The 115343-nt window shown below is 35.8% G+C and carries 105 protein-coding genes, 1 tRNA gene and 2 riboswitches (2 of these 108 cut by a window edge); of the genes, 65 read left to right on the forward strand and 41 right to left on the reverse strand.

Translation table 11 applies throughout. The features are described 5' to 3' along the window. A protein-coding gene (locus ACJJVT_RS00275; protein ID WP_405395507.1) for a sodium-translocating pyrophosphatase crosses the window boundary here: on the forward strand, positions 1 to 80 show its end. The gene continues 2347 nt to the left of window position 1, outside the view; only the last 80 of its 2427 coding nucleotides appear in the window; the start codon falls outside the window, past its left edge; the stop codon is at positions 78 to 80. Positions 81 to 139: 59 nt separating this feature from the next. Here ACJJVT_RS00275 and ACJJVT_RS00280 read toward each other — a convergent pair whose 3' ends face one another. Continuing rightward, positions 140 to 844, reverse strand: a complete 705-nt coding sequence (locus ACJJVT_RS00280) for an energy transducer TonB (RefSeq protein WP_405395508.1) — start codon at positions 842 to 844, stop codon at positions 140 to 142. 234 nt (positions 845 to 1078) lie between these two features. Between ACJJVT_RS00280 and ACJJVT_RS00285 the strand changes: the two genes are divergently transcribed. After that, complete coding sequence (locus ACJJVT_RS00285) at positions 1079 to 2080, forward strand: App1 family protein (RefSeq protein WP_405395510.1); 1002 nt, start codon at positions 1079 to 1081, stop codon at positions 2078 to 2080. A gap of 3 nt (positions 2081 to 2083) precedes the next feature. Here ACJJVT_RS00285 and ACJJVT_RS00290 read toward each other — a convergent pair whose 3' ends face one another. Genes ACJJVT_RS00290 through ACJJVT_RS00300 form a run of 3 tightly spaced genes read right to left on the reverse strand, consistent with a single transcriptional unit; the run spans position 2084 to position 4285 of the window. Further along, complete coding sequence (locus tag ACJJVT_RS00290; protein WP_405395512.1) at positions 2084 to 2686, reverse strand: aminotransferase class IV; 603 nt, start codon at positions 2684 to 2686, stop codon at positions 2084 to 2086. Next, positions 2670 to 3644, reverse strand: a complete 975-nt coding sequence (locus ACJJVT_RS00295) for an aminodeoxychorismate synthase component I (protein ID WP_405395514.1) — start codon at positions 3642 to 3644, stop codon at positions 2670 to 2672. Before ACJJVT_RS00295 ends, ACJJVT_RS00290 begins: the two co-directional genes overlap by 17 nt. A 26-nt stretch (positions 3645 to 3670) precedes the next feature. After that, positions 3671 to 4285: a deoxynucleoside kinase gene (locus tag ACJJVT_RS00300; protein ID WP_405395515.1), complete on the reverse strand. Its 615-nt coding sequence runs from the start codon at positions 4283 to 4285 to the stop codon at positions 3671 to 3673. Between the two features lie 195 nt (positions 4286 to 4480). Between ACJJVT_RS00300 and ACJJVT_RS00305 the strand changes: the two genes are divergently transcribed. The 10 genes from ACJJVT_RS00305 to ACJJVT_RS00350 all read left to right on the forward strand — a co-directional run bounded on the left by ACJJVT_RS00305 (position 4481) and on the right by ACJJVT_RS00350 (position 21838). Continuing rightward, positions 4481 to 5338, forward strand: a complete 858-nt coding sequence (locus tag ACJJVT_RS00305; protein WP_405395516.1) for a GLPGLI family protein — start codon at positions 4481 to 4483, stop codon at positions 5336 to 5338. Between the two features lie 40 nt (positions 5339 to 5378). After that, positions 5379 to 8057, forward strand: coding sequence for a carboxypeptidase regulatory-like domain-containing protein (locus ACJJVT_RS00310; protein ID WP_405395518.1), 2679 nt, complete (start codon positions 5379 to 5381; stop codon positions 8055 to 8057). A 258-nt stretch (positions 8058 to 8315) separates the two neighbouring features. Continuing rightward, positions 8316 to 9572, forward strand: coding sequence for a methionine adenosyltransferase (gene metK, locus ACJJVT_RS00315; RefSeq protein ID WP_405395520.1), 1257 nt, complete (start codon positions 8316 to 8318; stop codon positions 9570 to 9572). Positions 9573 to 10034: 462 nt separating this feature from the next. Further along, the gene (locus ACJJVT_RS00320) at positions 10035 to 10232 is read left to right on the forward strand and encodes a hypothetical protein (RefSeq protein WP_405395521.1); all 198 of its coding nucleotides are present in this window, start codon (positions 10035 to 10037) and stop codon (positions 10230 to 10232) included. A gap of 386 nt (positions 10233 to 10618) precedes the next feature. Further along, complete coding sequence (locus tag ACJJVT_RS00325) at positions 10619 to 12562, forward strand: CocE/NonD family hydrolase (RefSeq protein WP_405395522.1); 1944 nt, start codon at positions 10619 to 10621, stop codon at positions 12560 to 12562. A gap of 48 nt (positions 12563 to 12610) precedes the next feature. Continuing rightward, positions 12611 to 13507, forward strand: coding sequence for a restriction endonuclease (locus ACJJVT_RS00330; protein WP_405395524.1), 897 nt, complete (start codon positions 12611 to 12613; stop codon positions 13505 to 13507). Positions 13508 to 13584: 77 nt separating this feature from the next. Next, positions 13585 to 15207 (forward strand): sulfatase, encoded by a 1623-nt coding sequence (locus tag ACJJVT_RS00335; protein WP_405395525.1) that lies wholly within the window; start codon positions 13585 to 13587, stop codon positions 15205 to 15207. A 300-nt stretch (positions 15208 to 15507) separates the two neighbouring features. Beyond that, a riboswitch (SAM riboswitch) is annotated at positions 15508 to 15611 on the forward strand. Between the two features lie 131 nt (positions 15612 to 15742). Then, on the forward strand, positions 15743 to 17017 hold the full coding sequence (locus ACJJVT_RS00340; RefSeq protein WP_405395526.1) for an O-acetylhomoserine aminocarboxypropyltransferase/cysteine synthase family protein: 1275 nt from the start codon (positions 15743 to 15745) through the stop codon (positions 17015 to 17017). A 137-nt stretch (positions 17018 to 17154) separates the two neighbouring features. After that, entirely contained in the window at positions 17155 to 20541 is a 3387-nt protein-coding gene (thrA, locus tag ACJJVT_RS00345; protein ID WP_405395527.1) for a bifunctional aspartate kinase/homoserine dehydrogenase I, read from the forward strand. Positions 20542 to 20665: 124 nt separating this feature from the next. Continuing rightward, entirely contained in the window at positions 20666 to 21838 is a 1173-nt protein-coding gene (locus tag ACJJVT_RS00350) for a trans-sulfuration enzyme family protein (RefSeq protein ID WP_405395528.1), read from the forward strand. A 68-nt stretch (positions 21839 to 21906) separates the two neighbouring features. On the opposite strand, the gene ACJJVT_RS00355 is transcribed toward ACJJVT_RS00350, so the two are convergent. Further along, positions 21907 to 22437, reverse strand: coding sequence for a hypothetical protein (locus tag ACJJVT_RS00355; RefSeq protein WP_405395530.1), 531 nt, complete (start codon positions 22435 to 22437; stop codon positions 21907 to 21909). Between the two features lie 86 nt (positions 22438 to 22523). On the opposite strand from ACJJVT_RS00355, the gene ACJJVT_RS00360 reads away from it, so the two are divergent. The 21 genes from ACJJVT_RS00360 to ACJJVT_RS00460 all read left to right on the forward strand — a co-directional run bounded on the left by ACJJVT_RS00360 (position 22524) and on the right by ACJJVT_RS00460 (position 47569). After that, on the forward strand, positions 22524 to 22934 hold the full coding sequence (locus tag ACJJVT_RS00360; RefSeq protein WP_133688883.1) for an Rrf2 family transcriptional regulator: 411 nt from the start codon (positions 22524 to 22526) through the stop codon (positions 22932 to 22934). Between the two features lie 200 nt (positions 22935 to 23134). Beyond that, positions 23135 to 23398 carry a DUF2061 domain-containing protein gene (locus ACJJVT_RS00365; RefSeq protein ID WP_405395531.1) on the forward strand — a complete coding sequence of 88 codons (264 nt, stop codon included), beginning with the start codon at positions 23135 to 23137 and terminating at the stop codon, positions 23396 to 23398. Positions 23399 to 23412: 14 nt separating this feature from the next. Beyond that, entirely contained in the window at positions 23413 to 24036 is a 624-nt protein-coding gene (locus ACJJVT_RS00370) for a phosphoadenosine phosphosulfate reductase family protein (RefSeq protein WP_133688882.1), read from the forward strand. Positions 24037 to 24084: 48 nt separating this feature from the next. Beyond that, the gene (gene cysD, locus ACJJVT_RS00375) at positions 24085 to 25035 is read left to right on the forward strand and encodes a sulfate adenylyltransferase subunit CysD (RefSeq protein ID WP_405395532.1); all 951 of its coding nucleotides are present in this window, start codon (positions 24085 to 24087) and stop codon (positions 25033 to 25035) included. A gap of 102 nt (positions 25036 to 25137) precedes the next feature. Next, entirely contained in the window at positions 25138 to 26385 is a 1248-nt protein-coding gene (locus ACJJVT_RS00380; RefSeq protein ID WP_405395533.1) for a sulfate adenylyltransferase subunit 1, read from the forward strand. Between the two features lie 113 nt (positions 26386 to 26498). Then, complete coding sequence (locus ACJJVT_RS00385; RefSeq protein ID WP_405395534.1) at positions 26499 to 28589, forward strand: nitrite reductase; 2091 nt, start codon at positions 26499 to 26501, stop codon at positions 28587 to 28589. 1 nt (position 28590) lies between these two features. Beyond that, positions 28591 to 29424, forward strand: a complete 834-nt coding sequence (gene cobA / locus ACJJVT_RS00390; protein WP_405395535.1) for a uroporphyrinogen-III C-methyltransferase — start codon at positions 28591 to 28593, stop codon at positions 29422 to 29424. 102 nt (positions 29425 to 29526) lie between these two features. Then, complete coding sequence (locus ACJJVT_RS00395; protein ID WP_091905070.1) at positions 29527 to 30588, forward strand: NAD(P)/FAD-dependent oxidoreductase; 1062 nt, start codon at positions 29527 to 29529, stop codon at positions 30586 to 30588. 158 nt (positions 30589 to 30746) lie between these two features. Then, positions 30747 to 30860, forward strand: a riboswitch (SAM riboswitch). 117 nt (positions 30861 to 30977) lie between these two features. Further along, a complete protein-coding gene (locus ACJJVT_RS00400) occupies positions 30978 to 31979 on the forward strand; it encodes a homocysteine S-methyltransferase family protein (protein WP_405395537.1) in 1002 nt (333 codons plus the stop codon). Between the two features lie 10 nt (positions 31980 to 31989). After that, positions 31990 to 34698, forward strand: a complete 2709-nt coding sequence (metH, locus tag ACJJVT_RS00405) for a methionine synthase (RefSeq protein WP_405395539.1) — start codon at positions 31990 to 31992, stop codon at positions 34696 to 34698. A 177-nt stretch (positions 34699 to 34875) separates the two neighbouring features. Beyond that, on the forward strand, positions 34876 to 35829 hold the full coding sequence (metF, locus tag ACJJVT_RS00410) for a methylenetetrahydrofolate reductase [NAD(P)H] (protein WP_405395541.1): 954 nt from the start codon (positions 34876 to 34878) through the stop codon (positions 35827 to 35829). 228 nt (positions 35830 to 36057) lie between these two features. Beyond that, on the forward strand, positions 36058 to 37155 hold the full coding sequence (locus ACJJVT_RS00415; RefSeq protein WP_405395543.1) for an acyloxyacyl hydrolase: 1098 nt from the start codon (positions 36058 to 36060) through the stop codon (positions 37153 to 37155). A gap of 4 nt (positions 37156 to 37159) precedes the next feature. Next, positions 37160 to 37975 (forward strand): head GIN domain-containing protein, encoded by an 816-nt coding sequence (locus tag ACJJVT_RS00420; protein ID WP_405395544.1) that lies wholly within the window; start codon positions 37160 to 37162, stop codon positions 37973 to 37975. Continuing rightward, positions 37972 to 39120, forward strand: a complete 1149-nt coding sequence (locus ACJJVT_RS00425; protein WP_405395546.1) for a serine hydrolase domain-containing protein — start codon at positions 37972 to 37974, stop codon at positions 39118 to 39120. Before ACJJVT_RS00420 ends, ACJJVT_RS00425 begins: the two co-directional genes overlap by 4 nt. A gap of 72 nt (positions 39121 to 39192) precedes the next feature. Further along, positions 39193 to 40512 carry a hypothetical protein gene (locus ACJJVT_RS00430; protein ID WP_405395547.1) on the forward strand — a complete coding sequence of 440 codons (1320 nt, stop codon included), beginning with the start codon at positions 39193 to 39195 and terminating at the stop codon, positions 40510 to 40512. Positions 40513 to 40590: 78 nt separating this feature from the next. Further along, positions 40591 to 41043, forward strand: coding sequence for a hypothetical protein (locus tag ACJJVT_RS00435; protein WP_405395548.1), 453 nt, complete (start codon positions 40591 to 40593; stop codon positions 41041 to 41043). A 318-nt stretch (positions 41044 to 41361) separates the two neighbouring features. After that, positions 41362 to 42189 (forward strand): prephenate dehydratase, encoded by an 828-nt coding sequence (locus ACJJVT_RS00440; RefSeq protein ID WP_405395550.1) that lies wholly within the window; start codon positions 41362 to 41364, stop codon positions 42187 to 42189. Further along, positions 42186 to 43334 (forward strand): pyridoxal phosphate-dependent aminotransferase, encoded by a 1149-nt coding sequence (locus tag ACJJVT_RS00445; RefSeq protein WP_405395551.1) that lies wholly within the window; start codon positions 42186 to 42188, stop codon positions 43332 to 43334. Before ACJJVT_RS00440 ends, ACJJVT_RS00445 begins: the two co-directional genes overlap by 4 nt. A 34-nt stretch (positions 43335 to 43368) precedes the next feature. Next, positions 43369 to 44235 (forward strand): prephenate dehydrogenase, encoded by an 867-nt coding sequence (locus ACJJVT_RS00450; protein ID WP_303600293.1) that lies wholly within the window; start codon positions 43369 to 43371, stop codon positions 44233 to 44235. A gap of 6 nt (positions 44236 to 44241) precedes the next feature. Then, entirely contained in the window at positions 44242 to 45324 is a 1083-nt protein-coding gene (locus tag ACJJVT_RS00455) for a bifunctional 3-deoxy-7-phosphoheptulonate synthase/chorismate mutase type II (protein ID WP_299325298.1), read from the forward strand. A 154-nt stretch (positions 45325 to 45478) separates the two neighbouring features. Next, positions 45479 to 47569: a DUF5723 family protein gene (locus ACJJVT_RS00460; protein ID WP_405395554.1), complete on the forward strand. Its 2091-nt coding sequence runs from the start codon at positions 45479 to 45481 to the stop codon at positions 47567 to 47569. A gap of 57 nt (positions 47570 to 47626) precedes the next feature. On the opposite strand, the gene ACJJVT_RS00465 is transcribed toward ACJJVT_RS00460, so the two are convergent. Both ACJJVT_RS00465 and ACJJVT_RS00470 read right to left on the reverse strand, forming a co-directional pair. Further along, entirely contained in the window at positions 47627 to 48067 is a 441-nt protein-coding gene (locus ACJJVT_RS00465) for a hypothetical protein (RefSeq protein WP_299801016.1), read from the reverse strand. 195 nt (positions 48068 to 48262) lie between these two features. Then, complete coding sequence (locus ACJJVT_RS00470; protein ID WP_405395556.1) at positions 48263 to 49075, reverse strand: hypothetical protein; 813 nt, start codon at positions 49073 to 49075, stop codon at positions 48263 to 48265. A 107-nt stretch (positions 49076 to 49182) separates the two neighbouring features. On the opposite strand from ACJJVT_RS00470, the gene rsgA reads away from it, so the two are divergent. The 10 genes from rsgA (at position 49183) to ACJJVT_RS00520 (ending at position 58503) form a co-directional block, all read left to right on the forward strand. Further along, positions 49183 to 50136: a ribosome small subunit-dependent GTPase A gene (gene rsgA / locus ACJJVT_RS00475; RefSeq protein WP_405395557.1), complete on the forward strand. Its 954-nt coding sequence runs from the start codon at positions 49183 to 49185 to the stop codon at positions 50134 to 50136. Beyond that, on the forward strand, positions 50133 to 50585 hold the full coding sequence (gene dtd, locus ACJJVT_RS00480; RefSeq protein ID WP_405395559.1) for a D-aminoacyl-tRNA deacylase: 453 nt from the start codon (positions 50133 to 50135) through the stop codon (positions 50583 to 50585). The genes rsgA and dtd overlap by 4 nt, the downstream gene beginning before the upstream one ends. Next, positions 50585 to 50911: a nucleotide pyrophosphohydrolase gene (locus ACJJVT_RS00485; RefSeq protein ID WP_073247028.1), complete on the forward strand. Its 327-nt coding sequence runs from the start codon at positions 50585 to 50587 to the stop codon at positions 50909 to 50911. The genes dtd and ACJJVT_RS00485 overlap by 1 nt, the downstream gene beginning before the upstream one ends. Before the next feature lie 37 nt (positions 50912 to 50948). Then, complete coding sequence (aroA, locus tag ACJJVT_RS00490) at positions 50949 to 52178, forward strand: 3-phosphoshikimate 1-carboxyvinyltransferase (protein WP_405395562.1); 1230 nt, start codon at positions 50949 to 50951, stop codon at positions 52176 to 52178. Between the two features lie 79 nt (positions 52179 to 52257). Further along, entirely contained in the window at positions 52258 to 53307 is a 1050-nt protein-coding gene (gene queA / locus ACJJVT_RS00495; RefSeq protein ID WP_299325305.1) for a tRNA preQ1(34) S-adenosylmethionine ribosyltransferase-isomerase QueA, read from the forward strand. Between the two features lie 105 nt (positions 53308 to 53412). Continuing rightward, positions 53413 to 54456: a 23S rRNA (adenine(2503)-C(2))-methyltransferase RlmN gene (gene rlmN, locus ACJJVT_RS00500; RefSeq protein ID WP_405395564.1), complete on the forward strand. Its 1044-nt coding sequence runs from the start codon at positions 53413 to 53415 to the stop codon at positions 54454 to 54456. A 459-nt stretch (positions 54457 to 54915) separates the two neighbouring features. Continuing rightward, on the forward strand, positions 54916 to 55893 hold the full coding sequence (locus ACJJVT_RS00505) for a polyprenyl synthetase family protein (protein WP_405396630.1): 978 nt from the start codon (positions 54916 to 54918) through the stop codon (positions 55891 to 55893). A gap of 145 nt (positions 55894 to 56038) precedes the next feature. Continuing rightward, positions 56039 to 56602 carry an RNA polymerase sigma factor gene (locus tag ACJJVT_RS00510; RefSeq protein ID WP_405395566.1) on the forward strand — a complete coding sequence of 188 codons (564 nt, stop codon included), beginning with the start codon at positions 56039 to 56041 and terminating at the stop codon, positions 56600 to 56602. Continuing rightward, on the forward strand, positions 56589 to 57332 hold the full coding sequence (locus ACJJVT_RS00515; protein ID WP_405395567.1) for a hypothetical protein: 744 nt from the start codon (positions 56589 to 56591) through the stop codon (positions 57330 to 57332). Before ACJJVT_RS00510 ends, ACJJVT_RS00515 begins: the two co-directional genes overlap by 14 nt. Positions 57333 to 57420: 88 nt before the next feature. After that, a complete protein-coding gene (locus ACJJVT_RS00520; RefSeq protein ID WP_405395569.1) occupies positions 57421 to 58503 on the forward strand; it encodes a hypothetical protein in 1083 nt (360 codons plus the stop codon). 59 nt (positions 58504 to 58562) lie between these two features. On the opposite strand, the gene ACJJVT_RS00525 is transcribed toward ACJJVT_RS00520, so the two are convergent. Then, positions 58563 to 58814, reverse strand: coding sequence for a zinc-ribbon domain-containing protein (locus tag ACJJVT_RS00525; RefSeq protein WP_405395571.1), 252 nt, complete (start codon positions 58812 to 58814; stop codon positions 58563 to 58565). A 69-nt stretch (positions 58815 to 58883) separates the two neighbouring features. Between ACJJVT_RS00525 and dnaG the strand changes: the two genes are divergently transcribed. Next, entirely contained in the window at positions 58884 to 60869 is a 1986-nt protein-coding gene (gene dnaG / locus ACJJVT_RS00530) for a DNA primase (RefSeq protein WP_405395572.1), read from the forward strand. A gap of 74 nt (positions 60870 to 60943) precedes the next feature. On the opposite strand, the gene ACJJVT_RS00535 is transcribed toward dnaG, so the two are convergent. Together ACJJVT_RS00535 and nadE are read right to left on the reverse strand one after the other, a co-directional pair. Further along, positions 60944 to 61573 (reverse strand): response regulator transcription factor, encoded by a 630-nt coding sequence (locus ACJJVT_RS00535; protein ID WP_073247012.1) that lies wholly within the window; start codon positions 61571 to 61573, stop codon positions 60944 to 60946. Positions 61574 to 61737: 164 nt separating this feature from the next. After that, positions 61738 to 62526, reverse strand: a complete 789-nt coding sequence (gene nadE / locus ACJJVT_RS00540; protein WP_405395574.1) for an NAD(+) synthase — start codon at positions 62524 to 62526, stop codon at positions 61738 to 61740. A gap of 70 nt (positions 62527 to 62596) precedes the next feature. Between nadE and gldB the strand changes: the two genes are divergently transcribed. Together gldB and gldC are read left to right on the forward strand one after the other, a co-directional pair. Further along, the gene (gldB, locus tag ACJJVT_RS00545; protein ID WP_405395575.1) at positions 62597 to 63574 is read left to right on the forward strand and encodes a gliding motility lipoprotein GldB; all 978 of its coding nucleotides are present in this window, start codon (positions 62597 to 62599) and stop codon (positions 63572 to 63574) included. After that, entirely contained in the window at positions 63575 to 63916 is a 342-nt protein-coding gene (gene gldC, locus ACJJVT_RS00550) for a gliding motility protein GldC (protein WP_405395577.1), read from the forward strand. On the opposite strand, the gene ACJJVT_RS00555 is transcribed toward gldC, so the two are convergent. The 15 genes from ACJJVT_RS00555 to ACJJVT_RS00625 all read right to left on the reverse strand — a co-directional run bounded on the left by ACJJVT_RS00555 (position 63913) and on the right by ACJJVT_RS00625 (position 76442). Further along, a complete protein-coding gene (locus ACJJVT_RS00555) occupies positions 63913 to 64572 on the reverse strand; it encodes a hypothetical protein (RefSeq protein WP_299801005.1) in 660 nt (219 codons plus the stop codon). The genes gldC and ACJJVT_RS00555 overlap by 4 nt on opposite strands. Positions 64573 to 64934: 362 nt before the next feature. Beyond that, positions 64935 to 65540, reverse strand: a complete 606-nt coding sequence (locus ACJJVT_RS00560; RefSeq protein ID WP_405395578.1) for a hypothetical protein — start codon at positions 65538 to 65540, stop codon at positions 64935 to 64937. Positions 65541 to 65609: 69 nt separating this feature from the next. Beyond that, complete coding sequence (locus ACJJVT_RS00565) at positions 65610 to 66245, reverse strand: transglutaminase family protein (protein ID WP_405395580.1); 636 nt, start codon at positions 66243 to 66245, stop codon at positions 65610 to 65612. 391 nt (positions 66246 to 66636) lie between these two features. Further along, positions 66637 to 67032, reverse strand: coding sequence for a group III truncated hemoglobin (locus ACJJVT_RS00570; RefSeq protein WP_405395582.1), 396 nt, complete (start codon positions 67030 to 67032; stop codon positions 66637 to 66639). 9 nt (positions 67033 to 67041) lie between these two features. Further along, the gene (locus ACJJVT_RS00575) at positions 67042 to 67386 is read right to left on the reverse strand and encodes a cupin domain-containing protein (RefSeq protein ID WP_405395584.1); all 345 of its coding nucleotides are present in this window, start codon (positions 67384 to 67386) and stop codon (positions 67042 to 67044) included. Between the two features lie 100 nt (positions 67387 to 67486). Continuing rightward, positions 67487 to 67909 (reverse strand): DoxX family protein, encoded by a 423-nt coding sequence (locus tag ACJJVT_RS00580; RefSeq protein WP_405395586.1) that lies wholly within the window; start codon positions 67907 to 67909, stop codon positions 67487 to 67489. 58 nt (positions 67910 to 67967) lie between these two features. Continuing rightward, on the reverse strand, positions 67968 to 68471 hold the full coding sequence (locus ACJJVT_RS00585; protein WP_405395587.1) for a YegJ family protein: 504 nt from the start codon (positions 68469 to 68471) through the stop codon (positions 67968 to 67970). Positions 68472 to 68570: 99 nt separating this feature from the next. Then, complete coding sequence (locus ACJJVT_RS00590) at positions 68571 to 69299, reverse strand: zinc-dependent peptidase (RefSeq protein ID WP_405395588.1); 729 nt, start codon at positions 69297 to 69299, stop codon at positions 68571 to 68573. A 71-nt stretch (positions 69300 to 69370) separates the two neighbouring features. Further along, on the reverse strand, positions 69371 to 69859 hold the full coding sequence (locus ACJJVT_RS00595) for an AAA family ATPase (protein WP_405395590.1): 489 nt from the start codon (positions 69857 to 69859) through the stop codon (positions 69371 to 69373). A gap of 37 nt (positions 69860 to 69896) precedes the next feature. Next, complete coding sequence (locus ACJJVT_RS00600; RefSeq protein ID WP_405395591.1) at positions 69897 to 70412, reverse strand: hypothetical protein; 516 nt, start codon at positions 70410 to 70412, stop codon at positions 69897 to 69899. A 245-nt stretch (positions 70413 to 70657) separates the two neighbouring features. Further along, on the reverse strand, positions 70658 to 71410 hold the full coding sequence (locus ACJJVT_RS00605; protein ID WP_405395593.1) for a CPBP family intramembrane glutamic endopeptidase: 753 nt from the start codon (positions 71408 to 71410) through the stop codon (positions 70658 to 70660). 95 nt (positions 71411 to 71505) lie between these two features. Beyond that, positions 71506 to 71964, reverse strand: coding sequence for a DUF2750 domain-containing protein (locus ACJJVT_RS00610; RefSeq protein ID WP_405395595.1), 459 nt, complete (start codon positions 71962 to 71964; stop codon positions 71506 to 71508). A 25-nt stretch (positions 71965 to 71989) separates the two neighbouring features. Beyond that, on the reverse strand, positions 71990 to 72655 hold the full coding sequence (locus tag ACJJVT_RS00615) for a hypothetical protein (protein ID WP_405395597.1): 666 nt from the start codon (positions 72653 to 72655) through the stop codon (positions 71990 to 71992). Positions 72656 to 72934: 279 nt separating this feature from the next. Next, positions 72935 to 73516, reverse strand: coding sequence for a DUF6642 family protein (locus tag ACJJVT_RS00620; RefSeq protein ID WP_405395599.1), 582 nt, complete (start codon positions 73514 to 73516; stop codon positions 72935 to 72937). A 157-nt stretch (positions 73517 to 73673) separates the two neighbouring features. After that, entirely contained in the window at positions 73674 to 76442 is a 2769-nt protein-coding gene (locus ACJJVT_RS00625) for a TrlF family AAA-like ATPase (protein WP_405395601.1), read from the reverse strand. Positions 76443 to 76643: 201 nt separating this feature from the next. Between ACJJVT_RS00625 and ACJJVT_RS00630 the strand changes: the two genes are divergently transcribed. Then, the gene (locus tag ACJJVT_RS00630) at positions 76644 to 77015 is read left to right on the forward strand and encodes a GTPase (protein WP_405395603.1); all 372 of its coding nucleotides are present in this window, start codon (positions 76644 to 76646) and stop codon (positions 77013 to 77015) included. A gap of 694 nt (positions 77016 to 77709) precedes the next feature. On the opposite strand, the gene yihA is transcribed toward ACJJVT_RS00630, so the two are convergent. Next, on the reverse strand, positions 77710 to 78327 hold the full coding sequence (yihA, locus tag ACJJVT_RS00635; RefSeq protein WP_405395605.1) for a ribosome biogenesis GTP-binding protein YihA/YsxC: 618 nt from the start codon (positions 78325 to 78327) through the stop codon (positions 77710 to 77712). Positions 78328 to 78338: 11 nt separating this feature from the next. Then, positions 78339 to 79103, reverse strand: a complete 765-nt coding sequence (locus tag ACJJVT_RS00640) for an alpha/beta fold hydrolase (RefSeq protein WP_036156195.1) — start codon at positions 79101 to 79103, stop codon at positions 78339 to 78341. 71 nt (positions 79104 to 79174) lie between these two features. Between ACJJVT_RS00640 and ACJJVT_RS00645 the strand changes: the two genes are divergently transcribed. The 17 genes from ACJJVT_RS00645 to ACJJVT_RS00725 all read left to right on the forward strand — a co-directional run bounded on the left by ACJJVT_RS00645 (position 79175) and on the right by ACJJVT_RS00725 (position 96098). Beyond that, positions 79175 to 79840 carry a division/cell wall cluster transcriptional repressor MraZ gene (locus ACJJVT_RS00645; protein WP_405395606.1) on the forward strand — a complete coding sequence of 222 codons (666 nt, stop codon included), beginning with the start codon at positions 79175 to 79177 and terminating at the stop codon, positions 79838 to 79840. After that, positions 79830 to 80732 carry a 16S rRNA (cytosine(1402)-N(4))-methyltransferase RsmH gene (rsmH, locus tag ACJJVT_RS00650; protein WP_303600931.1) on the forward strand — a complete coding sequence of 301 codons (903 nt, stop codon included), beginning with the start codon at positions 79830 to 79832 and terminating at the stop codon, positions 80730 to 80732. The genes ACJJVT_RS00645 and rsmH overlap by 11 nt, the downstream gene beginning before the upstream one ends. Then, entirely contained in the window at positions 80719 to 81060 is a 342-nt protein-coding gene (locus ACJJVT_RS00655; protein ID WP_405395608.1) for an FtsL-like putative cell division protein, read from the forward strand. Before rsmH ends, ACJJVT_RS00655 begins: the two co-directional genes overlap by 14 nt. Then, entirely contained in the window at positions 81060 to 83066 is a 2007-nt protein-coding gene (locus ACJJVT_RS00660) for a penicillin-binding protein (protein ID WP_405395610.1), read from the forward strand. The genes ACJJVT_RS00655 and ACJJVT_RS00660 overlap by 1 nt, the downstream gene beginning before the upstream one ends. Continuing rightward, a complete protein-coding gene (locus ACJJVT_RS00665; protein ID WP_405395612.1) occupies positions 83063 to 84526 on the forward strand; it encodes a UDP-N-acetylmuramoyl-L-alanyl-D-glutamate--2,6-diaminopimelate ligase in 1464 nt (487 codons plus the stop codon). Before ACJJVT_RS00660 ends, ACJJVT_RS00665 begins: the two co-directional genes overlap by 4 nt. Before the next feature lie 31 nt (positions 84527 to 84557). Beyond that, positions 84558 to 85778 (forward strand): phospho-N-acetylmuramoyl-pentapeptide-transferase, encoded by a 1221-nt coding sequence (mraY, locus tag ACJJVT_RS00670; RefSeq protein WP_405395614.1) that lies wholly within the window; start codon positions 84558 to 84560, stop codon positions 85776 to 85778. Beyond that, positions 85778 to 87112 (forward strand): UDP-N-acetylmuramoyl-L-alanine--D-glutamate ligase, encoded by a 1335-nt coding sequence (gene murD / locus ACJJVT_RS00675; RefSeq protein WP_405395616.1) that lies wholly within the window; start codon positions 85778 to 85780, stop codon positions 87110 to 87112. The genes mraY and murD overlap by 1 nt, the downstream gene beginning before the upstream one ends. A gap of 1 nt (position 87113) precedes the next feature. Further along, complete coding sequence (locus ACJJVT_RS00680; protein WP_405395618.1) at positions 87114 to 88322, forward strand: FtsW/RodA/SpoVE family cell cycle protein; 1209 nt, start codon at positions 87114 to 87116, stop codon at positions 88320 to 88322. Continuing rightward, positions 88309 to 89397, forward strand: a complete 1089-nt coding sequence (gene murG, locus ACJJVT_RS00685) for an undecaprenyldiphospho-muramoylpentapeptide beta-N-acetylglucosaminyltransferase (RefSeq protein ID WP_405395620.1) — start codon at positions 88309 to 88311, stop codon at positions 89395 to 89397. The genes ACJJVT_RS00680 and murG overlap by 14 nt, the downstream gene beginning before the upstream one ends. 1 nt (position 89398) lies before the next feature. Then, the gene (gene murC, locus ACJJVT_RS00690; protein ID WP_405395622.1) at positions 89399 to 90754 is read left to right on the forward strand and encodes a UDP-N-acetylmuramate--L-alanine ligase; all 1356 of its coding nucleotides are present in this window, start codon (positions 89399 to 89401) and stop codon (positions 90752 to 90754) included. Next, a complete protein-coding gene (locus ACJJVT_RS00695) occupies positions 90744 to 91463 on the forward strand; it encodes a cell division protein FtsQ/DivIB (RefSeq protein WP_405395623.1) in 720 nt (239 codons plus the stop codon). Before murC ends, ACJJVT_RS00695 begins: the two co-directional genes overlap by 11 nt. Before the next feature lie 5 nt (positions 91464 to 91468). After that, the gene (gene ftsA / locus ACJJVT_RS00700) at positions 91469 to 92815 is read left to right on the forward strand and encodes a cell division protein FtsA (protein WP_324025601.1); all 1347 of its coding nucleotides are present in this window, start codon (positions 91469 to 91471) and stop codon (positions 92813 to 92815) included. A 43-nt stretch (positions 92816 to 92858) separates the two neighbouring features. Beyond that, a complete protein-coding gene (gene ftsZ / locus ACJJVT_RS00705) occupies positions 92859 to 94772 on the forward strand; it encodes a cell division protein FtsZ (protein ID WP_405395625.1) in 1914 nt (637 codons plus the stop codon). An 88-nt stretch (positions 94773 to 94860) separates the two neighbouring features. Beyond that, positions 94861 to 95304 carry a GatB/YqeY domain-containing protein gene (locus ACJJVT_RS00710; RefSeq protein ID WP_405395628.1) on the forward strand — a complete coding sequence of 148 codons (444 nt, stop codon included), beginning with the start codon at positions 94861 to 94863 and terminating at the stop codon, positions 95302 to 95304. A gap of 66 nt (positions 95305 to 95370) precedes the next feature. Next, positions 95371 to 95444: transfer RNA gene (locus tag ACJJVT_RS00715), tRNA-Arg, on the forward strand. 46 nt (positions 95445 to 95490) lie between these two features. After that, positions 95491 to 95733, forward strand: a complete 243-nt coding sequence (locus tag ACJJVT_RS00720) for a GIY-YIG nuclease family protein (RefSeq protein ID WP_405395629.1) — start codon at positions 95491 to 95493, stop codon at positions 95731 to 95733. 122 nt (positions 95734 to 95855) lie between these two features. Next, positions 95856 to 96098: a GIY-YIG nuclease family protein gene (locus tag ACJJVT_RS00725; RefSeq protein ID WP_405395629.1), complete on the forward strand. Its 243-nt coding sequence runs from the start codon at positions 95856 to 95858 to the stop codon at positions 96096 to 96098. Positions 96099 to 97499: 1401 nt separating this feature from the next. Here the strand turns inward: ACJJVT_RS00725 and ACJJVT_RS00730 are convergent. From ACJJVT_RS00730 to ACJJVT_RS00795, 14 genes are all read right to left on the reverse strand, one after another. Continuing rightward, positions 97500 to 98105: a hypothetical protein gene (locus ACJJVT_RS00730; RefSeq protein ID WP_405395630.1), complete on the reverse strand. Its 606-nt coding sequence runs from the start codon at positions 98103 to 98105 to the stop codon at positions 97500 to 97502. 87 nt (positions 98106 to 98192) lie between these two features. Then, entirely contained in the window at positions 98193 to 99173 is a 981-nt protein-coding gene (locus tag ACJJVT_RS00735) for a YpdA family putative bacillithiol disulfide reductase (RefSeq protein WP_405395631.1), read from the reverse strand. After that, positions 99170 to 99820: a ribulose-phosphate 3-epimerase gene (gene rpe / locus ACJJVT_RS00740; protein ID WP_405395632.1), complete on the reverse strand. Its 651-nt coding sequence runs from the start codon at positions 99818 to 99820 to the stop codon at positions 99170 to 99172. Before rpe ends, ACJJVT_RS00735 begins: the two co-directional genes overlap by 4 nt. A gap of 83 nt (positions 99821 to 99903) precedes the next feature. After that, on the reverse strand, positions 99904 to 103011 hold the full coding sequence (locus ACJJVT_RS00745; protein ID WP_405395633.1) for a WD40/YVTN/BNR-like repeat-containing protein: 3108 nt from the start codon (positions 103009 to 103011) through the stop codon (positions 99904 to 99906). Positions 103012 to 103375: 364 nt separating this feature from the next. Then, entirely contained in the window at positions 103376 to 103834 is a 459-nt protein-coding gene (locus ACJJVT_RS00750) for a tRNA (cytidine(34)-2'-O)-methyltransferase (RefSeq protein ID WP_405395635.1), read from the reverse strand. Then, positions 103834 to 104058: a VF530 family DNA-binding protein gene (locus ACJJVT_RS00755; RefSeq protein ID WP_073247394.1), complete on the reverse strand. Its 225-nt coding sequence runs from the start codon at positions 104056 to 104058 to the stop codon at positions 103834 to 103836. Before ACJJVT_RS00755 ends, ACJJVT_RS00750 begins: the two co-directional genes overlap by 1 nt. Before the next feature lie 28 nt (positions 104059 to 104086). Further along, positions 104087 to 106069: a type I pullulanase gene (gene pulA, locus ACJJVT_RS00760; protein ID WP_405395636.1), complete on the reverse strand. Its 1983-nt coding sequence runs from the start codon at positions 106067 to 106069 to the stop codon at positions 104087 to 104089. A gap of 258 nt (positions 106070 to 106327) precedes the next feature. Continuing rightward, positions 106328 to 107191 carry an RNA polymerase sigma factor RpoD/SigA gene (locus tag ACJJVT_RS00765; protein WP_299326462.1) on the reverse strand — a complete coding sequence of 288 codons (864 nt, stop codon included), beginning with the start codon at positions 107189 to 107191 and terminating at the stop codon, positions 106328 to 106330. A gap of 160 nt (positions 107192 to 107351) precedes the next feature. Next, the gene (locus ACJJVT_RS00770; RefSeq protein ID WP_405395639.1) at positions 107352 to 109574 is read right to left on the reverse strand and encodes a polyribonucleotide nucleotidyltransferase; all 2223 of its coding nucleotides are present in this window, start codon (positions 109572 to 109574) and stop codon (positions 107352 to 107354) included. A gap of 206 nt (positions 109575 to 109780) precedes the next feature. Beyond that, positions 109781 to 110050 (reverse strand): 30S ribosomal protein S15, encoded by a 270-nt coding sequence (gene rpsO, locus ACJJVT_RS00775; RefSeq protein ID WP_038235085.1) that lies wholly within the window; start codon positions 110048 to 110050, stop codon positions 109781 to 109783. A 105-nt stretch (positions 110051 to 110155) separates the two neighbouring features. Then, complete coding sequence (locus ACJJVT_RS00780) at positions 110156 to 110641, reverse strand: hypothetical protein (RefSeq protein WP_405395640.1); 486 nt, start codon at positions 110639 to 110641, stop codon at positions 110156 to 110158. Beyond that, positions 110638 to 111513 carry an acetyl-CoA carboxylase, carboxyltransferase subunit beta gene (gene accD, locus ACJJVT_RS00785; protein ID WP_405396632.1) on the reverse strand — a complete coding sequence of 292 codons (876 nt, stop codon included), beginning with the start codon at positions 111511 to 111513 and terminating at the stop codon, positions 110638 to 110640. Before accD ends, ACJJVT_RS00780 begins: the two co-directional genes overlap by 4 nt. A 29-nt stretch (positions 111514 to 111542) precedes the next feature. Then, positions 111543 to 112610, reverse strand: a complete 1068-nt coding sequence (gene fbaA / locus ACJJVT_RS00790; RefSeq protein WP_405395642.1) for a class II fructose-bisphosphate aldolase — start codon at positions 112608 to 112610, stop codon at positions 111543 to 111545. 60 nt (positions 112611 to 112670) lie between these two features. Further along, positions 112671 to 115235, reverse strand: a complete 2565-nt coding sequence (locus ACJJVT_RS00795; RefSeq protein WP_405395644.1) for a BamA/TamA family outer membrane protein — start codon at positions 115233 to 115235, stop codon at positions 112671 to 112673. 54 nt (positions 115236 to 115289) lie between these two features. Between ACJJVT_RS00795 and ACJJVT_RS00800 the strand changes: the two genes are divergently transcribed. Then, on the forward strand, positions 115290 to 115343 hold the 5' portion of the coding sequence (locus tag ACJJVT_RS00800) for a TrmH family RNA methyltransferase (protein WP_405395646.1). Its footprint extends 666 nt past the window's final position; 54 of the gene's 720 nt are visible here — the first part of the coding sequence; the start codon lies at positions 115290 to 115292; its stop codon lies off the right edge, out of view.

The following is a 115343-nucleotide window of genomic DNA, read 5'->3' on the forward strand; positions in this document are numbered from 1 at the left end:
CATTTGAAAATGCAACAATTGAAAAGAAAGGAACCGCTACAGAAATTACTATAGAAAAAGTGGAGATTAATAAACAGTAATTTCACGCTTACATTATAAAAAAACCATCAGCATTGCTGATGGTTTTTTGTTTATTGAACTATTGTAGATGGAATGTAATCGGTATGGCAAAAGATACTTTTACGGCAGCACCTCTTTGTTTACCGGGAGTCATTTTTGGCAGTTTTGATAGTATCCTTACCGCTTCTTTTTCTAATACATCATGCGGACCTCTTTTTTGAATAGCGCCAATAGTGCCATCACTATTTATCATGAACATAGTATTCACTCTACCTTGAATGTTCATCTCTTGTGCTAGTTCTGGGTAACGAAAGTTTTTTTTGATATGTTTTTGCATCATGTCATTAAAGCAAGCTCTTTTATCTTTTTCATTTTCACAACCTGGGAAAACTGGGATTTCTTCAATGGTAATCCAGTTTACTTTTACTTCCTCAGGCACTTCTTCAACATCAAGATCAGACATGTCAATAACTTCGGTATCTGGTGTTACTTCGATGGCGATAACTTCAGTTTCGTCAGTTGGGTCATCATCGTCGATAATTTCTATCTCAGTTGGTAAAACTGGTGGTTTAGGTGGTGGAGTTACTTCTAATTGAAAAACAGTAGGCTCTTCTTCAATAGAGGGGTCAATATCGTTCATGGCAACATCAATGTCATAGATGGGGTCAAATGATTTCCATTCTAAGGCGGTGTATACCATACCTAATACTAATAGTAATCCGATTACAAAGAACATTCCGCTCTTTTTGTTCAGGTCTTTCTGTGGATTCTTTTTTGGTCTCATAATATTTGAATTTTAGACTTGCATAAACAAGTAGGGTTATTATTTATTTGCTTGTCTAAAACTATGGTAAACCTAAAGGCTATGAAATGAGTAATGAGTTAACGCTGCTTTTGAGTGAGTGAAAGAGACATTCATTTGAAACAGGCACTTAGAATAATTGCTTATAGGTGGTAAAATCAATAATTCTTGAAATAAAAATTTTAAAGGTTGTTGAAAGACCGTAATTTTAAGGCCATGGGTATTTTCAAAAAAGATAAACTTCAAATCATCAACTTTCAGTCATACGGAAGCACTAGTCGCTTGTATGTTAGGGGTAGAGCTATTGAAGATGAAAATATCGATTTAGATCAGAAAGGCATTTTCAATCTGATGAAGAATACCTGGAAGCGTTTTGAAACCGATGAAATTAAAAATGCGCCTTTAAAAATCACCTTCTCTAATGGTGAAACAGTTGAAGGAACCACTGACGGAGACGGGTATTATCTAATTGATGAGAATATATCGGGACTCGAAAAATTAGCAAATGAAGAAGGTTGGGTAACATTCGATTTGTCATTTACCAAAGCCAATTTAAAACGAGAGATAATTCTACAGAACCGTTTTCCGGGTGAGATGTTGATACCTAGTGAGCATGCCAAGTTTGGGGTTATCAGCGATATTGATGATACTATTCTGCATACAGGCGTAGTTTCTTCGCTAAAATGGAAAGTGATTTTGAATACCATGTTCAAACGAGCGACCAAGCGATTACAGTTAGAGGGAACTTCAGATTTTTACACAAAACTACACCAAGGTAAAACAGGTAATGAAGCAAACCCAATATTTTATGTAAGTCATAGTCCGTGGAATTTGTATAGATATCTTGAGCTATTCTTAAAAACGAATAATTTCCCCAAAGGACCTATTCTATTACGTAGTATGGCGAGCTTTAAAGTGAGAACGAAAAGTGATGAGAAGCCGCAGAAACAGAAAGAGATATCGAACTTATTAAAATCCTATCCAGATTTAAAATTTATACTAATCGGCGATAGTGGTGAAAAAGATGGGGATATTTACCAGGAGATTTCCACACTTTTTCCTGGTAGAATAAAAGCTATTTATTTACGAAGTGTAAATCACTCAAAACGAATGAGGAGAATAGAAAATCTATTTGTAGATTTTAAGGATATTCCCTTCTTAATGGTCAATAAAACAGCAGAAGCTATAGACCACGCCAAAAAAAACGGATTCATTTAAGTTTTAATCCTTCTTAATATTTTCAATGGGAATCCACCTGCTTTCATCAAAGTCATTGAGAGCATTGATCAACTGAAAACTTTCAAAATTTTGTAGCTCAGCTACCGAAATAGATTTCTCGACAATACGGTTTATAGCTAAAAGTCTTGCTCTGCAAGTACCTTCAAGTAGTGGAGTAGTGGGCGTTACTATTTGTTTGCCGTCAAAGAAAAGTATGTTTGAGTAAGATGCGTCTGTAACTAGTCCGTTTTTAATAATCAATACATCATCAGCTTCTTCTCTTTGTAAAAAAAGGGCATTTAACTTTTTGCGATTGTTCTTTTTTAAGGCGTAAGAAATGGTGTCGTCGCTCACCAATTTTAGTGAGGTCGCTATGCTATTTTCATATTCAGATATAGAGTAGCGAGTACCATTTTGTTTGTAACCTATGCGCAACTTATATTTTAAGGTGTCGTCTAAATTTGTTAGATGTATGCCATCGAACAACGTATAGGTTGGGTGGGTTTTATACTGCTGCAAATAAGACTTATTGAATCTAGCCTCATGGTATGCTGCATTCTTAATTTGGCTATTCTCAATACAAACAGATTCAAATAATGGGTACATATATTTTTTCTAAAAGTTCTTGGTATTCTTCTTCCATCTCGCTCAAGTGAGTAATGCCACCGCCACTTTTGTAAACAAGTTTGTCGTTTATTTTTTCTATAAATCGAATGCTTACAGCGCTATCGATTTGCTTTCCGTCGAAGACTCCAAAGATTCCGGTATAGAAACCACGTGGTGCGATTTCTGCTTTAGAAATAATTTCTAAAGTTTTCTTTTTTGGCGCTCCGCTTATGGATCCTGCCGGTAGTGTTTTTAGTAATAAAGAGGCAAAGTTATCTTTCCAGTTCTCAGGTAATTCGCCTTGAATTTCGGTACTGGTCTGCAATAGTTCTTGATCTCCTTTTTTAATTTTATCTACGAATCTAAATTTATTGACCCTTACTTTTTTGGCAATCATAGAAAGGTCGTTCCGTATAAGATCCACGATAGTATTATGCTCGTACAGTTCTTTTTTATTCGACAATAATAATTCTTCAGCATTCGGCACATTGCTGCTGATGGTACCTTTCATTGGGTACGAAAAAATGCTTCCGTTCTTTATTTTGAGATAACATTCCGGCGAAAAAACAACGAATTTGTCTTTGTAAAAAAGCTTATATGGCGCATGGGCTTTTTGATAAATCTCATGTAAATCTATTGCTGTCTTAAGAGCAGTAGGGAATGTAAGATTTAGCAAAAAGCTATTGCCATTATTTAGTTCTTGTTTAACGGTGTTAAAAGCTTTCGCGTAAATTTCTTTAGAAACCATTGTTGGTTTTAAGTCAAAATCGACACCTTCAAGATTATTTTTGGCAAGATTTTCATCATTACCATTGCCTTTGATGTTGAAGAAGATGTTTTCGTTTGCAGCTTCTTCAAAAGTAAAAACCTGTTTTACTGAATTTTCAAAATCAATAATGAATAAAAACGGAATTCCATCTTGAAGAAAGCGAGTCGCTTTTTTTTCAAAATTTTCCATTGGTTTCGAGCTTTGCGAAAGTGAACTTAAAATAGACCGTTAATTTGAGCGTCAATTTTGTTAAGTATGCTACCTAAATCTTCAGGGTTGTCAACAAAATCTAAATCGTCTACATCGATGATCAATAAGTTTCCTTTTTCATATCCATGAATCCAAGCTTCGTAACGTTCGTTCAATCGACTTAAATAGTCAATTGAAATCGTGTTTTCATACTCTCTACCTCTCTTGTGAATTTGCTTCACCAAGTTAGGGATTGAACTACGTAGGTAAATTAAAAGATCTGGCGGATCGACTAAGGACTCCATCAAATCAAATAAACTAGAATAGTTCTGAAAATCTCTATTGGTCATAAGACCCATAGCATGTAAGTTGGGTGCAAAAATATGCGCATCCTCATAAATAGTTCTATCCTGAATTATTTCTTTACCGCTTTCTTTAATTTGAAGAATTTGGCGGTACCTACTGTTTAAAAAGTATATCTGAAGGTTAAAACTCCAGCGTTCCATCTGATTGTAAAAATCATCTAAATATGGGTTCTCAACAACATCTTCATAATGAGCTTCCCATTTATAATGTTTTGAAAGTAATCTAGTTAGGGTTGTTTTTCCGGCACCGATATTTCCGGCAACTGCTATGTGCATAGAATTAAATTGATTAATGGTTGTGTTCTTATTTCAGAATAAGATTCTGATGGTACAAGATACAAGATAACTACAGGAAGTAAAAACATATTTGTTGTATGGCATAAAAATAATTACCTGAATTCATTTATTAACAGATATCGATTAAACCAAAAGCGAAAAATAATGTCATACTTCTATATTTAATTCTAGAAAATGAAAAGATTTAATTGGTTTATAGCATTTGCAATTGTTTTTACAGGTGTTACCGCGCAAGCACAAGATTTTCAAGGTAAGGCAGTATATCAGAGTAAAACTCAAGTAAATTTCGATTTTGGTAATAGAAATATACCAGAAGACCGAAAGAAAGCTATGATGGAGCGTATAAAAAAGGCTAATGAAAAAACTTTTGTGCTCACTTTTGATAAAACAGCATCTTTTTATAAAGAGGAAGAAAAACTGGAACAACCAGGTGAAAGAGGTGGCGGTCGTGGTCCGCGCTTTGGTGGAATGGCTGGTACAGATGGAGATTTATATAAGAATATAAAAGATCAGCGGTATTTGATAAAGAATGAATTACTGGGTAAAATTTTCTTGATCGATGATGAATTAGAAGCCTTAGCGTGGAAAATGGGTAGCGAATCTAAGAAAATAGGTAATTATACTGCTTTTAAGGCAACAGCTACAAAGACTATCAAAAGACCAAATATGAGCGCTATTTTCAGAAGACCGGGTAGGGGTGAAGAAAATAAAGAGGAGGAGAATAAAGTGGAAGAATTCACAATAAAAGAAGTGGAGATTGTAGCATGGTATACTCCTGAAGTGCCTATTAATCAAGGTCCAGGATTGTATTGGGGATTACCAGGTTTGATACTCGCCGTAAATGATGATATTACAACTATCGTTTGCTCTGAAATTACGATGAACCCTTCAGAGAAAATTGAAATAAAAGCGCCAAGTAAAGGCAAGAAAGTAACGCAGGCAGAATATGATGAAATCTCTCAAGAGAAGATGAAAGAAATGCGTGAGAATTTTAGAAACCGTGGCGGTCGTGGTGGCGGTAGACCAAACTAAAATTAGTTCTTCATAATTCATTTCTTTTTACACTTATCATATGAAAAATAAAGTGCTTTTAGTCTTATTGCTACTAGTGGCAACGATTGGTTCGGCTCAAGAAATATCGTTATCAGGTACTGTTAAAGATAGCTTGGGCGTTGGTGTAGATATGGCGAACGTTATTGCCATAAATACTGCAACACAAGGTTTAGAATCGTACGGAATTACCAATCATGCGGGACTCTTTAAATTGAAATTGAAAACAGGGGAGCAGTATACGGTAAAAGTGAGTTATCTCGGTTTTAAACCAGAATCGTTCACATTTACTGCCGGCGAGCAAGATGCCGTCAAAGATATTGTAATGCAAGAGCAAGCGGCACAATTAGATGAGGTAGATGTAACCTATGAAATGCCGGTTTCTGTAAAAGGAGATACTATAGTTTATGATACCGATGCCTTTGTTTCTGGTACAGAAAAGAAGTTGAAAGACGTTTTAGAAAACCTTCCCGGTATTGAGATAAACGATGATGGTCAAATAGAAGTAGAGGGTAAGACCGTGAGTAAGATCATGGTAGAAGGTAAAGATTTTTTCGATGGCGATACGAAGTTGGCGGTAGAGAATATTCCTGCCAATGCCTTAAGTAAAGTAGAGGTGTTACGTAATTTCAATGAAGTTTCTCAAATGAAAGGATTGACTAATGACGATGACAATGTAGCTTTAAATATAAAGTTAAAAGAGGGGAAAAAGAATTTTTGGTTTGGAGAGCTAACAGCAGGTTATGGTCCTGATGATAGGTATTTGGCGCATCCGAAGTTATTTTATTACAGTCCTAAATACAGTATTAATATCATCACCGATTTAAATAATATAGGTGAAGTACCTTTTACCCGTAACGATTATAGAAACTTTACAGGCGGATTCAGAAACTTGAATTCCAGGGGAGGTAGTTCCATTTCTACAGGTGCCGATGCATTAGGACTTTCTTCGGCACAGAATAATAGGGCAAATGATATTGACACCAAATTTGCAGCGGCTAATTTCAGTTATGCTCCGATGGAAGGGTTGGATTTAAGCGGATTCGGAATTTATTCTTACACCGGTACGCTCATGAAATCTGAAGGAACCACATCATATATTGCCAGTAATGATATCGAAAGCACCACCACCAATACAGACCAAACCGTACATTTAGGTTTGGCAAAATTGAGTGCCAAATACAAACCTAATGAAGATTTTCAGTTAGATTTTGATGCACTTTTGAAACAATCGGATGATAGAGAGGAAGTTAACGTACTTTCCATTTCTTCCATTACCGATCAAATTGATGAGGTGAAAAAGCAGAAACCCTTATCTGTAAATCAGAATTTAAATATCTACTACACCTTAAACGAAAAGAACATATTTGCGGTAGAGGCACAATATTTATACGCTGATGAAGATCCGTTTTATGAAGCAATACGTAACGAATTTGCCTTTGTAGATATTTTCCCTGTAGATGAAAATCAAGATTTATATAATATCAATCAGGCAAAAAGTGTCGTGACCAATAAGGTCGATGCCAAGGTAGATTATTATAGGGTGTTGGGGAGTAAAAGCAATATTAATTTAACCTTAGGTACTACACAGAGTAATCAGAATTTCAATTCAAACATATTTCAGATATTAGATAATGAGTCTGTTTTAAATATGAGCGGCGATGAGTTTGGTAATGAAGTAGCGTTCCACGTATCTGATGTATATGCAGGCTTACATTACAAAGTTATTTCGGGGATATTCACTTTTAACCCTGGTGTTACGCTACATCAGTTCAATGTTAAGAATGAACAATTAGGTACAGTGGTAGAAGATAATTTAACGTCTTTGCTGCCTGACTTATATATTAACGCCCAGCTAAAGAAATCAGAGAATCTTCGTTTTAATTATCGCGTAACCCGTTCGTTTACAGATGTCAGTAATTTTGCGCAAGGTTATGTGCTTAATAATTACAATTCGTTGTATAGTGGTAATCGCGATTTAGAAAGTTCATTGAACCATAATTTGTCTCTAAATTTCTTCAGCTTCAATATGTTCAACTTTACCAATATTTTTGCGAATGTAGCATACACCAAAAGAATAGATGCTTTAAAAAGCGGCGTGAATATTATTGGCATCAATAGAGTAAGTAGTACTATCAATTCTAATTTTGATGATGAATCTTTAACCGCAAGCGGAAAATATGAGCGTACGTTCGGTAAAATAAAAGCATCGATACAAGGTAATTTGGGTTGGTCTACTACAAACAACTTGGTTGACAACGCGCAACGAACATCAAATTCATTAACACAGAATTATAATGCAGCGCTTTCTACCAATTTCAAAGACGCTCCTAATTTAGAATTAGGCTATAGGTATACGGTAAACAATTACGAGAATGGAGATTTACAAACCACATTTTATACGAGCAGACCTTATGCTCGTTTTGATGCCAGTTTTTTAAAGAACTTCATATTCACGGTAGATTATGATTATTACAATTATACCGATGATGCCGATACCATTTCTAATACTTATAGTTTTTTAGAATCTGACCTAACATATCAAAAGAAAGATAGCCGTTGGGAATATGGTATTAAAGGAACAAACCTATTAAACACTACTACATTAAATAGAGATAGTACCAACGAATTATTCTTTAGTACACAAGCTTATTTTGTACAACCTAGGTATGTATTATTGTCTGTGAAGTATGATCTTTAATTCTAGCAGATTTAGAGTAAGAATTATCAAATCTTTTAATTGAGTCAATAAATAACATCATATTAAGAATTGAACAGAACATTTTTTCTATTTTTGCATCTGAATTAAAAAAGTGAGGAGGGATTTGACTGATTGCAACCTCTGTTTTAGCCTTAGGGTATAAAGCGAAAAAAATGCTAAAGCAGTTGATGTTGATATCACTTCGCATCATACTTCTTTTCGGCATTCATTCAAATCCTTTGAAAAAAAAAGATTGTTATGCCATATTTATTTACATCAGAATCTGTTAGTGAAGGACATCCGGACAAAGTTGCGGATCAAATCAGTGACGCATTATTAGATAATTTTCTTGCCTTTGATCCAGAAAGTAAAGTTGCTTGTGAGACATTAGTAACCACTGGTCAAGTTGTATTAGCAGGTGAGGTAAAAAGTGATACCTATTTAGATGTACAAAACATTGCCCGTGAAGTCATTAATAAAATAGGATATACAAAAGGAGAATACCAGTTTAGCGGAGATTCTTGCGGAGTAATATCGTTGATACACGAGCAGTCTCAAGATATTAGCCAAGGTGTTGACCGTGGTTCAAAAGAAGAGCAAGGTGCTGGTGATCAAGGTATGATGTTCGGTTACGCAACTAGCGAGACCGAGAACTACATGCCATTAGCTTTAGATATCTCGCACAAAATTCTGCATACATTGGCAGAAATGCGCCGCGAGAATAAAGAGATTTCTTATTTACGACCAGACGCTAAGGCACAGGTTACTATAGAGTATTCAGATGCCAATGAGCCAATACGTATAGATACTATTGTAGTTTCTACACAGCATGATGCTTTTGATGCAGATGATGAAAAAATGTTAGCGAAAATTAAGTCTGACATTATTTCAATATTAATACCTAGAGTAAAAGCGCAATTGCCTGCAGATACTCAGAAATTATTTGATGATCAGATCAAGTATCATATTAACCCAACAGGTAAATTCGTAATCGGTGGTCCGCATGGCGATACCGGTTTAACAGGTCGTAAGATCATTGTTGATACCTACGGTGGTAAAGGAGCTCACGGTGGTGGTGCTTTCAGTGGTAAAGACCCAAGTAAGGTCGATCGTAGTGCAGCTTATGCAGCACGTCATGCAGCAAAGAATTTAGTAGCTGCAGGTGTAGCAACTGAGATTTTGGTGCAAGTTAGTTATGCGATTGGTGTGGTAGAGCCTACCTCTATTTATGTAGATACCTACGGAACATCAAAAGTAGGATTGAGCGATGGTGATATTGCAAAGAAAGTAGCGCAGTTATTTGATATGAGACCTTTTGCTATTGAAGATCGTTTAAAACTAAGAAACCCAATTTACCTAGAAACCGCTGCATACGGCCACATGGGTAAACAGCCAACAACTGTTACTAAGGTTTTTGAATCGCCATATAACGGTCGTATCGAAAAAGAAGTAGAATTATTCACTTGGGAAAAATTAGATAAAGTAGCAGAGATAAAGTCAGCGTTTAATTTATAACGTCATTGCTAGCGAAGCGAAGTAGCTGTTTATGATGAGATGATATTTCAATATGTCATATTGAGTACAGTCGAAATACATTGCTGTTAGAAAGTATGACTAATGTAGTATAAGTATTGTCTTTCAAATGATTAGAATATAAAAGCCTCGTGTTTCACGGGGCTTTTTTTTGTTTTGAAATTACCTCACAAGCGAATTAACACTCCTTCACAACAACTTAAGATGGTTTGACCACAAAATCTATTTTGTAGGAAAAGGATTACATATATTTGAAGTGTAATAATTAGAGAATCCCAAATCTCGCCACCTACAAAAGATGAAATATATATTACTAGTACAAACGAAAAACGGACAACGTTTAGTTCAGGTTGAAGCCCCAAAAGTCAGCTTGTATTTAACACTGTTAAAGGGTATCGAATCTTTGAAAAACCTATTAAAGTAATAACTTAACCTACGAATGCCATGTCATTAACCCACAGAATTTCTCTAGCTATTTTAGCTTGCGTAATATTACAATCTTGCTCAAAAGAAACCGACCTAATTTCTGAGTATGTTGTTTTAGATGCAGACAAAACCGAATATCGTTCGGTGAAAATTTATTCGGATTTTGAAATTGAAAAATCTGAAAAAACAGTTGCATTAATTCCTTTTTCTGATTAAATTCCAACACACTAAACATTAACTTAATGAAAAAACAATTACTCCAAGAAACTACTGTTCAAGAATATAAAGGAGATTTTTTTTCAGGCATACTTATGCTTGTTAGAAAGTTGTTCATGGTATAATCTTGTTCACAATTGCTTCATAAATGCTGTCGTCTGATAGCATTTATGAAACATTTTCCCCTTCTAAATAGCACCGTTTATTTTTCAAATTATATTGAGTCCGTCTATTAATCTGAATAGCGTAGTTGATAATCTATGATGTAATTTGATAAACTTCAACTTAGTTATTCCATAGGTCAAAATTTTCCTGTGTCTACCTATCTATAAATCTTCAAAAATCGAGTAAACTTTCTTAGCTTTAAGAATTCAAATTCTTAAGACATGCCGAAGATTACCATCAAACACTTTTTTACCTTTATTTTACTAGCTACAGTGCTTGTTTCCTGTAGAAAAACAGCACCTAAAGTAGCAGACGCAGAAGTTTCTGATACCTACGTTGCAGACAATTACACGAAGAAAGAAGTCGATATCACCATGCGTGACGGTATTAAACTGCACACTACGGTGTATTCGCCAAAAGACACTTCAAAAGAATATCCGATTATCATGCAACGAACTCCCTATAGTTCGCAACCATACGGAGAAGGAGAATTCAAAACAAAAATTGCTCCGAATATTCATATGATGCAAGATGGCTACATTGTCGTCTATCAAGATGTTCGTGGTCGTTGGTTAAGCGAAGGTCATTATGAGAACATGCGTGCTTTCAATCCCGATAAAAAATCTGAAAAAGATATCGATGAAAGTTCAGATACGTATGATACGATTGACTGGCTGGTAAATAATGTAGAAAACAATAATGGTAATGTGGGTATATGGGGAATCTCCTATCCTGGTTACTATTCAACATACGCAGTTGTAGATGCACACCCAGCGTTAAAAGCAGCATCGCCACAGGCGAGTATAGCCGATTTCTTTTTTGATGATTTTCACCATAACGGAGCGTATTTACTGAGTTATTTTAGAGCAACGTCATTATTCGGTACTCCGAGACCAGATGGCGATAAACCTATAGATACGGCATGGTATACACTACCAGATTTACCGACCGAAGATCAGTACCAGTTCTTTTTAGATGAAGGTCCGCTGAAAAACCTAGACCGTTTCTTTGAATACGAAACGACCGATACGCCACGTATGGCAAAAGAAGGAGTAACCGATGATTATTTCTGGAACGAGCTAAAGCAGCATCCTAATTACGATGAAATGTGGCAGAGTAAAGGCTTGATTCAGCATTTAAAAAATGTAAAACCAACTGTTGCCACTATGGTTGTTGCAGGTGAGTTTGATGCCGAAGATTTATACGGACCATTAGAGACCTACAAGAATATTGAAAAGTACAATGCCGATAATTACAACACTTTAGTTTTCGGACCATGGGATCACGGCGGATGGGCAAGAAGAAAAGGTCAGAATATTGTGGGTAATTATTACTTCGGTGACGGAATTTCAGAATTCTTTCAAGAGCATATAGAGGCCAAATTCTTTGACCATTTCTTAAAAGGAAATGGAGATAAAAATAGCGGATTACCGGAAGCATACGTTTTTGATACCGGTAGAAAAGATTGGAAGACTTATGATACCTGGCCACCAGCAGGCGTAGTAAAAAAAGATATGTACTTATCTCCTAATCAAGAACTGACCTTTGAGCCAAAAGCAGTTGAAGAGGTGAAGTTTATCAGTGATATTAAAAAACCGGTTCCGTATTCAGAAGATATTAAAACGGTATTTACTCCGAGAAAATACATGACAGACGATCAGCGTTTTGCGGCTCGTCGTGGCGATGTATTGGTATTTGAAACCGAAGTGATGGAGAATGATATGACTTTGGCAGGAGACATTTTAGCGAAGCTAAAAGTAGCAACCACAGGTACAGCCGCAGATTGGATCGTTAAAATCATTGACGTTCACCCAGCAGATGAACCTGCTTACCAAGGCATGCAAGACCATTTGAGAATGAGCAACTATCATTTAATGGTACGTAGCGAAGTCTTAAGAGGTAGATTTAGAAATAGCTTTGCAGAACCAGAACCATTTGTAGCGAACCAAAAAACAGATGTTACTATTAAGTTGCAAGATGTATTCCATACCATTAAAAAAGGGCACAAGCTACAAGTGCAAGTACAAAGCACATGGTTTCCGTTAATAGATTTGAATCCGCAGACTTACGTAGATAATATCTTCGAGGCAGATGAGTCTGACTTTAAAACTCAAACTCATACGGTGTTTACAGATTCTAGTATAGAGTTTTCTGTTTTGGAGTAGGGTGTATTTTAATAGATTCATATTGTATAAAATAAAATTAAGAATTGAATGGAATTACCAAAATATCATGAAACTTTTGTTCCAATATTGGAAATTTTAAGCAATGTCGATTCTTTAAATAGTAGAGAATTAGCTTCAAGAGTTCGGGATAAATATTATAGTGAATTACCTATAGATTTATTAAATAAAAAGACTAGTTCAGGTGCCAATGTGTTATTAGATAGGATATTGTGGGGTAAGTCTTATCTTAAAATGGCAAAGTTTTTATCTTACCCCAAAAGAGGTTTTGTACAAATAACTGATAAAGGTAAAAAGGTTTTTGAACGTGGAAGTTTAAGTTTAAGCGAGCTTCAAAATGATTCGGATTTTATAAATCATCGAGAATCTGTTAATAGTAAAAAAGAAGATGAAGTAGATATTGATTCGGTTAACGTCGAAAATGCAACTCCTCAAGATTTAATAGATTCGGGATTTTCTACAATTGAAACAGAAGTTAAAACTGAGCTATTAGAAAGGTTAAAAGAAATAGACCCTTATTACTTTGAAAAGGTAATTCTTATACTTCTTAAAAAAATGGGCTACGGAGATTTTATTGAAACTTCAAAATCAAGTGATGGTGGAATCGATGGCATAATAAATGAAGATAAGCTAGGGCTTGAGAAAATTTATACACAAGCTAAACGATATAACGAAAGCAAAGTAAGGGAAAAAGATATTAGGAACTTTATAGGAGCCATGAGTGGAGATACTAGTAAAGGAGTTTTTATCACAACTTCTACGTTTGATTCTGGGGCTACTAAAAAAGCAAGGGAAGCTCATCATTCAATTATTTTAATTGATGGTGCCAAATTGGTCGATTTAATGCATCAGTATAATGTAGGTGTTCAAATTAAAACTGTTTATGAAGTTAAAGAGCTTGATAACGATTTTTTTGAAGGTGAATGAGATACTAATTAAAATAGACACTAATATTTTATTTTTTCATTTTTAACACCAATCAATCTCACCAAACAACAACCAAAATGAATAAACTAATCCTAACCATAGCAGCTTTACTTTTCCTGTTACCAATTAGTAGTGAAGCGCAAAAAAGTAAAAAGAAGAAGCCTAATATCATTTTCATCATGTCAGATGATCATGCCTACCAAGCCATTAGCGCGTATGATGATAAATTGTTGAATACACCAAATATTAATCGTTTGGCAAAAGAAGGAATGTTGTTTACAAATGCGAGTGTTACCAACTCCATTTGTGCACCATCACGAGCAACAATATTGACAGGTAAGCATACGCATATCAATGGAAAAGTAGATAATTATTTTCCGTTCGATACTACGCAAGTCACTTTTCCGCAAATATTTCAAGAGAACGGCTATAAGACAGCCATGTTTGGTAAGCTTCATTTTGGTAACAACCCTAAAGGGGTAGATGAGTTTATGATACTTCCGGGTCAGGGGCATTATATCAATCCCGATTTCATTGTTACCAATGGCGATACCATTACCAAGCAAGGGTATGTTACCGATATCATCACAGATGTATCTTTAGATTGGTTAAAAGAAGAGGCTGCAGATGACGAACCATTTATGATGATGTATTTGCACAAAGCACCGCATAGACCATGGTGGCCAAGACCAGATAAATTTAAGGAGTTTACACAGAAAACATTCCCAGAACCAGAAACGCTTTTCGATGATTATAGCAATAGAGGTTCTGCAGCGAAAACTGCAGAAATGAATTTGTTAACCCACATGATGTATAGTCATGACAGCAAAATAAGACCGGAAACTTTAGCTAAAATGGAAGGCAAAGTATTACCTGTGGTAGAAGAATTTCCGAATAGTTTTTATGGTCCATATAACCGTGCTACGGCAGAACAAAAGGCGTTGTATGATCCGGTTTTAGATTCCATCAACGATTTCTTCTATGACAATTGGCCAAAGATGACCGATACTGAGAAAATGAAATGGAAATACCAGCGATATATGCAAGACTACTTGGGTAGTATTTCTTCGGTAGATGATAATGTAGGTCGGCTATTAGACTATTTGGATGAAAGCGGATTGGCAGAAAATACGATAGTTATTTACACCTCTGACCAAGGATTTTATTTAGGAGAGCACGGTTGGTTCGACAAGCGATTTATTTATGATGAATCTTTTAAAACTCCGTTATTGGTGCGTTGGCCAAATGTGGTAAAACCAGGTTCTGTAGAAAATGAAATGGTTCAGAATTTAGATTTTGCACAAACCATGTTAGAAGCGGTAGGCATCACGCCGCCAAGTGATATGCAAGGCGAGAGTCTGATTCCGTTATTGAAAGGAGATAAAGACAAGTGGACAAGAGATGCGGTGTATTATCAGTATTACGAATATCCGTCGGTACATATGGTAAAACGCCATTACGGAATTGTAAATAAAGAATTTAAGCTAGTACATTTCTATTATGATGTTGACGAATGGGAACTATACGATAGATTAAATGATCCGAAGGAAATGAACAATGTGTACCACGATCCAGCGTATGCAGCTACGGTTAAAAAGTTGACAGCAGATTTAGTAGAAATGAGAAAATACTACAAAGATTCTCCTGAGCAAGATCAGAAGTATATAAATAAGTACAAGAGTGCTGGTATGATCGATTAGTTTCTGGTTGTTGGCTGTTGGTTGTTGGTTGTCGGTTGATTGTTGTTGGTTGATGGTTGTTGGTTGATGGTTGTCGGTTGTTGGTTGTTGGAAAAAATGTCAGTTCGAGTGCTTTTGACCTAATTTTTTATTAGGACAAAAGTATATCGAGAACCTCGTAGCTGATGAGGTTTCTCGTTTCCTTGAAACCCGCAGAAAAATAACAACACAACCTCAAATTATATATTTTTCTTAAAATACTAGGTTATTAGAATCTTCTGCCCTTATATTTGCTAACTCAAAGTTCAAACACTTATTGAATAGTTATCAAGAAAGGTGGAGGGATTAGACCCTTTGAAACCTTAGCAACCCTTTGTTCAATACAAAGAAGGTGCTACATTCTACCCTTAGGGGATGGATAACAGTAAACGATTTTTCATCGATATTACTTTCTTATAACTTTTTGATTTTACCTACCCGCATAGTATGCTGGTCAAGGTTTGGCTTTTAATTTTTAATATCCTTAGGATTAACAATTTTTAAAAACAACAAAATCATGAGTAATCACAAATTAGCAACAAACGCATTACACGCAGGTCACGACACAACTACCAATGGTGGTACAAGGGCAGTGCCTATTTACCAAACATCATCGTATGTATTTAACGATACAGACCATGCGGCAAACTTATTTTCACTAGGTGAATTAGGTTTCATTTATACAAGACTGAACAACCCTACCAATCAAATTCTACAAGACAGGTTGGCTGCAGTAGAAGGCGGAGTAGGAGCGGTAGTTTTTGCATCAGGTACGGCTGCAATCTCAACAGGTTTATTGACTTTATTGAAAGCGGGTGATCACATAGTGGCATCTAGCAGTTTATATGGTGGAACTTTTAATTTATTGAATGTTACCCTTCCAAGATTAGGTATTACAACAACCTTCGTAGATGCTTCTGATCCTGAAAATTTCGGAAAAGCAGTACAAGATAATACAAGAGCATTTTTTGTGGAGTCTTTAGGGAATCCGAAGTTAGATGTGTTGGATTTAAAAGCAATCTCAAAAGAATCAAAAGCAGCGGGTGTACCATTTATTGTAGATAATACAGTGGCTACTCCGTCATTATTAAATCCTATTGAACACGGGGCAAACTTGGTAATTCATTCATTAACAAAATATATCGGCGGACAAGGAACTTCATTAGGTGGAGCAATTATAGATGCAGGTACGTTTGATTGGACCAACGGAAAATTCCCGGAGTTCACAGAGCCATCTGCCGGTTACCACGGTTTGGTATATAGCGAAGCATTAGGAGCAGCAGCATTTACCTTCAAATTAATATTAGAAGGCTTACGCGATTTCGGTGGCGCATTGAGTCCGTTCAACGCATTCCAAATTATTCAAGGTTTAGAGACGTTACCAGTTCGAATTAAGCAACACAGTGCAAATGCATTAGAATTAGCTACATGGTTAGAAGGTAGGTCAGAAGTAGAATGGGTAAATTACCCAGGACTTAAAAGTAACAAATACAACGAGTTGGCTAAAGAATACTTACCAAAAGGACAAAGCGGATTGGTTACCTTTGGCGTTAAAGGTGGATTCGATGCTGCAAAAAAAGTTACTGATGCTACTAAGTTATTCTCATTGTTAGCGAATATTGGTGATACCAAATCATTGATTATTCACCCAGCAAGTACAACACACCAACAATTGACGGCAGAACAGCAAGAAAGTGCTGGTGTAGGTCAAGACCTAATACGTTTATCTGTTGGTCTAGAAGATATTGAAGATTTAAAAGCCGATTTAGAACAAGCTTTTGGCAGTCTTTAATTTTGGAGGCTGAGCTTAGCCGAAGCCACAAACACGAAGCAAACGTACACTTCGGCTCCGCTCAACGATCGATATTCATGAATTTTATAAAGAAGGTGGCTGAGCGAAGCCGAAGCCACAAATTGATTTTGAAATAGATGTTACATCAATTACAGATTAAAAAATACAAGACCTTAAATGGTACCTCGCAAGATATTCAATTGTCGTATCAGGTATTTGGGAAAGAGCTGCACACGGCACCAATTATTTTGGTGAACCATGCGTTAACGGGTAACTCTAATGTTACTGGTGAAGACGGTTGGTGGTCTGCACTTATTGGAGAGGGAAAATGCATCGATACCCAGAAGTATACCATTTTGGCATTCAATATTCCCGGTAACGGCCATGATAAGTTCGTGATTGAAAACTATAAAGATTTTGTAGCTGGCGATGTAGCAAGAATGTTCTTGTTAGGCTTACAGCAGTTGAAAGTAGATCGTTTGTTTGCTTTGATTGGTGGGTCTTTAGGTGGCGGTATCGCTTGGGAAATGGCTGCATTGCAACCAGAATTGACAGAGCATTTAATACCTGTAGCATCTGATTGGAAATCGACCGACTGGTTAATTGCCAATTGTCAGATTCAAGAGCAATTTTTGGTAAACTCAAAACAACCAGTGCACGATGCACGTATGCATGCGATGTTATGTTATAGAACTCCCGCTTCCTTCAAAGAGCGCTTTAAAAGAAGTACAAATGAAGAGCTGAAGGTCTTTAATGTAGAAAGTTGGTTAATGCATCATGGCGATAAGCTACAAGAGCGTTTTCAATTATCAGCCTATAAATTGATGAATCAGCTGTTGAAGACTATTGATGTCACTAGAGGTGGAGATGAGAATTTCATCAGACTGCAAAATAGTGACACCAATATTCATATTATAGGTGTCGATTCTGATATGTTCTTTACTGCACAAGAAAACAAAGATACGTTTAAGCAGTTGGCGCAAGCGAAGAGTAACGTAACCTATGGCGAAGTACAATCGTTACATGGGCATGATGCCTTTTTGATTGAGTTCGATCAAATGGAGAAATTGCTAGGTGGTATTTTTAATACCAACGGTAATATCAAGAAAATAAAGATTCTGAAGTTTGGTGGTAAGTCCCTAAGCAATGGAGAAGGACTAGAGCGTGTTTTAGATATCGTTGCCAATAAGGTAAAGAACGATGAGAACATTGCCATTGTTTTATCCGCTAGGGAAAAAGCTACAGATCAGTTAGAAGATATGTTGCAGAAAGCTGCAAAGGGAAAAGACTATAAGTCGGACTTTGTAGCGCTAGAAAAATATCAGAAGCATACATATAAAAATATCAGCTTGTCAGCAGAATTTAAAGGCTTGGCAAAGTTGTATGAAGGAGTTTCTTTATTAGGAGATTACAGTGCTAAAATTAAAGATGAGGTACTTGCTTATGGCGAGTTGATTTCTGCAAAATTGGTTACTAAATTACTGATAGGTAAAGGCATCAATGCAGTACTGGTAGATACACGTAAGGTGATAAAGACCGACAATACATTTGGTGATGCCAAGGTGTTGGAGCCAGAATCAAAAGAACAGGTATTACTGAAGTTTGCTGAAATACCGAAAGATACTGTAGCTGTTGTTACGGGCTTCATTTCATCTACCTTAGATGGAGAGACAACTACTTTAGGTAGAAATGGCAGTAATTATTCTGCAGCTCTATTGGCGAATTTTTTAGATGCTGAAGAATTACAGAACTATACACATGTTGACGGAATATATACTGCGAATCCTGATTATGTGCCAGAAGCTAAAAAGCTAGAAAATCTCTCGTATGAAGAAGCGAATGAGTTGGCTAATTTTGGCGCAACAATTCTGCATGCAAAAACGATTATACCGCTAATTGAAAAGAACATTCCGCTTCGTATTTTGAATACGTATAACGATGATAATGAAGGCACATTGATCAGTGCAAAATCAAGCAAAGAAGGTATTAAGTCGCTTTCTGTAATTGAAGATGTGGCCATGATTAATATTGAAGGTCGCGGCTTGTTAGGTAAAGTGGGTGTAGATGCTAGAATATTCAAGGCATTAGAATCAAGTAATATTAGTGTTAGTATTATTTCTCAAGGTTCTTCGGAAAGGGGAATCGGTCTTGTGGTGAAGAAAGACAAGGCGAAAAGAGCAAAATTGGCTTTAGAGAATGAATTCAGTAATGATTTTGAATCTAAAGATGTGAATATGATTACGGTAATAGATGATGTTTCAATTATATCTATTGTCGGTCAAGATTTAAGTACGTTCCATAATCCGTTTAACGCATTGATTAAAAACCAGATTGTGCCGTTGCTGTTCAATAACACGGTATCAGGTAATAATGTGAGTTTGGTGGTGAAGAAATCTGATTTGCACAAGGCGGTAAATGTCATGCACGGACAGGTGTTTGGTATTAGTAAAAGGATAAATATTCTTGTCTTCGGACATGGGAATGTAGGCGGGACATTGATCGATCAAATTCTGAAATCTGCAAAAACAATTAAGGATCGTAAAAAATTAGATTTGCGTGTATTTGGAATCGCCAATTCTAAAAAGATTTTGTTGAATGAAAAGGGAATCACCAAAAACTGGAAAGCGAATCTAAAGCAAAAAGGAAAGGCGTATAAAGTTGAAGATGTTTTTGATTTTGCAAAACGTCATCATTTAGAGAATCTGATAGTTATTGATAATACGGCAAGTAAAGATTTTGTAGCAAATTACTTTGAATTCGTAGAACGCGGATTTGATATTGTTTCATCCAATAAAATAGCCAATACCTTACGATACGATTTTTATCAGCTATTGCGAGAAGAGTTGGTGAAAAATCAAAAGCAATACTTGTATGAAACCAATGTTGGTGCAGGCTTACCATTGATTGATACCATAAAATTACTCCATTTATCCGGAGAAAATATTACGAGAATAAAAGGAGTGTTCTCAGGGTCGTTGAGTTATATATTCAATACATTTTCGGAAGCAGATGTGCCATTTTCGTCCATTTTAAAAGATGCGATGCAACAAGGTTTTACAGAGCCGGATCCTCGTGAAGATTTATCAGGGAATGATGTCGGTAGAAAGTTGTTGATTTTAGCAAGAGAATTAGATTTGCATAATGAGTTTGCAGATATAAATATTGACAACTTGATTCCAGAGAAATTGCAAGACGGAGAAGTGGCTTTCTTTTTAGAGAATTTAGATGTGTTAGATGCTAAATTCAATGAAATTAAAAAGAATCAGAAGCCAAATCACGTGTTACGTTATGTAGGTGATTTACATGGTAACCTTCAAAAAGAAAAAGGAGTATTAGATGTGAAATTAATATCTGTACCAAAAGAAAGTGCCTTAGGGCAAGTAAAGGGGTCAGATTCCATCATAGAAATATATACAGAGTCTTACGGAGAAAATCCGTTAGTAATTCAAGGTGCAGGAGCAGGTGCAGCAGTAACCGCAAGAGGTGTATTTGGAGATATATTGAGAATTGCGGAGAAAGGGTAGTAAAGAGAAGTTAGAAAATAGAATAAAGAGATTAGATTGAAGTGTTATTAGAAAACTAGATAAGAATCTATTTTCTGTTCTCTCTTTTCTATATTCTATTTGAAAAATAGTTTAGAAGAATAAAATGAACAAAAACAACAATAAATTTGAAACGAACGCTATACGACAGCAACTTAAGCGTACAGAGAACTTAGAGCATTCTGTGCCGTTGTATTTGACATCTAGTTTTGTGTTTGAAGATGCTGAAGATATGCGTGCGTCGTTTGCAGAAGAGAAAGATCGTAATATATATTCACGATACTCGAATCCGAATTCAACTGAATTTATAGATAAGGTATGCCAAATGGAAGGTGCCGAAAGCGGATTTGCATTTGCATCGGGTATGGCGGCAGTCTTTTCTACATTAGCGGCATTATTAGATAGTGGTGATCATGTACTTTCGGCAAGAAGCATATTTGGTTCTACGCATTCGTTGTTTACGAACTTCTTCCCGAAGTGGAATATTGACCATACCTATTTCAAGATAGATGCATTAGAAGAAATAGATAGTTTAATCACTCCGAAAACAAAAATTATCTATGCAGAGACTCCCACGAATCCCGGTGTAGATGTTTTAGATTTAGAGGAGTTGGGTAAGATTGCGAAAAAGAACAATTTGATTTTGGTTATCGATAATTGTTTTGCATCGCCATATTTACAGCAGCCAATTAAGTTTGGTGCAGATTTGGTCATTCATTCAGGTACAAAACTAATGGATGGGCAAGGAAGAGTATTGGCAGGTATTACGGTAGGTAGTGCAGAATTGATGGACAAAGTATATCGATTTTCTCGAATTACAGGTCCCGCTTTATCACCATTCAATGCATGGGTGTTATCTAAAAGTCTAGAGACATTGGCGATACGAGTAGATAGACATTGCGAAAATGCTTTGAAACTGGCGGAGTATTTAGAAGCACATGAAAATATAAATTGGGTAAAATATCCGTTCTTAAAATCGCATCCAAAATATGAGATAGCCATTAAGCAAATGAAAGCGGGTGGTTGTGTAGTAGCTTTTGAGGTAAAAGGAGGATTAGATGCAGGTAGAGAGTTTTTCGATTCAATAAAACTGTTATCACTTTCTGCCAATCTAGGAGATTCTAGAACAATAGTAACGCACCCAGCATCTACAACTCATAGTAAGTTAAGTGTAGAAGAACGCGCTGCAGTAGGTATATCTGACGGTACAGTTCGTATTTCGGTAGGGCTAGAGCATATAGATGATATTATAGCAGATATTACTCAGGCACTAGGGTAATTGAAATATATATGAAACAAAAAATGCCCGGTATGTACCGGGCATTTTAGTATGTATAAATGTTATATTTATTTACTTAAGGTCATGTTGTAAGTAGCGCTAACAGTAGAAGTACCGAAGAACGATTCAACAGTTTCGTTTAACTCGTAACGAAGCGACATTTTAGAATCATTAAGTTCAACAATAGTGTAGCCAATTTCTTCTTCGCCAGAACCAAAGTATAACGTACTGCCATCTAATCTCCATTTTTCAGATGCAAAAAAGTCTTCGCCTTCTTGCTCTTGTGTGTCATTTTCTCCTGCTATAGTAGTACTTAAAACTGTAGTATAAGAGCCTTCGCTAGTTACTACCTGAGGATCTTCAGAAAAAGTGACAATAGTTTGAAAATCTTTACCTACTGCTTTAAAAGTAGCAGGAATTGTGGTTCCTTCAATAGTCGTATCTGATCTACCATCGGTAGCTTCAAGTGCTGTTAGGTTCCATGTGCCTACAACTTCTTCTTCAGTTGCGTTAGATACTGCGCCATCGTCATCATTAGAACAAGATATGAAGACTAAAGTAAAAACTGTGATAATCGATAATAAGAATACTTTTTTCATAATTAATTTAATGGTTGTGACTGTATAACGACGTTTTGTTGGTTCAAGTATTTAACACATATTTTTTATTTGGCTATCTTAGCATCATGCTCTCGAAAAAGACAAAATATGGGTTGAAAGCACTGGCGTACTTAGCGGCACAACCCGATAAGAAACCAGTTCAAATTTCAGAAATTGCTGAGAAAGAGAATATCTCCCAGAAATTCTTGGAGAGTATACTCTTGAGTTTAAGAAAAACAGGATTCTTAGGTTCAAAAAAAGGCAAAGGAGGTGGTTATTATTTAATAAAATCTCCCGAAGAAATATCTATGACAGATGTTATGAGAGTTTTAGAAGGACCAATTGCCATGGTGCCTTGTGTAAGTCTTAATTTCTACGAAACCTGTGATGACTGTCCCGATGAAAACACCTGTTCAGTTCATAAGCTAATGCTGCAAGTGCGTGATAGTGCGTTAGATGTATATCGAAACAATACACTAAAGGATATCATCTCATAAATTCCATCATTTTATCAAATCGTTATTTTGCAATAACTCAATTCATTGCGAAATATTAATTTTTCATGCTCTTTTGTTAATAATCTACTAAATCTATAGGGTAAATGAAATTTATCTAAAATATGGGCGACTACTTTGGAAAATAATACTATTTTTGAAAACTCTATTAAATTAGTAGGGTAATAAAAATTGAGTAAAAGATGATTGCAGATCAACTTATATTAAATAAAAAGGAAAACAAAACTACGTATGAAGATGATAAAACATCTGAAAAGCCAATTCGTAGTATTGCCAAGGCTTTCAGTTGGAGAGTAATAGGTACGGTAGATACGTTAATCATATCTTATATACTTACAGGTGAGTTTTCGGTAGCAGCATCAATAGCCTCTATAGATTTTGTAACAAAAATGATATTGTATTTCTTTCACGAGCGTTTTTGGAATTTAGTAAAGTGGGGTAAATAATAAAGAAAAGGATTATGGCATTGACAGAAGCACAAGTTCAGAAGTTGAACATTCAATTTAAAGGTATACCGCCAGAAGAAATTATTTCTTGGGCAGTAAAGCATGCAGAAACTCCCGTAGTAACAACAAACTTCAGACCATATGAAGTAGCTATTTTACATGCGGTATCAGGTGTGAAAAAAGATATTCCTGTAGTATGGTGCGATACGGGTTACAATACTCCGAAAACGTACAAACATGCAGATGAGATAATCAACAAGTTGAATTTGAACGTAAAATTGTTTGTACCAAAACAAACTACTGCGCATAGAGATGCTGTTATGGGTATTCCGCAAATTGATGATCCAAGACATGCGTTATTTACGGAGCAAGTAAAGTTGGAGCCTTTTAAAAGAGCTATGGCAGAATTTAAGCCAGATGTTTGGTTTACGAACCTAAGAAAAGGGCAGACTGCACACCGCGATAGTTTAGATATTTTAAGTCTAAGCAAAGATGGCGTATTAAAGGTGAGTCCGTTTTACCACTGGAACGATACACAATTAGATGCCTATTTAAGAAAATATAAGCTACCGAACGAGCATAACTATTTTGACCCAACTAAGGTGTTAGAAAATAGAGAATGCGGATTGCATAGTTAATCAGCAGTTTTAGAAAAGAATAAGATAATTTATCTAAGAAAATATAGAATGAGTAATACAAGTACGGAATTGGAAGTAACGCCTTCCCAAGAACTTTTAAAAGATACTGCCCATATAAATGCACTTGAGAATGAGGCAATTTATATCATTAGGGAGGTTGCCGCTCAGTTCGAGAAGCCGGTTCTTTTATTCTCAGGAGGAAAAGATTCCATTACATTGGTTCGTTTGGCGCAAAAAGCATTTTGGCCATCGAAAATTCCTTTCCCATTAATGCACATTGATACAGGTCATAACTTCCCTGAAACTATCGAATTTAGAGATAGATTGGTAGAAGAGTTAGGGTTGGAATTAATTGTGCGTAATGTGCAAGATTCAATCGATCAAGGTAAGGTAAAAGAAGAGTCAGGTAGATACTCAAGTAGAAATAGCCTTCAGACTACAACCTTGTTAGATGCAATCGAAGAATTTAAGTTCGATGCTTGTATCGGTGGTGCACGTAGAGATGAAGAAAAGGCACGTGCTAAAGAACGTATTTTCTCTGTTCGTGATGATTTCGGACAGTGGGATGAGCGTAACCAACGCCCAGAGTTGTTCGATATGTTAAACGGACAAATAGAATTGGGTCAGAATGTACGGGTTTTTCCAATATCTAACTGGACAGAATTAGACGTATGGTCTTATATCAAAGAAGAGCAAATTGAAATTCCGTCAATTTACTTCGCACACAAACGTAAAACTTTCTTAAGAGATGGTATGATATGGTCTGCAGAAGACGGTATCGTATTCAGAGAAGAAGATGAGGTTGTAGAAGAAAGATTGGTTCGTTTTCGTACGGTAGGCGATATGTCATGTACCGCAGCAGTACTTTCAGATGCAGAATCTATTGATAAAGTAGTAGAAGAAATTAGAGATTCATCTATTTCTGAACGAGGTGCACGTATAGATGACAAGCGTTCGGAAGCTGCAATGGAGAAAAGAAAACAACAAGGGTACTTTTAGAAAGCAGTATTCAGTAGCAGTAGGCAGTTTAATAATTACCTGCTAGCAATAACAATAATATTAAAAGTCTAAAGCTATAAGCTAAGGGCTAACAGCATAAAAATGGAAGTACTAAAAATAGCAACGGCAGGTAGTGTAGATGATGGTAAAAGCACCTTGATAGGGAGAATGCTTTACGATACAAAATCTTTGACCAGCGACAAGTTAGAAGCAATAGAAAAAACCAGTAAGCAAAAGGGATACGATTATTTAGATTTCTCTTTGGCAACAGATGGTTTGGTAGCAGAACGTGAGCAGGGTATTACTATAGATGTGGCTCATATTTATTTCTCTACGGCAAAGAAAAGTTACATTATAGCAGATACCCCTGGGCACGTAGAATATACCCGTAACATGGTTACAGGTGCATCTACTTCTCAAGCGGCAATTATATTGATTGATGCACGTAAGGGCGTAATCGAACAAACGAACAGACACTTTTTTATTAATAATTTACTACGCATTAAAGATGTAGTAGTAGCTATTAATAAGATGGATTTGGTAGACTATTCTGAGGAAACTTACAACGCTATTAAAGCTGATTTTGAGGAATTGATGGCGAAAAGAGATTATCAAGATCAGAAGATAACCTTCATTCCGGTAAGTGCATTGAAAGGTGATAACGTAGTCAATAAAACAGACAAGACACCTTGGTATACAGGTCCGACTTTGTTGGAACATTTTGAAGCGTTAGATAGAAAAGATATTTTCAATGCAGGTACGCCACGTTTCCCGGTGCAATATGTTATCCGTCCGAAGACAGATGAGCACCACGATTTCAGAGGTTTCGCTGGTAAAGTATACGGTGGTGAGTTAAGTGTAGGTGATGAGGTTGTAGCACTTCCATCGCAAACGCGCTCAACTATAAAAGAAATTTATTTCCACGATAAAAAATATAAAACAGCATCTAGAAGATCATCGGTTACCATAACGTTAAACGATGAAATTAATTTAAGTCGTGGTGATATGTTAGTGAAGGTTGATGATTTACCAACCGTAGATAAGCAATTTACAGCTACTATTTCTTGGATGGATTCATTGCCGTTAGCTGCTGGAAATAAATATATAGTACAACATGGTGTCAATAAAGTATTGGCAAAAGTAGAACAAGTACATCATAAGATAGCTCCTGATTATTCAGGTATCGATTCAGAAACAGATGCATTGGGTATGAATGATATCGCCCAAGTAAGTTTCCGTTTAAATAAGCCAATTTTCTACGATCAATTTAAAAATCATAGAACAAACGGTTCATTTATATTGATAGACACAAAATCTAATAGTACCGTAGGAGCGGGATTCATTAGTTAAATATAAAAGGTCGATTTTAATATTGACCGTTTTCATTAAGTCTATAAAATCTATAGGCAAAATATAGTAATAATTTATCTCAGTACTTAGTACTGAATACTTAATACCTAACGATGCAGAGTTTTAGAACAGAAATAGAGAATCAAGTAGTTGCGAATGATATTTTAGAATTGGAACGCAAGATTCATGAGTTCCATGGCGGCAAATTAGATGAAGAGAAATTTAGAAGCCTGCGTTTGGCTCGTGGTGTATACGGACAACGTCAAGAAGGGGTTCAAATGATCCGTATCAAATTACCATACGGTAAGGTGACTTCTCAGCAATTGTTGCGTATTTGCGATGTGTCTGATGAATATTCTACAGGTAGATTACACATTACTACGCGTCAAGATATTCAGATTCACTATGTAGATTTAAACAGGACTCCCCAGTTATGGTCAGAATTGGAGAAAGACGATATCACGTTAAGAGAAGCTTGTGGTAACACCGTACGTAATGTAACGGCTAGTGAAACTGCGGGTGTAGATGTAGATGAGCCTTTTGATGTTTCGCCATATGCACATGCATTATTTCAATACTTTTTAAGAAACCCGGTCTCTCAAGAAATGGGACGTAAGTTTAAAGTTTCTTTCTCGGCAAGTGATGCTGATACAGGACTTTCATACATGCACGATTTAGGTTTTATCGCTAAAATAGAAAATGGAGAAATAGGTTTTAAAGTGATGTTAGGTGGCGGATTAGGTTCTCAGCCAAGACATGCCGATGAATTATATAGCTTTTTACCTGCCGATCAAATTATTCCGTTAATGGAAACCGTTATACGCGTTTTTGACCGCTACGGTGAGCGTAAAAGTAGAGCAAAGGCAAGAATGAAGTTCTTGTTGAAAGATTTAGGTCTGGACGGATTCAAAGAATTGTTAGCTGCAGAAAAAACGGCGGTTCCTTTCGATACGTTTCCTATTGATCCAGAAGATTATCCGAAGGTAAAAGTTTCACAATTAGAAGTTCCTAAAGTAGAAATAGCAGATTCGAAAGAATTTGAAAAGTGGAAAGTAACGAACGTTGTTCCTCAGAAACAACCTGGATATGTTGCTTTAGGTATTAAAGTATTGTTAGGCGATTTCTATACCGACAAGGCACGTTTATTAGCCAACTTGGTGCAGAAATATGCAGCAGGTGAGCTTCGTTTATCACTTCGTCAAAACATTTTAATTCCCTTCGTAAAAGAAGAAAGCATAGAGTTTTTCTATACGGAATTAAAGAAATTAGGTTTTGCAGAAGCAGGATATAACAAAGCGTTAGATATAACTGCTTGTCCGGGTACAGATACCTGTAACTTAGGTATTGCCAGCAGTACTGGCATTGCAGAAGAACTAGAAAGAGTTATAAAAACAGAATACCCTGATTATATCAATAACGAAGATGTTGTTATAAAAATCAGTGGTTGTATGAACGCATGTGGTCAACACAACATGGCAAATATTGGTTTCCAAGGAATGTCCGTTCGTACAAAAAATAAATTAGTTGCTCCAGCATTACAAGTATTGTTAGGTGGTAGCACAGATGGTAACGGTCAAGGTCGTTTTGCTGATAAAGTAGTAAAGGTGCCAAGTAAAAGAGGACCTGAAGCATTGCGTTTAATCTTAAATGATTTTGATGCTAACGGTGGCGAATTGTCGTTCCCAGATTACTACGCAGAAAAAGGGCAAATGTATTTCTACGATTTTCTAACGCCACTATCATCTGTAGATGATTTAACGGCGGAAGATTTTATAGACTGGGGAAATACAGAGCGTTATGAAAAAGCAATCGGTGTAGGTGAATGTGCAGGTGTGGTGATTGATTTAATAGCGACACTTCTCTTTGAAAGCGAAGAGAAAATACAAAATGCACAAGATATGTTCGATGCTGAAAAGTGGTCAGCAAGTATCTATCATGCATATTCTTCTATGGTGAATTCAGCGAAAGCGATGTTAACATCAGAGAATACAAAAGTGAATACGCATGTAAGTATCATTAAAGATTTTGATGAGAAGTTTGTTGCCGATGGAAGAATTGCCGTTGCAGGCGGATTCGAAAAACTGGTGCTTCAATTGAATCAGAATGAACCAACAAAAGAATTTGCAGCCTCATATATAAAAGATGCTAAGGTGTTTTTAGAGACAGTAGCAAAATTTAGAGAACAAGAATTAGCAGAAGCATAATATGCATACCAATAATCTATCCAATCAAAAAACAATCAATTCAATAGTTGATACTCCCTTGCAAAATAAGGGGAGGTTAACTGTTGTCGGTGCAGGACCTGGTGATATAGAGCTAATCACTCTGAAAGCAATTAAGGCACTAGAAAACGCCGATGTAGTTTTATATGATGCTTTAGTAAATGAAGAGTTGCTAGACTACGCAAAAAATGCAGAATTGATTTTTGTGGGTAAAAGAAAAGGATGTTATGCCTATCAGCAAGAACAAATAAATGAACTAATTGTTAGCAGGGCAAAATCTGCGGGACATGTAGTACGGTTAAAAGGCGGAGATCCGTTTGTATTCGGTCGTGGTTCAGAAGAAATGGAGTACGCTGCTTCTCACGGATTAGAAGTTGCCATGGTGCCCGGTATTTCATCAAGCTTAAGTGTGCCAGCATATCAAAATATACCAGTTACCAAAAGAGGTTCGTCAGAAAGTTTTTGGGTAATTACAGGAACTACGAAAGAACATAAGCTATCAACAGATGTTGCTTTAGCTGCAAAAAGTAGCGCAACAGTGGTGATATTGATGGGAATGTCAAAACTCCCACAAATAGTAGAACTGTTTAAAGGTGAGGGTAAATCAGAGATGCCCATCGCTATAATTCAAAACGGTACACGAAAGAATGAAAAAGTTGGGATTTCAACGATTGAAACCATAGTAGATGTGGTGGAAAAAGAAAACCTTTCTAATCCTGCAATTATTATTATTGGTGAAGTGGTAAAGCATCGCGAAGCATTAGTAGAAGCTAAAAACCAGTATTCACAAGAGAATGCTAGGTTAAGCGAAGTATAAAAAGTACAAAGTATTAAGTAAAGAGTATAAAGTACATAGTTGAAGTGAAATTAAAAGAAGTTGAAAAGTGATTACTAATTACTTTTTACCAAAAAGAAAATTATGATTAAAACAGATATGCTCATTATAGGAGCGGGACCAACCGGATTATTTACGGTGTTTGAAGCAGGATTATTAAAATTAAAAACACATTTAATAGATGCATTGCCACAACCAGGTGGACAGTGTTCAGAGATATATCCTAAGAAACCTATTTATGATATTCCGGCATTTCCAGAAATTTTGGCGGGTACCTTGGTAGATAATTTAATGGAACAAATTAAACCTTTCGAACCAGGATTTACTTTGGGTGAAAGAGCAGAGACATTAGATAAATTAGAAGATGGTTCATTCGTAGTGACAACAAATAAAGGAACACAGCACAATGCTCCAGTAGTTGTTATAGCTGGCGGATTAGGTTCTTTTGAGCCAAGAAAACCACCTATTGAAAATATTGTAAATTTTGAAGATACTGGTGTTGCTTATATGATTAAGGATCCTGAAGTGTATCGCGACAAAAAAGTAGTGATTTCTGGTGGCGGAGATTCTGCCTTAGACTGGGCTATATTCTTAACCGATGTAGCTTCAGAGGTAACTTTGGTTCATAGAAGAGATGAATTTAGAGGAGCTTTAGATTCTGTCGAAAAAGCAGCTGAGTTAGCTAAGTTGGGTAAAATCAAATTGATAACGAAAGCTGAGGTTAAAGAATTACACGGTAAAGATCAACTTGAGGCTGTTGTAATTAAGCACACAGATAAAGAAAAAGAAGATACCTATTTAGAAGTAGATAATTTTATTCCGTTGTTTGGTTTATCACCTAAATTAGGTCCGATAGGCGATTGGGGCTTAGATATTCATAAGAATGCGATTAAGGTAAACAACGCAAAAGATTATCAAACAAACATACCGGGTGTATATGCTATTGGAGATGTCAATACATACGAAGGTAAATTGAAATTGATATTGTCTGGTTTCCATGAAGCTGCGGTAATGTGTCAGTATGCATACCAACAAATCAATCCGGGTAAACGATATGTAATGAAGTATACTACCGTAGGCGGAGTCGAAGGATTTGATGGTTCTAAGAAAGAAGCTAAGAAAGAAGTAGTACAGAGTATAGCATAAAATACTTAAGTAAAATGGCAGAAACCTCTGATTCTTTAATGATTCAGAGGTTTTTTTATGACAATTTCCTAGAATTTCGTGAACTAAATAAACGATTGAAGTTTTGGATTAGAGCATACTGTGCCGTTACTTTGCAATTAGTTCATAAATATATTGAAACGTTATCAAGAAAGGTGGAGGGACTAGACCCATTGAAACCTTGGCAACCCTTTCCTAATATGGAAAAGAAGGTGCTACATTCTATCTTTATTCTGCTTACTTGTGCAGAATGTGTTATTTTAAATAGCATTACCAAAGACAGATAACTTAAGAAAAGGCATCTAGCCTAACTTTCCTTACTTGATTTCGAATTAGTTTTTTATTGGATGTAGAATCTTTTACAACGTAAAATGAAGGATATAAAAGAAATTTTAAAAGAGCGAATTCTCATATTAGATGGTGCCATGGGTACGATGCTACAGCGCCATAAATTTACTGAGGAAGATTTTAGGGGAGAACGTTTTAAAGATTGGGAACACCCATTACAAGGTAATAATGATTTGTTATCGTTAACACAGCCTGAGGCAATTGCTGAGGTTCACCGTAAATATTTCGCGGCAGGTGCCGATATCGTAGAGACCAATACATTCTCAGGTACGACCATTGCAATGGCAGATTATTATATGGAAGACTTGGTGTACGAGTTGAACTATGAATCTGCACGCATTGCTAAAATGGTTGCAGATGAATTCACAAAGAAGGAACCGAATAAACCACGCTTTGTAGCTGGCAGTATCGGTCCCACGAACAAAACAGCGAGTATGTCACCCGATGTAAATGACCCAGGGTATAGAGCGGTTTCTTTTGATGAGTTACGTATTGCATATAAACAACAGGTAGAAGCCTTATTAGATGGTGGTTCAGATTTACTTTTGGTAGAAACTATTTTTGACACGTTAAATGCAAAAGCGGCATTGTTCGCTATTGAAGAGGTCAAGGAAGAAAGAAATATAGATGTGCCAATCATGGTGAGTGGTACCATTACCGATGCGTCAGGTAGAACGTTATCTGGTCAAACGGCAGAAGCATTTCTAATATCGATATCTCATATTCCGATTTTATCAGTCGGGTTTAATTGTGCTTTAGGTGCGAATCAATTGGTTCCGCATCTAGAGGTACTGTCAACCAAAAGTGAGCATGCGGTTTCGGCACACCCCAATGCAGGACTACCAAATGCATTCGGAGAGTACGATGAGACTCCTGATCAAATGGCAGAACAAATTAAAGAATACGCAGAAAAAGGATTAGTTAATATAGTAGGTGGTTGTTGTGGAACAACCCCTGAGCATATTACGGCGATAGCAGAGGTAGTGGCTAAATATGAACCTAGAAAGGTGACGGTTTCCCAATAGAATAAGAATTATGAGTACGAACAACGAAAGACGCTACTTAAAATTAAGCGGATTAGAACCCCTGATAGTCACTCCCGAAACTAACTTTATCAACGTTGGTGAACGGACAAACGTTGCTGGTTCAAAAAAGTTTCTACGTCTTGTAAAAGAAGAGAAGTTTGAAGAGGCATTAGCTGTTGCTAGAGAGCAGGTAGAGAATGGAGCCCAAGTTATTGATATTAATATGGATGATGGTTTGATCGATGGTAAGGAAGCCATGGTCAAATTTTTGAATCTTGTTATTGCCGAGCCAGATATTTCTCGTGTTCCCATTATGATTGATAGCTCTAAATGGGAAATTATTGAGGCGGGTTTACAAGTAGTTCAGGGTAAGTGTGTGGTAAACTCTATCAGTTTAAAAGAAGGAGAAGAACAGTTTTTACACCATGCCAAATTGATAAAGCGATATGGTGCGGCGGTTATTGTCATGGCGTTCGATGAGGTAGGTCAAGCAGATAATTATGACCGACGTATTGAGATAGCCAAGCGTTCGTATGATGTTTTAGTGAACAAAGTAAATTTTGCGCCAGAAGATATTATTTTCGATTTAAATATTTTCCCTGTTGCTACAGGTATGGATGAGCATAAACTGAATGCCATCGATTTTATTGAAGCAACAAGATGGGTGCGTGAAAACTTGCCACATGCCAGTGTTAGTGGTGGGGTAAGTAATGTTTCTTTCTCTTTTAGGGGTAACAACCCGGTTCGTGAGGCAATGCACTCGGTATTTTTATATCATGCTATAAAAGCAGGTATGAACATGGGTATCGTAAATCCTAGTATGCTTGAGGTTTATGATGATATTCCTAAAGATTTATTAGAACGTGTTGAAGATGTTATTCTGAATAGAAGAGACGATGCAACAGAGCGTTTGCTTGATTTTGCAGAATCTGTAGTTGGGAAAACAAAGGAAAGTAAGGTAGACTTATCATGGAGAGAAGAACCATTACAAAATAGAATAACACGAGCCTTGGTAAAAGGTATAGATCAATATATAATTGAAGATATAGAAGAAGCTAGGCTTGCCGCAAGTAAGCCAATTGAGGTTATTGAAGGTAATTTAATGACCGGTATGAATGTAGTGGGTGATTTATTCGGTAGCGGAAAAATGTTCTTGCCACAGGTGGTAAAATCTGCCCGTGTAATGAAAAAAGCGGTAGCCTATTTATTACCATATATTGAAGAAGAGAAATTGCTTAATCCACAGGAAGGTGATGATAAGGGTGCAGGTAAAATTTTAATGGCAACCGTAAAGGGCGACGTTCATGATATTGGTAAAAATATTGTAAGTGTAGTGCTTGCGTGTAATAATTATGAGATTGTTGATTTAGGGGTTATGGTACCGCCTGAAAAAATAATTGCAGCTGCTATTGAGCATAATGTAGATATAATAGGACTTAGCGGATTGATTACGCCATCTCTAGATGAAATGGTTCATTTAGCAAAAGAAATGGAGCGTAAGAAATTTAAATTTCCACTGTTAATTGGTGGTGCTACAACAAGTAAAGCGCATACAGCTGTAAAGATAGATACTCAGTACAGTGAAGCGGTAGTTCATGTAAACGATGCCTCTAGGGCGGTAACCGTTGTGGGAGATTTACTTAAAGAAGAAACATCACAAGGTTACAAAAAGAGTATTAAAGATGATTATGATGTATTTAGGGAGAAGTTCTTAAATCGTTCATCAAGCAAAACATATAAGCCTATTTCTGCGGCACGTAGAAACAAGTTTAAAATAGATTGGAAAACGTCTGAGATAGTTAAACCGAATACCTTAGGTATTCAAGTAATTGATGATTTAGATTTAAATCTTTTGCTGCCTTTTATAGATTGGACTCCATTTTTTAGAAGTTGGGAATTACATGGTAAATACCCCGCAATATTAACTGATGATGTTGTAGGTGTTCAAGCAACTGAGTTATTTGCAGATGCTCAAGAAATGCTAAATACCATTATTTCTGAGAAGAAATTAAAGGCAAAAGGTATTTTTGGACTCTTTCCTGCAAACTCCGTCAACGATGACGATATTGATGTCACCTTGAACGCAGTCCAAGGGCGAGATAAAGAGCAGTATACTTTTAGAACCTTACGCCAACAATTAGAGCGTAGAGAAGGTGTAGCAGATTATGCTCTGGCAGATTTTATAGCACCGAAAGAATCAGGGAAACAAGATTATATGGGTTGCTTCTGTGTGTCTACAGGTTTTGGTACTGCAGAATTAGCGGCGAAATATGAAGCGGATTTAGACGATTATAATTCCATTATGGTAAAAGCTCTTGCAGATAGGTTGGCAGAAGCTTTTGCAGAATATTTACATAAGGAAGTCCGGCTGAAACACTGGGGCTATGCTTCAAATGAGGAGTTGAGCAATGAAGATTTAATTAAGGAATCTTACAAGGGAATTCGTCCTGCACCAGGGTACCCTGCTTGTCCTGATCATTTAGAGAAATTGACCATTTGGGATGTTTTAAAAGTGAAAGAGACTATTGGTGTTGAACTGACGGATAGTTTGGCTATGTGGCCAGCAGCATCTGTAAGTGGGTATTATTTTGGAAATCCGCAGGCACGTTATTTCGGATTAGGAAAAATAAAAGATGATCAAGTTAAAAATTTTGCCGAACGAAAAGGCATGCCATTAGAGGATGCCGAAAGATGGTTGGCACCGAATATAGTTGACTAGTGCGTTAGGGATTGAAGCGGCATCTTTTTCTATTTAAACTGATGTTCACCAAGATGAATGAATGAAATATAAATAGAAAAAATAGAGCTGAAAGCCCGCTCGAACGCCAAAATAATTAAATTATAACTAATAATGCCTCATTGAGGTCTGCTCACAAAAAGAGTAATAGTATAGCATATGAAAGTAACAGACCATATCATTAATGCAAACGGAAAGACACTTTTTTCATTTGAAATAGTGCCTCCGGTAAAGGGTAAAAATATTCAAGAATTGTATAATAATATTGACCCATTAATGGAATTTAAACCTCCGTTTATTGATGTGACCACATCTCGTGAAGAAACTATTTATATTAAAAAAGAGGGTCTTTTAGATAAGAAGACTACACGTATGAGACCAGGTACGGTGGGTATTTGTGCCTCTATACAGCATAAATATGACGTTGATACGGTACCTCACGTAATTTGTGGTGGTTTTACAAAAGAAGAGACCGAGTACATGTTGGTAGATTGTCATTATTTAGGTATACAAAATGTAATGGCTTTACGTGGTGATGCCCGTAGCGAGCAAAAATATTTTGAACCTACCGATGGCGGACACCCTTTTGCGATTGACTTGGTAAAACAAATTCAAGAATTAAATTGTGGTAAGTATCTGCATGAAACCATAGAAAGCGAACACTGTAGCGATTTTTGTATAGGTGTAGCGGGCTACCCAGAAAAGCACTTAGAATCACCTTCATTACAATCAGATTTGAAACGATTGAAAGAGAAAGTAGATGCAGGTGCCGATTATGTGGTAACACAAATGTTCTTCGATAATAAAAAATATTTTGAGTTTGTAGAAGCTGCAAAAAGTATGGGAATTACCGTACCAATTATTCCGGGTATAAAACCAATTGCAGTTAAAAGACATATGCAATTATTACCACAGGTATTTAGAATTGATATGCCGCAAGATTTAATAGAAGCGGTAGATGGTTGTGCAACAAATAAAGATGTGCGAAAAGTAGGTATAGAATGGGCAATTCAGCAATCTAGAGAGCTGAAAGCTGCTGGTGTGCCTGTATTGCATTACTATTCTATGGGTAAATCCGATAATATTAAGGCGATAGCAGAAGCGTTGTTCTAGTGTTGGATAACTAAATAGTCAGTTTGAGTGTATTTATATCGTAGAGTAACGGAGATGTAAAAATGTATCGAAAACCTTTAGAACATGACAGCTTCTCGATAAAAAATTATTCGTACCTCATAAATTCACTCGAAGTGATATAGTAATTTTTGTAAACACATAATTTGTAAGAAAGAACTTTGTACTTTGTACATGGTACTTCGTACTTAGTACTTATTTTTGCCCCCAATGAATTTTAAGTTTCTATCCATTTTACTGATTTCAGTAAGTTGTTGTTTCGCACAAGAATCTGGTGAGCAAAAAAAGTATACCCTTGATGCTAGTCAGTTTTACGGGTCTATAATTTTACATAATCCAGATATTTCACATTTAATCACATCTCACCCTGCGGGCGTAATTTTGAGTTACAATAGAAAAACCTATGGCTTAAATGCATGGGAAGAGTTATATAATTATCCTGATTTTGGGTATTCTTTCATTTATCAGAATTCTAATAATAACACCCTGGGTGATAATTACGGACTCTACGCGCATTATAATTTTTATCTTTTTAAGCGTAATGTGCAGCTTCGCGTTGGGCAAGGGGTCTCTTATGCTACTAACCCGTATGATAAAGTAACTAATTTTAGAAATAACGCATACGGATCAGACGTATTAAGTTCTACGTATTTAATGTTCAATTATCATAAAGAGAATATTATAAAAGGCTTAGGGTTTAAGGCGGGTGTTTCTGTAATACATTATTCAAATGCCAACTTTAGGGCTCCAAATACCTCGACCAATACCTTGGCTTTCAATGCCGGTGTGGTATACGATTTAGATGGAGGTAAAGAAATAGAATATATACATCGCGAAAAAGAAAAAGTAACAGAGCTTTTGCGTTACAATTTTGCTTTAAGAACAGGTATAAATGAAAGTGATGTTATTGATTCTGGTCAGTACGGGTTTGTTGTACTCTCTGCCTATGCCGATAAAAGGGTAGGAAGAAAAAGTGCGTTGCAATTTGGGGTAGATGCTTATTTCTCTAATTTTTTAAAGGAGTTGATTCGCTATCAAAGTATAGCTTTTCCAGAAAATGGTGTTGATGCAGATGACGATTATAAAAGAGTAGGTGTATTTGCTGGGCATGAGTTGTTCATAAATCGAACGTCGGTAATTTCTCAGTTCGGTTATTATGTTTATTATCCGTTTGATTTTGAAGGGCGTACATACTTACGTGTAGGGCTAAAACGCTATTTTGGAGAAAAGATATATGGGGCAGTTACCTTAAAATCTCACGGAGCAAAGGCAGAAGCAGTAGAATTCGGGATAGGAATAAGATTGTAGAAATATGATGTTAGAAAATAGAAAACAGAAAATAAGCTTTAAGGGAACAGTTATTGGTCAAGGTCTTTTGACCTTATCTTCTATATTCGTTTTATTATTCTCATTGAGCTCTTGTGATTCTGAAAATGCTTCGGATTGTTTTCAAAGTGCTGGTGAGATTACGAGACAAGAAGTTTCGGTTGCCGAGTTCTCTTCAATAACAGTTTTTGAGAATGTAGCTCTAGTTATTAAACAAGGAGATACACAAAAAGTAGAAATTGAAACCGGTGAAAATTTGCGTAATGAAGTAGCTGCAGTTGTGGAAGATGGGCGATTGCTGCTTACAGATACAAATGACTGTAATTATGTACGTGATTATGGTACCACGGTAGTTTATGTGACCACTCCAAATTTAACCAGTATTCGTAGTAGTACCGGTTTTCCTATTCAAAGTGACGGAGTTCTGGCTTTTGAAAGTTTAAGCTTGCTATCAGAAAGTTTTACAGATCCAGAAGCAGAAACTACAGATGGGGAATTTAATTTAGAATTAGAGGTTTCTAGTTTAAGTATGACAAGCAACGGAATATCATATTTTAAGTTAAAGGGCAGAGCAGAAAGCTTCAATATTAGCATTGCAGCAGGTTATTCTAGGGTAGAGGCAGAAGAATTGATAACCCAGCGGGTAAATTTTAACCATAGGGGTTCAAATGATATTTTAGTAAATCCGCAAGAAAGTTTAACCGGAGTTTTAAGAGGTACGGGAGACTTGCAGAGTTATAACCGACCGGCAACAGTGGATGTTGAAGAATTGTATAACGGACGCTTGATCTTTGTGGAATGAACCCTATACTCAAATATCTAAAAAAAGTATTTGCTGCTAAACGTATTTTGGTGGATGATACAGAATTAACAGGATTGGTAAAAGCAGATTACCTACTTCAGCAATTTATAAAACAAGATAAAGTACCCGGAATTGCAATTACCGTATTAAAAGACGGGAAAACCATCTTTCAAAAAGGATATGGTTATGCTAATGTTGAGCGTAAACAGTTTGTACATCCTAAAAAATCTATTTTTAGAATAGCCAGTGTCTCAAAGCCTATTGCAGCAACAGCGTTAGCACATATGGTACAAGATGGGATGATTGATTTAGAGGAGTCTTTCTATACTTATCTTCCAGATTACCCTAAGAAAGAATGGGATTTCACTATTAGACAATTAGCGAGCCATACCGCAGGTATACGAGTTTATAAAGGCAAGGAATATGGATTAAATAAACCTTTGTCCATCAAAGAAGGATTAGAGGTATTCAAGAATGATCCTTTAGTTTATGAACCAGGTACCGAATATTTGTACAATAGTTTTGACTTGACAATGATTTCTGCTGCAATGCAAGAAGCAAGCGGAATTCCGTTTGAAGAATATGTGCAAGAGAAGGTGCTGAATCCGCTAGGGATGAATTCTACTTTTTGTCCCGAATGTCATTATGAGTCAGACTCACAGAGCAGTAGTAAAAATCCTGATGCTCTTGAGGTAAATGATATTTCTACATCCAAAGAACAAAACAACGTTGCTACATTTTACACAAAGAGTATGTCAGGATTTAGAAAGGCAATTCCTGTAGATAATTTTTACAAATTAGCAGGTGGAGGTTATTTGTCTACCTCTGAAGATATCGCAAAATTTGGACAAGCATTTTTAGATAATAAAGTTAAAATCGAAGAAGCAATTTTAAATCAATTTTTAACTGCTCAGCAAGTTGATGGTAATTCTACGTACTACGGTTTAGGTTGGCAAGTAAGCGAAGATGCAAAAGGGAGAAAGTTCTTTGGGCACGTTGGCAATGGAGTAGGAGGGTATGCTAATTTCTTTGTCTACCCTAAAGAGCAACTTGTTTTTTCAATAATGATTAATTGTACCGACCCAAAAATACAAGAAGAGCTAGATGCAATAATTGATTGTTTTTTTAAGGATGGTAACGCTTAATGGTCTAAACATTTTTTAAGTTTTAAAGAAAGGGTATATTAGTCTCGACAACCATTGAGATTATAATAAACAATGAGCTTACCACCAGAAACAACTCCCGTTTTAGATAATAAAAAGAATATAAAATGGCTTCAACGACTTAAAGAAGAAAGTTGGGAAGCAGAATTGCTAGTTTCTGCAATTGCTATTTTTGGTACATTTCAACTTTTCGGGTTGATTGAATGGGTCACCAATAAATACATAGATTTATTACCTATTGAGCAATATTTTTACGGATATATGATTGTTTTTTTAGGCTTGCTGGCTATTAGTATTCTGGTATCGATGTTTGTCATCCACTTTATTTTGCGAGCTTATTGGATTGGTTTGGTAGGCTTGAACTCGGTCTTTCCTGATTATAGTGTTGAAGATAGTGTATACTCTAAAATTTATACAGAAAAGATTTTATCGATACTGCCAAAGCAAGAAAATACTATTCATAAGGTAGATGAATTATGTAGTGTAATTTTTTCTTCGGCATTTACTATACTATTGATTTACTCCTACATGTCTTTGTTTTTAAGTATTTATATGCTGATTTATAATTTGTTATTAGATTATGTCCCGAGTTACATACTGTTAATACCTTTATTTATAATTTCAGGTCTTCTTGTGTTACAAATGATTTTTAGTGTCATTGGAAATTTAAAAAAGTATAAGGCGAATGTATGGGTGCAAACTTGGATGTTTAAATTGGTTAAGTTAACATCAATGGTCACCTATGGTCCTCTATACCGTAATTTACTTCAAGTAACTATGGTGTTTGGGTCCAACTTCAAAAAGAAAAAGTCGTTAGTGTATCTAGTATTATTATTCTTTGCATCAGGTATGCTTTTGTCTTTGATAAAAATTCAAGACACAAATATTCCTCATTTGATTTTTCCAAAAGATCATGATGTTAATCTGATGTACTTAAGCTATTACGGTGACCAAAACCCTGATGAATCGTTTTTGCTGACTCCTCAAATACAATCAGATATTATTGAAGGTGAAACAGTCAAATTATTTATTCCCGTATTTCATCATGAGCGTAATTACCAAAAAGATACATGTGGTGAATTTATTGAAGATGAGAGTTTGAGTAATGAGAAGAACAGACTGAATAGTCGTAAATATTTTCTTGACTGCTATGAAAAATATCATAAGGTTGCGCTCAATGGCGCACCATTAGTTATTGATTTTCTTAAGAAAGATCATGCCGTATCTGAGCAATTTGGTATTGTCGGTTTTATAGATAAAGAATTGTTGCAAAAAGGAGAGAATACTCTAGTGGTAACAAAAACGCTAGGCGATGTAAAAGAGTTTACGTGGACTATTCCCTTTTATTATCAGCCCAATACACAATTAAAATAACTTTTAAACGCTATTAAGATTATCAAATTTAAAGTAATTGTTATGAGGGCAAAATGTTGTTTAATTATACTGTTGATAATGGCTGTAAATGTTTCAGCGCAAGAGATTACTACTTTTACGGGCATATGGGGTATGGAGTATTATCAAGACGATAAGGAAATTACCAAGAAGGAAGTAAAAGATCTATTTTCTAAAAATGATCACATTTATAGCGACTGGAAGAAAGCTGATGCAAAAAAGACTATTGCGACTATTGCTGTGGTCGGAGAAATTGTTGGAGTAGCTTGGGGGTCGGCAGAATTATTTAATAATGACCCTTTTGTAAGCGATCGAGATAAAGGTAGAAAGGCAATTGGTCCTTTGTTAGGTGGTATTGGCTCTGGTATAATTGCAATTATATTTTTAAATGGCTCTTATAAGGCAAGAAAAAAAGCTATACTTGCTTACAACAAGCAATTTGATAAAAAAACGGTTTTTAAACTAAAGCCGGTAGCTAATGAGAATGGACTAGGTATAGCACTTAGATGGTAAGAAGTTTAAAAATTTAACACAAAACCTTCGTTTTTTGAGATAGAAATTGAATTTTTTAAAAAAATAAAACGGAAAACATCCATTTTTAAATATAATTACTACATTAGCCAAAGTTTACAAGCACAATGACAAAACAATATTTCTGGAACGGTTTTTATTTTTACTTCTTTTTTAAGAGAGGTACGGGACTGTTGTAGTATATTTTAAATATAAAATAGAATCTAAGTTCCGATATATATCGGAACTTTTTTTTTGTTCAAAAATTGAAATCACCCTGAACGTAGTAGAAGGGTTTTGCGGTAAGTTGAAATGTGAATTATGAGTTTAAAAATAGCCATACAGGGAATTAAAGGAAGCAATCATCATCAGGTAGCAAAAGATTGTTTTGGTGATGATATCGAGTTGGTGGAATGCCTTTCTTTCGATGCCTTGGTAGACAAGTTATTATCTAATGAAGCGGATCAAGGTGTTATGGCTATAGAGAATAGCATTGCCGGTTCAATAATACCGAATTACGCATTGGTCAATCATAATAACTTGCACATAATAGGTGAGTATTATTTAAATATCCATCATAATTTAATGATGTTGAAGGGACAGAAGATTAAAGATATAACAGAGGTCAGTTCTCACCCTATGGCATTGTTGCAGTGTAAAGAATATTTTAAACAATATCCACATATAAAACTGGTAGAAGATGTTGATACAGCAGAGACGGCTAAACGTATTCAAGAGAAGAAATTAAAGCATGTAGCCGCTATTGCACCTCAAGTCGCGGCAGAATTATATGGGTTGGACATCGTAGCGAACGACATACAGACCATTAAAAATAATGCCACTCGTTTTATCATTGTAAAAACAAAAAATAATGAGTTGCCAGAAGCTGATATTACAAAGGCTTCATTACGGTTCATAACCGACCATAAACGGGGAAGTTTAGCTGCTGTGCTTAATGTCATGAGTGATTGTAGATTGAATTTGACAAAGATTCAGTCATTACCGGTAATAGAAACGCCGTGGAAATATGCCTTTTTTGTTGATGTTACTTTTACTGAATATAAAGACTTTGTGAAAGCAAAAAGTCTATTGGACATCATGGCAGAAGACTTTAAAGTTTTAGGTGAATATAAAAATGTAAGACAATGATACGTACCGCTGAAAGGTTAAATACCATACAGGAATACTACTTCTCAAAAAAGTTGAGAGAGGTGCGTGGCTTAATGGCGCAAGGTAAACCAATCATAAATATGGGTATTGGTAGTCCGGATCTGACTCCGTCTCAAGAAGTATTGAATGCAATACAGAACGCGGTATTAGAAAATGGTGCACATCAATATCAAAGTTACCAAGGGCTACCTCAGTTAAGAGGTGCAATTGCTAATTTTTATAAGAAGAGGTTTAATGTAGACGCCAATCCTGAGTCTGAGATTTTACCATTAATGGGCTCAAAAGAAGGTATAATGCATATTAGCCTTTCTTTTTTGAATGAAGGAGATGAGGTTTTAATTCCTAATCCCGGATACCCAACGTACACTTCTGTTACTAATTTGGTAGGCGCAGTGCCTACTTACTATGACTTGACTGAAGATAATGGCTGGTTTCCAGATTTAGAAGCATTGGCGAAGCAAGATTTGTCTAAGGTAAAGATCATGTGGTTGAGTTACCCGCATATGCCAACAGGTGCTTCGGCAACTAAAGAGCAGTTTGTGAAAATAGTAGACTTTGCGAAGCAGCATGATATTCTATTAGTAAACGACAATCCGTATAGTTTTGTCTTAAATGACGAACCTGCGAGTATATTGAGTATACCGAATGCAAAAGAGGTGTGTTTAGAATTGAATTCATTGAGCAAAACCTTTAATATGGCCGGTTGGCGTGTAGGTTTTGTATTAGGTAGCGAAGAGCATATCAATGCTATTTTAAAGGTGAAGAGTAATATGGACTCTGGTATGTTTTACGGAATTCAGAAAGGAGCCATAGCAGCATTAGAAAGTACCGATGAATGGTTCGAGAACTTGAATGCAGTATATAGTGAGCGTAGAGAGTTGATTTTTGAATTGGCAGACACGCTTGGATGTACTTTTGATAGAAATGCCGTTGGCTTGTTCGTATGGGCAAAATTACCAGAAGGCAGTGTGTCATCAGAAGAATTTATAGATAATGTATTGTATACAAAAGATTTGTTCATAACTCCAGGAACCATATTTGGTAGTAATGGCGAAGGTTATATTCGCTTTTCTCTTTGTATCACAAAAGACAAAATAAAAGAAGCAATTAAAAGATTTGATTAGTTAAAAGAAAAATAACTAAAGCGTAGCTTTAATAATGAATGTATTTGTAATAGGTATCGGTTTAATAGGAGGTTCTTTAGCGAAAGACATAAAGTCGGCAGTCGACAATGTTACCGTTTATGGCATAGAATCTAATGAAGCAAATTTAGCTGAGGCATTGTCTTTGGGTATAATCGATAAGACGGCTACCTATCAAGATTTACAATTAGCAGATATGGTCATTGTAAGTATACCTGTTGATGTTATGGTTACAGAGCTTCCGGTAATATTAGATGCTGTTCATGAAGACTGTGTAGTTTTTGATGTGGGGTCGACCAAATCTTTAATCTGTAAGGTTTTAGAGAATCATCCTAAGAGAAGAAACTTTTTGGCATGCCATCCCATTGCAGGAACAGAATTTTCTGGTCCGTCTGCAGCAATAAATAATTTATTCAAAGACAAAACGAATATTATTTGCGAGGTAGAATTAACAGCATTTAAGCTTCAAGAAAGAGCTTTGAAAGTTTTTCAGGCAGTTGGTATGCGAATCAGGTATATGAATCCTATTGCTCATGATAAGCACATTGCTTACGTTTCTCATTTATCGCACATAAGTTCATTTATGTTAGGTAAAACAGTGATTGAAAAAGAGAAGAACGAGCGCGATATTTTTGATATGGCGGGTAGTGGATTTGAAAGTACGGTACGTTTAGCAAAGAGTTCGCCAGCCATGTGGACTCCAATTTTTAAACAGAATAAAGAGAATGTAGTTGAGACATTAGAAGAGTACATTCAAAATCTTACGGCATTTAAAGAAATGTTGCAGAAAGATGATTACGAGGGCATTTATAATGAAATGAATAATACGAATAAGATTAAAGGAATATTAAAAAGAAATACCGTTAAACAAGAAATAGAATAAGTAAAAATGGAAAATTCAAAACAAATGAGAACATGGTTGGATGATTTACACCTAGACCATCCACTAGTAATAGCAGGGCCATGTAGTGCGGAAACAGAGGAACAAGTGTTAGGTATAGCACATTCTTTAAAAGATACCGATGTAAATTATTACAGAGCAGGTATTTGGAAACCTCGTACTCGCCCAGGAAATTTTGAAGGTGTAGGCGCTTTGGGTCTTAAATGGCTTCAAAAGGTAAAGGCTGAAACAGGTATGAAAACTGCGACAGAGGTTGCAAACCGTGCGCATGTTGAGTTAGCATTAGAGCATGATATTGATTTGTTATGGATCGGTGCAAGATCAACTGTTAGTCCGTTTATCATGCAAGAATTAGCAGATGCCTTAAAAGGTACTGATAAGATCGTATTGGTGAAGAATCCAGTGAATCCAGATTTAGCTTTATGGTTAGGTGGTATCGAAAGATTGCATACTGCAGGTATAAAGAAATTAGGCGCAATACACAGAGGGTTCTCAACGTATGAGAAAACAAAGTATAGAAATATACCAGAGTGGCAAATGGCGATTGATTTCAAAAACAAATTTCCAGATTTACCATTAATCAACGATCCATCGCATATTACTGGTAAGCGTGATATGATTTTTGATGTATCTCAAACAGCTTTAGATTTGAATTTTGACGGATTGATGATTGAAACTCACCATGATCCAGATAACGCATGGAGTGATGCTGCACAGCAGGTTACACCAGAGAAATTGATTCAAATCATGAGAGATCTTAAAATTAGAAAAGAGAGTGATCCAGAAGCTGAATACAATTCTGAATTAAGTAACCTAAGAGCTCAGATTGATGTTATTGACAATCAAATAATAGAGACATTAGGTAAAAGAATGAAAGTATCTGATGGTATTGGAGCACTTAAAAAGCAAAAAAACGTTGCGGTTCTTCAGTCTAATAGATGGAATCAAATTCTAGGTGCTATGATTTTAGAAGGGGAAAGCAAAGGACTAAGTGAAGAGTTTGTTCTTCGTATGTTCAAAGCTATTCACCAAGAGTCTATTAATCACCAAGAGAAGATAGTAAACGCTTAAGATTCGCTTAACATTATAAAAACAAAACATCCGTATTATGCGGATGTTTTTTTATGTCAAATTTTTAAACAGTAAGAAAAGTATTACGTTTTTACAATATCCTTAATTGTGTGTCGTTAGGCATGTGTAGAACCAATTTAACCAAACCTAGAGTATGAAGAAAGTAGTATTATTTGCCATTATGTTCGTTGCTTCACTATCAGTAAAAGCGCAATCTTATATTGGCTATTTAACCGATAATTATAGTGGGGTAAACGGGGTAATTTCTAACCCAGCGAATATTGCTGATTCCCGTTTTAAAACAGATATCAATTTAGTTGGTATAAGTGGTTTTCTTGCCAATGACTATGTTGGTGTAGGGTATTCAGATTTAATATCTAGTGATTTTGAGTATGATGATGACGCTATATTATCGCTTTCAGACAATAACAATTTTTCGGGCAATGTAGATGTATTAGGTCCGTCATTTATGTTCAACGTAGGTAGAACATCATCGATAGCGGTATTTACCAGAGCACGAAGTTTTGTTACCGGTAATGAATTTAATGGCGAAAGTATTGATGATCTAGATGATAGTATTGATGAAAGTCAAGATTTTATAGTAAATGAAGGAGATTTCTTTGCGGCTGGTCACGGCTGGGCAGAAGTAGGTATTACTTACGCTCAAGAATTAATGAATAAAGATGAGCACTTTTTAAAAGGTGGTCTTTCGTTAAAATATTTAAAAGGATTTGGTAATGCGTATGTTACCGGTAGAAATGTAACTATTGATTATGATGCAGATGGTGCAACATTGCCAAATAGCTCTACTATTGGAACATTAGAATCTACTGGCGACTTAATTTATGGTCGTGCAGATGATTATGATAATGACAACTATGACTATGAGGTGCCAGATGCAAACGGATTCGGGTTTGATTTAGGTTTCGTTTATGAGTGGAGACCAGACTATAAAGATTATGAGGTAACTGGTGCTGACGGTGAGAAAACAGTAATGAAAGATAAGAATAAGTACAAGCTTAAATTTGGCTTGTCACTGACAGATATTGGGTCGGTAAATTACAAAGGTAGTTTGGTAGATACGTACAATATTAATAATACCATTACCCAAGATGATTATGATAATATTGAAGATTCTGATGATTTGCAAAATCTATATACGTTTACTCAAGCTTCTGAAGATTTAAAAGCTGGTTTGCCAACTGCACTACATTTTAATGCAGATTGGAATATCAAGAATCATTTTTATTTAAACTTCAATACCGATTTATCTATGCGTTCTGCAGGCGAGAATAACCTTAGAACTGCAAATGTATTTTCTTTGACCCCTCGTTTTGAAAGCAAGTGGTTTAGCTTCTATTTACCGGTAAGTAGCTATCAGTATAGCGGTCTACAAGTAGGTGCAGGTTTACGAGCGGGTCCACTTTATATAGGTTCAGGTTCATTGATTTCTACATTTACAAAAAATGAAATTCAAGGTGCAGATGTATATGCAGGTTTAAAAGTGCCGGTATATTACGGTCAGCCTAAAGATTCTGATGGTGATGGAATACCAAATAAAGAAGATGGTTGTCCTAAAAAAGCAGGTCCAATAGAAAACAACGGTTGCCCTTGGGGAGATACTGATGGAGATACTGTTTTAGATAATGAAGATCAATGTCCAGATAAAGCAGGACCAGCAGAAAACAACGGATGTCCATGGATGGATACCGACGGAGATACTTTAATGGATAATGAAGATCAATGTCCAGACGAAGCCGGGCCGGTAGAAAACAGCGGTTGCCCTTGGGCAGATTCAGATGGCGATTCAGTTATAGATAAAGATGATGAATGCCCCAATGAAATGGGAACTGTGGCAAATAAGGGTTGTCCTGAGCCAGTAGTTACCGCTGAGGTTCAAAAGTCATTGAACGAGTATGCCAAAACAATTTTATTTACGACAGGTAAATCGACTCTAAAAGATGAATCTACACCTGTTTTAGTTGATATTATTAGTATTTTAAACGAATACCCAAATGCTAATTTCACCATAGAAGGTCATACTGATAGTGTAGGTTCTGAAGCTACGAATCAAAAATTATCAGAGAAAAGAGCGAAAGCTGTTTTACAATTTTTAATAGACGGAGGTATTTCTGCAGCTAGATTAACATCTGTAGGTTATGGAGAAAGCAAGCCTATTGCTACGAACATGTATAAAGACGGAAGACAGAAAAACAGACGCGTTGAGATTAACTTAGCGCAATAGTTTTACAAATATAAATTAGAAAGCCTGGTAAATATCGGGCTTTTTTTATGCTATTTTTTATCTTTTAAATATGTATCGGGTAATGAAAATACCTTGTCCGTCAGTGTTTCCGGCATCTGCTTCAACACCACTGGTGACAAAAACAAGTTCCCATCCATTCGCAGCCATATCACTTAGTTTAGAGGAGATAAGTGCATCATTGGCAGCAATATTCTGAAAACGAATTCCAGCAATATTATAAAAGTTCAATAATTTGGTTTCTTCAAAATCCTTAACTCTAATATCGCCACGTTTAGATTTGTTTCGGGTATTATCTTCCTCGGTTTGCTCAGATGTAAATTCCTTAAAATCTCTATCAGCATTTGCATCTATAATTCGAGATCGACCTAGTCCACTAGGTACAATAGATTCTACACTCGTAATAACTTTATATTCTTGTGCGGTCAATGTTGTTAAACCTATGCTAGATAAAAAGCAGAATAAAATAATATTTTTCATGATAATGGTTTTTTAAAATGATTGAATTTTGTGTAGTGAAAGTAGCAGGTAAAGCATAAGTAGCAAAGAAATACCCTTTATGTCATTGTAAAATGATACTTAACCATTACAAAAATCTAGTAGAAAACCAGTAGCCAAAAAAAAAGACCCGACGCTAAAAGCATCGGGTCTAATTAAATTATATGTTTTTGTTTTCTATTGAACAGAAAAATCAAATACAGATTGGTTCTCTCTACCTTGAGGTACTTGACCTTGATAAATAAAGCAATATTCACCTGGCTCTAAAGAATCTGGAGTTACTTTAAATTTGTGACCTTCAATTTCCTCAATAGCAAAGTTAAGCGCGTATTTAGGGTCTATACCACTACTGCTAGTAATCCAGCTACTTTTTCCTGTAATAACCTCTCTAAGATTCTTTTTCTCTTTTACGGTAAGTTTTACCAAAACAAACTCGTTAGGGTTGCTTGCCATTCTAAACCACCAGTTAAAGATACCTGTATCGCCACCTTGGTTGTTTTGCATGTTATCAACTTGAGTTACACTAGGGTCAAAGATGAAAGTGAATTCAGGCTGACTTTGACGAATAACGTTGTTAGATTGTGTTTTTGGTAATTGTGCTTTTTTCTTCGCGTTGATTAAACCAGAAACTAATTTCTGTGCAACTTGGTTAGAATTAGAACCAGAGAATACACTTGGTTGTACTAATTTATCTTCACCATTAGCATCGGTATAATAAATACCAGTTTTAGACATGGTGTTTTGTTTAGACTTGTCCATGATTAAAGACAATACTTCAGAAGAAACACCGGCATTTTTCATTTGCCCAAGCGCTGTAATAGAGGCATCAAACTTAACATCAGAAGTATTTATTTTATCGATGATCATGTAGTCGTCAAAACCAAGTTCAACCATTTGTACTACAGATTCGTTAGTGATAGTTTCTTGGGCAGCCCCAAAAGTAAATACTGATAATGTTAGCATCAGCAATGATTTTTTAATGAATTTCATTTTCTTGTATTTGGTTATTATTTAATGTTATAGTTCTAATTTCAAATTTATGTTAATTTTTATATTTAAAGCAGTTACTTTGTATAAAAGGAAGGTATTTTGGATAAATGGTAGGAATTGTTTATAAATCTACGGGAAGTTGGTACACTGTCAAGGCAGAAAATGGTGATTTCTATGAATGTAGAATAAAAGGGAAGTTTAGAATAAAGGGAATAAAAAGTACGAATCCCGTTGCTGTTGGCGATAGCGTTCACTTTGAAGTGGAGACAATTGGCGATGATACCATTGGTATTATCAATGAAATTGAAACACGCAAGAACTATATTATTCGTAAGTCTGTAAACTTATCAAAACAGACACATATCATAGCTGCAAATTTAGATCAGGTATTTTTATTGGTTACATTGAATAATCCGCCTACGTACCCAGTTTTTATAGATCGCTTTTTGATAACGGCAGAAGCATACGAAATACCTGCGGTTTTACTTTTTAATAAGGTGGATACTTACTCCCCTGAAGAGCTAGATGAAATTAAATTCTTGGCTGCATTATATCGTAATATCGGTTATACCTGTTTAGGGATTTCGGCAGCCACAGGTAAAAATGTAGATAAGGTCAAAGAAATGATGGTAGGTAAGACCTCTATGTTTTCTGGTCATTCTGGGGTAGGTAAATCGACACTAATAAATGCCATAGAGCCTAATTTAGATATTAAAACAAAACAAATTTCTCAGCAGCATGCACAAGGTCAGCATACCACTACGTTTGCAGAAATGTTCGATTTAAGTTTTAATGCTAGAATAATAGATACACCCGGCATAAAAGGATTTGGAATTGTAGATATGGAAAAGGAGGAAATAGGGAACTATTTTCCAGAGTTCTTTAAGCTGAAACAACATTGTAAATTTAATAACTGTATTCATGTAGACGAACCAAAATGTGCTGTAAAAGATGCATTAGAAACTGGCGATATTGCATGGAGTAGGTATAATAGTTATTTGCAGATGATAAAAGGCGAAGATGAGCATTATAGGGTAGATATACATGACGAGAAAAAATGAGAGCAGTAATACAGCGCGTTTCCAAAGCTAGTGTAACGGTTGATGGAAAACAGATTAGCGCCATCGAACAAGGTGTTTTAATACTCATCGGCATTGAAAATGAAGATACACAAGACGATATCGATTGGCTTACGAATAAAATAGTCAACCTTCGTATTTTTAATGATGACAACGGAGTAATGAATATGTCACTTTTAGCTACAAAAGGCGATGCAATTGTGGTTAGTCAATTTACGCTACACGCTAGTACTAAAAAAGGCAATCGCCCATCATACATAAAAGCAGCAAGACCAGAAGTAGCTATTCCACTATACGAAGCTTTTATTGCTACCATAGAATCTAAAATGGATAAGAAAGTAGGTACAGGCATATTTGGGGCAGATATGAAGGTAGAATTGTTGAATGATGGACCGGTTACCATATTAATTGATACTAAAAATAAAGATTAATGAATATCGAAAACGCACAACTAGAAGTAGATAACTGGATCAAGGAACATGGCGTTCGTTACTTTAATGAGCTGACCAATATGGCGCAGTTGACAGAAGAAGTAGGCGAGGTCGCTAGAATTATTGCTAGACGCTATGGCGAGCAAAGCGAAAAAGAATCTGATAAGAACAAAGATTTGGGCGAAGAATTGGCAGATGTAATGTTTGTGGTATTGTGTTTGGCGAATCAGACAGGTATCGATTTACAACAAGCTTTTGATAAAAAGTTAGATTTAAAAACAAAGCGTGATCATGACCGTCATCACAACAATAAAAAGTTGAAATAGGCGTATATTTGGCGTTCTATTTTTAAAACCATACGCTTTGAAACTTCACTTAACCGGTCCGTCAAATCATCAATTAAAAGATACTATAACTATTACAGGTTCTAAAAGTGAATCTAACCGTAGTTTATTATTGGCGGCACTATACCCAAATATTAAAATTGAAAATATTTCAAATTCTGATGATGCCCAGGTAATGGCAAAAGGATTGGAAATTTCAGAGGGTACTGTAGATATTCATCATGCTGGTACGGCAATGCGTTTCTTAACAGGGTATTTCTCTTCTCAAGAAGGTAAAGATGTAATTCTTACCGGATCTAAAAGAATGACCGAAAGGCCTATTAAAATTCTTGTGGAAGCTTTAAGAACATTAGGAGCAGAAATCACTTATGTACAAGATGAAGGGTTTCCCCCTATAAAAATTAAAGGCCAACGAATTGTAAAAGATAAAGTAAGTCTGCCTGCAAATGTGAGCAGTCAGTACATTTCTTCTTTATTATTAATTGCACCAAGTTTAGAAAACGGACTAGAATTAGAACTGGTCGGTAAAATTACTTCGGTACCTTATATTAAAATGACTTTGGCATTGCTTGAAGAAATAGGTGTGGAAACCTCTTTTGAAGGTAATATGATTAAAGTTTCACCGAAAGCAAAAGTAGTACCTACAACTTTGGTGGTAGAATCTGACTGGAGTTCGGCATCTTACTTCTATGGTATTTGTGCACTTGCAGCTCCAGGTACTGAAATTACCTTATCTGCCTATAAAAAGAAAAGTTTACAAGGTGATAGCGTGCTTGCAGATATTTATACTGCATTCGGTGTAGAAACTACCTTTGGTGAGAATAAAGTCACCTTAAAAAAGACCGATAAAAAAGTATTGGCAGCAAATGAATTCGATTTAGCCAATGCTCCGGATATTGCACAAACTATTGCGGTTACCTGTTTCGGATTAGGAGTTGGTTGTCATTTAACCGGTCTGCACACTCTAAAAATTAAAGAAACCGATCGATTGGAAGCATTACATACAGAGCTTTCAAAATTGGGAGCGAATATTTCGGTAACAGATAAAACACTTACTATAGTGCCAACGTCTGAAATTAACGCAGATGTAGCTATAGATACCTATAACGATCATAGAATGGCAATGGCTTTCGCTCCATTAGCAATGAAAACTACTCTTTTTGTGAATGATGCAGAGGTGGTTTCTAAGTCTTATCCTGATTTTTGGAACGACCTAAAACAGCTAGATTTCAGTATAAAAGAATTATAATTAACGTTTTACTTGACAAGGCCTATCTGCAGATTGTATATTTGCAGCCGCAATTTGCTACAATAAATATAACAGCTACATGAAATTATCAAATTTTAGTTTTGAGCTTCCAGACGAATTATTGGCGGAGCATCCATCTGAAAATAGAGATGAGTCTAAATTAATGGTTATCCACAGAGAGACCGGAAAAATTGAGCACAAGATGTTCAAAGACATGATCGACTATTTTGATGAAGGTGATGTTATGGTTTTGAATAACACTAAAGTTTTTCCTGCTCGTTTATACGGTAATAAGGAAAAAACAGGTGCGCGTATTGAGGTTTTTCTTTTGCGTGAGTTGAACGAAGAGCAACGTCTATGGGATGTTCTTGTAGATCCGGCACGTAAAATACGTATTGGTAACAAGCTATATTTTGGTGATGATGAAACGTTGGTAGCTGAGGTTATTGATAATACTACATCTAGAGGTAGAACATTACGTTTTTTATATGATGGTGCTTATGTAGATTTCAGAAGAAAACTAAGAGAGCTAGGTGAAACGCCGTTACCTAAGTATATTAAAAGAGATGTTGAGCCAGAAGATGAAGGTCGTTACCAAACTATTTATGCAAAGCATGAAGGTGCAGTTGCTGCTCCTACAGCTGGTCTTCACTTCTCTAAACACTTATTAAAGCGTTTAGAAATTAAAGGTGTTGATTTTGCTGAATTAACTTTACATGTTGGTTTAGGTACCTTTAACCCAGTAGAAGTTGAAGATCTTTCTAAGCATAAAATGGATAGCGAAGAGCTATTTATTGATGAGAAAGCTACAGATATTGTTAATAATGCTAAGAGAGAAAAGCGTCGTATTTGTGCTGTAGGTACAACTGCAATGAGAGGTTTAGAAAGTGCGGTTTCATCGAAGCATACTTTGAATACTTATGAAGGTTGGACAAATAAGTTCATTTTTCCTCCATATGATTTTAGCATCGCAAATGCTATGATTACCAATTTCCACTTACCAAAATCAACCTTATTGATGATGGTATCTGCATTTATGGGTCATGATTTAATGAACAAAGCGTATAAAGAAGCGATACTGGAAAACTATAAGTTCTATTCTTATGGTGATGCCATGTTGATTATATAAGTTCAAAATACATCCTTTCTAAAAAGGACAAAATAATAAAATCCCGCTTTATCACATATTGAGAAAGCGGGATTTTTATCACTAGTAATACCTACCTTTAAAAAGATGGAAGAAATAAAGAAAAAAGATATTCGGGCACTAACGCGAGAGCAGCTTAGAGAATTCTTTGTTTCTAACGGTGACAAAGCTTTTCGTGGTAACCAGGTGTATGAATGGTTATGGCAGAAAGCGGCGTATTCTTTTGATGTGATGACAAATCTATCAAAAGAAACTAGAGAAATGCTAGAAGCTAATTTTGTAATCAACCATATTAAGGTAGATCTTATGCAGCGTAGTAGTGACGGTACAATTAAGAATGCCGTTCGCTTGCATGACGATTTAATTGTCGAATCGGTTTTGATTCCAACTAAATCAAGAACAACTGCCTGTGTATCTAGTCAGGTGGGTTGTAGTTTAGACTGCAGGTTCTGTGCAACGTCTCGATTGAAGCGTATGCGAAATCTGAATCCTGATGAGATATACGATCAAGTAGTTGCTATAGACAATGAAAGTCGCTTGTATTTCGAAAGACCATTGAGCAATATTGTTTTTATGGGAATGGGAGAGCCGTTAATGAACTATAACAATGTATTAAAGGCAATTGATAAGATTACCTCTCCTGACGGATTGGGGATGTCTCCAAAGCGAATTACAGTTTCCACTTCCGGAGTGCCTAAGTTAATTCGTAAAATGGCAGATGATGAGGTGAAATTCAAATTGGCAGTTTCTTTACATTCTGCTGTTGATGAAATCAGAACTTCAATTATGCCGTTTAATGCCAAGTTTACCTTGAGCGATTTAAGAGAATCGCTAGTGTATTGGTACGAGAAAACAAGAAGTAGAATTACTTACGAATATGTAGTTTGGGACGGAATTAATGATACTCAAAAAGATGTAGATGCCTTAGTAGATTTCTGTCGTTTCGCACCATCTAAAGTAAATCTAATAGAATATAACCCTATTGATGATGGCGAGTTCAAACAAGCCTCTAACGCAGCCATAGATCGCTACGTTAATACATTAGAGAAGAATAATATAGTAGTAACCGTTCGTCGTTCTAGAGGAAAGGATATCGATGCCGCATGTGGACAGTTGGCGAATAAAAGTTAGAAGTATAAGGTATAATGTACGAGGTACGAAGTGGAAAGTACAAAGTATTAAGTTAGAAGAGAGAAAATAGAGTATAGAAAATAGACTTGTTACGAGAGTTGCATATAGCAAAGCTAAACTTAAACAATACAAAGTGTTAAGTAATATGGATTACAATAGCAATTACTTAACGTAATATATTAATACTAAATAACGCGAAGCGTTAAAGCCAAAAGCCAAAAGCCAAAAGCCAAAAGCCAAAAGCCAAAAGCCAAAAGCCAAAAGCCAAAAGCCAAAAGCCAAAAGCCAAAAGCCAAAAGCCAAAAGCCAAAAGCATTTTTGAACTTGAACTTATTTCTTTCCAACAACCAACAACCAACAACCAACAACCAACAACCAATCCCTTTAAACCATTATCTCTTCTCGGAGTACTGTTAACTGCTTGCTTTTGACTAATTTTGCCGTTCTAATACAGAGCAACTGAAAATAGTAGCACAAATAAAGGAACCTGTCTATCAGGAAATGGAGCTGTTTGAATCTAAGTTTAGAGATTCAATGACCTCTAAGGTTGCGCTACTCAATAGAATCACCCATTACATCGTAAATCGCAAGGGGAAGCAAATGCGTCCTATGTTCGTTTTTCTAACAGCAAAACTGTTGAATGACGGAGAGGTGAATGAGCGTACCTACCGTGGTGCTTCGGTTATAGAATTGATACATACGGCAACATTGGTTCATGATGATGTGGTCGATGAAAGCAATAAACGCAGAGGATTCTTCTCAATAAATGCCCTTTGGAAAAATAAGATTGCCGTTTTGGTTGGCGATTATTTACTGTCTAAAGGCCTTTTATTATCCATAGATAACGAAGATTTCGATTTGCTCAAAATTATCTCTGTCGCCGTTCGCGAAATGAGCGAGGGCGAATTATTACAGATAGAGAAAGCAAGGCGTCTAGATATCACTGAGGATGTCTATTACGATATTATCAGGCAAAAAACGGCAACGTTAATTGCAGCATGCTGTTCTCTCGGTGCTTGTTCAGTAAAGCCCGAAAGCGAAGATGTAGAAACTTTCAGGAAATTCGGAGAACTTTGCGGTATGGCATTTCAGATCAAAGATGACCTTTTTGACTATGGAACTAAACAAATAGGAAAGCCAACCGGTATTGATATTAAAGAGCAAAAAATGACTTTGCCATTAATATATGCGCTAAACCACTGTACCAAAAAAGAGAAAAGCTGGACTATCAATTCCATTAAAAACCACAATAAGGATAAAAAACGCGTCAAAGAAGTTATCGCTTTTGTAAAAGAAAAAGGCGGATTGGATTATGCGGTAACTAAAATGTTACAGTATAGAGATGAAGCGTTAGAACTGCTAAGTACGTATCCTGATTCTGAGTATAAAAGTGCTTTAGAGTTGATGGTGAATTACGTAGTTGATCGTAAAAAGTAAATCCGTCAAAAAAATATCCTTCCTTTTGTTGTTTTTAAATAACTGTATTTCAGTGTTTTAAAATTTAATTTTATTTTTTGTTTATCTTCAGGCAACTATATGCTCTTCTTCTGCGTCTATGCTAATAGAAGACCAAACCAATATTTTGAAAATTATACCTTTTTATAAAAACGAGAAGCAGCTCATTAAAAAAGCAACATCGGGTAATCGCGATGCGCAAGAGCGTTTGTATAAAAAACATGCTCCAAAAATGTTAAGTGTCTGCCGTCAGTATATAAAAGATATTCATTTTGCGGAGGATGTAATGGTACAAGGTTTTCTGAAAATGTTCAATAAGCTAGATACGTTCAAGTTCGAAGGTAGTTTTGAAGGATGGTTGCGGCGGATTATGATTCGAGAAAGTATCTCTTACTTACGAAAGCAGCAGTTTGTGGTGTATGATGATGAGGTTTATGCGAAGAATCAATCTGAAGAAATATCGCAAAGTACCGATTTAGATACCGAGCATATTCAACAATTAATAGATGCTTTGCCGCAAGGTTATAAAATGGTATTTGTGTTGTATACCGTAGAAGGGTATAAGCATAAAGAAATCGCAGAAATGCTTTCAATTACCGAAAGCACTTCAAAAACACAGTTATTAAAAGCCCGAAAATTGCTTCAAGAACAATTAAGGCAACAAAATATTATAGGGTATGGAAACCGATAAATTCGAAAAACATATAAAAACCAAGTTACAAGAGCGGGAGATTAATCCGTCAGAAAATGCTTGGTCAAAAATCTCATCAGAGTTAAAAGATGATGATGTTAAGAATAAACCTGTGTATTTATGGATTGGTGTTGCTGCTAGCATTATAGTGTTGTTGGGTGTTGCATTATTTTATTTTAGTGGAGCAAATGAGTTGAACGAATCACCAATAGAATTGGTAGAGATAGAAAACGAAGATAAGGTCGAAGAGGTAATCACTAGAGACCCAGTTCAAGAAGAACAAGTGGTTATTGTCGAAACAAATACAAAAACAGAAAGTACGACTGTTAAAAAGGAAGAGTACATAATACCAGAAGTACAAGAGAACAAAACTTTAAATGATGCCGTTGAAATAGCAGTTGTTGAACATGTATCTGCAGACCAATCTACTTCTAAATTAGAAGTGTCAGACGAAATTATAAATTCTAAAGTAGCCGATATAGTCGCTCAAATAGATGTTTTAGAGCAGTATAGTAAGGTTACCGATGCAGAAGTAGATTCGTTGTTGAAACGTGCTCAAGATGAGATATTAAGAGATAAAATATTTAATACAGATAAATCTGTCGATGCAATGGCTTTGTTGACAGAGGTTGAAGAAGAACTTGATCAATCTTTCCGAGACCAAATTTTTAATTCTTTAAAAGCCGGTTTTATAAAAGTGCGAACTGCAGTGGCAGACCGCAATAATTAATCAAACACAAATCGTTTTATCCTTCATCTCTATAAATTTTATAGGGACAGGGAGCGGAGTTTTATTCATCAAAAAAATCAAAATCGAAATGAAAACAATTACAATGTATTTAATCTTGGTGCTGACACTTCTTATAGTGCAAAATTCAGTAGCGCAAGAAGATTATCAAAAAACAATAGATACTTTAAAAGAGCAAAAACTTAGTATTACTAGGCAAGAGAAAGAAGCTTTGAAATTTGAAATAGCAGCTATTTCTAAAAAGTTAGCTAATGCTGAAATCACACAAGAAGAGGCAGATGCTTTGAAAATGAAAGCTGCTGAAAAGCATGCGTTAAATATTGAAGATAGAATTGCTATTATCAATAATAAAATTTCATTACTAGAAAGGAACAGCGGAGAGGTGAAAGAATTAGATACCTTGAATTATAAATTTGCTTTTCAAATCGGTTTTGGAGATGATGATGGTGATGGAGGAAAGCTACTCGGTTTTAGATTAAATGAAAATCAGAATAGAAGAGAACCAATTTATGACAGAAGAACATATTCAGATTTGGTGGTTGCATTAGGTCTAAATAATGCAATAGTTGAAGGTCAGTCTTTAAACGATTCGCCATATAAAATAGGAGGTAGTAGATTTTTTGAAATGGGATGGCAATGGCGTACCAGAGTATTTAAAAATACGAATTTCTTAAGATTCAATTACGGATTCTCTTTTCAGTTTAACGGATTAAAACCGAAGGATAATCAGTATTTAGTATCACTAGAAAACGGACAATCAGAACTTCAGGAGTTCGATTATGAGTTAGATAAGTCGAAATTCAGAATGGATAACCTGGTTTTTCCTATGCATTTCGAGTTTGGACCATCAAAGCAGAGTACAAGCGAAAAAAAGATGAGGTACTCATTAAAAAATCAATTTAGAGTAGGAGTCGGTGGTTATGGCGGATTTAATATAGGTACACGTCAAAAATTAAAATACACCCTTGACGGTGATAATGTAAAAGACAAGTTGAAGCGTAGTTATAATACCAATGATTTAATTTACGGCTTAAGTGCTTATGCAGGTGTTGACGGGTTTCTATTGTATGTAAAATATGATTTGAATCCTATATTTAAAGATGCAGCTGTAGAGCAAAGAAACATTTCGTTAGGTCTTCGTTTCGACCTTTAAATAAGAAATTCATTAATCAAATTAGCTGTGGTGCCGTGTGTAAAAACCGGTTACTACAGCTAATTATTTGTATTAGATAATTCGCGATTCATCTCTTCAGTAAACTCATTCTTATAATAGCCACGTTTACAATGACTACATTCTATTGTAGTCGTGCTAGATATTTTAAAAAGCTTGATCCAAAATATATGAAAATAGTTCTTTTGGGTAATAGCGATTAAAGTCCCGCGTTGCTGGCAATACGGACATGTACTGTTAAAAAGTTTTTTAGTTTCGGGCTTTCCTGGTCTAGTGCCAAAGAATAGAATCATTATTGCTATTTTTGATGTTCTAATTTACACAAAATTATTTCCCTCCTTTGGAGGGACTAAGGGAGGAATATGATTTCAAAAATTACCATCGATAAAGTATATGAAACTTCTCGTTTAGAAGAGGTGATTGGTGATTTTGTACAGCTGAAAAAATCGGGATCTAATTTTAAAGGACTTAGTCCTTTCTCTGATGAAAGATCACCAAGTTTTATGGTATCACCTGTAAAGCAAATCTGGAAAGATTTCAGTAGTGGTAAAGGCGGTAATGTAGTCGCTTTTTTAATGGAGCATGAGCATTTTACGTATCCTGAGGCTATAAAATACTTAGCAAAGAAATATAATATTGAAGTAGAGGAGACCGAACAATCTAACGAACAAAAAGAACAAGCTAGCGAACGTGAGAGTATGTACCTGGTGTCTGAATTCGCCCAAACGTATTTTAAAGAAATGTTGTGGGAGTCAGAGTTGGGTAAGGCAATAGGACTTAGCTATTTTAAGGAACGTGGTTTTACAGATGAAACCATCAAGAAATTTGAGTTAGGGTATTGCCTAGATCAATGGGACGGATTTACAACAGCTGCTTTAGATAAAGGGTATAAACTAGAATACCTTGCTAAAACAGGATTGACGATAGTTAAGGAAGATCCAAATAACCCGAATGGGGCACGAAAGTTCGACCGATTTAAAGGTAGGGTGATGTTTCCTATTCATTCTTTAAGTGGTCGTGTACTTGGTTTTGGCGGTCGTATTTTAACGAACGATAAAAAGGCGGCCAAGTATCTGAATTCTCCCGAAAGTGACATCTACCATAAGAGTAAGGTGCTGTACGGTATTTACCATGCTAAGCAATCTATCGCTAAAGAAGATAATTGCTATTTGGTAGAAGGGTATACCGATGTAATTCAATTTGTACAACGCGGTATTAATAACGTAGTATCCTCAAGTGGTACGGCATTGACTCCCGAGCAAATTAGGCTCATCAATAGATTGACCAAAAATATTACGGTATTATTTGATGGTGATGCGGCAGGTTTACGAGCATCGCTACGTGGTATAGATCTTATTTTGGAACAAGGTATGAATGTGCGTGTTTGTACATTTCCAGAAGGTGAAGATCCAGATAGTTTTGCCAAGAATAATGATTTAGAAGATGTCATGACCTATCTAAATGACAATTCTAAAGATTTTATTCAGTTTAAGGCATCGCTTCTAGTGGAAGAAGCAAATAACGACCCTATAAAAAGAGCGGATACGGTAAGGGATATCGTGAACAGTATTGCCAAGATTCCCGATCATATTCAAAAAGAGATATACATACAAGAGTGTGCCCAGATCATGAATATATCTGAGGATGTATTGTACAACACACTTGCTCAAATTGGTAAGAAAGAAGAGAAGAATGTACAAGCACCTCCAAAAGAAGAGCAAAAAGCATTTGATGTTGTTCGTAATACAGATCAAGAAAAAGAAGAAAAAGTTGACGTACAGTTTTTGCTAGAGCGAAAAATTATTGAATCGCTTATGCTATATGGTAATCTTAAAGAGCAGTTTGAAGATCTGGTATTGAAAGAAAATGATGCCGGAGATTTGGTGTTAGAGCCAGAGTTGTCTGAGATTAAGGTATACGAGAAAATCTATTTGGATCTGCAAGAAGATGAAATAGAATTGGCGAATGAAGATTTTCGTAAAATGTATGCTAGATTAATCGAAGCTTTAAATGAAAAAGAAGAATTTTCAATTACTACTTTTGTCAATGGGCTAGAGCAAGAAATGGCAAACCAAATTTCTTCTATTTTAATGGAAGAGGAGCGGTATATGTTACATGATTGGGAGCGTAAAGAGATTTTTCCGAAGAGTAAAGAAATAGGTGTTGCGCAGTTGGTAAGTGAGACGATATTGACGTTACGTTGTTTTTTGATTAAAAAGAGAATGAATACTTTGCAAAATACAACGCAAGATTCTACGACAGATCATAGAGAAGTTCTTGAAGAGATTATGAATTACATTCAGTTGAATAAATTACTGAATAAGAAATTAAATAGGGTGTTATCTTAATATTGAGAAGATGTCATAAAACAAAAAGACCTGCTAAAAGCAGGTCTTTTTTTATTTTATTCAGTTGTAAGAATTTAGTACAATTCTAAGGCTTTTGCCTGTTGTAATAAATCTACCATGTTATCTACATTTAATTTTTTCATTAAACGAGCTTTATAGGTACTAACTGTTTTTTCATTTAGGTTCAAACCTAATGCAACTTCTTTGTTACGTTTACCACTAGCTAAAAGTTTTAGTACTTCTATTTCTCTAGTTGATAATTTTCTAAAGAACCTTCTTGGTTTTTTAGTTCCTTCATCGAAAGCAAGACGTTGTGCAAGTTCGTTTGTTATGAACATGCTACCTTCACTTACTTTAGTTACTGCTGCAGTAATGTATTCTACACCAGATGATTTCGATAAATATCCGAAAGCACCAGCTCTAATGGCACTTAAGGCGTAAACATCTTCAGATTGACCGCTGTACATAAGGACTTTTACGTCCGCGTAATCTTTTTTAATTCTGCGTAATGCCGCTATTCCATTAACATCAGGAATATCCATTTCTAGCATGACTACATCGGGGGTTGTGTCTTTAAGTTTTTCAAAAAGTTCTTCGGTAGTAGCTACCTCATCGATCAGTTCAAATCCCTCAGCGGATTCTAGAACCTTCCTAACTCCCATTCTTATGATAGGGTGGTTATCCGCTATTAAAACTTTGATCATTAATTATTTTTTTATATAGATTTTGGAACCTTTTTGTCTGAAAAGACTACATGCAATGTAAGGCTTAAAATTCTAAATTAGAAGTCAAAGTTGCATTATTTTACTTCTAACGTAAAATTTTCGGCTTTATTTTCGATTTAATACCTTGATTCTTAGTTGAGTTGTTATTTTAACTGTTTTGGAATCTCACAAACAGGTATTGGCAACATCTTATGTTGGTTCATGGTATTCAGTCTTGTAAAGATAGTGTAAACTTCCTTTTTTCTACCTTCAAAGTCCTCAATTGTTTTACCCTCGTCTTTCATGTTCATCGCCCATTCTAACTCAGGATAAGAAGCACCAATTTGATCTTCATCAGTTCTATCGTCGCCCCACAATCCATCAGTTGGTGCAGCGCCGATTATCTCTTCGTTTATACCTAAAACCTTTGCAATGGCATAAACTTCGGTTTTCATTAAATCTGCAATCGGACTCAAATCTACGCCGCCATCTCCGTATTTGGTGTAAAAACCTACTCCGAAATCCTCCACCTTGTTACCAGTTCCCGCTACAAGGTAGCGTTCAAGTGCTGCAAAATAGTATAAGCTGGTCATACGTAAACGAGCTCGTGTATTTGCCAAAGACATAAATCTGTCCTCTTCATTATCAACAGCTGGTAAAGTAGCGACCAAACTATCGAAAACCGGTGTAAGGTTTACCGGTTGTCTTTTTACATTTTTAAAATTCTCTTGTAACCACTCAATATGGCGAGATGCACGATCGCTTTGATTCTCGGCTTGGTGAATTGGCATTTCTAAACAAAGAAGGTCTAAACCTGTCTTTGCACATAGGGTAGAAGTGACTGCAGAATCTATTCCGCCAGATATACCAATGACAAAACCTTTCTGTTTTGCGTTTGTGGCATAATCCTTTAACCAATTAACAATGTGCTCAATTACCTTTTCCGTTTGCATACCGCTCTAATTATTTAGTAAAATCAATTAACTTTGCCCTAAAAATAAGTTGAACACTGTGAATAATAAAATGTATTGTAAAATACTTACCAAGGTCAAACCTATTTTTATACTATTATCAGTTTTTTTCATTCTTTCTAGCTGTAATGATAGTGATAAGGTAGCCGAAGAGATAGCTGCGATACCGATAGACCTAAAAATTTCGCGATTTGATCGTGAGTTTGCCGCTTCTGGCGAAAAGGGATTACCGGCATTGCGAAAAACGTATCCGTACTTGTTTCCGGCACCAGATAGTGTTTGGATCGCTAAGATGCAAGATTCCCTTCAAATAGAATTGTTTCAAGAGGTGGGTAATGCCTTCCGTAGTTTTGAAGATGAAGAAGAAGGGTTGGTACAATTGTTCAAACACATCAAATATTATTTTCCAGAATACAAAGTGCCAAAAGTACTTACCGTTACCAATGATGTTGATTATAATAATAGAATCATTTTAACCGATAGTTTATTATTTATCAGTCTTGATAATTATTTAGGTTCTGAGCATAAGTATTATGGCGGCTTTCAACGTTACATAGCACAGTCTTTAGATCGCAATTATTTAGTGAGCGATGTCGCTAGTGCATTTGCAAAACAAGTTGTACCAAGACCTAGAGACCGTACATATCTTGCTCGAATGGTTTATTTCGGTAAAGAATTATACCTGAAAGATAAATTGATGCCAGAGGCTACCGATGGTAAAAAGATAGGATATTCTCAAGAAGAAATAGACTGGGCAATTGCGAACGAAGAGCCTATGTGGAGAAATTTTATTGAGAACGAATATTTATATAGTACCGATAATAAATTGAACCAGCGATTTTTAGAACCTGCACCGTTTTCTAAATTCGGATTAGAATTAGACAACGAATCGCCAGGTAAATTGGGTCGTTACGTAGGTTGGCAAATAGTGCGTGCCTTTATGGAAAATAATGATGTAAGCATGATGCAATTAATGCCGATGCCTGCGGAAGAAATATTTAAGAAATCAAATTACAAACCGAGAAATTAGATGGCAGATTTACATACTTCAGAAATTACACTGCGCGTAGGATTAGATGAGAATAGAATTCCGGAAACATTAAACTGGTCTGCACAAGACGGTGGTATAGAAAATGAAGCGGCCAAGGCAATGTTATTATCCGTTTGGGATAGTAAGAACCAAGAGTCGTTAAAAATTGACTTGTGGACAAAAGATATGCCTGTTGATGAAATGAAAACATTCTTTCATCAGACTTTAGTTTCTTTGACCGACACTTTCTTAAAGGCGACACAAGACGATAAAATGACTTCTACGATGAAAGATTTCTGTGATTACTTTGCAGAAAACCTAAATCTTAAAGAAAAAGATTAAGCTGTTTTTAACTTCTTTTTTCCTTTAGTTTTTTTAATCCAGTAGATAATATAGGCAGTTCCTAAAACGGACGGAGTAAGCCATGCCCACAGATTGTCTTGGTGCATACCTGCAACTATAAATGCAGTAACCGAGGCTATTAGAGCACCTAACATTCTGCTTAAGTGATTTATGAGCCAAAGTTTTCTGTTTTCTAATGTGGTCTTAAATAGTTTGTAGTCGCCAATGGTTAAAAAGAGGCCGGTTAGACCAAATACTAGAAATAGGATACTGTGAGAATAACCTTGTATTAGTCCGGTAGTACCAAAGCCGATCATTAAGAGCGCGCAAACAGCCATAATTGCTGAAACTAGTATATCGGTCAAATTTGCTTTTGTTTTTTTAACAGATTTAAATGTAAGCGCTCTATTACCTGCCAATACCATGTAAATGGTAAAAATACCGATCAGGAATAAAAAGGTATTGATGTGATTGGGCATTCTAGCCACCACCAAAGAAATAGCAGAGCTTATAATCATAGACCAAGAAAACCATTTGCCCAATCGTTTATGGTTTAGTCTTCCTTTTTTAACAATGATACTTGCAATACCGGTGATTAGCCCCACACCGCCAAAAAAGGCGTGTATATAAATAAAAATTTCGATGATATTTTCCATGGTCGGTTGGTTTTATGTTACCCAAAGATGGAGTAATCACAATCATGAAACTAAACAATATAACCGAATTGTAGGTTTTGGATGCTGAGTTGTATTGGGAGGTTTTAAGTACAAGGTATATGGTAAGAGGTAGTAAGTATTAAGTAAAAAAGTATATGTCATTGCGAGGAGAATTTCGCGACATTGAAATCTGGTTGCTAGAAGAACAAAACTATTCTAAAAGAAATTTCATTTTTCATTTTTCATTTTTCATTTTTCATTTTTTAACTTTTGCTAATTGCTAATTGCTAATTGCTAATTGCTAATTGCTAATTGCTAATTGCTAATTGCTAATTGCTAATTGCTAATTGCTAATTGCTAATTCATTTCCTATTCTTCTTAGGCTTGCACGTCATACAAAAATCAGATAGCGAATTAATTTCGTTGATGACTTTACCGTGTTCTTTTTGAAGTAATTCAGCATCTTTCCCAAAATCGGTGGCTTTAAAGACTTGGGCACTTACGGTGTTCATTTCCTCTTGTAGCTCATTGAAAATAGGTTGAAATAAACTAGCGTCGCTAAAAGCACCTTTTTCTTCGTAGATTTTCTTGCGTATTTTTCTAGAATACAGCTCTACCAAATCAAAATCATAGCGTCCAAATTGTAGCAGCTGATTTGCGGTTAACGAATCTGGAGCAACCAAAACAGCTACGTTCTTTTGAAAAATAGCTTTTACTTTGTTGTTAAAGTTTTTGGTGAACATGAAAGAAACCGAGTTCATATTAAAACTGAAATCTATTTTAGAGCCTGAATAGATGGAATAAGAGGTAAGCGTAGAGTCGATTTCCGATTCGGGAGATTGGTAGTCACTCAGTTGTAATTCGTAATCTGGCGTCCATTGCATTGGTTCTTGGGAAAAGGCCAATGAATATGAGAATGCTATAAATAAAGTAAAAATGAATTTTTTCAAGGGAATTGTATTTTCCATCGAATGTACTATAAAAAATAATCTGTAAAGTAGATTGGCGAAGTTTTGAATATTAAAGTTTGTTAAAACCTACAGTTGAAACTCCGTCTGGTTGGTTCCGGTATCAAAAATATTGGGGTAATGCTCGCGTGCATTCCGTTCCATAAATTCCATAGGTACATCTTCAAAATGACCGTAGTCTTCTAGATACTCCATAAATTGTATTCCGTCTGTGCTGAACTCTTGTAAAACAGCATCATTTTCACCGTCAAAATCTAAAGGAGCCACATTAAGCATTTCACATAACGATGCATTGAATGTAGGGGAGAGCTTCAGCCATTTATCATTTATAAAAGCATCTACCATGCCATGGGGCGTAAGTTCGTTGGACCCGAATTTCTCTATTAATCGTTCTACGCCAATATGGTTTTTAACTTTCGCCAAATGAATTCTAGCGGGTATACCTAGGGCACGAAGTCCTGCGATTAATATGATAGATTTATCAATACAATGCCCTTTTGGGCGTTTTGCAATTTCACTGGCTCGGTATTTCTCTTTATTGAAACTTAAGCTGTATGGGTCGTATCGCCATGCATCACGTACTTTGTTGTATAGTGCAATAGAAATTTCTTTCTCAGAGAGTGAAGTATTTTTAAATTCAGAAACCAAGTCTTGAATCTCGTCACTTTCATAATCAAAAAAATAGGTAGGGGATAGGAAATCCATAGTATTGAAAATTAGCAAATTATTTCACGTTCAATTTACGAAATAGATTTGGCATATTCGCTTCGGTAATGGGAGACTGTTTAGATTAAGTATTAAGTAAAGAGTACAAAGTATGAAGTACGTATTGTAAGTTAGAAGTTAGAAAATAGAGTATAGATGATAGACTTATTTTTAATTTGTATTTAGCTAAGCTAAATTGTTTACATAGCCAATAGCCAATAGCCAATAGCCAATAGCCAATAGCCAATAGCCAATAGCCAATAGCCAATAGCCAATAGCTAGAACTAGCTAAACACTAACCCACTGTCAACTGAACACTGAACACTGATACTGCCAACTGATACTGAATACTGTTACTGAATACTGCCTACTAAACACAAATCAACTATAATCACTGATTCTCCGGTCTACTCTGCCAAATATGAATATACTGCCCTGTTGACATTCTTCGCGCCATATCTTTTGCTCTAGTTGCTAATTCGCCTTCATAGAGCTCATCGATGGTTTCGAACCATAATTGTAGCCATTGTGCAAAATGGTCTTGTGAGATAGTATGCTTAAGATTTTTATCAACATTGACATGTGCCTTAGACGGACTCCCACGGAAAGTTCGGACGCCAAAAAGGTTCGATTCCCAGAAATCGGTGAGTTTGCTTAAGTGGGTAGGCCATTGCTCGTCGGTAATATGTCCGTTGAAAATGGGACCAAGCATTTCGTTCTGCCTAATTTTATCGTAGAAAGTATGCACCAATACCCTAACATCTTCTCTATTGGTAATTTCGCTCATGGTCTGTTTTTAAGAATCGGCAACAACTTTTTCTACCCGTTCAGCTGCATCTTGTTTTGAAAGTGTAAGTCGAACAATACTGTCGGATTTCGCTAAAAGGTCGTGCGGAACATTTGCGGCTAAGGTAATAATATCTCCTTGCTTTAGGGTGTGATGAGCACCTTCCACTCCGAATTCAATTTCACCTTGTACGATATGCACTATAATAGGGAAAGGAGCTTTGTGCTCTTTCATAAGTTGCCCGTTCTTCATTACAATTCGAATCTCTTTAGAAAACGAAGTTTCCATAAGCACTTTAGTAACAATTTTAGAATCGTTAAAATCTAAATTTTCGGTAAAAGATATCTTTTGCATCGTACTTTTTTTCAAAAGTAGTAATGAACAGCAACTAGAACTATGACACTTCTCATACCAAGTCGATAACTAGATATCGAATTGAAAAATACTGTTGATTTTAAAGCAATGCTCGCAACTTTTTATTTCTGAGTAAAACGCTTACCCACACAAGAACACCGAAAATAACCGGATAAATAGTTAAGGTCATATGGTCTTTATGAATTACATGAGTAGCCACTGCACCCCCTAACCATGCGGTTATGAGCAAACCACCGATAAACATGGTTTTCGGCATGGTGTAAAGTACTATAGATACTACCAAAATCATGCCTAATGCCATGACATATTCTGAAGGATAGCCCATTTCTACAGCTCCTTTAACAGCCGTTTCGGTTTGCAAAACATTATTTACAGCACCCATTAAGAGCATAAAAATAACAATGCCTTGTAGAATATAAGAAGTCCACAAGATGCCTTTCGAGGTTTTTTTGATAGTTTCCATACGGTGTAGATTGGTTTGATTGTCAACTACAATGTACATTTTTATTTCATTAAAAAACAGCTAGTTACGCTATGGTGAATGGTGAAAAAAGAAGTGGCTATTTAAATATAAGTCCGTTCTCAGCATCAAATTGTGCTTGTTCTTCAGGGGATAATCCGTTGCGAATAGCACGAATGGTAAAACCACCAACTACTTTGCCTTCGTCGTAATACATCCAATCGCTAATATCGGCGTTGTTTACCGTAATGGTATCGCCCAATTGAACTTTGTTGGTGTAAACCGGTTCGTTGGCAATAATTCCCATTAAAGTATTGTCAATTAATTGAATATCGCCCACCCAAATATGTTCGGCACCACCATCGGCTTCGAATTTTTGTTTAATAGTGAAATATTCAAAATTAGGATTCTCGCTAGTTATTGCCTCTTTAAAATCACCGATAGAATTTTTGGCATCTATCATAGCCTGGTTCATTTTCGCATCGTCGTCTTCCACATTGTACACATCTGGTTCGCCAGAGCGTTCTGTTTTATCAGCTGAGCCTTCTTTGCAAGAAGTTAATATAAATAATAGTGATGCGATAAAAAGTAGCGATTTCTTCATAAGGTGAATATCTATTTTATTTGTAGTACTATGAAGCACAACGCAATACTTCTAGTATTGTTTTACTTGATAATCGAGATTTTAATGCCTGATAGAAGTTTACTTCGGATTTTTCCCGTTTCTAGGGTCTTGTTTTAGCACTTTGGCGGTGGTGCGGTAAAAAGTAGGCGAGTAGGAGTAGAACTCGTGCGGTTGCTCAAAAAAGGTCTCTAACGCAATAGCAAAAAGCTCCATTAAGTTAGTGCCGCCATAGTCTCTAAAAATGGTGTATTTACCTTCACGTATAAGTGGTATTTTTTTAGTAGCCAGTTCTTTCCAAGCGTTGAGGTCCGCATCTTTAAATGCTTTCGAAAAATACGAGCCTTTGGCATTTTCAATAATTAAACAATGACTGAACTCATGTATGGCAATATTTAATCCGTCATCGGTAATAACGAATCCTTTTTCTACGGCAGGCCACGACAAGTTTACACGCTTGGTAACGGTATTTACATCACCATCATACAAAACATCTCTACCGGTGTACGAATATGAAGTCGGAGTAACAAATATGGTTTTAAAAATGCTTAGAACATCTTGTTTCAAACCAAAGGTAATCTGAACGAATGCGCTAGAAATGACCAATTTCATTTCGGTAGTAAGTTCAAAACCTTCTGTAGCGCCAAATTTTGTAGTATTTAAAAACAGCAAAGTTCTCACCACAAAAGACTCTTGGTGCTTTTCTGTTAATGCAGTGTAGTAAGAGTTCCATTTGCTAAGTACCTCATGGCATTCGTGCTTGCTGCTCGATTTAAGAAAAAAGTTGACGAAAGTATGTTTTACGTTCAAGTGGTTGGGTTGGTTGAAACTGTGGTTTAATAAATAGTAATCACAAAAAAATGCGGAGGGCAAAATTAGTGTTATTCGGTGATAACAACACTACCAATAAGTTCATTTTCGGTAGGTTTTTCAAACCAAGTTTCCATAAAGTCAAAATTCTCTTGACTAACTTCAAACTCAAACGTAGCTCCTTTTTCTGTGTTGCGCTGTTGTACACGTTGCCATCTGGTATTTTTTGAAATATCTAAAAAGTGAAGTTTAATTTCGAACCCATTAGATGCTGCAAAAGCTCTAAACTTTTCTCGGTGTTTAAATTTAGATAAGCCCAGGTCTAAAATGGCATCGGTATCAGATTCCTCTAATTGCGCAACCACATTTAAAATCATTTTTTCAGCCCGCTCAATACGTTCTAAAAACCATTCTAATCCGTCGGTTTCAGTTTTGTCTGGTAGAAATAGGGTATTGTTCCAAGTATCTATAGAGAAAATTACACCTTTGGTTTTCTTTTTTAGTTCGTTTGAATAGGTTGTTTTACCTGAACCTGTATTACCGACGATGAGGTGTAGCATGGAGTATTTTTTTAAATTTAAGAATTATACTATTATTTTATTCAACTCTAAAACTCTTCTCGATCAAATCAAACCCTGGCTTATTTGTGGCGTTATCTTCCGTCGCTTGTTGTATTAGAATTGCAAAAGTTTTATCACCTTCATAAAAGAAGTGAATATCGCCTTCATGATCTAAGCCTAGAATACTTGCCGTAAAGTTTAAAGAAGTAGAATTTATATCATTAAATGAACCGTCAACAACACTTTTAAAATTGAGCTTAGAATTTTTATAGATGATATTATTCTCTAATTCTTCTTTATATATATCTACCCATTCATTTAAATCCATCTCACCATTCACCCAAGTTATGGTTATAATGCCGCTAGAATCAAAACCATCTTTTTCGACAGATAAATAATACCCGAGGTCATCTATATTTTCTTCATCAGTAATTCCCCAACCAGTTGGGCTGGTTATTGAAACTCCGTCTCTTTCAAATTTTGCAGGTTTACTTTCGCTACAGGATGTAAAGAATAGAAATATAGATGCTATTAAGATTAGTGGTTTTTTCATGTGGTTGGTTTTTAAAAAGAATTTTTTGGTAATGATTAAACGTTGTTAGATCTGATTTCTTTTATGACTCAACTATTAACTCTAATATAAGTTCGCCATTTTCCAACTTGCTTACTATGTAGGGAGCTAGCCCAGAAGTAAACAGCTACAGCTAGAAGGAAACTAGTAAATAAGAGGATATTCAATTTATTTTTCAAATTAGATTTTTGTTTTTATTAATCCTATATATGTAGTAGAAGTCAGTTTCAATACCCTGTTAATGGGTAGAATATACAATAAGTCATTCCTAAATTGAAAGCGGAGTGACATATTATTGCTCCTAGAATAGAGCCAGAACGTTTTCTGCAAACGAAAAATAGAATACTAACGGCAAACATACTCAATACCCATATCAGCGTCGGTAGTAGTAGAAACTCCCATTGTTGGTTATGAAAAACAAGTCCGAAATGCGAAATATGAACTAGGGCAAAAGCGGAGCTGTCAATTATAGAAGCTTTGGTGTTACCTACGGAATTTGCAAAACTAGAATGTACAATACCTCTAAAATATAGTTCTTCTCCAATGGGGCTAAATGACATACCAATGAATGCGGATATACCAAACATAATTAGTTTATTCTGCGCGTCAATTTCCTTGGGAATGTTATAAGATTTGGCAATGTATTTGTACCAGTTCTGGTATGTGTTGCCATAAAGCGTATCTCCTAAGAAGTACAGTAAAATGCTAAAAGCGATACCGAAAAGCAAAGCAATAATTAGCCAGCTATAATTGGTGGGTTTGTGAATCCCTATTTTTCTTCTGCCGTACTTACTTAACAATAGAAATGGTAAAAAAGCCATTACAAGCATAAGTATACCTACAAATTGCATATTAGCAATTTCATTGCCATGTAAGACTAAAATAAAACGTGGAATACAAATGAGAAGAATTAAAAAGAGTCCAAATTTCCAATCGAAATTGAAAATCTTACTCCATAAAGGTTTTAATTCTTTCTCCATTTTGAAACTAATACTTAAACATTCTTAAATATAAATAAACACATAACTAAGTTTAAAATACTAATTTAAATCAAGGATATACGCTCAGTAATTAATTACCCATTAGCCTCTTTCGCCTGTTCTTCTAAATCAGTAAGATTTTCAAATTTTTGCAGCAGTAGTTCTTTATTGGTCGCTTTTATTTCAGCAACTAAGGCAAGAATTAAATCTAAAGGTTTGGCTTCATAGCCAAACATGTTTTGGTCGAATTCAATACCAGCTAATATGCCGTCATTTTCCATGCCTACACCCCAATTTTCTATAAAATCTACTAATGCTATTTCGGTAATTTGGTAGTTGCTCCAATGGTTTATGGTGCAAGATTTAGCTCTAGCGCCTTCTCCCCAAAAACATAGTATGTCAACAGGTTTACCACGTTCATTTTCATAATGCGCAGAAGCTGAAGTGGCAAAACCTTCATGATTTTGTAGTGCATAAACAATGTCTGTGTCGCAAACCGTTTTTATAAATTTCTTGTATCTATTTTCAATGATATCTGAACCTTGTTGTTCCATGTTTTGTTTTTGTGGGAAGTATTTTTTATTTGTCGAACTGAAAATAAAGTATTGTTGACCAATTATCAATTCCTAGCAGCGCTCTTTTTTCAATTTGTTTATTTTGAATTGTTTTCTCTATCTGTGCTTTTTCTTTCTCTGACAAAACAGGTACTGATTTCTTGAACCAACCTTTCTTTGTCATTTGGTTTCTTTGCGATACCAAATGCGCTATTTCCTTGTTTACGGACTCCACATGTTTTATGAAATTTTCAATAGTTTTTTCTATTTGCGTTATTTCATTAAAAACTTCAAGGTTTTGCTCTTCAAATGGTTCATTTCCCATTTCGTACAATTCCCCACCTTCAAGAAAGAAGTATTTTAAATCGAATTTATTGTCGTTGAAAAACTGTTTTGTTTTTTCAATTTCAGATTTAAGGTACTTGGGTTCAAATAAATGCAACGTTTGTAATCTGTCCAAAAATTTAAAAAGACTGTTTTTTCCTTTATTAGCGTCACCACTTATAGTTATGGGGTGTTCGTAATCCCATAGAACAGATTTGCTGTTTAAAGTATCGTTGCTCAATAATATCTTAAAAGACAATGGAATTTCATAAGCATATTCAGACACACTTAATACAGAATCTTCTGGAGTCTTTGCTCTATCTAGTCTATTGAAATCAAGATTATATAAATAACTTCTATTTGCCATTTTTTATGCTTTTTTGAATTATAGCTAACGTTTTTGTAATTGATTAGTTGTCTTGTGTTGAAATTAAAAAGCTTAAAGAAGCTATGATTTTAAATTAGGGAAAACTATTTTTTTGGAAAGCTCTATGTAAACACTAATTATGGATGGTTTCTCTTTTGTTCTAATAAAACTAAGGATTTGAATTAGTTGGTATTTCAAGCTGATTAATTTTTACGAAGTATACGATTAATGAGGTAATTAGAAATTTAAATACTTTTCAAAAGAAAAGTATTTAAATTTCTAATTCCTTTGAATTATTTCAAATCCTGTATTCTTAATTATACCACTATAATTTTCACTCATTTTGTTTTCTAGACTTTTAAGATTCTTGTATTCTTGACACAAATTAAAAAATAACATTTCCAAAGCAAGCGCTTCTACATAATTAACCTCTTTAGTAAAGCCACTTACAGCTAATGAATTGGTTTTGTCTATAAAAATTTTTAATTCTTTCTTACTAATTTTGATTGTTTCACACGAACTAAAGTGAACTATTTTATCAGATAAAGATTTTGGACCCACAATTTCTGCAAGCTCAATTAAGTCAATATCTTCATTATCTAAACAAATTTTGTTTGATTTGCCATGCAGGGATAAGTAAATAATGGAATAGTCCTTGTATTTTTTTAATGACATTTTTTTGAAGTAATGTGTTAACTCTGCTTTGGTTGCACATTTTCTGTAAATAAATTTTAATTTATTTACATGAAGATTCTGCATTTGCTCAAGCATGAATTTTGAAGTGGATTCGTGTTTCAAATCATTATCAAACTCAGATTCGATGCAAAAAATATGCTTTGTGTACTCTTTAGCTAATGCCATAATTAATTTAAAATACTTTGTAGTGTTTTTTTATTGAAAAGAAGGTGCTTTCAGAGCACTAAACTTTCGGTTAAGCACAAACTTTGATACGAACTAAAAACCGTTATTTTATTACTGTTTCGCCTATTTTTTTATATACATTGTTGTACTGCGTTATTTATCCTATTTTTTGATATTTATTTCTTCTTTTTTCAAATGCTATTTCACCACCTTCAAGGATTTGACAGATTTTAGAATTTATTTCATTATCCTCGAGACTCCCGCTAGAGTAATTAAGTTTTCCATCAAGATTTGAAGCGACAATAACTTGTTCTGCATCTGCGTTTACAACCAAGTTTGCATTATGAGTAACAATAATCACTTGTCTATATTGCTTTAATTCCTTGAAAAGCCCAATCAGGTTTTGCATAATAAATTCGTTATCTAAATCATCTTCTGGTTGGTCAAAAATTATTGGTTTAGAAAACGCTTCAGTTGCTAGCATCATCTTTAAATAAACAGTTCCTTTTTGTCCAACAGAAATTTTGTTTAAATCCTTGCCTTTGTACTTCAAAATCGGAAATACTTTTAAATACTTTTTCCTTTCTAGTTCGTCAAAGAGTTTGTTTTTAAAAGTTTTACTATGAATTCCATCATTCTGATAAAATTCAAGATATCTTTTTCTTAGAAATTCAAAAAACGAATCTAAGTCTCGAATTTTGAAGGAGTTTTTTTGAGCTTCTTTATTTCCTTTAATTCTCCATTTTGCTCCATCTATGCAATGATATATTTCATCATAGAATTTTGAGACATCAAAATCTACTTTAACCTCAATTTCAAGGTCAGTTAAAAGATTTTTCATTATGGATTTTTGAGAGGGATTTAAGGTGTCTTTTGAATCTACATCCTTAAATTCATCCCAACTTTTAATAAGTTCAAGAACTTGGTTGTCATAGTCAAGCTTCATCTTGTCTATTAATGAAATAGAATCGTCTGTCGTTTCGAAAATTGATATTTTCAAACTTTCAAGTCTTTCTTTTCTAGTTTTTGATACAGCGATGTTTTCACGAATTTCAGATAAGCTTTTTTGAAATTTATCAATGTCATTTAAAAGCGTTGTTAGGTCACCTTTGTAATCCTTAAATTCCTCTTTAACAACAGATATAGTAACAGATATAGATGCTATTTCTTTTTCGAGTTCACCTTTCCAATTGTTGATTTCGTCAAACTGTTTTTGTAAAGAATTCAATTCAATAAGTGATATTCTTTTTAAATCTCCATTTGTTTTGATGATTTTTAAATTGAGTTCTTCAATAGCATTTTTAAGTTCGTTTTCTAACTCCAATAATTCCTTCAGCTTAGAGTTTAAGTTGTTTCTAAGTCTTAAGTTCTCTGAATATTTTTCAAGTTTATCTTTATTTTCGCTAGTAGTAATATTGCTAATAAAATCTTTAATTGATTTTTCTTGAATTTCTAAATATTCTATTGAATTTATTAAATTATTATCCTCATCCTTATGCTCGAAAAACCTCTCCAATTCGTGATACTCATTAATCGATTCACGAATTTTCTTGTCTAACTCTGTATTAAATTCTGGTTGCTTTAGTTTGGCTAATCGTCTGATTGAATTTGCAAGTTGGAATTGCTTGTCTTTCTTTTCAACTAAGTTTTTTAGACGACCTTGATTGATGTAAATGAAATCAACAGCTTTTTTATCATCTGTCAAGTCAAAATTTATAATATCCTCTTCACTTTGATTCGACTTGTGATATGATAAATTAACAACACCATTTTTATTGAAATCACCCTCTTTAGAATGTTCTTGACCTATAAAACTACTAGCTAAATAATCTGTAAGCATACTTTTTCCTTCTCCACGTCCTCCGATAATTGCAACGAGGTTCTGATTTAATGGTATGCTTTCATTTTTCGAAAAACTTAAATCTTCTTCATCTTGAAATACGTTTACATCATCATTAATTGTGATATTTGAGATGTAAGGTTTATCAAATTCTAAATTTGGATTGCTATTAGAGATTTTTATTCTCTCATTTGGTTCATATAATATTTGAACTAATCCTTCAAAAGTAGGGTCTGCTTTAATCCAAGTAAAACAGTTACCAATTCTATCCTTGTCAGTTTCTGTAGATAAATAATGCGAATCACTACAATCCAAAAGTATATCGTTTACTTGCTGAGCTGTTAGTTGTGATTTGGCTTTATGAAAAGCTTCAATTGACTCAGAAGCCGTAAAAACAATGTCCGCTTTGTTAATTATTGATTTTTTAGTTGCAATAGATGCATCAGTCCACTTTAGATCTCCCCATTCTGTTTTTCCAATTGCAATGAGGTATTTTCCTTTAAAACAGTCTTTTTGTAATGCTTCAAAAATCTTTTCCTCTTTTACATTTAAATTATTGAATCCTTCTGTTAAATCAGTGCCATATTTGTGTAATTGTTCAGGAGGAACAGTAGTCTTTATTTTTGCACCAAGTTCTTGAACGCTTTCTTTTGTTATTGCTCTTGTCCATTGTTCTCCATTTTCTAAGAAATAGCTTTGTTCAAGAGTTTGTAAAAATTGACTTTTTATAGTTTCTATGGGTAATTCATTTGAAAAAATGACGTGTAGATTGATTCTTTTTAATTGTCCGAAATCGATTCCCGCAAATTTTTCAATTCTGAATTCAACTACAGGTAATAAAAGGTCAATATTTTTAAGTTTATCGTTAATAGCCTTTTCCTTAACAAGCCTTTCATAGCCGTCAATGAAGAAATAATCATTGATTCCTAATACTGAAAAATCAGAAGATAAATTTTCTAAATCTTCTATATATTTTCCCCAAGTTTCTTCTGTATCTGCACCATATCTATGGTAAATCGAGGAAGGTGTATGAACGTGTAAGTCCCATTTTCTCCATTCAGAACCTTTCGGATATTTTTTATTCATAAAGTTTGTTTTTTAATGCAGTACAACTATGGTGTATGTGCACAACTACGTATATTCCTCTATATTCAGAAATATGTGTAATTACACTTCTAATATACCACTAAAGAATAAACCTACAATTAACATATCACTCTCCATTACGGGAAACCATAATTGGTTGAAAATTATGTATGGTTTGGGTATTTTTACGACCAAAAGGTCATGTCAAAGAGAATTCTATTTATCTATAATGCCAATAGCGATACCGGCAGTAAAATGCTAGATTTCGCCCATAAAATTATCAACCCAGCTACCTATAACTGTAATCTCTGCAGTTTAACCTATGGCAGTTTTACCGAGAACAAACAGTGGAAAGGTTTTAGGGAAAGTTTGTTAGCCAAAGGCTACGAGCTAGAATTCTTTCATAAAGACGAATTCCAAGAAAACTATAAAAGCAAATTTGGGCATAAGTATACCTATCCTATTATATTGGTAGAAACAGATCATGACCTAGAGGTGTTGGTGTCTGCCGAGAAGTTGAATGCTATGGAGACAGTGGAAGATCTTATTGGTGAAGTAGGCAGTTTTCAGTAGGCAGTAAGCAGTTTCAGTTTTCAGTTGTTTTCGTTAGTGAGTACCACTGTCAGTTCGAGTGAATTTCGAGGTACGAGATATTTGCTTGCCCGCCGATAAGGAGGGTATCGAGAACAGGTTTGGAACACGCAAGGGTTCTCGATACAATTTTAGGCTTTCGTTGCACTCATGCTAAAATCACTCGAACTGACAATGCGTTTACGAGATGGGTGTCGTGTTCCAAACAAAAAGATAGCCGCGCTTTGCTCGCTATGACGGAGAGATTTTAATATTCGTCTTTGCGAGGAGCTTTTCGCGACGTGGCAATCTGTTGAAGGTGTGTTCTGTATTTGGTTGTTGGTCACGCTTGGTTGATGGTTGATGGTTGTTGGTCTCACTCGGTCGTAAAGCTTACTCGGTCGCTGAGCGTAGCCGAAGAGATTCGTGTTCCAAAGTTCTCGACTGCGCTTGAAGTGATATTTCGGTTTTAAAGAGTAATAAGTACAGCGTATGAAGTCGTAAGTAATTAAAGAGTACAAAGTAATAAGTACAAAGTATTAAGTAGTGGATGTGCAGTGTAAAGAGAATAGCACAAAGCGAACAGCTCTGATTACGAAGTACAAAAAACTAACACAAACAGCTATGTACTTTGTACTTAAAACAAAAAACGCGCAGCGTTAAAAAAAACGAACAACCATCAACCAACAACCAACAACTATTTTTTAGTTGCCTCGAAAAACTTCTCGTTGATATCATCTATGTACGCCAGTACTTCATCACGACCGCTACGGTGGCTAGAGCTGGTTACAAAATGTGGTGGTGCTTCTTCCCACATGTCTGCTAAAAGTTTGTCCAGATATTGTTTCACCTGGCGCTCAATGGCTTTCGGTTTTAATTTATCTGCCTTAGTGAAGATAATGGCAAAAGGTACTCCGTTTTCACCCATCCACTGCATGAATTCCATATCTATAGGTTGTGGGTCATGGCGAATATCAACAAGTACAAAAGAACACACTAGCTGCTCTCGTTGTAAAAAGTAATTGGTGATGTATTTTTGAAAGGTATTTTTATCTCTTTTAGAAACACGTGCATAACCGTAACCGGGTAAATCTACCAGAAACCAATTTTCATTGATCTTAAAATGGTTGATCAATTGTGTCTTACCAGGTCTGCCAGATGTTTTTGCCAGGCTTTTACGCTCGGTCAACATATTGATCAAAGAAGACTTACCCACGTTAGAACGACCAATAAAGGCGTACTCGGGTAAAGGCTCTTTAGGGCATTTGGCAACATCAGAGTTGCTCATTACAAAGTCGGCCGACTTTATTTTCATCCGTAGGGTATTTAGAAATTGTTTTTCGTCAACCACTCATCAAGAATGGTATTGAATTGGTCTGGGTGCTCCATCATAGGTGCATGTCCGCATTTATCCATCCAAAATAAATCTGAATTAGGTAAAAGCTCATCGAACAGTTCTGCAACGTCTGGCGGAGTAACCGTATCATTTTTTCCCCATATAATACAAGTAGGGGTTTTCATGCTAGGTAGGTCTTGTGCCATGTTATGGCGAATAGCACTTTTAGCGATTGCCAAGGTCTTCACCAATTTTACACGATCATTGACCGTAGCAAAAACTTCATCTACTATTTCTTTGGTAGCTACTGCCGGGTCATAGAAAACATCTTGTGCCTTCTTTTTAATGAACTCATAATCACCACGTTTTGGGTAACCGTCACCCATAGCGCTTTCATAAAGTCCAGAACTACCGGTAATCACCAAAGCTTTTACTTTGGCAGGGTATAATTTAGTATGTAAAAGACCAATATGGCCACCTAAAGAGTTGCCTAACAGAATTACATCGTCCAGCTCTTTATAGTCAATGAATTTCTTAAGGTATTTGGCAAAATTCTTTACCGTTGTCTTTAACATCGGCATTGAGTATAGGGGCAATTCAGGAATCAGTACTTTGTAACCTTTAGGAGGGAAATAAGTATTCACTCCCTCAAAATTACTGAGTCCGCCCATTAATCCGTGTAGAATAATAATGGGTTTTCCTTCGCCTTTTTCAATATACTTAAATCCTCCGTCGTTGATCAATTCGTTTTCCATGCGCACTACTCATCAGTAATTGTCCAAATATAGGTAATTACCGAGAATAGCAAACAACTCTTTTCGATAAGGTGACCACAAGAAACTTAAAGAATTCACTTTTTCAAGATTTAGGGGCTGAGTGGGAAAATTATCCCATAAAATCCGATGAAGTGCAAAAACGTGTTCAAAAGTGGGGTAATTTATTAACAAAGTGGTTTTTAGTGGTAAAATGTGGTAATAATATTTATATATTTGAGTTATATAAACTAAACACAACCAAATTGGACATCTTTTTCTTTGGGACATTTAACTGCAAAGCTGATGCTAAGGGGCGTATTATGCTCCCTGTCGCGCTGCGCAATCAAGTGGCTCCGATCCTAAAAGATGGCTTTTTCATCAAAAAATCATATTTGAGCGAGTGTTTAGAATTATATCCTGCTTACGAGTGGCACAGAGTAATGGCAGAATTGAACGAAAAGAGCAGGTTCGATGAAGAAAACCTACAGTTCATAAGAATGTATACTGCGGGGCTTCGTCAAGTAGAAGTAGATGCTACCGGTAGATTATTGATCCCTAAAGACATTATCTCATTAGGTGGTATTACCAAAGAAGTGGTCATTGCACCAATTGGTAAACGATTAGAGATCTGGGACAAGAAGGCGTATGATGAATCTATAAACGCAACGAAAGAAGAGAAGGTGAAGTTGGCAAAGCGTGTAATGTTAGGTGAAAAACCAAGTGGAGATGTATCATAATCCTGTATTACTGAAAGAATCGGTAGACGGTTTAAACATCAAAGAAGATGGTATATATGTAGATGTGACATTTGGTGGTGGCGGTCACTCTAAAGAGATATTAAAAAGATTGGGCAAAGAAGGTAGGTTATATGCCTTTGATCAAGATGAAGATGCGCAAGCAAATACATTAGGTGATCCAAGATTTACGCTGATAGCGGAGAATTTTAGATACATCACCCAGTTTTTAAAGTTCTATGGCATAAAGAAGGTAGATGGTATTCTTGCGGATTACGGAGTGTCATCGCATCAGTTTGATCAAGCGGAAAGAGGATTCTCTACACGTTTTGATGCGGATTTGGATATGCGAATGAGCAAGCGCAATACACTATCTGCTTTTGAGGTGGTGAATAAGTACTCATATGATGACTTGCGTAAAGTGTTGTTCGAGTACGGCGATATCAGAAACGCGAACGCCATGGCAAAAGTAATCGTTGCCAGTAGGGAAGAAGAGGAGATACAAACTACAGATGCATTGAAAACAGTGTTGAAGCAGTTTTTGCCGGAACATAGGCAGCATAAAATATTGGCACAGATATATCAAGCGATTCGCATAGAGGTGAATCAAGAAATAGAAGTGATCAAAGAGTTCTTGGAGCAGGCTCCAGGTTTATTGAATGAAAAAGGAAGGCTAAGTGTAATTAGCTACCACTCTTTAGAAGACAGGCTTGTAAAAAGATTTATAAGAGCAGGTCAGTTTGACGGAGAACCAGAAAAAGATTTTTACGGCAATATAGATGTGCCGTTAAAAAAGGTTGGTGGATTGATAGTGCCGACTAGAGAAGAAATAAAATTGAATAACAGAGCACGTAGTGCAAAATTGAGAATAGCAGAGCGTAATGGCGAAAAATAAAGTGAAAACGGGTGTATTAGACCTATTAAAGGGTAAATTTTTGGTGAGCGGTGACGCCCCTAAAAATTGGCTGTTTATTATTTTCATTTCGTTTTTGGCAACGGTAATGATCAGTAGCTCTCATAGCGCCGATCAAAAAGTACACCGCATTGCTTTATTAAATGAAGAAGTAAAAGAGTTGCGAAACGAGTTCGTAGATATGCGATCAGATGTGCAACAGTTAAAACTAGAATCGAGCATTACCGGTAAAATATCGGAAAAAGGACTGTTTCCTTCAGAGAATCCCCCACAGAAAATTAAGGTGAAATCTTTAAATGTTGAGGAATAATGGCGGCAACAGATAAAAGCATATTAAAAAGGCTCTACATAGTGGCGGGTTTCATGGTGCTCTTTGCGGGTGCGGTGTTATTTAAACTGGTTTCTATACAAGTAGTGGACGGTGAAAAATACCAAGCATTGGCAGATACGCGTACCGAGCGTATGTTTACCATTGAGCCGAATAGAGGTAATCTATATTCTGACGATGGTAGCCTTTTGGCAACTTCAGTATCTAAATACACCATTCGTTTTGATGCCGTAACCGTTAGCAGCGAAGATTTTAAAGCAAATGTAAAACCATTGGCAGATGCCTTGGCTAAGAATTTCGGTAAAACATCTTCTCACTATCAGCAGGTTTTAAGAAAAGCAAGAGAGAATAAAAATAGATATGCATTGCTGGTGCGTAACCTAGATTATTCTGAATACATGGCGGTAAAGAAGTTTCCGCTATTGAATAAGGGAGCGTATAAAGGCGGACTCATCATTGAGCAGCATGTTAAAAGAGAGCATCCGTTAGGTAAAATTGCCGAGCGTAGTGTTGGGTATGAGCGTGTAGATGAAAACGGATACTACACTCGTGTAGGTATGGAAGGTGCTTTTGGAGAATATCTAAGAGGAATTTCTGGAAAGCGCTTAAAGCAAAAAATAGCAAAAGGACAGTGGAAGCCTATAGGTAATGATAATATCATTGAACCAAAAGATGGTTATGATGTGTATTCTACTATAGACATTAATATACAAGATATAGCGCACCATGCATTATTGGGTCAGTTAGAGAAATATCAAGCAGACCACGGTACGGTAATCGTAATGGAAGTGAAAACCGGTGAGGTAAAAGCGATATCTAATTTAGGTCAGACCTCAGAAGGTAAATATTACGAGCGTTTAAATTACGCTATTGGTGAATCTCACGAGCCAGGTTCAACATTTAAATTGGTGAATTTGGTGGCTGCTTTAGAGGATAATGTAATAGATACCAGTTCCGTAATCGATACCGAAAAAGGAGCTTGGAAATTATATAAGCATACCATTAGAGATACCAAGCGTGGCGGACACGGAAAAATTACTATGTCTGAAGCTTTTGAAGTATCGTCAAATGTAGCCTTTGCTAAAATGATACATGAAGGGTATAAGAATGACCCAGAGAAATATGTGAACAGACTAATGAGTATGGGTATTCATAAAGAATTAGGGCTTCCTGTAGTTGGTGAAGGTAAACCTGTATTGCGTTACCCAGGTGATAAAGGATGGTCAGGTCTTTCATTGGCACAAATGGCTTATGGTTATGAAGTATCTATGACGCCACTACAAACATTGGCATTCTATAATGCTATTGCAAATGATGGCGAAATGGTAAAGCCGCGATTGTTGAAAGAAGTAAAAGAGTGGAACAAGACAATTGAGAAGTTTGATAAAAAAGTCTTGAATTCTGCAATATGCTCGCAATCTACAGTAAAGAAAGTGCAGCAGATATTAAAGAATGTAGTAGAGAAAGAGCATGGTACAGGTCACCGTATGTACTCCGATAATTTTTCAATGGCAGGAAAAACGGGAACTACCCAGACTAACTATGTATCTAAGGATAAATCGAAATACGAATACATTTCGTCGTTCGCAGGATATTTTCCGGCAGATGATCCAAAGTACTCCTGTATCGTAGTAATCCATAAGCCAGACAAAAGTGTTGGGTATTATGGTGCAGATGTATCCGGTCCGGTATTTAAGTCTGTAGCACAAAAAGTATATGCGACATCACCTTTAACAAGTGAGGTAGATGTAAAAAATGTGTTGATAGCCAAAAATGAAGATTCGCACCAAGGATATTATAAGGCGGCACAGCAAAAGTATTCGGCAGTACCTAATGTAAAAGGTATGTGTGGTATGGATGCGGTTGCAATTCTTGAGAATTTGGGTATTGAAGTAGAGGTAAAAGGAAATGGAAAGGTGAAAAACCAATCTATCACCAAAGGCACAGATTTAAAGTCTGTCAAAAAAATAGTATTAGAATTAATATGATGCATTTAAAGGACATATTATATGGAGTGCGTATTACTGCTGTTAGCGGTACTACCTCTTGTGATATAGCATCAGTTCGTTTTGATTCTCGCGAGGTTCAAAAATCTGATGCCTTCGTAGCTATAAAAGGTACGTTGACCGATGGTCATAAATATATTGATCAGGTAGTCGCTGCAGGTGCTAGAGCAATTGTTTGTGAGCAATTACCAGCAGACATGATCGATGATGTTACCTATGTACAGGTAGAAAGTGGTAATCAGGCATTGGCTTTGATGGCTTCTAACTATTACGGTACTCCGTCTAAGAATCTCAAATTAGTAGGCGTTACGGGTACCAATGGTAAAACCACGGTATCTAGTTTATTATATCAGTTGTTTAAAAAAGCAGGATATAAAGTGGGCTTGTTGTCCACCATTAAAATTATGGTAGATGATACGGTTTATCCAACAAAACATACTACTCCTGATGCATTAGTGATCAATCAGCATTTGAAAATGATGAACGATGCCGGTGTAGAGTATTGCTTTATGGAGGTAAGTTCTCATGGTATTCACCAGAAAAGAACCGAAGGTTTAGTGTTTGAAGGGGCAATTTTCACGAATCTGTCTCACGATCACCTAGACTATCATAAAACATTTGCAGAATACCGCGATACTAAGAAAATATTGTTTGATCAATTGCCGAAAACGGCATTTGCATTAACCAATGTAGACGATAAAAACGGCTTGGTAATGTTGCAGAATACAAAGGCTAGAAAAGCAAGCTACGCCTTAAAGAATTATGCAGATTATAGAGCTCAGATATTAGAAAATCAGTTCGACGGTCAGTTATTGAAAATCAATGACCATGAGCTATGGACAAAATTAATAGGTCATTTCAATGCCTACAATATGCTGGCGATTTTTGCGACAGCAGATTTATTAGGCTTGGAGCAATTAGAAACCCTTCGCTTGTTGAGTGAGTTGGAGAATGTAGACGGAAGGTTTCAATATTATATATCAAAGAAAAAAATTACGGCTATAGTTGATTATGCCCATACGCCGGACGCCCTAAAAAATGTGCTTGAGACAATCAACACGTTGAGAACTGGAAATGAAAACGTCATCACCGTTGTGGGGTGTGGTGGCGATAGAGACAGATCAAAGCGTCCGGTAATGGGTAATATCGCATCAGAGATGAGTAACAAGACCATTTTCACCTCTGATAACCCGAGAACGGAGTCGCCAACTGAAATTATTTCAGAAATGGAGGCAGGTGTAGAGCCTCAGAACGTAAAAAAGATTTTATCCATTGAGAATAGAGAGCAGGCAATTAAAACTGCATGCCAACTAGCAGATGACAACGATATCATATTAGTAGCCGGCAAAGGTCATGAGACCTACCAAGAAACCAACGGCGTACGCATAGATTTCGATGATTTTAAAATAGTAAAAGAGCTTTTAAACAGCTTAGAGAAATAATTAAGGCTTAGTAGCAAAGAATACAGATTATATGTTAACCTACCTGTTCGAATATTTAGAAAAACAATACCAGTTGCCTGGAGCTTCGCTGTTTCAGTTCAGCACATTCCGTGCGGCAATGGCTATTCTGTTTTCATTGATGATTGCAACAGTGTACGGTAAGCGTGTAATTCTATTTCTACAAAAGCAACAAGTAGGAGAGACTATTCGCGATTTAGGTCTGGATGGTCAAAAGCAAAAAGCAGGTACGCCAACAATGGGTGGAGTTATTATCATTATGTCCACATTGATACCGGTATTGTTGTTTGCGAGGTTAGAGAATATTTACATTATACTATTGATATTCACCACGTTGTGGATGGGGGCAATTGGCTTTTTAGATGATTACATCAAAGTATTCAAAAAGAACAAAGAAGGTCTAAAAGGTAAGTTTAAAGTCTTAGGTCAGGTAGTATTAGGGCTAATAGTAGGTGCAGTACTTTATTTTCACCCAGAGGTGACCATGCGTGATCATGATAAAACAATCATTACTAAAGACTACACGGTAGAACAAGTAAAAGGCGCAGAGATAAAGTCGACCATGACAACAGTACCTTTTTTTAAGAATAATGAGTTTGATTATGGTAGTCTAATATCATGGGCAGGCGATGGAGCAAAAGAATATGCGTGGTTACTGTTTATACCAATTATCATTTTGATTGTAACTGCAGTATCTAACGGCGCAAATTTAACCGATGGAATAGACGGACTTGCGGCAGGTACATCCGCAATTATTGTATTTACGTTGGGCATTTTTGCCTTAGTATCTGGTAACATCATTTTTTCTGATTATTTGGACATAATGTACATACCACGAGTAGGTGAGTTACTGGTATTCATTACCGCTTTTGCTGGAGCCTTGATTGGATTCTTATGGTACAATGCATTCCCGGCACAAGTATTTATGGGTGATACGGGTAGTTTGACTATTGGTGGAGTAATTGCTGTAATCGCAATAATAGTACGTAAAGAATTATTGATACCGGTGTTATGTGGAATCTTCTTTGCGGAGTCGCTTTCAGTGATGATACAAGTAGGGTATTTTAAATACACAAAGAAAAAATTTGGTGAGGGTAGACGTATATTCTTAATGTCTCCATTACATCACCACTACCAGAAAATGGGGTACCATGAAAGTAAGATCGTAACCCGTTTTTGGATTGTAGGTATACTATTGGCAATTGTAACTGTAGTGACCTTAAAAATTAGATAATGGCATTATTGGTAGTTCTTGGAGGAGGAGAAAGTGGAGTAGGGACAGCCATTTTAGGATTGAAAAAAGGATACGATGTATTTGTATCTGATAAAGGAAAAATTAAAGAGAAGTATAAAAACGTTCTTGAACATTTTGGAATTGATTGGGAAGAAGAACAGCATTCTGAAGACCGCATACTAAAAGCCGATTTGGTAATGAAGAGTCCGGGTATACCAGACAAAGTACCCTTGGTAAAGCAGTTGGTAGCGAAAGGTGTTCCTGTAATATCAGAGATTGAATTTGCATCAAAATACACCGATGCAAAAATCATTGGTATCACGGGTAGCAATGGAAAAACAACGACTACCATGCTAACCAACCACATTTTGGCAAACGCCGGATTAAAAGTGGGTATGGCAGGAAACATTGGTGATAGTTATGCGAAAATGGTTGCAGAGAATGATTTTGAGTATTACGTGCTTGAGATCAGCAGTTTTCAATTAGACGGCATAGTGGATTTTAAACCACACATTGCCGTGATTACGAATATTACACCAGATCACTTAGATCGGTATGAGTATGAGTTTGAAAACTATATCGCATCTAAATTTAGAATTGCAGAAAACCAAGACGAAAACGATTATTTGATTTATGATGCAGATGATACGGTTTTGGTAGAATGGCTGAACAAGCACCCGGTTAAATCAAAGTTAATACCCTTTTCATTGAATAAAGTATTTGAACAAGGCGCATTTATAGAACAAAACGAGATTATAATAAAAACAACAACAGACACTATTAGCATGACGAAGAACACTTTGGCCTTAGAAGGTCAGCACAATGTAAAGAACACAATGGCAGCGGCAACAATTGCTAAATTAGTCGGTATCCGTAAGGAAACGATAAGAGCTTGTGTTTCTAATTTTCAAGGGGCTCCCCACCGTTTGGAAAAGGTGTTGAAAATACATCATGTGGAATATATCAATGACTCAAAAGCAACAAATGTAAATGCTGCTTATTACGCATTGGATAGCATGAAAACACCTACTGTTTGGATCGTAGGTGGTGTAGATAAAGGCAATGAGTACATGGAGTTAATGCCATTGGTAAGAGAAAAAGTAAAAGCGATTATTTGCTTGGGTGAGGATAATGAAAAAATCAAGCATGTATTTGGTAATGCCGTGGATCTATTAGTAGAAACATATGCTATGGAAGAAGCTGTGAAAGTGGCTTATAAAATTGCAGAGCGTGGTGATACGGTTTTGTTATCACCGGCATGTGCAAGTTTCGATTTGTTTAAGAACTATGAGGATCGCGGAGATCAATTTAAGAACTGTGTAAAGAACCTATAAGGTGTTGAATATATTTCAAAACATAAAAGGAGATAAAGCTATTTGGGCCATTGCGGCACTCTTGGCCTTATTTTCATTTCTACCAGTATATAGTGCCAGTAGTAATTTGGTCTATGTAGTAGGTAGCGGTACGCCAGTTGGTCATTTGGTAAAACATGCCATACTGTTGTTTTTAGGTTTTGGAATTATATACGGGGTACATAAGATACCTACACACTTTTTTAAGGGGTTATCCATGATAGCGCTGCCCATAGTGTTGGTATTGCTCATATTTGTATTGGCGCAAGGTACTTCAAGTGGTGGTACCAATGCTAGTCGTTGGATCCGTTTGCCATTGGTAGGTTTTGGTTTTCAGCCTTCTAACTTGGCGGCAGTAGTGTTAATGATATATGTAGCGCGTTATTTCTCTAAGGTTAGAGATATTAAAATAACGTTTACTGAAAGCATTGTTCCATTGTGGTTGCCAGTATTTGCTGTAGTGGCGTTAATATTGCCAGCGAACTTTTCAACGGCAGCCATAGTATTTTCTATGGTCATGGTATTATGTTTTTTAGGAGGATATCCTATGAAATACTTATTGGGCATTATAGGAACGGGAATAGTGTGCTTGTCCATATTCGTGCTAACGGCAAAAGCATTTCCAGATTTGTTTCCAAATAGGGTAGATACGTGGATGAGCAGGATCGATAGTTTCTCTAATCCTGAAGATTCAGAAGGAACCTATCAAATAGAAAGAGCAAAAATAGCCATAGCCACAGGTGGAGTAATGGGTAAAGGAGCGGGAAAAAGTGTGCAAAAGAACTTTTTGCCACAGAGTTCATCAGATTTTATCTATGCGATTATCGTTGAAGAATATGGTTTAATAGGTGGATTTATTTTGATGTTATTTTACTTGTTTCTGTTGTTTAGGATAGTGGTCGTCGCTAACGGATGTGCATCGATCTTTAGCAAATTATTAGTGCTAGGGGTAGGATTACCTATTGTTTTTCAAGCGCTGATAAACATGGCGGTTGCGGTAGAATTATTTCCGGTAACGGGACAGAATTTACCATTGATCAGTAGTGGTGGTACCTCTAGTTGGATGACCTGTTTGGCAATAGGAATCATTTTAAGTGCAAGTAATAAAAGTATAGCGCAGGAGAGTGCTTCTGGCAATGATGTTGATATAGATGAAACGAACCCTTTAGAGATTTTAAGTGGGCAGTTATAAGTTCATTTTATCAGGAGGAGGTACTGGCGGACATATTTATCCGGCCATTGCCATAGCGAACGAACTGAAAAGGAGATATCCTGATGCGGAGTTTTTGTTCGTAGGGGCGAAGGATAGAATGGAAATGGAGAAAGTGCCGCAAGCAGGGTATAAAATAGAAGGATTGTGGATTACGGGAATTCAGCGGAAACTGACCCTTAAAAATCTACTTTTTCCAATAAAATTGATAAGTAGTTTAATGAGAGCAAATAGCATCGTATCGAGGTTTAAACCACACGCCGTAATTGGTACGGGTGGTTTTGCTAGTGGTCCGTTGTTAAAAATGGCAACCACTAAGGGTATACCTTGTGTATTGCAAGAACAGAATTCCTTTGCTGGTATTACCAATAAACTATTAAAAGACAAAGTGAAAAAAATCTGCGTGGCCTATGATGGCATGGAGAAATTTTTTCCGAAAGATAAAATTGTAAAAACAGGTAATCCTGTACGTTCAGATTTGGTGGTATTGAAAGCTACTAAAAATGAAGCTTTACAGTATTTTGAATTGAATGCCGATAAGAAAACACTTTTAGTATTAGGTGGAAGTTTAGGGGCAAGACGCATCAACCAGTTGGTAGCTGATCATTTAGAATATTTTGAGGCATTAGGATTGCAAGTGATATGGCAATGTGGAAATGGGTATTACGAAACCTACAAATCGCATCAGTCAGAGAATATTAAAGTACATGCTTTTTTAAACTCGATGGATAAAGCTTATGTAGCTGCAGATTTTATCATTTCAAGAGCAGGTGCAGGTGCGGTGTCAGAATTGTGTTTGGTTGGGAAACCAACATTCTTTATTCCGTCGCCAGTTGTAGCAGAAGATCACCAGACCATGAATGCATTATCCCTTGTTGGTCATAATGCTGCAATTATGATTAGGGAGAAAGAACTTGATACAACATTTAAAACGGAGTTTGAATCTGTATTTAAATCCGCAGAAAAGCAACAAGAATTATCAAAGAATATTAAGTCGTTGGCATTACCAAATGCAACATCTGATATCTGCGATGAAATAGAAAAATTGATCAAATAAAATGAACGTAACGCAAATACATAGGGTGTATTTTATTGGCATAGGGGGCATAGGTATGTCTGCTTTGGCGCGTTATTTTGCGTTCATTGATAAAGCGGTTGCAGGGTACGATAAAACCGAGACTCCGCTAACACAAGAATTGGCAAGTTCAGGTATGGATATTCACTATACAGATGATATTGATACAGTGCCAGATGAATATAAGAATGACGCAGCGCATACCTTGGTAGTGTATACGCCAGCGGTACCTTCTAGTCATTCTGAATATCAGTATTTTTTAAATAATGGGTTCACGATTAAGAAACGCTCAGAGGTACTTGGTTTAATTACCAAAGACTCTTTCTGTTTGGCGGTTGCCGGTACACATGGTAAAACAACGACCTCTAGTATTTTGGCGCATTTGTTAAAAGAAACAGGAGTAAAAATGACAGCGTTCTTAGGCGGAATTTCAGAAGACTTTAATAGTAATTTCCTTTTAGAAGGAACAGACTATTCGGTAGTCGAAGCAGATGAGTTTGATCGTTCATTTATGCAGTTGACGCCAAATGTAGCGTGTGTTACGTCTATGGATGCTGATCACCTTGATATTTATGGTGATGCGCAAGAATTGGAAAGAACATTTGTTGATTTTACCAAACGCTTAAAACCGGGTGGTAAACTATTTGTTCGTAATGGTTTGCCTTTAGAAGGGTTGACCTATGGTATAGAAGACGATTCGGATTATTGCATCCGGAACATAAAAATAGAACATGGCACCTACATATTCGATTTGGAGACCCCTATCCTCAAACTAGAAGGGGTTGAATTTAGTAAACCTGGGCGACATAATTTGTTGAACGGTTTGGTAGCTTTCGCAATGGCGATGCAAGCAGGTTCCCCGCCGCATCGCCTTGCAGAGGCATTAGCAACGTTTAAAGGAGTGCAAAGGCGATTTTCGTATCAGATTAAAAGTGATGATTTCATTTTTATTGATGATTATGCACATCACCCAACAGAGATAAATGCTGTTTTTGAAGCAGTTGCAGAAATGCATCCGAATAAAAAAGTGTTGGCAATTTTTCAGCCACATCTGTTTTCAAGAACACGTGATTTTGCAGATGAGTTCGCAAAAAGCTTATCGCAATTCGAGAATATATTGTTGTTAGATATCTATCCGGCTAGAGAAGAGCCGATTGAAGGAGTTACGGCAGAATGGTTATTGGAGAAGGTGACAAGTAGTAATAAAAAATTAATTTCAAAAGAACAAATCCTTTCTGAGATAAAAAAACAAGATCCTGAAGTTTTACTAACAATGGGAGCTGGAGATATAGGTTTAGAAGTGGTGAAAATAAAAAAAGAAATGTCGTATGCAGGTTAATTGGAATTTTATAAAGTTAGCTGCTTTGGTTCTAGTAATCATGGGGTTATATGCTTTTTCGAATGAGCGTAATAGCGCCAAGAATGTTACGGGAATGAAGGTAGAATTCGTTGGGGATCAAAATTTATACCTCACCGAAGGAACGGTTAATAAATTGTTAATACAAAATTACGGGAGCCTTGATAATGTGCCTAAAGAAAATATAGTTTTGAATACTGTAGAAAAGGCCCTTGAGGCCAATGAAATGGTAAAAAGTGCACAAGTCTATCTAACAATAGATGGTGAGCTGACGTCGAGAATAGTTCAACGTAAGCCAATAGGACGTATTGAGGGGAATTCAAAATTCTATTTGGACGATGAAGGAAAGAGAATGCCGCTTTCAAATAATCATTCAGCAAGAGTTCCCATCATAACGGGCAATATCAGTGGTAAAAGCCTTGAAGATGTCTATGTCATATTGGAACATATAAATATGGACGATTTTTTTCGTGAATCTGTTATTGGTATTCACATTAAAGGAGAAGAAGAATATCAGTTACGATTAAGGCTTAACAATTTTGTTGTGAACATAGGCGGTATTGAAGATTTAGAGGCCAAGTTTAGCAATTTTAAGGCATTTTATGCCAAAGCGAACAAGGATGAAACCTTGGAGGATTATGCAGAAGTAAGTTTAGAATTCAATAACCAGGTGGTGTGCACTAAAATATAATTAAAATGGAACAAACTAAATATTCAGTCGGTTTAGACATTGGAACAACGAAAATCGTTGCCATAATCGGAAAGCAAAACGAGTATGGTAAAATTGAGATTTTGGGTATCGGTAAGTCCAAAAGTTTAGGTGTACACAGAGGTGTGGTAAATAATATTACCCAAACCATAAAATCTATTCAGCAGGCGGTTGAAGAGGCAGAAGCAAATTCTGGTCTTAAAATTGGATCTGTTGTTGTGGGTATCGCTGGTCAACATATAAGAAGTTTACAGCACAGCGATTACATCACCAGAAAAGATTCTGAGGAAGTAATCGGCGACGAAGATGTAGACTTACTATGTAATCAAGTGCACAAATTGATTATGCTACCGGGTGAAGAGATTATTCATGTTTTACCACAAGAATACAAAGTTGATGGTCAAGCTGAAATACGCGAGCCTGTTGGTATGTATGGTGGTAGGCTAGAGGCTAACTTTCATGTAGTAGTTGGTCAAGTTGTTTCTATAAAGAATGTAGGTCGTTGCATTAAAAGTGCAGGGTTAGATTTAGGAAATATAACATTAGAGCCATTAGCGTCATCTGATGCAGTATTAAGTCAAGAAGAAAAAGAGGCAGGTGTAGCATTGATCGATATAGGTGGTGGTACAACTGATCTGGCTATTTTCAAAGATGGTATCATTAGGCATACTGCGGTAATACCTTTCGGTGGCGGAGTCATTACGGAAGATATTAAAGAAGGATGTTCGATTATAGAAAAACAGGCAGAGTTGTTGAAAACCAGATTTGGTTCAGCTTGGCCAGGAGAGAATAGAGATAATGAAATTGTATCTATACCAGGTTTACGTGGTAGAGAGCCAAAAGAAATTTCTTTAAAAAATCTTTCTAAAATAATTCATGCACGTGTAGTTGAGATTATCGAGCAGGTTTATGTAGAAATCAAAAACTACGGTCACGAAGAACAAAAGAAAAAATTGATTGCAGGTATCGTGTTAACAGGTGGTGGGAGCCAACTAAAGCATTTAAAGCAATTAGTAGAATATATAACAGGTATGGATACTCGTATCGGGTACCCTAACGAGCACCTAGCAGGCGATTCTGATGAAGAAGTTGCTAGTCCGTTATACGCAACAGCTGTTGGACTTTTAATGAATGCCATTAAAAATCAAGAGAAGTTGAAATTAACGCAAGAAGAAATTTTACAAGAACAAGAACTTGAGCAGGAAGAAGAGGAGTTGGTGTATGCAGAGCGAGATACCGAAGCAGTAGCACGCCCGAACCTGCATAAAGAAAGAAAATCTGTTTTTGATAAGTGGTCTGAAAAATTGAAAGAATTTTTAGATAACGCAGAGTAATAAGCATAGCACAAGAGAATACATAACCAGTAATAATTAGAATATGAGTAAGAACAGCGAATTTGATAATATCTCCTTTGATCTACCAAAGAATCAAAGCAACGTTATAAAAGTCATTGGTGTAGGTGGCGGTGGTAGTAATGCCATTAATCACATGTTCCAAGCAGGAATTAACGGAGTTGATTTTGTAATCTGCAATACAGATTCTCAGGCTTTAGACAATAGTCCGGTGCCAAACAAAATACAATTAGGCATGTCATTAACTGAAGGTTTGGGTGCTGGTGCCAATCCTGAAGTAGGTGAACAAGCTGCCATGGAAAGTATGGAAGAGATAAAAAGTATGTTGGATACAACTACTAAAATGATCTTCATTACTGCAGGTATGGGTGGGGGAACAGGAACTGGTGCTGCTCCCGTAATTGCCAAGTTTGCAAAAGAAATGGATGTTCTTACTGTCGGTATCGTTACTATGCCGTTTCAATTCGAAGGTAAAATGCGAGTTGAACAAGCACAACGTGGTATTGAAAAATTACGCAATAATGTCGATTCGCTGATCGTCATTAATAACAATAAATTAAGAGAAGTATACGGAAACCTAGGTTTCAAAGCTGGTTTCTCTAAAGCTGATGAAGTATTAGCAACTGCTGCTAGAGGTATTGCAGAAGTTATTACACATCACTATACACAAAACATAGATTTACGTGATGCTAAAACAGTACTATCTAATAGTGGTACTGCTATTATGGGTTCTGCTATTTCATCTGGTTCTGCAAGAGCTAATGAAGCAATCATGAAGGCATTAGATTCTCCGTTATTGAACGATAATAAAATTCAAGGTGCTAAAAATGTATTGTTATTGATCGTTTCTGGTGCTCAAGAAATTACTATCGATGAGATTGGTGAAATCAATGATCATATTCAAATTGAGGCAGGATACGGAGCAAACATCATTATGGGTGTTGGTGAAGATGAGAGCTTAGGCGAAGCTATTGCTGTAACGGTAATTGCTACAGGTTTTAATATTGAGCAACAAGATGATATAGTAAATACTGAGTCAAAGAAAATCATACATACTTTGGAGGAAGGACAACGTGCAGAGGCAATGTTGTTATCGAACCAAAAAACGGTTCATACTTTAGAAATGGACGATGAGGAAGAGGAGGTAAAACAAGTCAAACCCGTAAAAAAGTATGAGTTCGTTGAGGAAGAAGATTTTGACTTGATACCTACAACGAACTATATTAAAAATTTCAATGTTTTTTACGAGGAAGTACTAGCGGAAAATGTTTCAGAAGAGGATTTTGTTATCGTAGATGCGCCTACATCTTTTAGAGATTTGGAAGTAGTTGAACCAGAAGAGATACAAGTCGAAGAAGAAGATGATCAATTTACAGTTGGTTTTGAAAGTTCTTCAAGAGATGAGGAAGAAAAAGAAAATGTAATCATGTTTGATCTACATGATGAAGTAAAAGATATTGATGTTAACGAAAGCATCGAAATTGTACCAGTATTAGAGTATAATAAGAATGGTGAAAAACGCTATAGTTTAGATGACTACATGCAGTTAGAAAGTAAGCTGACTGGTGCAAAATCTAAGGCAGAAGAGTTCGAGCCTAAAATTATTGAAGACGAGTTGGTATTCGAGAGAAAGACCGTAGCTCCAAAAAGAGAAGCGCACCCAGAGGAACAATTAGATCCAATGGAAACGCCGATTGAAGAGTTATTGAGAGATAGAGCAGATGAACGTAGAAGAAAATTGAAAGATTTCAATTATAAGTTCAAAAACAATGCACCTACTAGTTATGACGAAAAGAAACCGGCATACCAAAGACAAGGTGTTGATTTGATCGAAAGTTCACGAGAAAAGAAGATTTCTAGAACATCATTAAGTGGAGATAGTAATGACGATATACAGTTGCGTTCTAATAACTCATTTTTACATGATAATGTAGACTAATAATAGTCTCACAATATTTTTAAACCCGAAAACTAAGTTAGTTTTCGGGTTTTATTTTTTTATCTTTGCAGACCAAAATATAGATGAAATGGGTTTACAGCAAAAAGTAATGGAGCAGTTGAAATTGGCTATGAAAGCAAAGGATGCTGTAGCGCTAGAATCACTTAGGGCTATTAAATCTGCTTTATTAGTAGCGAGCACTAGTGGAGGTGATGAGATAACTGAAGATGATGAGATTCAAATAGTACAGAAGTTAGTAAAACAAAGAAAAGACAGTGCTGCTATTTTTATAGAACAAGGAAGACAAGATCTTGCTGATCCAGAATTAGCACAGATTGCGGTAATAGAACAATTTTTGCCAGAACAACTTACAGAAGAAGAAGTAGAAAAAGTAGTCGTTCAAACTATAGATGCTACTGGTGCTTCAGGAATGAAGGATATGGGTAAGGTTATGGGGATTGTTTCTAAAGAATTAGCCGGTCAAGCAGATGGTAAATTAATATCAACAATTGTAAAGAAGAAATTAGCATAACATAGATTAGTATTAGGGCATTTTCAATTTTGCTGATTGCTAATTGAACACTGAATATAAAATAATGGCCTCGTGGCGCAACTGAATAGCGCATCAGATTTCGGCTCTGAGGGTTGGGGGTTTGAATCCCTTCGAGGTCACTTAAATTTAAGGTCTTGCTTTTGCAGGACCTTTTTATTTTAAATTATGTTTTACGTTTATATTTTAAGAAGTGAAGTTGATGGTCGTTTTTATAAAGGCATGACTAATAATCTTCCGAAAAGAATAGAAGAGCATAATTTGGGTAAGAACAAATCAACTAAGGGGTTTCTTCCTTGGGTTTTAGTTTATAATGAAGAATTTGAAACTAGAATAGAGGCAAGGGTTAGAGAAAAATATTTTAAATCTGGTATTGGTCGCGAGTACTTAAAGAGTATTCTTAACAATTAATGTAGCTCATCAGACCTGCCTGCCGGCAGGCAGGTTTCGGCTCTGAGGGTTGGGGGTTTGAATCCCTTCGAGGTCATTTAAATTTAAGGTCTTGCTTTTGCAGGACCTTTTTATTTTAAATTATGTTTTACGTTTATATTTTAAGAAGTGAAGTTGATGGTCGTTTTTATAAAGGCATGACTAATAATCTTCCGAAAAGAATAGAAGAGCATAATTTGGGTAAGAACAAATCAACTAAGGGGTTTCTTCCTTGGGTTTTAGTTTATAATGAAGAATTTGAAACTAGAATAGAGGCAAGGGTTAGAGAAAAATATTTTAAATCTGGTATTGGTCGCGAGTACTTAAAGAGTATTCTTAACAATTAATGTAGCTCATCAGACCTGCCTGCCGGCAGGCAGGTTTCGGCTCTGAGGGTTGGGGGTTTGAATCCCTTCGAGGTCACTAGGTTTTAAAGCCACATCTTAAAAGGTGTGGCTTTTTTGTGTTTTAATGATTATTGTAATGAGGTGAGTTGGTCTTGCCTATTTATATAGGTAGAGCTTAGGTGTCGAATGGACTATTAATGATGTGGTTTTTATTTTTTATTGTCGTGTGTATTGAAAATCGTGTTAGTATGTATAGATAGTATCGGAAGAACTCTTTTTAAGTAGAGATTAAAACGGATGATTATAGTTACTGATTTATGATATACCAAGTTCAAGTTGCAAGAATTCTATGTAGTATATATGAGTAACAATTAAAATCAATTTTTTTCTGCTTATGTTTTTTACTGTAGTAAGAGTATAGATATTAAAATTGCTACACTATTATATGTTGTTTACACTTTTTTTAGGTCTTAATATGTAATATAATGACTAGTTGAAACTTCTTTTTTGAGTATCTAATGCTGTTTGAAATTGAGAAACACAAACCAGTTTAATAGTGGAAGGCTATAATGTGTATTGAGGTAATCATTGTTGTTCAATTTTTATGTGAATTTCGTTGTTTCTAACGTACGGTAAATCATGCTGTTATGCTGAGGATAAAAAACTTTGTTTTTTTTATTTCAAAAAGGCTTGTGTTATTAAGAATAGTGTGTACATTTGCACCCCGCAAACGAGGAAGATTAATCCATTCCGAACAGGGAAGTTAAGACCGTTTGCGCCGATGGTACTGCTATACCAAGTGGGAGAGTAGGTAGCCGCCTTTTTCGAAAGCCCTTTACAGAAATGTAAGGGGCTTTTTTTATACCATAAATCCAACAGACCCTGCTCCATAAACGCCCAATGACAAGGGTATAGAAATACGAACATCATCACTAATACTACTACTACTACTACTACTACTACCAATTTTAAAATAATCATTTCTACAGTTAACTAACTCTATCTATGATAGAGACTTCATATCGATTGTATTGTTTATATAGTGCGATATGTTTAAGAAGGGGAGAACTTAGATAAGAATATAGTTAACATAAAATCAAATTTAGTTAGATATAAATCTGGGAGTGTAGTTGAAATGATAGTTGTTCAATTACTTCGAGTTTTAAAATATTCCTTAAAATTTTATCAATGACGTTGTATAAAAGAATCACTTATACTATATCTTTTAATTGATAAGTGTAGTTGTAGATTTTATAAGTAAATCCTTATTTTGAAGGCTAACAAAAATTTGAGTTTACGGTAGTATGTATAAAAAAAACCTGAGAAGTTAACTTCTCAGGTTTTAGTTTGTTTTCAATAAGCATTGTAGATTTATTGGTAATCTGACTTTTATAATAAATCTTAATCTCTATTGATATCGAAAATAATACCTTCTTTCTGCATTTGAGAAATTTCATTTTTTGAATACCCATAGGTTACCTCAGAATAGTTCTCTTCTTTATCAATTTTATAAAGTCTAGATTTTTTTGATATTTCATAATCGTTTAAAGAAAGGTATAAACTATCTGAAGTTACTTTCTCAAGTCTCATCGTAGAGTAACTGCCATTATCTGCTTTATATTTATATACGTCACCAACAGCCGGAGCTGATAAATATAGCTGCGTATTTTCTTTGTCTTTCCCGCTAGAATAAATTACAAACCCAATTAAGAGAGCTAAAACTAAAAGTCCTGAAAACTGCCATATGGGTCCTTTCGCTTCACTTTTAATCTTTTTATATTGCATTTTAAGCGCTTCAGGCATTTGTTTTGGAGATAAGGTCTCTTTACAATGAGTGCAATAAGAACTACCACTTTTCCCTAATGGAAACATTGGAATCCAAAATACGTGCGCATGCTTTCTGTAAATATTAATGTAAATAGTATCTTGATTGTTGCAGTGTTGACAAGTAATATTTCTTGTTTTTACGGAATCAAGATTTGCTGATCCGGTACCGAAGAAAATCATAGGGTTTGGTTTTGTTATTAAGTAAATATAACGTTTTTAAAAATTGTCTATTATCGTGACCACTTTTAATACCAATATATCAGTTAATTACGAGGTAGTTATAGTGCTGGAAATAATATTCTTAACAATCATTTTTGCATGAATTCTTGAATTCTCTATAAACCATTTGTGGGTTTCCATCCCTCCGCAGATTACACCGGCTAAATAAAGACCTGCTACATTCGTTTCCATAGTATCTGGATTATACTCTGGTAATTTCTTTGTGTCATTACTTATATTGACACCTAGTTTTTCTAAAAAATTAAAATTAGGTTTATATCCTGTTAATGCTAAAACAAAGTCATTTTCAATAGCTACATCACTATCTGGTGTGGTTAAGTTAATGTAATCTTTAGAAATAGATTTAATGGTTGTGTTGTAATAAGCTTTGATGCTACCTTCTTCAATTCTATTAATGATATCTGGTCGAACCCAGTATTTAACGCGTTTACCAACTTCTGGTCCACGTATAATCAAGGATACTTCAGCACCTTTTCTATAACATTCAAGTGCCGCGTCAATGGCAGAATTACTAGCTCCAATTACCGCCACTTTTTGACCAGAATAATAATGTGGGTTGTCATAATAGTGCACTACTTTTTCTAAATTTTCTCCTGGTACATTTAATAAATTAGGTAGGTCATAGAAACCAGTAGCAACAACAACTTGTTTTGAAATATAAGTAGCCTTATCTGAAATTATTGTAAAAACATTTTCATTTTTTTGAACATTTTCTACCTTTTCAAAAAGGTTTATATTCAATTTATTAGAGGTTACAATTCGTCTGTAATATTCTAAAGCTTCATCTCGTTTAGGTTTAGCTTCATTACTTATAAATGGTATTTCGTCAATCTCTAATTTTTCAGATGAAGAGAAAAATTGCATATTACTTGGGTAGTGAAACAGGGAATTCACAATCGGACCCTTTTCTAGAATAAGGTAACTGAGTCCGTTTTTCTTTGCTTCTAAGCCACATGCAATTCCTATTGGTCCACCACCAACGATGACCATATCAAATTCAGTTTTCATCCTTCTAATTCTTTTATAGATTTAATTGGATCGGCGCTTTTAAATACAAAACTTCCGGCAACTAAAATATCTGCACCTGCTTCAATTAATTTCTTTGAATTAGCAGTTGTAACTCCGCCATCGACTTCAATAAGAGCTGATGATTTTTTTCTTGTGATCAAAGCTTTAGTAGCTTTGATTTTATCGTATGTATTTTCTATAAATGATTGTCCGCCAAAACCCGGATTCACACTCATAATTAAAACAACGTCAATATCTTGAATGATATCTTCTAAAAGCATAACATTAGTATGCGGATTCAAAGCAACACCAGCTTTCATGCCCAAAGCCTTTATAGCTTGTATAGTTCTATGTAGATGCGTACACGCTTCATAATGTACCGTCAATATATGAGCTCCAAGATTAGCAAACTCTTCAAGATATCTATCAGGGTCTACAATCATTAAATGTACATCTAAAGGTTTTGTAGCATGTTTTTGAATTGCTTTTACAACCGGCATACCGTAAGATATGTTTGGAACAAAAACTCCGTCCATAACATCAATATGGTGATACTCCGCTTCACTTGCATTTACCATTTCAACATCACGTTGTAGATTTCCAAAGTCTGCTGCTAAAAGTGATGGCGCTATACTTGCCTTTTTCATATGAATAAACCTTATTTGTTCATTACAAAAATACGTATTTGTAATTCGTTTTAATTGTGTTTTAGCTTTTGCTTTAACATCATTTAATCAATCTTCGAACCACCATTTTTAGTTAGTATAGGATTTATTTTCGTTTTGTATTTACTCAAAATACTATCTAGTTTATCAAGTTCAACTTTAAGCTCTGCAGATAGTTCTTCAAAAACTTTATAAGCACCGTTGGTTGGTTTTGCTTCGCCAGATTCAACACTGCGACGTAATGAAGCTAATCTATTATTGAGCTTAATAGGGAAATTTAAAGGATCCTGACCTGATTGGTTTTTTACTTGATACAATGCTTCTTCAACTTCTGATAAATCATTTAAAAATGGAGTTACCATACTATTATATTTGCTGGTATCAATACTTTCTTTCGCAGCTATAAGTGATTTTTTAATTTCACGAATTTTAATCACTGCTTCATTAGCTGCAGTAGTTTTACCTATAATTTTATTGGAAAGTTCGAACTGCTCATTTAAATCTTCTTTGGTGATACCTTTAAGATTGGGGTCCATTTTTATTTCGAAGGCATATGTTTTTTCATAATCGCCAGATTTCATTTTCACTTTATAAATTCCTAATGGAGCTTTTGGTCCTCGAGCAGGTCTTGCGCTCCAAATAATCATACCGTCAAAAGTGGTGGCGCCAGTATATCTCATATCCCAAGTAAACGTATTTATTCCTTTTGCTGTGGTAGGTTTTGTAGATCCGCCTTTTAGCCAATAAGGAATGTTAGGGTCTACTTCATATTTCGGTTTGCTACCGGTAAAGGTGTTGATTAATTTATCTTGAGCGTCATAAATTTCAAAAGTAATGGTGTCTTTTTGTTCCTTTAAGTAGTATTGAATAGAGGCATTTGTTAAACCTCTAAGCGCATCTGTAGGTTTAAATAGAACAGCATCTTGTTTTGCCATTTCTGGAGTAAACTGTCTGATTGGTTGAATATCATCTAAGATCCAGAATCCTCTTCCGTGTGTACCTAATACGACATCATTATCTTTAATGACTAAATCTCTAACAGGAGTATCTGGAAGTTCTAACTGAAGACTTTGCCATAGCTCACCATCATTCATTGAGAAATATACACCATGTTCAGTAGCCAAAAATAGCAAACCTTCTTTTACAGGGTCTTCACGTACGGCTCTTGCAAAATGACCATCTTCAATTCCGTTAATAATTTTGGTCCATGTTTTTCCGTAATCATGTGTTTTGAAAACATAAGGTTGTCTGTCATCAACTTGGTATCTGTTAGCTGCAATATAAAGTGTACCTGGGTTATGAATAGATTCATCAATAATACTTACTCTTGAAAATTTTGGTAAATCTTTAGGAGTAATATCTGCCCAATTTTTTCCTCCATCTCTAGTAATATGTATTTTACCATCATCTGAACCAGCCCATATTGTATTAATGTCGTGGTTAGAAGGCGCAAGAGCAAATACGGTAGCGTAAATTTCTGGTCCGTTCATATCCATGGTGATAATACCACCAGTTTTACCTAAAGTAGTTGGGTCTGCATACGTTAAATCTGGACTAATTTTTTCCCAAGACTGTCCGTCATCTGTAGTTTTCCATACATGTTGAGAGCATGTGTACATCACGTTAGAATCTTTTGGAGCGAACATAATAGGAAAAGTCCACTGCCAGCGTTCTGGTAAGGCACTAGCGGGTTCACCAGAGAAAAAACGTGGGTATACTTGAATATCTCTAGATTGTCCGTTACTTCTATCATAACGAGTTAAAAGTGCTCCTTGGCTACCGGCATAAAAAATATCTAAGTCTGTAGGATGTTGTGTGATCCAGCCACTTTCACCACCGCCAACAGCGTAAGCCCAGCCATCTCCTTGACCACGAGCCTGCATATGTCCCCAGCCATCACTTGGTACGGCAATAGTGCTATTGTCTTGTTGTGCACCAGCAACATGATAGGGCACATCGTTCGTTGTCATTACATGGTACAGTTGAGTAGTAGTGTAATCTTCTTCTGTCCAAGATTTTCCGCCATTGATACTAACAACACCGCCACCGTCATTTGAAGAAATCATACGCTCAGGATTGTTAGGGTCTATCCATAAATCGTGATTATCGCCATGTGGTACTTTAATTTTTGTATCAAAATTTTTGCCTCCATCAGTAGACTTCCAAAAATCAACATTAAGTCCGTAAACAATATCTTTATCTAATGGATCAGCATAAATTCTCGAATAGTAAAAAGCACGTTGTCTCAGTTTTCTTTCATCATTAGTGCGTTCCCAAGTTTTACCGGCATCGTCTGAACGAAAAACACCACCTTCGTTAGCTTCTACAACGGCCCAAACACGATTAGAATCTGCTGGAGAAACTGTTACCCCGATTTTACCTAACGGACCTTCTGGCATACCAGGGTTTTTTGAAAGATCTGTCCAAGTCTCACCGGCGTCAGTAGATTTCCATAGTTTACAATCTGGACCACCGCCCCACATTTTCCATGCTTTTCTTTGAACTTGCCATGTGCTAGCATATAAAACATTAGGATTATTTCTGTCAATTATTAAATCTACGGCACCTGCTTTATCACTTACATATAATGTCTTGTTCCAAGTTTTTCCACCATCAGTACTTTTAAAAACACCACGTTGTTCGTTATCACCATATGGGTGACCGAGTGCGGCAACATAAACTATATCAGGATTTGTTGGGTGAATTCTAATTCTAGAAACCGCTTGAGTTTCTTCTAACCCTAGGTGTGTCCAAGTTTTACCTGCATCAGCTGATTTATAAACTCCGTCACCTTGGGTGATACTGCCGCGCAATTGTACTTCTCCCATACCAATGTATACAATATCAGGATTGGTTTCTGCGACCGCCACTGCACCAACCGAAGAACTTGTAATTTGACCATCTGTAACAGCTTCCCATTCATTACCGCCATCAGTAGTTTTCCATAGTCCGCCACCTGTTGCACCGAAATAATATTCGTTAGGCCTACTTGGACTGCCCGAAGATCCTAAAGAACGACCGCCACGTACAGGACCGATATTACGCCATTCTAAATTCTCATAGAATTCTGGAGTTATGGTTGCAGTATTTGTTTTAGATTTTTTTTGTGCAAAACTGGTGCTAAAAGCGACCAATGTAAATGCAAGTAATAGGTAGTATTTTTTCGTATTCATAAGGTGGAAGTTAGGTTGGTTCTAATCGTGAAATAAAAGAATTTCACTTTGAAAATAATCAATTATTCTACTATAATTAAATGATTTTCAAATTTTAACGGGAAGTTGGGGAAACCTAATATCTGGACTAATTTGAATATTTTTTCATGAATGATAGAATCGTAATATCATCATGATTTTTTATGATATAGGTAATATGAGCTTATGTTATTTGGAATTTGGTAAGTGATGTATTTTAATTGAAAAACTAGATTGAAATTTTTGATTTAGGAAAGGAAAATTAGTGCAACTTAAATTTTACTGCCAATAGATTAGTTAGCAGTTTTTAGCAATGTTTACGATTTCAGTTATCAAAAGAAAGTAGTTATTTCAAGTTTATTTGTCGTAAACCTTCGTAGATAGTAATGGCTACAGCATTGGCTAAGTTTAAACTTCTAATGTGTTCGCTATACAATGGGATTTTGGAAGTATTTTCGATGTTTTGCTGTAATAATTCTTTAGGTAAGCCAACAGATTCTTTTCCGAAAATGAGAAACATATCATCTTCAAAATCCATATCCCAATGATTTTTAGTAGCCGTAGCAGAAAAAAATATCATTTTTTTGTCCTTATGTTGCTCAAAGAATTTATCAATATTCTCGTACATAATAACATTGAGGTGTTGCCAGTAATCTAGTCCCGCTCTTTTTAAACGTTTATCAGTAAGTTCAAATCCGAATGGTTTTACCAAGTGTAATGTAGATCCTGTTCCGAGAGCTAATCTGCCGATGTTACCTGTATTATTAGGTATTTCTGGTTCTATGAGTACTATATTTAGGCTCATTATTTTTTGAAGGATTGTAAGTATAAATGTTCAACTTTTTCTCGAGCCCAAGGAGTTCTACGTAAAAATTTTAAGCTTGATTTTATAGACGGATTACTTTTAAAGCAATTAATATCAACTTGACCAGCCAAATCTTCCCAAGAATACTTTTCTGTAAGTTCTTCAAGTATCGTTGCTAGTTTAATACCATGAAGCGGATTATTAGGTTGAGAATCTGAACTCATGTTTTATTAAAATTTTATAGACTTACAATTATTTCTGAAATGCAATGTACATAGATAGCGCAGGTACTTCAATACTGTCTTTCAATAAATGCAGCCCTTGAAAGTCAAAGGTACTACCAGAAACAGCCTTTTGCCAAACTCCATCAATTTTATAATTTATTTTTTCGTTTGATGCATTGTAAATCACTAAAATGTTTTTCCAATTGTCTTCGTTTGCGTTACTTTCTAATGTAAAGGAAACAAGACTATTATTAGTATTTTGGAATTTTAAATGTTCTCTTACTTGATTGGAGGTAGCCATATAAAAAGCGGGATGCTCTTTTCTTAGCTTTATTAGATTTTTATAGTAGTCGAATACTTCTTTGTGGTCATTCTTCCAATTCCAATTTATTTGGTTGATGCTATCAGGTAGGTTGTAAGAATTATGTTCTCCGTTTTTTGTACGAAGCATTTCTGATCCAGCATGAAGAAATGGGGTGCCTTGTGAGGTCATTACAATAGCATTTGCCAATTTATCCATGGCAATTAATTCTTCTAATGTTGCGTCTGGTCTTGAAATTTTAAGTTTGTCAAATAAGGTATGGTTATCATGACAAGAAACATAGTTGATAGATTGCCATGGTTCTAAGGTCCAAGGAACATCTGAGTAATTTACCTTTTCATATTCAATTTGAGGATGTTGAGTTGCGCCTACAATTCCGAATTTAATAGATTCCACTGTATTCTTAGCGCCACTAACAAAACCTAAACTTTCATCTTCGAAAACTGAACCTTTTAATCCGTCACGTAAATCATCACTAAAAGCAGCAAATTTTGGAAGTTGCTGCATGTGTTCTTTAAGGGCTCGTTTTTCTTCCGGTAACGGAGAATCTGAAGCAGTCCATCCTTCCCCATATAAAAGTGCATCAGGATTTATTTCTAAAACAGCTTCACCAATTTTATTCATGGTTGCAATGTCATGAATGCCCATGAGGTCGAACCGGAATCCGTCAATATGATATTCTTTCGTCCAATGTAAGACAGATTCAATCATGAATTTTCGCATCATAGCACGCTCTGATGCAGTTTCGTTTCCACAGGCAGCAGCATCGGAATAAGAACCATCTTCCCAATGGCGATAATAATAACCAGGTACTTCTTGATTAAAATTAGATTCTTCTGTTTTGCCAGTGTGGTTATATGCGACATCTAAAATAACTCCAATACCATTATCATGAAAAGTCTTTACCATTTGCTTAAACTCTTTAATGCGAACTTCTGCATTAAAGGGGTCGGTAGAAAAAGAACCTTCAGGAGCATTGTAGTTGTTAGGGTCGTAACCCCAATTAAATTGTGGAGTGTCTAAATTAGTTTCATCAATAGCGTAATGGTCTAAAGTGGGTAAAAGATGCACATGGGTAATACCTAGTTCTTTTAAATGATCAATACCTGTAGCAACTCCGTTTGGACCTTTAGTTTCAGCTTCTACTAACCCTAAGTATGTACCAGGTAGTGATGAGCCAGACTGCGGATGAACTGTCAAGTCACGAACATGTAATTCATAAATTATAGCTTCATTGTATTTATTAAGAGTAGGGGATGAGTCTTTTTTCCAAGCCTTCGGGTTGGTGGATTCCATATCTAAGACCATTGCCCTATTACCATTTACTCCTACAGCTTTGGCGTAAATTCCTGGAGTTTCATCTAGCCACAAATCATTAATTTTAACTTGATAGGTGTAATAGATGCCATTTAAATCACCATCTACTTTTGTTTGCCAAATACCTTGATGCTCTTTTGTCAGGTTATAGTATGAAAAGACAGTAGCGTCATATCCATTTTTATAAAGTCTTAAAATTACTTCTTCAGCATTTGGAGACCAAAGTTTAAAGAGCGTAGCATCTTCGGTATATTGTATCCAAAGGTTTTCGTTTATAGGGGTAGGGTATTTATTGAAATCAGTAATAGTCTTTTTGGTATTACAAGAGTTGAACAGCGCGAAACTCATTAGAATTAGTGCTGTATGTTTCATTAGGTTAATGTTGATACTCTAAGATAAGGAAAGATTTTTTAGGGTATGTATCAGCAAACAGATACTTAGTTTTTCAAATTCCAGTAGAAACTATTATAAATGAAAAAACTCCGGTAATCAGCCGGAGTTTATTCATCAATCAAAAAACGAACAGTCATGATAAACTGTTGTTACCGTTAAAATTACAACTAATATGCCAATATTGCCAATTTAAGGAATATTTAACGTGTAATTTTTATAACTTGAACGCTTTGAGTTTTAACCCAAATACGTTTTTAATATTTTACTTCTAGAAGTATGCTTTAAACGTCTAATCGCTTTTTCTTTAATTTGACGAACTCTTTCTCTTGTTAGGTCAAAAGTTTCACCAATTTCTTCCAAGGTCATAGAATGCTGATTAGCAAGACCAAAGTATAAGCGAATAACATCTGCCTCACGAGGCGTCAATGTTTCTAAAGCACGCTCAATTTCTGTACGTAAAGACTCGTGTAATAATTCTCTATCTGGGTTTGGAGATTCGCCACTACGAAGTACATCATAAAGGTTAGAATCTTCACCGTCGATAAGAGGCGCATCCATAGATACGTGTCTACCTGAGTTTTTCAATGATTGTTTTACGTCATCAACAGTCATATCCAATTCTTTCGCAATTTCTTCAGGAGAAGGCATTCTTTCATGCGCTTGCTCTAAGAAAGCAAAAGTCTTGTTGATTTTATTGATAGAACCAATTTTGTTCAATGGCAAACGAACGATACGAGATTGTTCTGCCAAAGCTTGTAATATAGATTGACGGATCCACCATACGGCGTAGGAGATAAATTTAAATCCCCGCGTTTCGTCAAAACGCTGTGCAGCTTTGATCAGACCAAGGTTTCCCTCGTTAATCAAATCTGGTAAAGTAAGGCCTTGGTTTTGGTACTGCTTAGCAACTGAAACCACGAATCTGAGGTTGGCTTTCGTAAGTTCTTCAAGAGCACGCTGATCGCCTGCCTTAATACGTTGTGCCAATTCTACTTCTTCATCAGCGGTGATCAAGTCAACTTTTCCAATTTCTTGTAAGTACTTGTCCAAAGATGCGGTCTCTCTATTGGTGACCTGTTTTGTAATCTTAAGCTGTCTCATTAAAATAAATTAAGTTCAATTTGCATAGACTGCATATACTTATACGTAAAAATCTTCCGAATGTTACAATTGGAGGCAAAAAACTTCATAAATCTGTTGAAATGCATAAAAAAAGCCCCAACATATATGTCGGGGCTTACTTTATAAACTTACAAGAGTATTAATCTCTTCTTGGTTTTCTATCGCGATCACGACTACGATCGTTTCCACGACGGTCATCTCTACGTTTGTCATCACGTGGTGGTCTTTCAACAAAACCTTCTGGTTTTGGTAAAAGTGCTTTACGAGAAACTTTCTCTTTACGAGTACGTTTGTCTAAGCCGAAATACTTAACATCGAATACATCGCCCATGTTTACAACATCAGCTACATTTTCTGTACGTTCCCAAGCTAATTCACTTACGTGTAATAATACTTCGTTACCTGGAGCATCCATATATTCTACAACTGCACCAAAATCAAGCATTTTAATAACTTTTACTTCGTAAACGCTACCAACTTCAGGCTTAAATAATATAGAGTCTATTTTTGCCATAACAGCATCAATACCTTTATTACCAACACCTAAAATTTCTACAATACCTTCTTCAGTAACAGGATCCTCATTTATAACGATAGTCGTTTCAGTTTCCTTTTGCATCTCTTGAATCACTTTTCCACCAGGACCAATTAAAGCACCAATGAATTCATTAGGAACTCTACGAGTAACCATTGTAGGTGCGTGATCTTTAACGCTTTCAGCAGGAGCAGAAATTGTATCGGTAATTTTACCTAAGATGTGTAAACGACCATCTCTAGCTTGCTTTAAAGCATTTACAAGAATTTCGTAAGACAATCCTTTTACCTTAATATCCATTTGGCAAGCAGTAATACCGTCAGCAGTACCAGTTACTTTAAAATCCATATCTCCTAAATGATCTTCATCACCTAAAATATCAGATAATACAGCATATTTTCCAGAATCAGCATCAGAAATTAATCCCATTGCAATACCAGAAACTGGTTTCTTCATTTTTACACCAGCATCCATCATAGCCATTGTACCAGCACAAACTGTTGCCATAGAAGAAGAACCGTTAGATTCTAAAACTTCAGATACAACACGAACTGTATAAGGGCAATCTGCAGGAATCATTCCTTTTAAGGCACGTTGAGCTAAGTTACCGTGACCAACTTCTCTACGAGATGTTCCACGAATAGGTCTTGCTTCACCTGTACAGAAAGGAGGGAAGTTATAATGTAAATAGAAATTTTCTTCGCCTTCGTAAGATGGCATATCTATTTTGTTTGCATCTCTAGATGTACCTAAAGTTACTGTAGCTAAAGCTTGAGTTTCGCCACGAGTAAAGATTGCAGATCCATGAGTAGAAGGTAAATAATCAACCTCACACCAAATTGGTCTAATTTCATCAGTCTTACGACCATCTAAACGTAAACCTTCGTTTAATGTTAAATCACGTACAGCTGCTTTTTCAGCTTTATTGTAATATTTTGAAATTAATCCGCCAAAATCAGCTTGCTCTTCTTCAGAGAAAGATGCTTTGATTTCTTCTTTGATTTCACCAAACGCAGCACTACGCTCATGCTTAGCAGAACCTGCTTGAGCAATAGCATATACTTTGTCATAAGCCATATCGTGAATTTTCTTAGCTAAATCAGCTTCTTCTCTTTCACCTTGGTACTCACGAACTTCTTTTTTGCCAAAAGCTTCAGCCAATGCAACTTGAGCAGCACATTGTACTTTAATTGCTTCATGAGCAAATTTGATAGCTTCTGTCATTTCTTCTTCAGAAATTTCATCCATTTCACCTTCAACCATCATAACTGAATCGGCAGAAGCACCAATCATCATATCGATGTCAGACTCTGCTAATTGAGCACGAGTTGGGTTAATTACGAATTCGCCATTTACACGAGCAACTCTAGCTTCAGAAATTGGGCATTCGAATGGAAAATCTGACAATTGAATAGCAGCAGAAGCAGCTAAACCTGCCATTGCATCTGGCATAACGTCATCATCATGAGACATTAATTGAATCATCACCTGAGTTTCAGAGTGGTAATCTTTTGGGAATAATGGACGTAAAACACGATCCACTAAACGCATAGTTAAAACTTCACCATCACTAGGTCTTGCTTCTCTTTTGAAGAAACCACCTGGGTAACGACCGGCAGCAGCAAATTTTTCACGGTAATCTACCGTAAGTGGAAGAAAGTCCACATCACTTTGTTTGTAGTTGGAAACAACTGTACATAATAACATACATTTTCCTGATTGAACAACAACAGAACCGTGTGCCTGTTTTGCCAATTTTCCTGTTTCGATAGAAATTTCTCTACCGTCACCAAGGTCTATGACCTCTTTAAATACTTTTGGAATCATAAAATTCGATTAAAATTTGCGCAATGCAAATTTGTTAAACAATGGTCTTTCCGACTGAAATTCTCTGGTCGGAGTTGTTGTGTTGTTGTGTTGACCAATGAAAAACCGTGTGTAGCTTTTTGTTCGCCTTTGCCAATATGTTTGGCTTAACCTCCTAAGGCGGGAGTATTAAAAAAGGGGATAGCTAGCTATCCCCTTTTGCAATATTATTTTCTAATACCTAGCTCTTTAATTAGCTCTCTGTATTTTACAATATCATTTTTAATCATGTAATCAAGAAGACTTCTTCTTTTACCTACGAGTTTCACAAGTGAACGCTCAGTATTGTAGTCTTTATGATTTCTTTTCAAGTGACCGGTCAAATGATTGATACGGTGTGTGAATAAAGCGATTTGTCCTTCTGTAGAACCAGTGTTCTCTGCTTTACCGCCGTGTTTCTTGAAAATTTCGGCTTTTACTTCTTTTGTTAAATACATTCCAATATTAATTTAAATGATTTTTATGTACATGATTGATTTTCAATCAGGGCGCAAAGGTATGATTTTTTTTGAAATGTTTAATTGATATTCTGATAATTTAAATCAAAAAGCACAACCATTAGGTAATGGTGCTATTTTCTCTAAGCCTTCAGCAAATTCAGAGCTTAATTCAGCGGCAGAAAATCCATTGTCGATAGACCCTTTTTGTACAGCAGATGCATAACCTGTAGTATTCATATGAACACGAATATAAACTTCGTCGTCATTTTCAAGCGGAATATTTGAACCTGATCTTGTAAATGGTTGTTCGTCTACATGACTATGAGTTAGAATTCTTCTATAAATAAGATTACCTTCTAAATCTATAATTTCCCACCAATCTGCATATTGGTCACAACCTGTATCAGGACTAGAAACTGTAGTGGCAATTGTATACGCATTTGACTCTCCTGAGATATTTACCTCGGTAACTTGTGCATTAAAATCAAAAATGCTCGTCGAATCTGATTCATCGACGAGCACTTCTTCTTTATCTGTAGAACAGCATAAAAACCAAAAAGATAGTATGGTACATGCTAAAGTTTTCAAGCTATTGCTTTTTCTGATCTTACAGGGTTATTTTGAATAAGGTCTATATATAGGTTGACTTTTTTCTTTAAATCTCTTCTATGTGATATAAAATCTAAAAAGCCGTGTTCCAATAAAAATTCAGATGATTGAAAACCTTCAGGTAAATCTTTACCTGTAGTATCCTTTACAATTCTTGGGCCAGCAAAACCTATCAATGCACCTGGCTCTGCAATATTAATATCGCCAAGCATTGCATATGATGCAGTAGTACCACCAGTTGTTGGATCGGTACATAAAGAAATATATGGTAAACCAGCTTCAGACAGCTGTGCAAGTTTAGCAGATGTTTTTGCTAATTGCATTAATGAAAGCGCTGCTTCCATCATACGAGCTCCGCCAGATTTAGAAATCATCATAAATGGTGTTTTCTTTTTAATGGCGTAGTCTATACCACGGGCAATTTTCTCACCAACGACACTACCCATAGATCCACCGATGAATTTAAAATCCATACAGCAGATTACGATGTCTTTGCCAAATGACTTTCCGTATCCTGTTCTGACAGCATCTTTGAGTCCGGTTTTTTTCTGTGCCGCTTTTAAACGCTCGCTATATTTCTTGGTATCCTCAAATTTCAAAGGATCTTTAGAAGTAAGATTAGCATCAAGTTCTCTAAACTTATTGTCATCGAACAAAATTTCAAAATACTCCTTACTACCGATTCTTACATGATAATCATCTTCAGGACTTACATAAAAGTTTTTTGCAAGATCGTCTGACTCAACTATTTTACCTGTTGGCGATTTATACCACAAGCCTTTAGGTGTGTCTTTCTTTTCTTCGGTAGAAGTTTGTATACCTTTTTCTTTTCTTTTAAACCAAGCCGTCATATCATCCATTTTTTGGTTATCCTATACTATTAAAGTGTATTTACGTTGTTTAAGTCTTCAAAAGCTTTTTTCAAACGTTCTATGAAAGCAGTTTCTCCTTTTCTCAACCAAACTCTTGGATCGTAAAATTTCTTGTTAGGCTCATCTGCACCTTTAGGGTTACCTATTTGTGATTGTAAGTAGTCTTTATTATCTTGAACATAGTCACGAACACCTGCTAAAAAGGCATACTGTAAATCTGTATCAATATTCATTTTAATAACACCGTAGCTAATACCTTCTCTAATTTCTTCAACCGTAGAACCAGATCCACCGTGAAATACGAAATCGATATGGTTGTGCTCAACACCATATTTTTCAGAAATATACTCTTGAGAGTTTTTAAGAATTTTCGGAGTCAATTTTACGTTACCCGGCTTATAAACACCATGTACGTTACCGAATGCAGCAGCGATAGTAAACTTTGGGCTTACTTTAGAAAGTTCTTCGTAAGCGTATGCAACTTCTTCTGGTTGTGTGTATAATTTAGAATCATCTACATCAGAATTATCAACACCATCTTCTTCACCACCAGTAATACCTAGTTCGATTTCTAAAGTCATGTTCATTTTGCTCATGCGCTCTAGATATCCCTTACAGATTTCGATATTCTCTTCTAAAGGCTCTTCAGAAAGATCGATCATATGTGAACTGAATAAAGATTTACCAGTTTCAGCGAAATGTTTTTCACTAGCATCTAGAAGACCGTCGATCCAAGGCAATAATTTTTTTGCACAGTGATCTGTATGAAGAATAACTGTAGCACCATAAGCTTCTGCTAATTGGTGAACATGTTTTGCACCAGCAACTGCACCTAAAATAGCTGCTTTTTGCCCGTCGTTAGAAAGACCTTTACCAGCATTGAACTGAGCTCCACCATTAGAAAATTGAATGATAACAGGAGCATTTAAACTTGCAGCTGTCTCTAAAACACCATTAATAGTATCTGAACCAATAACGTTTACCGCAGGTAATGCAAATCCTTTTTCTTTTGCGTAGTTGAAAATTGCTTGAACTTCGTCTCCGGTTGCAACTCCCGGTTTGATATTGTGAGCCATAATTATGTAGTTGTTTGTTTCTAAAAAAAATGAAAAACAAAAGTAATAAAACAATTATATTTAAAAGGGATAGTTGATACCTATTTGCAATACGGAATTTGCGAAGTTATAATCTCTAAACCAACGTTTAGGCTGAATTTCAGCCGGATTATAGGTTTTGAAGCCTAAATCTAATCGAAATAGAAAATAAGTAAAATCGTATCGTAAGCCTATACCTGTACCTAGGGCAATATCTTTCAAAGAGCCTAATCCGTCAAACGTGGCGTCAGGGTCTTCTACATTGTCCAGCACATTCCAGATGTTACCTGCATCTGCGAAAACAGCTCCGTTAATGTCACCTGCAATAGGAAATCTATATTCTAGATTTAAAGCCAGTTTTAAGTTTGCTTCATTAAAATCATTAACTGCAGAAACACTTCCAGGTCCTAAAGAATAGGGAAACCATGCGCGGTTGTCATTCGAGCCACCGCCAAAATAACTTCGAACAAAGGGAATGTTGTCAGAATTACCATAGGGGATTGCAATACCGAAAAATGCTCTTGCCGCTAATACATTAGAGCGAGATAGGTCCCAATATTTTACATATTCAAATTCATTCTTTATATACTGAGAAAATGGTACGCCAAAAACTAAAAGTTGGTCGTCATCATTTTTGTTGAACGGAATAATTGATGAAAAAGCAGAAAGTACATTACCTGCGCCTTCAATTTTCCATCGAAATTGATAAAACGAATTATCTATAGGTCCGGTTCTGTTGGTTTTGTTGAAGGTATAATTAGATGCAAAAATCAAATTATTCTCTGTTAGTCTTATTCTTCTTTCTTCAATAGAATTTACATCATCAAAATCATCTGTTGTTGAGCTAACTTCACTATTTATAATAGCATCTGTAAAACCTGTGGTGCCTGACGGTATTATTAAATTTAATTCATCATCGTTGTCACCGGTTTCAAAATATTCTGCCAATTCTGGGTATAAGGTGGTATCTTCGTAAGAGTCTGCAATATCATCTAGCAGTTCATAGGTATTTGTGTATACATTATAAAATCTATTACTATTGACATTTCTGACAAATTGAATATTTAGTAATTCAATATCATGATTTACGAAATCACTAGGTACCCAATTATAACCAAAAACAGCATTAAGAGTTTGTTTGTCCAAACCAATATTATTCTGAAAATTTGTACCGATGGCAATTCTTGTTTTAGGTAGTGTATAATTAGGTATGATTCTAGAAGTGTTAACAAACGGAAACCATATTCTAGGAAAATCTAAAGTAATGTCACCGCCAAATTCTGAAAAGTAATTGGCTTCAAAAGTATTGCTGCTTAAAAGTCCGTAAGATCCATTTGCAGAAATACTCAAGTTTTCGGCACCTTTGAAAATGTTTCTTATAAGTAGGGTAGTGCCTAGACCAACACCTAAACGACGCAGGTTAGAGCGGCTAACTTCGAAATTGGTACCAAGAGAATACTTTGTTTTTGGAGCCAAGTAAATATTCGTATTTACTTTGTTGCCTACAGAATCGGCTTCAAAAATGATATTCGGATATTTAAATACGTTAAGCGCATTTAACTGCCTAGAGGTTCTGATTTTATCTACATCTCTATAAATACTGTCTTTTTTGAAAAAGATGGCGTTAGCCAAAGTTTTGGGCTTTATATCAAAATTTTTTGAATAATGTATAGTGTAATCTTGGTAGTCTATCGTATAAAGAGAATCTTGAGAGTTGGTTGAAAGGTAATCTGTATAGATATTAATTTTATTAATCTTCTCTACTTTATACGCAGAAGTAGTTACTTCATTTTCTCCTCTAGTTTTTAAGTCACCAATATTTAGGGTAATATTCATTTGCTGATCATTTTCAGCTTTAATAGTATCTCTTAAAATATCGAAGGTAATAGAGCTTTCTTGAAAATTACGAATGCCACTGTTTCTAAAAATTCCTGTCAATCGTTCGCGTTCACCATTGAAATTGCTAAGGTCGAACTGTTGCCCTTCTCTAATTAATGATTGAGCAGAATTTAAAAAGTACAACGAATCTATAGCGGTAGATGATATATTGTTGCCAAGTGAATCGATCATATACGGGTCACCAAGTTCAATATGGTAGTTTACTTTAGCTTTTTTATGCTTGGCACTATCAATTTCGTAGGTGGTGTTATTGGTGAAATATCCTTTACTTTGGTAGTAGGCGCTTAGTTTTGCTAAACTTAGCCTAGTTTTTGTAGTGTCTAAAACTGTTGGTGCTTCGCCAATATCTTTAAGCCAGTTGCTAAGACCTTTTACTAAAAATGATTCGCCCAAACGTTCTACTTGCTTTTCTGAAAGTAGCTTGTCAAGCCTTTTTTTTCTATTTTCTTTTCGGTACAGCCATGCGTTGTAAGATGAATCAGGATTCTCTTTTGCTAAGTTGTATAAATTAAGTCTTAATGGGTAACCTAATACAGTAGAATTTGATTTTTGGTAGATAAGACTTTCTAATTCTTCGTTGTGTACTTTGATAGAATCGGCATAAATGGAGTTCTTAATCACTAAGAACTCGTCGTCCTCAACTTTTTTTAACGAGTTGCAGGATAGCAAGACTATTGCCAGTAGTGATAATAAGCTTAATTTAGCCATGTTGTTTTTGGAGCAAAGTGCCATCCTCATAGAAATCAAAAATACATTATTTGAATGGTTGTCAAAAGTGAATTGAAACTTATCAAAAGTCTACAGCAAAAAAAGTGC

Origin of the sequence: Maribacter sp. Asnod2-G09 (assembly GCF_045063795.1) — a bacterium.
Classification (GTDB): domain Bacteria; phylum Bacteroidota; class Bacteroidia; order Flavobacteriales; family Flavobacteriaceae; genus Maribacter.

Coding starts and splice junctions, on each gene's coding strand:
- ACJJVT_RS00300 (WP_405395515.1), bottom strand. CDS start 4,285: ATGCACATAGCAGTTGCCGGAAATATCGGTGCCGGAAAAACAACCCTA.
- mraY (WP_405395614.1), top strand. CDS start 84,558: ATGTTAACCTACCTGTTCGAATATTTAGAAAAACAATACCAGTTGCCT.
- ACJJVT_RS00725 (WP_405395629.1), top strand. CDS start 95,856: ATGTTTTACGTTTATATTTTAAGAAGTGAAGTTGATGGTCGTTTTTAT.
- ACJJVT_RS00640 (WP_036156195.1), bottom strand. CDS start 79,103: ATGGAAAACGAATTGATCAACGACGGAGGATTTAAGTATATTGAAAAA.
- rpe (WP_405395632.1), bottom strand. CDS start 99,820: ATGAAAAAGGCAAGTATAGCGCCATCACTTTTAGCAGCAGACTTTGGA.
- ACJJVT_RS00595 (WP_405395590.1), bottom strand. CDS start 69,859: ATGCTACACCTCATCGTCGGTAATACAGGTTCAGGTAAAACAACCTAT.
- fbaA (WP_405395642.1), bottom strand. CDS start 112,610: ATGGCTCACAATATCAAACCGGGAGTTGCAACCGGAGACGAAGTTCAA.
- ACJJVT_RS00325 (WP_405395522.1), top strand. CDS start 10,619: ATGCCGAAGATTACCATCAAACACTTTTTTACCTTTATTTTACTAGCT.
- ACJJVT_RS00695 (WP_405395623.1), top strand. CDS start 90,744: ATGCAGGTTAATTGGAATTTTATAAAGTTAGCTGCTTTGGTTCTAGTA.
- ACJJVT_RS00465 (WP_299801016.1), bottom strand. CDS start 48,067: ATGAAAAATATTATTTTATTCTGCTTTTTATCTAGCATAGGTTTAACA.
- ACJJVT_RS00665 (WP_405395612.1), top strand. CDS start 83,063: ATGATGCATTTAAAGGACATATTATATGGAGTGCGTATTACTGCTGTT.
- ACJJVT_RS00580 (WP_405395586.1), bottom strand. CDS start 67,909: ATGTACATTGTAGTTGACAATCAAACCAATCTACACCGTATGGAAACT.
- ACJJVT_RS00460 (WP_405395554.1), top strand. CDS start 45,479: ATGAAGAAAGTAGTATTATTTGCCATTATGTTCGTTGCTTCACTATCA.
- ACJJVT_RS00485 (WP_073247028.1), top strand. CDS start 50,585: ATGAATATCGAAAACGCACAACTAGAAGTAGATAACTGGATCAAGGAA.
- ftsZ (WP_405395625.1), top strand. CDS start 92,859: ATGAGTAAGAACAGCGAATTTGATAATATCTCCTTTGATCTACCAAAG.
- ACJJVT_RS00320 (WP_405395521.1), top strand. CDS start 10,035: ATGTCATTAACCCACAGAATTTCTCTAGCTATTTTAGCTTGCGTAATA.
- thrA (WP_405395527.1), top strand. CDS start 17,155: ATGTTACATCAATTACAGATTAAAAAATACAAGACCTTAAATGGTACC.
- ACJJVT_RS00335 (WP_405395525.1), top strand. CDS start 13,585: ATGAATAAACTAATCCTAACCATAGCAGCTTTACTTTTCCTGTTACCA.
- ACJJVT_RS00310 (WP_405395518.1), top strand. CDS start 5,379: ATGAAAAATAAAGTGCTTTTAGTCTTATTGCTACTAGTGGCAACGATT.
- ACJJVT_RS00735 (WP_405395631.1), bottom strand. CDS start 99,173: ATGAAAACTGAATTTGATATGGTCATCGTTGGTGGTGGACCAATAGGA.
- ACJJVT_RS00755 (WP_073247394.1), bottom strand. CDS start 104,058: ATGAGTTCAGATTCTCAACCTAATAATCCGCTTCATGGTATTAAACTA.
- ACJJVT_RS00435 (WP_405395548.1), top strand. CDS start 40,591: ATGGCTGTAAATGTTTCAGCGCAAGAGATTACTACTTTTACGGGCATA.
- ACJJVT_RS00365 (WP_405395531.1), top strand. CDS start 23,135: ATGATTGCAGATCAACTTATATTAAATAAAAAGGAAAACAAAACTACG.
- ACJJVT_RS00535 (WP_073247012.1), bottom strand. CDS start 61,573: ATGATCAAAGTTTTAATAGCGGATAACCACCCTATCATAAGAATGGGA.
- metH (WP_405395539.1), top strand. CDS start 31,990: ATGAGTACGAACAACGAAAGACGCTACTTAAAATTAAGCGGATTAGAA.
- ACJJVT_RS00420 (WP_405395544.1), top strand. CDS start 37,160: ATGATGTTAGAAAATAGAAAACAGAAAATAAGCTTTAAGGGAACAGTT.
- ACJJVT_RS00655 (WP_405395608.1), top strand. CDS start 80,719: ATGGCGAAAAATAAAGTGAAAACGGGTGTATTAGACCTATTAAAGGGT.
- pulA (WP_405395636.1), bottom strand. CDS start 106,069: ATGAAACATACAGCACTAATTCTAATGAGTTTCGCGCTGTTCAACTCT.
- metK (WP_405395520.1), top strand. CDS start 8,316: ATGCCATATTTATTTACATCAGAATCTGTTAGTGAAGGACATCCGGAC.
- ACJJVT_RS00520 (WP_405395569.1), top strand. CDS start 57,421: ATGAAAACAATTACAATGTATTTAATCTTGGTGCTGACACTTCTTATA.
- ACJJVT_RS00350 (WP_405395528.1), top strand. CDS start 20,666: ATGAACAAAAACAACAATAAATTTGAAACGAACGCTATACGACAGCAA.
- ACJJVT_RS00290 (WP_405395512.1), bottom strand. CDS start 2,686: ATGTACCCATTATTTGAATCTGTTTGTATTGAGAATAGCCAAATTAAG.
- ACJJVT_RS00385 (WP_405395534.1), top strand. CDS start 26,499: ATGCAGAGTTTTAGAACAGAAATAGAGAATCAAGTAGTTGCGAATGAT.
- gldB (WP_405395575.1), top strand. CDS start 62,597: ATGTATTGTAAAATACTTACCAAGGTCAAACCTATTTTTATACTATTA.
- ACJJVT_RS00625 (WP_405395601.1), bottom strand. CDS start 76,442: ATGAATAAAAAATATCCGAAAGGTTCTGAATGGAGAAAATGGGACTTA.
- ACJJVT_RS00765 (WP_299326462.1), bottom strand. CDS start 107,191: ATGAGACAGCTTAAGATTACAAAACAGGTCACCAATAGAGAGACCGCA.
- ACJJVT_RS00620 (WP_405395599.1), bottom strand. CDS start 73,516: ATGGCATTAGCTAAAGAGTACACAAAGCATATTTTTTGCATCGAATCT.
- ACJJVT_RS00515 (WP_405395567.1), top strand. CDS start 56,589: ATGGAAACCGATAAATTCGAAAAACATATAAAAACCAAGTTACAAGAG.
- ACJJVT_RS00280 (WP_405395508.1), bottom strand. CDS start 844: ATGAGACCAAAAAAGAATCCACAGAAAGACCTGAACAAAAAGAGCGGA.
- rsgA (WP_405395557.1), top strand. CDS start 49,183: ATGGTAGGAATTGTTTATAAATCTACGGGAAGTTGGTACACTGTCAAG.
- gldC (WP_405395577.1), top strand. CDS start 63,575: ATGGCAGATTTACATACTTCAGAAATTACACTGCGCGTAGGATTAGAT.
- ACJJVT_RS00660 (WP_405395610.1), top strand. CDS start 81,060: ATGGCGGCAACAGATAAAAGCATATTAAAAAGGCTCTACATAGTGGCG.
- dtd (WP_405395559.1), top strand. CDS start 50,133: ATGAGAGCAGTAATACAGCGCGTTTCCAAAGCTAGTGTAACGGTTGAT.
- rlmN (WP_405395564.1), top strand. CDS start 53,413: ATGGAAGAAATAAAGAAAAAAGATATTCGGGCACTAACGCGAGAGCAG.
- ACJJVT_RS00470 (WP_405395556.1), bottom strand. CDS start 49,075: ATGAAATTCATTAAAAAATCATTGCTGATGCTAACATTATCAGTATTT.
- ACJJVT_RS00525 (WP_405395571.1), bottom strand. CDS start 58,814: ATGATTCTATTCTTTGGCACTAGACCAGGAAAGCCCGAAACTAAAAAA.
- queA (WP_299325305.1), top strand. CDS start 52,258: ATGAAATTATCAAATTTTAGTTTTGAGCTTCCAGACGAATTATTGGCG.
- ACJJVT_RS00795 (WP_405395644.1), bottom strand. CDS start 115,235: ATGGCTAAATTAAGCTTATTATCACTACTGGCAATAGTCTTGCTATCC.
- ACJJVT_RS00440 (WP_405395550.1), top strand. CDS start 41,362: ATGAGTTTAAAAATAGCCATACAGGGAATTAAAGGAAGCAATCATCAT.
- rpsO (WP_038235085.1), bottom strand. CDS start 110,050: ATGTATTTAACAAAAGAAGTAAAAGCCGAAATTTTCAAGAAACACGGC.
- ACJJVT_RS00710 (WP_405395628.1), top strand. CDS start 94,861: ATGGGTTTACAGCAAAAAGTAATGGAGCAGTTGAAATTGGCTATGAAA.
- ACJJVT_RS00380 (WP_405395533.1), top strand. CDS start 25,138: ATGGAAGTACTAAAAATAGCAACGGCAGGTAGTGTAGATGATGGTAAA.
- nadE (WP_405395574.1), bottom strand. CDS start 62,526: ATGCAAACGGAAAAGGTAATTGAGCACATTGTTAATTGGTTAAAGGAT.
- ACJJVT_RS00360 (WP_133688883.1), top strand. CDS start 22,524: ATGCTCTCGAAAAAGACAAAATATGGGTTGAAAGCACTGGCGTACTTA.
- cobA (WP_405395535.1), top strand. CDS start 28,591: ATGCATACCAATAATCTATCCAATCAAAAAACAATCAATTCAATAGTT.
- ACJJVT_RS00570 (WP_405395582.1), bottom strand. CDS start 67,032: ATGAGCGAAATTACCAATAGAGAAGATGTTAGGGTATTGGTGCATACT.
- ACJJVT_RS00605 (WP_405395593.1), bottom strand. CDS start 71,410: ATGGAGAAAGAATTAAAACCTTTATGGAGTAAGATTTTCAATTTCGAT.
- dnaG (WP_405395572.1), top strand. CDS start 58,884: ATGATTTCAAAAATTACCATCGATAAAGTATATGAAACTTCTCGTTTA.
- ACJJVT_RS00585 (WP_405395587.1), bottom strand. CDS start 68,471: ATGAAGAAATCGCTACTTTTTATCGCATCACTATTATTTATATTAACT.
- ACJJVT_RS00395 (WP_091905070.1), top strand. CDS start 29,527: ATGATTAAAACAGATATGCTCATTATAGGAGCGGGACCAACCGGATTA.
- ACJJVT_RS00430 (WP_405395547.1), top strand. CDS start 39,193: ATGAGCTTACCACCAGAAACAACTCCCGTTTTAGATAATAAAAAGAAT.
- ACJJVT_RS00425 (WP_405395546.1), top strand. CDS start 37,972: ATGAACCCTATACTCAAATATCTAAAAAAAGTATTTGCTGCTAAACGT.
- ACJJVT_RS00720 (WP_405395629.1), top strand. CDS start 95,491: ATGTTTTACGTTTATATTTTAAGAAGTGAAGTTGATGGTCGTTTTTAT.
- ACJJVT_RS00305 (WP_405395516.1), top strand. CDS start 4,481: ATGAAAAGATTTAATTGGTTTATAGCATTTGCAATTGTTTTTACAGGT.
- ACJJVT_RS00565 (WP_405395580.1), bottom strand. CDS start 66,245: ATGGATTTCCTATCCCCTACCTATTTTTTTGATTATGAAAGTGACGAG.
- murD (WP_405395616.1), top strand. CDS start 85,778: ATGGCATTATTGGTAGTTCTTGGAGGAGGAGAAAGTGGAGTAGGGACA.
- ACJJVT_RS00615 (WP_405395597.1), bottom strand. CDS start 72,655: ATGGCAAATAGAAGTTATTTATATAATCTTGATTTCAATAGACTAGAT.
- metF (WP_405395541.1), top strand. CDS start 34,876: ATGAAAGTAACAGACCATATCATTAATGCAAACGGAAAGACACTTTTT.
- ACJJVT_RS00415 (WP_405395543.1), top strand. CDS start 36,058: ATGAATTTTAAGTTTCTATCCATTTTACTGATTTCAGTAAGTTGTTGT.
- murC (WP_405395622.1), top strand. CDS start 89,399: ATGAACGTAACGCAAATACATAGGGTGTATTTTATTGGCATAGGGGGC.
- ACJJVT_RS00445 (WP_405395551.1), top strand. CDS start 42,186: ATGATACGTACCGCTGAAAGGTTAAATACCATACAGGAATACTACTTC.
- ACJJVT_RS00450 (WP_303600293.1), top strand. CDS start 43,369: ATGAATGTATTTGTAATAGGTATCGGTTTAATAGGAGGTTCTTTAGCG.
- ACJJVT_RS00295 (WP_405395514.1), bottom strand. CDS start 3,644: ATGGAAAATTTTGAAAAAAAAGCGACTCGCTTTCTTCAAGATGGAATT.
- ACJJVT_RS00555 (WP_299801005.1), bottom strand. CDS start 64,572: ATGGAAAATATCATCGAAATTTTTATTTATATACACGCCTTTTTTGGC.
- ACJJVT_RS00370 (WP_133688882.1), top strand. CDS start 23,413: ATGGCATTGACAGAAGCACAAGTTCAGAAGTTGAACATTCAATTTAAA.
- accD (WP_405396632.1), bottom strand. CDS start 111,513: ATGACGGCTTGGTTTAAAAGAAAAGAAAAAGGTATACAAACTTCTACC.
- ACJJVT_RS00745 (WP_405395633.1), bottom strand. CDS start 103,011: ATGAATACGAAAAAATACTACCTATTACTTGCATTTACATTGGTCGCT.
- ftsA (WP_324025601.1), top strand. CDS start 91,469: ATGGAACAAACTAAATATTCAGTCGGTTTAGACATTGGAACAACGAAA.
- cysD (WP_405395532.1), top strand. CDS start 24,085: ATGAGTAATACAAGTACGGAATTGGAAGTAACGCCTTCCCAAGAACTT.
- ACJJVT_RS00285 (WP_405395510.1), top strand. CDS start 1,079: ATGGGTATTTTCAAAAAAGATAAACTTCAAATCATCAACTTTCAGTCA.
- ACJJVT_RS00600 (WP_405395591.1), bottom strand. CDS start 70,412: ATGAAAAAACCACTAATCTTAATAGCATCTATATTTCTATTCTTTACA.
- yihA (WP_405395605.1), bottom strand. CDS start 78,327: ATGAAAATAAAGTCGGCCGACTTTGTAATGAGCAACTCTGATGTTGCC.
- ACJJVT_RS00340 (WP_405395526.1), top strand. CDS start 15,743: ATGAGTAATCACAAATTAGCAACAAACGCATTACACGCAGGTCACGAC.
- ACJJVT_RS00455 (WP_299325298.1), top strand. CDS start 44,242: ATGGAAAATTCAAAACAAATGAGAACATGGTTGGATGATTTACACCTA.
- ACJJVT_RS00770 (WP_405395639.1), bottom strand. CDS start 109,574: ATGATTCCAAAAGTATTTAAAGAGGTCATAGACCTTGGTGACGGTAGA.
- ACJJVT_RS00355 (WP_405395530.1), bottom strand. CDS start 22,437: ATGAAAAAAGTATTCTTATTATCGATTATCACAGTTTTTACTTTAGTC.
- ACJJVT_RS00400 (WP_405395537.1), top strand. CDS start 30,978: ATGAAGGATATAAAAGAAATTTTAAAAGAGCGAATTCTCATATTAGAT.
- ACJJVT_RS00750 (WP_405395635.1), bottom strand. CDS start 103,834: ATGAGCCTAAATATAGTACTCATAGAACCAGAAATACCTAATAATACA.
- ACJJVT_RS00330 (WP_405395524.1), top strand. CDS start 12,611: ATGGAATTACCAAAATATCATGAAACTTTTGTTCCAATATTGGAAATT.
- ACJJVT_RS00610 (WP_405395595.1), bottom strand. CDS start 71,964: ATGGAACAACAAGGTTCAGATATCATTGAAAATAGATACAAGAAATTT.
- rsmH (WP_303600931.1), top strand. CDS start 79,830: ATGTATCATAATCCTGTATTACTGAAAGAATCGGTAGACGGTTTAAAC.
- ACJJVT_RS00575 (WP_405395584.1), bottom strand. CDS start 67,386: ATGCAAAAGATATCTTTTACCGAAAATTTAGATTTTAACGATTCTAAA.
- ACJJVT_RS00560 (WP_405395578.1), bottom strand. CDS start 65,540: ATGGAAAATACAATTCCCTTGAAAAAATTCATTTTTACTTTATTTATA.
- ACJJVT_RS00630 (WP_405395603.1), top strand. CDS start 76,644: ATGTCAAAGAGAATTCTATTTATCTATAATGCCAATAGCGATACCGGC.
- ACJJVT_RS00730 (WP_405395630.1), bottom strand. CDS start 98,105: ATGATTTTCTTCGGTACCGGATCAGCAAATCTTGATTCCGTAAAAACA.